Source organism: Dolichospermum sp. FACHB-1091, from assembly GCF_014697585.1.
Lineage (GTDB): Bacteria > Cyanobacteriota > Cyanobacteriia > Cyanobacteriales > Nostocaceae > Dolichospermum.
This window is the reverse complement of sequence record NZ_JACJSB010000001.1, coordinates 115,343-230,685: the sequence shown is the minus strand read 5'-3', so window position 1 is coordinate 230,685 and position 115,343 is coordinate 115,343. Positions and strand designations below refer to the sequence as shown.

The 115,343-nt window shown below is 38.2% G+C and carries 85 protein-coding genes, 2 tRNA genes and 3 pseudogenes (2 of these 90 running past the window's edge); 40 read left to right on the top strand and 50 right to left on the bottom strand.

Going from position 1 to position 115,343, the window contains the following annotated elements:
• Together H6G25_RS01005 and cphA are read left to right on the top strand one after the other, a co-directional pair.
• Positions 1 to 407, top strand: the 3' portion of a protein-coding gene (locus H6G25_RS01005) for a cyanophycinase (RefSeq protein ID WP_028090521.1). It extends 457 nt beyond the left edge of the window; the window shows 407 of its 864 coding nt (coding positions 458-864); the start codon falls outside the window, past its left edge; its stop codon occupies positions 405 to 407.
• A gap of 167 nt (positions 408 to 574) precedes the next feature.
• Positions 575 to 3,286 carry a cyanophycin synthetase gene (gene cphA / locus H6G25_RS01000; protein ID WP_190390915.1) on the top strand — a complete coding sequence of 904 codons (2,712 nt, stop codon included), beginning with the start codon at positions 575 to 577 and terminating at the stop codon, positions 3,284 to 3,286.
• A gap of 278 nt (positions 3,287 to 3,564) precedes the next feature.
• Here cphA and H6G25_RS00995 read toward each other — a convergent pair whose 3' ends face one another.
• Entirely contained in the window at positions 3,565 to 4,962 is a 1,398-nt protein-coding gene (locus tag H6G25_RS00995) for a serine/threonine-protein kinase (RefSeq protein WP_190390886.1), read from the bottom strand.
• Positions 4,963 to 5,076: 114 nt separating this feature from the next.
• Here H6G25_RS00995 and H6G25_RS00990 point away from each other — a divergent pair.
• A pseudogene (locus H6G25_RS00990) lies at positions 5,077 to 5,151 on the top strand (precorrin-6B methylase); the annotation flags it as partial.
• A gap of 1 nt (position 5,152) precedes the next feature.
• On the opposite strand, the gene H6G25_RS00985 reads toward H6G25_RS00990, so the two are convergent.
• Positions 5,153 to 5,737, bottom strand: a complete 585-nt coding sequence (locus H6G25_RS00985; protein ID WP_242034853.1) for a hypothetical protein — start codon at positions 5,735 to 5,737, stop codon at positions 5,153 to 5,155.
• 965 nt (positions 5,738 to 6,702) lie between these two features.
• On the opposite strand from H6G25_RS00985, the gene H6G25_RS00980 reads away from it, so the two are divergent.
• Both H6G25_RS00980 and H6G25_RS00975 read left to right on the top strand, forming a co-directional pair.
• Entirely contained in the window at positions 6,703 to 8,130 is a 1,428-nt protein-coding gene (locus H6G25_RS00980) for a serine/threonine-protein kinase (RefSeq protein WP_190390885.1), read from the top strand.
• Positions 8,131 to 8,620: 490 nt separating this feature from the next.
• Positions 8,621 to 8,785, top strand: a pseudogene (locus tag H6G25_RS00975) (ISAs1 family transposase); the annotation flags it as partial.
• Between the two features lie 382 nt (positions 8,786 to 9,167).
• On the opposite strand, the pseudogene H6G25_RS00970 reads toward H6G25_RS00975, so the two are convergent.
• Positions 9,168 to 9,326, bottom strand: a pseudogene (locus tag H6G25_RS00970) (IS630 family transposase); the annotation flags it as partial.
• Position 9,327: 1 nt separating this feature from the next.
• On the bottom strand, positions 9,328 to 9,429 hold the full coding sequence (locus H6G25_RS00965) for a DUF4351 domain-containing protein (protein ID WP_347239136.1): 102 nt from the start codon (positions 9,427 to 9,429) through the stop codon (positions 9,328 to 9,330).
• 372 nt (positions 9,430 to 9,801) lie between these two features.
• On the opposite strand from H6G25_RS00965, the gene H6G25_RS00960 reads away from it, so the two are divergent.
• Entirely contained in the window at positions 9,802 to 11,145 is a 1,344-nt protein-coding gene (locus H6G25_RS00960) for a protein kinase (protein ID WP_190390884.1), read from the top strand.
• A gap of 6 nt (positions 11,146 to 11,151) precedes the next feature.
• Here the strand turns inward: H6G25_RS00960 and H6G25_RS00955 are convergent, their stop codons facing one another.
• Entirely contained in the window at positions 11,152 to 11,856 is a 705-nt protein-coding gene (locus H6G25_RS00955) for a hypothetical protein (RefSeq protein ID WP_347239134.1), read from the bottom strand.
• A gap of 213 nt (positions 11,857 to 12,069) precedes the next feature.
• Positions 12,070 to 13,059: an N-acetylmuramoyl-L-alanine amidase gene (locus H6G25_RS00950; protein ID WP_190390882.1), complete on the bottom strand. Its 990-nt coding sequence runs from the start codon at positions 13,057 to 13,059 to the stop codon at positions 12,070 to 12,072.
• A 164-nt stretch (positions 13,060 to 13,223) separates the two neighbouring features.
• On the opposite strand from H6G25_RS00950, the gene bchH reads away from it, so the two are divergent.
• Positions 13,224 to 16,949, top strand: a complete 3,726-nt coding sequence (gene bchH / locus H6G25_RS00945; protein ID WP_190390914.1) for a magnesium chelatase subunit H — start codon at positions 13,224 to 13,226, stop codon at positions 16,947 to 16,949.
• A gap of 81 nt (positions 16,950 to 17,030) precedes the next feature.
• On the opposite strand, the gene H6G25_RS00940 is transcribed toward bchH, so the two are convergent.
• A tRNA-Arg gene (locus tag H6G25_RS00940) sits at positions 17,031 to 17,104 on the bottom strand.
• 445 nt (positions 17,105 to 17,549) lie between these two features.
• Between H6G25_RS00940 and H6G25_RS00935 the strand changes: the two genes are divergently transcribed.
• A complete protein-coding gene (locus H6G25_RS00935) occupies positions 17,550 to 18,566 on the top strand; it encodes a transposase (RefSeq protein ID WP_190390913.1) in 1,017 nt (338 codons plus the stop codon).
• A 287-nt stretch (positions 18,567 to 18,853) separates the two neighbouring features.
• Here the strand turns inward: H6G25_RS00935 and typA are convergent, their stop codons facing one another.
• Entirely contained in the window at positions 18,854 to 20,644 is a 1,791-nt protein-coding gene (typA, locus tag H6G25_RS00930) for a translational GTPase TypA (RefSeq protein WP_028084433.1), read from the bottom strand.
• Positions 20,645 to 20,935: 291 nt separating this feature from the next.
• Positions 20,936 to 21,094: a hypothetical protein gene (locus H6G25_RS00925; protein WP_190390881.1), complete on the bottom strand. Its 159-nt coding sequence runs from the start codon at positions 21,092 to 21,094 to the stop codon at positions 20,936 to 20,938.
• A gap of 130 nt (positions 21,095 to 21,224) precedes the next feature.
• Between H6G25_RS00925 and H6G25_RS20965 the strand changes: the two genes are divergently transcribed.
• Positions 21,225 to 22,517, top strand: a complete 1,293-nt coding sequence (locus H6G25_RS20965) for a serine/threonine-protein kinase (protein ID WP_242034851.1) — start codon at positions 21,225 to 21,227, stop codon at positions 22,515 to 22,517.
• A 106-nt stretch (positions 22,518 to 22,623) separates the two neighbouring features.
• Complete coding sequence (locus H6G25_RS00915; RefSeq protein ID WP_190390880.1) at positions 22,624 to 23,196, top strand: HD domain-containing protein; 573 nt, start codon at positions 22,624 to 22,626, stop codon at positions 23,194 to 23,196.
• A 65-nt stretch (positions 23,197 to 23,261) separates the two neighbouring features.
• On the opposite strand, the gene H6G25_RS00910 is transcribed toward H6G25_RS00915, so the two are convergent.
• Together H6G25_RS00910 and H6G25_RS00905 are read right to left on the bottom strand one after the other, a co-directional pair.
• Positions 23,262 to 24,278, bottom strand: coding sequence for a ribose-phosphate pyrophosphokinase (locus tag H6G25_RS00910; protein WP_190390912.1), 1,017 nt, complete (start codon positions 24,276 to 24,278; stop codon positions 23,262 to 23,264).
• A gap of 562 nt (positions 24,279 to 24,840) precedes the next feature.
• A complete protein-coding gene (locus tag H6G25_RS00905) occupies positions 24,841 to 25,407 on the bottom strand; it encodes a proprotein convertase P-domain-containing protein (RefSeq protein ID WP_190390879.1) in 567 nt (188 codons plus the stop codon).
• A 527-nt stretch (positions 25,408 to 25,934) separates the two neighbouring features.
• On the opposite strand from H6G25_RS00905, the gene H6G25_RS00900 reads away from it, so the two are divergent.
• From H6G25_RS00900 to H6G25_RS00855, 10 genes are all read left to right on the top strand, one after another.
• On the top strand, positions 25,935 to 27,668 hold the full coding sequence (locus H6G25_RS00900; RefSeq protein WP_190390878.1) for a serine/threonine-protein kinase: 1,734 nt from the start codon (positions 25,935 to 25,937) through the stop codon (positions 27,666 to 27,668).
• A gap of 133 nt (positions 27,669 to 27,801) precedes the next feature.
• Positions 27,802 to 28,488: a dethiobiotin synthase gene (gene bioD / locus H6G25_RS00895; RefSeq protein WP_190390877.1), complete on the top strand. Its 687-nt coding sequence runs from the start codon at positions 27,802 to 27,804 to the stop codon at positions 28,486 to 28,488.
• A gap of 46 nt (positions 28,489 to 28,534) precedes the next feature.
• The gene (locus tag H6G25_RS00890) at positions 28,535 to 29,752 is read left to right on the top strand and encodes a M20 family metallopeptidase (RefSeq protein WP_190390876.1); all 1,218 of its coding nucleotides are present in this window, start codon (positions 28,535 to 28,537) and stop codon (positions 29,750 to 29,752) included.
• A 231-nt stretch (positions 29,753 to 29,983) separates the two neighbouring features.
• Positions 29,984 to 30,730: a helix-turn-helix domain-containing protein gene (locus H6G25_RS00885; protein ID WP_190390875.1), complete on the top strand. Its 747-nt coding sequence runs from the start codon at positions 29,984 to 29,986 to the stop codon at positions 30,728 to 30,730.
• Positions 30,663 to 33,335 carry a peptidase domain-containing ABC transporter gene (locus H6G25_RS00880; protein WP_190390911.1) on the top strand — a complete coding sequence of 891 codons (2,673 nt, stop codon included), beginning with the start codon at positions 30,663 to 30,665 and terminating at the stop codon, positions 33,333 to 33,335. Before H6G25_RS00885 ends, H6G25_RS00880 begins: the two co-directional genes overlap by 68 nt.
• 105 nt (positions 33,336 to 33,440) lie before the next feature.
• A complete protein-coding gene (locus H6G25_RS00875) occupies positions 33,441 to 34,967 on the top strand; it encodes an HlyD family efflux transporter periplasmic adaptor subunit (protein ID WP_190390874.1) in 1,527 nt (508 codons plus the stop codon).
• 653 nt (positions 34,968 to 35,620) lie between these two features.
• Positions 35,621 to 36,841, top strand: a complete 1,221-nt coding sequence (gene chlP, locus H6G25_RS00870) for a geranylgeranyl reductase (RefSeq protein ID WP_190390873.1) — start codon at positions 35,621 to 35,623, stop codon at positions 36,839 to 36,841.
• A 355-nt stretch (positions 36,842 to 37,196) separates the two neighbouring features.
• The gene (locus tag H6G25_RS00865) at positions 37,197 to 38,324 is read left to right on the top strand and encodes a Gfo/Idh/MocA family oxidoreductase (RefSeq protein WP_190390872.1); all 1,128 of its coding nucleotides are present in this window, start codon (positions 37,197 to 37,199) and stop codon (positions 38,322 to 38,324) included.
• Between the two features lie 502 nt (positions 38,325 to 38,826).
• Positions 38,827 to 39,972: a ParM/StbA family protein gene (locus tag H6G25_RS00860; protein ID WP_190390871.1), complete on the top strand. Its 1,146-nt coding sequence runs from the start codon at positions 38,827 to 38,829 to the stop codon at positions 39,970 to 39,972.
• A gap of 8 nt (positions 39,973 to 39,980) precedes the next feature.
• A complete protein-coding gene (locus H6G25_RS00855; RefSeq protein ID WP_190390870.1) occupies positions 39,981 to 40,439 on the top strand; it encodes a plasmid segregation centromere-binding protein ParR in 459 nt (152 codons plus the stop codon).
• Between the two features lie 149 nt (positions 40,440 to 40,588).
• Here H6G25_RS00855 and H6G25_RS00850 read toward each other — a convergent pair whose 3' ends face one another.
• The 4 genes from H6G25_RS00850 to H6G25_RS00835 all read right to left on the bottom strand — a co-directional run bounded on the left by H6G25_RS00850 (position 40,589) and on the right by H6G25_RS00835 (position 43,063).
• Positions 40,589 to 41,170 (bottom strand): CPBP family glutamic-type intramembrane protease, encoded by a 582-nt coding sequence (locus H6G25_RS00850; RefSeq protein WP_190390869.1) that lies wholly within the window; start codon positions 41,168 to 41,170, stop codon positions 40,589 to 40,591.
• A gap of 248 nt (positions 41,171 to 41,418) precedes the next feature.
• Positions 41,419 to 42,453, bottom strand: a complete 1,035-nt coding sequence (locus H6G25_RS00845) for a DUF3326 domain-containing protein (RefSeq protein ID WP_190390910.1) — start codon at positions 42,451 to 42,453, stop codon at positions 41,419 to 41,421.
• Between the two features lie 44 nt (positions 42,454 to 42,497).
• Positions 42,498 to 42,668, bottom strand: coding sequence for a hypothetical protein (locus H6G25_RS00840; RefSeq protein ID WP_190390868.1), 171 nt, complete (start codon positions 42,666 to 42,668; stop codon positions 42,498 to 42,500).
• Between the two features lie 77 nt (positions 42,669 to 42,745).
• A complete protein-coding gene (locus tag H6G25_RS00835) occupies positions 42,746 to 43,063 on the bottom strand; it encodes a 2Fe-2S iron-sulfur cluster-binding protein (RefSeq protein ID WP_190390867.1) in 318 nt (105 codons plus the stop codon).
• A gap of 220 nt (positions 43,064 to 43,283) precedes the next feature.
• On the opposite strand from H6G25_RS00835, the gene H6G25_RS00830 reads away from it, so the two are divergent.
• Positions 43,284 to 43,508, top strand: a complete 225-nt coding sequence (locus tag H6G25_RS00830) for a hypothetical protein (RefSeq protein WP_199319608.1) — start codon at positions 43,284 to 43,286, stop codon at positions 43,506 to 43,508.
• 99 nt (positions 43,509 to 43,607) lie between these two features.
• On the opposite strand, the gene H6G25_RS00825 is transcribed toward H6G25_RS00830, so the two are convergent.
• Together H6G25_RS00825 and H6G25_RS00820 are read right to left on the bottom strand one after the other, a co-directional pair.
• Complete coding sequence (locus H6G25_RS00825) at positions 43,608 to 44,348, bottom strand: HNH endonuclease (protein WP_190390866.1); 741 nt, start codon at positions 44,346 to 44,348, stop codon at positions 43,608 to 43,610.
• Between the two features lie 2 nt (positions 44,349 to 44,350).
• The gene (locus H6G25_RS00820; protein WP_190390865.1) at positions 44,351 to 45,631 is read right to left on the bottom strand and encodes an AAA family ATPase; all 1,281 of its coding nucleotides are present in this window, start codon (positions 45,629 to 45,631) and stop codon (positions 44,351 to 44,353) included.
• Positions 45,632 to 45,751: 120 nt separating this feature from the next.
• Here H6G25_RS00820 and H6G25_RS00815 point away from each other — a divergent pair, with 120 nt between their 5' ends.
• Positions 45,752 to 46,174, top strand: a complete 423-nt coding sequence (locus tag H6G25_RS00815; RefSeq protein ID WP_190390864.1) for a DUF29 family protein — start codon at positions 45,752 to 45,754, stop codon at positions 46,172 to 46,174.
• 38 nt (positions 46,175 to 46,212) lie between these two features.
• On the opposite strand, the gene H6G25_RS00810 is transcribed toward H6G25_RS00815, so the two are convergent.
• Both H6G25_RS00810 and H6G25_RS00805 read right to left on the bottom strand, forming a co-directional pair.
• The gene (locus H6G25_RS00810) at positions 46,213 to 47,805 is read right to left on the bottom strand and encodes a 2-isopropylmalate synthase (protein ID WP_190390863.1); all 1,593 of its coding nucleotides are present in this window, start codon (positions 47,803 to 47,805) and stop codon (positions 46,213 to 46,215) included.
• A 198-nt stretch (positions 47,806 to 48,003) separates the two neighbouring features.
• Positions 48,004 to 48,525, bottom strand: coding sequence for an NYN domain-containing protein (locus tag H6G25_RS00805; RefSeq protein WP_027402274.1), 522 nt, complete (start codon positions 48,523 to 48,525; stop codon positions 48,004 to 48,006).
• An 899-nt stretch (positions 48,526 to 49,424) separates the two neighbouring features.
• Between H6G25_RS00805 and H6G25_RS00800 the strand changes: the two genes are divergently transcribed.
• The gene (locus H6G25_RS00800) at positions 49,425 to 50,177 is read left to right on the top strand and encodes a hypothetical protein (protein WP_190390862.1); all 753 of its coding nucleotides are present in this window, start codon (positions 49,425 to 49,427) and stop codon (positions 50,175 to 50,177) included.
• A gap of 73 nt (positions 50,178 to 50,250) precedes the next feature.
• On the opposite strand, the gene H6G25_RS00795 is transcribed toward H6G25_RS00800, so the two are convergent.
• The 4 genes from H6G25_RS00795 to H6G25_RS00780 all read right to left on the bottom strand — a co-directional run bounded on the left by H6G25_RS00795 (position 50,251) and on the right by H6G25_RS00780 (position 57,850).
• The gene (locus tag H6G25_RS00795; protein WP_190390861.1) at positions 50,251 to 51,390 is read right to left on the bottom strand and encodes a quinone-dependent dihydroorotate dehydrogenase; all 1,140 of its coding nucleotides are present in this window, start codon (positions 51,388 to 51,390) and stop codon (positions 50,251 to 50,253) included.
• A 326-nt stretch (positions 51,391 to 51,716) separates the two neighbouring features.
• On the bottom strand, positions 51,717 to 54,974 hold the full coding sequence (locus H6G25_RS20960; RefSeq protein ID WP_190390860.1) for a calcium-binding protein: 3,258 nt from the start codon (positions 54,972 to 54,974) through the stop codon (positions 51,717 to 51,719).
• Positions 54,975 to 55,684: 710 nt separating this feature from the next.
• Positions 55,685 to 55,888, bottom strand: a complete 204-nt coding sequence (locus tag H6G25_RS00785) for a bacteriocin (protein ID WP_190390859.1) — start codon at positions 55,886 to 55,888, stop codon at positions 55,685 to 55,687.
• A 492-nt stretch (positions 55,889 to 56,380) separates the two neighbouring features.
• Positions 56,381 to 57,850: an S-layer homology domain-containing protein gene (locus H6G25_RS00780; RefSeq protein ID WP_190390858.1), complete on the bottom strand. Its 1,470-nt coding sequence runs from the start codon at positions 57,848 to 57,850 to the stop codon at positions 56,381 to 56,383.
• Positions 57,851 to 58,186: 336 nt separating this feature from the next.
• Here H6G25_RS00780 and H6G25_RS00775 point away from each other — a divergent pair, with 336 nt between their 5' ends.
• Positions 58,187 to 59,083, top strand: coding sequence for an alpha/beta fold hydrolase (locus H6G25_RS00775; RefSeq protein ID WP_190390857.1), 897 nt, complete (start codon positions 58,187 to 58,189; stop codon positions 59,081 to 59,083).
• Between the two features lie 334 nt (positions 59,084 to 59,417).
• A complete protein-coding gene (locus tag H6G25_RS00770; protein WP_190390856.1) occupies positions 59,418 to 60,959 on the top strand; it encodes an FAD-binding oxidoreductase in 1,542 nt (513 codons plus the stop codon).
• Positions 60,960 to 61,257: 298 nt separating this feature from the next.
• On the opposite strand, the gene H6G25_RS00765 is transcribed toward H6G25_RS00770, so the two are convergent.
• Both H6G25_RS00765 and H6G25_RS00760 read right to left on the bottom strand, forming a co-directional pair.
• Entirely contained in the window at positions 61,258 to 62,460 is a 1,203-nt protein-coding gene (locus tag H6G25_RS00765; RefSeq protein ID WP_190390855.1) for a CBS domain-containing protein, read from the bottom strand.
• A gap of 246 nt (positions 62,461 to 62,706) precedes the next feature.
• A complete protein-coding gene (locus H6G25_RS00760) occupies positions 62,707 to 63,048 on the bottom strand; it encodes a recombinase family protein (RefSeq protein WP_028084444.1) in 342 nt (113 codons plus the stop codon).
• Between the two features lie 196 nt (positions 63,049 to 63,244).
• Here H6G25_RS00760 and H6G25_RS00755 point away from each other — a divergent pair, with 196 nt between their 5' ends.
• The 4 genes from H6G25_RS00755 (at position 63,245) to H6G25_RS00740 (ending at position 65,397) form a co-directional block, all read left to right on the top strand.
• Positions 63,245 to 63,901, top strand: a complete 657-nt coding sequence (locus tag H6G25_RS00755) for a nucleoside monophosphate kinase (protein ID WP_190390854.1) — start codon at positions 63,245 to 63,247, stop codon at positions 63,899 to 63,901.
• A 210-nt stretch (positions 63,902 to 64,111) separates the two neighbouring features.
• Positions 64,112 to 64,471 carry a thioredoxin gene (gene trxA / locus H6G25_RS00750; protein WP_190390853.1) on the top strand — a complete coding sequence of 120 codons (360 nt, stop codon included), beginning with the start codon at positions 64,112 to 64,114 and terminating at the stop codon, positions 64,469 to 64,471.
• 12 nt (positions 64,472 to 64,483) lie between these two features.
• Positions 64,484 to 64,828, top strand: coding sequence for a hypothetical protein (locus H6G25_RS21610; RefSeq protein ID WP_347239133.1), 345 nt, complete (start codon positions 64,484 to 64,486; stop codon positions 64,826 to 64,828).
• Between the two features lie 11 nt (positions 64,829 to 64,839).
• A complete protein-coding gene (locus tag H6G25_RS00740) occupies positions 64,840 to 65,397 on the top strand; it encodes a CBS domain-containing protein (RefSeq protein ID WP_190390852.1) in 558 nt (185 codons plus the stop codon).
• Between the two features lie 460 nt (positions 65,398 to 65,857).
• On the opposite strand, the gene H6G25_RS00735 is transcribed toward H6G25_RS00740, so the two are convergent.
• The 3 genes from H6G25_RS00735 to H6G25_RS00725 form a co-directional block, all read right to left on the bottom strand.
• On the bottom strand, positions 65,858 to 67,297 hold the full coding sequence (locus H6G25_RS00735; protein WP_190390851.1) for an ATP-dependent DNA helicase RecQ: 1,440 nt from the start codon (positions 67,295 to 67,297) through the stop codon (positions 65,858 to 65,860).
• A 153-nt stretch (positions 67,298 to 67,450) separates the two neighbouring features.
• Positions 67,451 to 68,404 (bottom strand): isoaspartyl peptidase/L-asparaginase, encoded by a 954-nt coding sequence (locus tag H6G25_RS00730; protein WP_190390850.1) that lies wholly within the window; start codon positions 68,402 to 68,404, stop codon positions 67,451 to 67,453.
• Positions 68,405 to 68,465: 61 nt separating this feature from the next.
• Entirely contained in the window at positions 68,466 to 68,627 is a 162-nt protein-coding gene (locus tag H6G25_RS00725; RefSeq protein ID WP_190390849.1) for a DUF2256 domain-containing protein, read from the bottom strand.
• A gap of 241 nt (positions 68,628 to 68,868) precedes the next feature.
• Here H6G25_RS00725 and H6G25_RS00720 point away from each other — a divergent pair, with 241 nt between their 5' ends.
• Positions 68,869 to 69,480: a DnaJ domain-containing protein gene (locus H6G25_RS00720; protein WP_190390848.1), complete on the top strand. Its 612-nt coding sequence runs from the start codon at positions 68,869 to 68,871 to the stop codon at positions 69,478 to 69,480.
• A gap of 485 nt (positions 69,481 to 69,965) precedes the next feature.
• Complete coding sequence (locus H6G25_RS00715; protein ID WP_190390847.1) at positions 69,966 to 71,414, top strand: glycoside hydrolase 100 family protein; 1,449 nt, start codon at positions 69,966 to 69,968, stop codon at positions 71,412 to 71,414.
• 584 nt (positions 71,415 to 71,998) lie between these two features.
• Here the strand turns inward: H6G25_RS00715 and H6G25_RS00710 are convergent.
• Positions 71,999 to 80,311 (bottom strand): Calx-beta domain-containing protein, encoded by an 8,313-nt coding sequence (locus H6G25_RS00710; protein ID WP_190390846.1) that lies wholly within the window; start codon positions 80,309 to 80,311, stop codon positions 71,999 to 72,001.
• Positions 80,312 to 80,873: 562 nt separating this feature from the next.
• Here H6G25_RS00710 and H6G25_RS21445 point away from each other — a divergent pair.
• The 3 genes from H6G25_RS21445 to H6G25_RS00700 all read left to right on the top strand — a co-directional run bounded on the left by H6G25_RS21445 (position 80,874) and on the right by H6G25_RS00700 (position 82,101).
• A complete protein-coding gene (locus tag H6G25_RS21445; RefSeq protein ID WP_277881621.1) occupies positions 80,874 to 80,999 on the top strand; it encodes a hypothetical protein in 126 nt (41 codons plus the stop codon).
• An 89-nt stretch (positions 81,000 to 81,088) separates the two neighbouring features.
• The gene (locus H6G25_RS00705; RefSeq protein WP_190390845.1) at positions 81,089 to 81,835 is read left to right on the top strand and encodes a class I SAM-dependent methyltransferase; all 747 of its coding nucleotides are present in this window, start codon (positions 81,089 to 81,091) and stop codon (positions 81,833 to 81,835) included.
• Between the two features lie 38 nt (positions 81,836 to 81,873).
• Positions 81,874 to 82,101 carry a hypothetical protein gene (locus H6G25_RS00700; protein ID WP_190390844.1) on the top strand — a complete coding sequence of 76 codons (228 nt, stop codon included), beginning with the start codon at positions 81,874 to 81,876 and terminating at the stop codon, positions 82,099 to 82,101.
• A 152-nt stretch (positions 82,102 to 82,253) separates the two neighbouring features.
• On the opposite strand, the gene H6G25_RS00695 is transcribed toward H6G25_RS00700, so the two are convergent.
• A complete protein-coding gene (locus tag H6G25_RS00695) occupies positions 82,254 to 84,413 on the bottom strand; it encodes a Tex family protein (RefSeq protein ID WP_190390843.1) in 2,160 nt (719 codons plus the stop codon).
• Between the two features lie 264 nt (positions 84,414 to 84,677).
• Between H6G25_RS00695 and H6G25_RS00690 the strand changes: the two genes are divergently transcribed.
• The 4 genes from H6G25_RS00690 to H6G25_RS00675 all read left to right on the top strand — a co-directional run bounded on the left by H6G25_RS00690 (position 84,678) and on the right by H6G25_RS00675 (position 87,428).
• Positions 84,678 to 84,890 (top strand): hypothetical protein, encoded by a 213-nt coding sequence (locus H6G25_RS00690; RefSeq protein ID WP_190390842.1) that lies wholly within the window; start codon positions 84,678 to 84,680, stop codon positions 84,888 to 84,890.
• Positions 84,891 to 85,089: 199 nt separating this feature from the next.
• Entirely contained in the window at positions 85,090 to 85,905 is an 816-nt protein-coding gene (gene rsmA / locus H6G25_RS00685; protein ID WP_190390841.1) for a 16S rRNA (adenine(1518)-N(6)/adenine(1519)-N(6))-dimethyltransferase RsmA, read from the top strand.
• A 114-nt stretch (positions 85,906 to 86,019) separates the two neighbouring features.
• The gene (ispE, locus tag H6G25_RS00680) at positions 86,020 to 86,964 is read left to right on the top strand and encodes a 4-(cytidine 5'-diphospho)-2-C-methyl-D-erythritol kinase (protein WP_190390840.1); all 945 of its coding nucleotides are present in this window, start codon (positions 86,020 to 86,022) and stop codon (positions 86,962 to 86,964) included.
• 140 nt (positions 86,965 to 87,104) lie between these two features.
• Complete coding sequence (locus tag H6G25_RS00675; RefSeq protein ID WP_190390839.1) at positions 87,105 to 87,428, top strand: DUF3082 domain-containing protein; 324 nt, start codon at positions 87,105 to 87,107, stop codon at positions 87,426 to 87,428.
• A gap of 8 nt (positions 87,429 to 87,436) precedes the next feature.
• Here the strand turns inward: H6G25_RS00675 and H6G25_RS00670 are convergent, their stop codons facing one another.
• The 3 genes from H6G25_RS00670 to H6G25_RS00660 form a co-directional block, all read right to left on the bottom strand.
• A complete protein-coding gene (locus H6G25_RS00670; protein WP_190390838.1) occupies positions 87,437 to 88,336 on the bottom strand; it encodes a DNA-binding response regulator in 900 nt (299 codons plus the stop codon).
• Positions 88,337 to 88,933: 597 nt separating this feature from the next.
• Complete coding sequence (locus tag H6G25_RS00665) at positions 88,934 to 90,142, bottom strand: 4-hydroxy-3-methylbut-2-enyl diphosphate reductase (protein ID WP_190390837.1); 1,209 nt, start codon at positions 90,140 to 90,142, stop codon at positions 88,934 to 88,936.
• Between the two features lie 391 nt (positions 90,143 to 90,533).
• Positions 90,534 to 91,922, bottom strand: coding sequence for an ammonium transporter (locus H6G25_RS00660; RefSeq protein ID WP_190390836.1), 1,389 nt, complete (start codon positions 91,920 to 91,922; stop codon positions 90,534 to 90,536).
• Positions 91,923 to 92,284: 362 nt separating this feature from the next.
• On the opposite strand from H6G25_RS00660, the gene H6G25_RS00655 reads away from it, so the two are divergent.
• Positions 92,285 to 92,356, top strand: a tRNA-Gln gene (locus H6G25_RS00655).
• Positions 92,357 to 93,016: 660 nt separating this feature from the next.
• Here the strand turns inward: H6G25_RS00655 and H6G25_RS00650 are convergent.
• The 8 genes from H6G25_RS00650 to H6G25_RS00615 form a co-directional block, all read right to left on the bottom strand.
• Positions 93,017 to 94,744 carry an NFACT family protein gene (locus H6G25_RS00650; protein WP_190390835.1) on the bottom strand — a complete coding sequence of 576 codons (1,728 nt, stop codon included), beginning with the start codon at positions 94,742 to 94,744 and terminating at the stop codon, positions 93,017 to 93,019.
• Positions 94,745 to 94,806: 62 nt separating this feature from the next.
• Entirely contained in the window at positions 94,807 to 98,664 is a 3,858-nt protein-coding gene (locus H6G25_RS21605; RefSeq protein WP_190390834.1) for an N-6 DNA methylase, read from the bottom strand.
• 373 nt (positions 98,665 to 99,037) lie between these two features.
• Entirely contained in the window at positions 99,038 to 99,310 is a 273-nt protein-coding gene (locus H6G25_RS00640; protein WP_071604956.1) for a hypothetical protein, read from the bottom strand.
• 126 nt (positions 99,311 to 99,436) lie between these two features.
• Positions 99,437 to 100,705: a glycosyltransferase family 1 protein gene (locus tag H6G25_RS00635; RefSeq protein ID WP_190390833.1), complete on the bottom strand. Its 1,269-nt coding sequence runs from the start codon at positions 100,703 to 100,705 to the stop codon at positions 99,437 to 99,439.
• A gap of 1,262 nt (positions 100,706 to 101,967) precedes the next feature.
• Positions 101,968 to 102,480, bottom strand: coding sequence for an RNA-binding protein (locus H6G25_RS00630; protein ID WP_190390832.1), 513 nt, complete (start codon positions 102,478 to 102,480; stop codon positions 101,968 to 101,970).
• Between the two features lie 459 nt (positions 102,481 to 102,939).
• Positions 102,940 to 105,072, bottom strand: coding sequence for a zinc metalloprotease HtpX (locus H6G25_RS00625; RefSeq protein WP_190390831.1), 2,133 nt, complete (start codon positions 105,070 to 105,072; stop codon positions 102,940 to 102,942).
• 43 nt (positions 105,073 to 105,115) lie between these two features.
• Entirely contained in the window at positions 105,116 to 105,259 is a 144-nt protein-coding gene (locus tag H6G25_RS00620; RefSeq protein WP_190390830.1) for a hypothetical protein, read from the bottom strand.
• Positions 105,260 to 105,398: 139 nt separating this feature from the next.
• A complete protein-coding gene (locus H6G25_RS00615) occupies positions 105,399 to 107,027 on the bottom strand; it encodes a peptide chain release factor 3 (protein ID WP_190390829.1) in 1,629 nt (542 codons plus the stop codon).
• 259 nt (positions 107,028 to 107,286) lie between these two features.
• Here H6G25_RS00615 and H6G25_RS00610 point away from each other — a divergent pair, with 259 nt between their 5' ends.
• Positions 107,287 to 108,114: a glycosyltransferase gene (locus tag H6G25_RS00610; RefSeq protein WP_190390828.1), complete on the top strand. Its 828-nt coding sequence runs from the start codon at positions 107,287 to 107,289 to the stop codon at positions 108,112 to 108,114.
• Between the two features lie 137 nt (positions 108,115 to 108,251).
• Here H6G25_RS00610 and H6G25_RS00605 read toward each other — a convergent pair whose 3' ends face one another.
• From H6G25_RS00605 to H6G25_RS00565, 9 genes are all read right to left on the bottom strand, one after another.
• A complete protein-coding gene (locus tag H6G25_RS00605) occupies positions 108,252 to 108,440 on the bottom strand; it encodes a hypothetical protein (protein ID WP_190390827.1) in 189 nt (62 codons plus the stop codon).
• On the bottom strand, positions 108,421 to 109,302 hold the full coding sequence (locus H6G25_RS00600) for an SMP-30/gluconolactonase/LRE family protein (RefSeq protein ID WP_242034850.1): 882 nt from the start codon (positions 109,300 to 109,302) through the stop codon (positions 108,421 to 108,423). The genes H6G25_RS00605 and H6G25_RS00600 overlap by 20 nt, the downstream gene beginning before the upstream one ends.
• Before the next feature lie 238 nt (positions 109,303 to 109,540).
• On the bottom strand, positions 109,541 to 110,542 hold the full coding sequence (locus H6G25_RS00595; protein WP_190390825.1) for a transaldolase: 1,002 nt from the start codon (positions 110,540 to 110,542) through the stop codon (positions 109,541 to 109,543).
• A 132-nt stretch (positions 110,543 to 110,674) separates the two neighbouring features.
• Positions 110,675 to 112,105, bottom strand: coding sequence for a pyruvate kinase (pyk, locus tag H6G25_RS00590; RefSeq protein ID WP_190390824.1), 1,431 nt, complete (start codon positions 112,103 to 112,105; stop codon positions 110,675 to 110,677).
• Positions 112,106 to 112,265: 160 nt separating this feature from the next.
• Positions 112,266 to 113,291, bottom strand: a complete 1,026-nt coding sequence (gap, locus tag H6G25_RS00585; RefSeq protein WP_190390823.1) for a type I glyceraldehyde-3-phosphate dehydrogenase — start codon at positions 113,289 to 113,291, stop codon at positions 112,266 to 112,268.
• Between the two features lie 295 nt (positions 113,292 to 113,586).
• A complete protein-coding gene (locus H6G25_RS00580) occupies positions 113,587 to 114,105 on the bottom strand; it encodes a DUF29 family protein (RefSeq protein ID WP_190390822.1) in 519 nt (172 codons plus the stop codon).
• Positions 114,106 to 114,279: 174 nt separating this feature from the next.
• Positions 114,280 to 114,495: an XRE family transcriptional regulator gene (locus H6G25_RS00575; protein WP_199319607.1), complete on the bottom strand. Its 216-nt coding sequence runs from the start codon at positions 114,493 to 114,495 to the stop codon at positions 114,280 to 114,282.
• Positions 114,496 to 114,505: 10 nt separating this feature from the next.
• Entirely contained in the window at positions 114,506 to 114,862 is a 357-nt protein-coding gene (locus H6G25_RS00570; protein ID WP_347239135.1) for a type II toxin-antitoxin system RelE/ParE family toxin, read from the bottom strand.
• 15 nt (positions 114,863 to 114,877) lie between these two features.
• A protein-coding gene (locus tag H6G25_RS00565) for a cation diffusion facilitator family transporter (protein WP_190390821.1) crosses the window boundary here: on the bottom strand, positions 114,878 to 115,343 show its 3' portion. Its footprint extends 437 nt past the window's final position; only the last 466 of its 903 coding nucleotides appear in the window; its start codon lies beyond the right edge, outside the window — the gene reads right to left on this strand; the stop codon is at positions 114,878 to 114,880.

The window sequence follows — 115,343 nt, the reverse complement described above, 5'->3', positions numbered from 1 at the left end:
ACATGATCGCTGGTGGTGGGAGTGGTGAAACACCCAATCGTTCCCTGGTGGACATGGCAACCGGTTTAGGATTTATTCCTGAAGTGGTAGTTGACCAGCATTTCCATAACCGGAATCGCATGGGCAGACTTGTAAGTGCTATCGCCTCTCACCCTGATCGCTTAGGCATTGGTATTGATGAAGATACTTGTGCTGTGTTTGAACGGGATGGTTGGTTGCAAGTTATGGGTAAAGGTAGTGTTACTATTGTTGATCCAACAGAACTAACCCATACCAATGAACCTAATGTTAGTGCTAATGAACCCTTGACTGTACATAATTTACGACTACATATCCTCAGTTACGGAGATCGGTTCCATCTTTACCAACGTACTGTTTTACCTGCTGTGCATCGCATCTCTAGCTAACGGGATAGAGTATCTAAAGTGACACTGGCTTGACCGCGACTTGATTTCTTCCTGTCCCCAGATTTAGATATGATCTCACTAGAAAAACTGTTCAGAATGAACAGTTTAGCGGTCAATTCCAGTCAGAAACTAGAATTTTGGTTCCGAATCTCCATCTACCTATTCCCATGAGAATCCTCAAGATCCAAACCTTACGCGGCCCAAACTACTGGAGTATTAGACGGCACAAACTGATAGTTATGCGCCTCGACTTAGAGAATATTGCCGAAACTCCCTCTAATGAAATAACTGACTTTTATGAAGGATTAGTAGAGGCGCTGCCAAGTTTAGAGGGTCACTATTGTTCCCCCGGCTGTCGTGGTGGTTTTCTAATGCGGGTGCGAGAAGGCACTATGATGGGTCATATAGTGGAACACGTAGCCTTGGAACTCCAGGAATTGGCGGGAATGCACGTAGGTTTCGGTCGCACCCGTGAAACTGCCACACCTGGGATTTACCAGGTAGTGATTGAGTACCTAAATGAAGAAGCGGGTCGTTACGCAGCACGGGCAGCAGTAAGGCTATGTCAAAGCATTATTGACCGAGGCCGTTATCCGAAAGCCGAGTTAGAGCAAGATATCCAAGACTTAAAAGACTTTTGGCGCGATGCAACTCTTGGACCGTCAACAGAAGCCATTATTAAAGAAGCTGAGAAAAAAGGCATTCCTTGGATGCCTTTACCAGCAAGGTTTCTGATTCAGTTGGGCTATGGTATCCATCAAAAACGGATTCAGGCCACAATGACCAATAACACAGGCATTCTCGGTGTAGAATTAGCTTGTGATAAAGAGGCTACTAAGCGTATTCTCTATGCTAATGGTATACCAGTTCCTAGAGGTACAGTCATCAATTTCTTTGACGATTTGGAAGAAGCTATTGAATATGTTGGCGGTTATCCAATCGTTATTAAGCCTTTAGATGGTAATCATGGCCGTGGTATCACCATTGATATCAGAAACTGGAAAGACGCAGAAGCGGCCTACGAAATGGCTAGACAAGTTTCTAACTCAATCATTGTCGAGCGGTATTATCTTGGCCGCGACCATAGGGTATTAGTAGTAAATGGCAAAGTAGTCGCTGTAGCAGAAAGAATACCAGCCCATGTCCTGGGTAATGGCAAATCTACTATTCTAGAACTCATTGAAGAAACTAACCAAGATCCTAAGCGCGGTGAAGGCCATGATAATGTCCTCACTAAAATTGAACTAGACCGCAGCAGCTACCAGCTACTAGAAAGACAAGGTTATACTATCAATAGCGTGCCTCCATCAGGAGCAATTTGTTATCTACGGGCAACGGCAAATCTAAGCACGGGTGGTAGCGCTGTAGACCGTACGGACGAAATTCACCCAGAAAACGTTTGGTTAGCACAGCGGGTAGTCCGAATCATCGGTTTAGATGTTGCTGGTATAGATATTGTCACTTCTGATATTAGCCGTCCTTTGAGAGAATTAGATGGTGTGATTGTCGAAGTTAATGCGGCCCCTGGTTTCCGAATGCACGTCGCTCCTAGCGTGGGTATACCCCGTAATGTCGCTGGTGCTGTGATTAATATGCTATTCCCCAATGATCAAGCCAGCCGTGTTCCCATTCTCTCAGTCACTGGCACAAATGGCAAAACCACTACTACCCGCCTATTGGCACACATTTATAAGCAAACAGGTAAAGTAGTTGGTTATACTACCACAGACGGTACTTACATCGGTGATTTCTTGGTAGAATCAGGGGATAATACGGGTCCTCAAAGCGCTCATGTTATCCTCCAAGATCCTACCGTAGAAGTGGCGGTATTAGAATCTGCTCGTGGTGGTATTCTCCGCTCTGGACTCGGTTTTGATAATGCTAATGTGGGTGTAGTATTAAATGTATCTGCGGATCATCTGGGTATCGGTGATATAGATACTATAGAGCAATTAGCCCATCTTAAAAGCGTAGTTGCTGAAGCTGTATTCCCTGATGGTTATACCGTACTCAATGCTGATGATCCACGGGTTGCGGCTATGGCAGAAAAAACTAAGGCCAATGTGGCTTATTTTACCATGAATCCCGATTCGGAACTGGTGCGAAAGCATATCCAAAAGGGAGGAGTAGCCGCAGTCTATGAACATGATTATCTGTCAATTGTTAAAGGTGATTGGACACACCGCATTGAAAGAGCGGAAAATATCCCCTTGACAATGGGCGCAAGAGCGCCATTTATGATTGCTAATGCTTTAGCTGCAAGTTTGGCGGCTTTTGTCCAAGATGTCACAATTGAGCAAATTCGTGCTGGTTTAAGAAGTTTCCGCGCTTCTGTAAGTCAAACCCCAGGACGCATGAATTTGTTTAATTTGGGTAAATACCACGCTTTAGTTGATTATGCCCATAATGCGGCTAGTTATGAGGCTTTGGGTTCATTTGTTCGCAACTGGACAACAGGACAGCGTATTGGTGTGGTTGGGGGTCCTGGCGATCGCCGTGACGAAGATTTTGTTATGCTGGGTAAGTTATCGGCGGATATCTTTGACTATATTATTGTTAAGGAAGATGATGATACCAGAGGACGGCCACGGGGTTCAGCCTCGGATTTGATTACTAAGGGTATTAATGAGGTTAAGCCTAATAGTCGCTTTGAATCAATTCTAGACGAAACTCAAGCCATTAACAAAGCCTTAGATATGGCTACCGATGGTAGTTTGGTGGTAATTTTACCAGAAAGTGTTAACCGGGCGATCAAATTAATTAAGTTGCGTGGTGTGATAGATGATGAAATACCACTACAAAACTCAATTAGCAATGATTCCCAGACAAAACTTTCAGGGGGGGTAGCACCTTCTTCTGTGGTCAATACGCCGATTTAGTGAACTTTATCTTGTTTGTAAATTCCCCCCGGACTAATTTATAATTTCAGTCTGGGGGTTAATTTTAGCTGTAATTCATGTTATTTACGTTTAGTAATTAACCAACCTCAGCCGATAAATACAAAAGTGGCAATAATGCTGAAAATTAATCGGGGTAGCATAGGACTTACGTAAGATGTGGCTGAACACCTTATTCTTGCGTAGGGGTAATTCATGAATTACCCCTACTTTCGGTTCTTTTTGCGTAAGTCCTGTAGCATTTGGATGAGGCTTCAATATTATCTTACCTCAGAGAGTCCTATACCCAACCAATCACTTAATTCCTTAGCTAACCATTCTAATTCTGCTTCAGATTGGAGAGTATCAAGATTAAACTCAAATTTTTCCACGCCCGCCCAAATTTCTAATTTTGCTGGTTGTAAGCTTCTATCTCCATCTGAATTTTTAGTAAAATATTGTGGTGTATAAATCAGTTTATTAATACTTGCTCTAGAAGCTGAACGACGACGAATTTTCCATTTTCCTAACCAAGCATTAAAAGTAATTTGTTCTTTATCTATACGTACTTTCACGCTGCCAAATAAAGGGTATAATATGCCATTACATATCATCGAAAAACCAGCACCCCAAAAAGGTAATGAAAACAAAGCAAAGGGAATATTGGCGGGAAAAGGAGCAGAAAGAGCGCCAATAGTCCAAACTAATATAAATAAATTCCAAAATGTGGCAAAAAAACCTATAAATACCATCGAGGGTTTAAAGCCAGTAGGGGGGATGGTAATTTCTAAAAAATCTTCATTTTTTGTAAGTTGAACTTTACTACCTGCTGGTTTACCAACAGCTAAAGCTGTAATTTCGGTATATTCTCCCTCTCCCTGTTTTAAAGCTATTAGCGCTTGAGTTGCAGAAGAGAAACGCTTTTCTAAACTCGGTTCTGTGATTTTCTGCAACCAATTAGTAAAATAGGGACTAATATTAGCAAATTGCTCAAACTCAATGCAAAAATCCTTTTGGGGTAAATCTGCTGGGTGAGTCCCCGTCACCAAATAAATTATTGTGCATCCTAAGCTATAAAGGTCAGAAGCGGGAACTGTGCGGCCTCCAAACTGTTCTTGTGGCATATAACCATAGGTTCCGACAATCGTTCTTGTCCCTCCTTCTGCTGCTAGAACAGTCTGAACTGAACCAAAATCTACTAAATAAACTGAACCGACGCTATTACCAGAACGTTCTCCTAATAAAATATTACTAGGCTTAATATCACGATGGATAACTGGCGGATTTAAGTTATGTAAATATATAAGAATTTCTAAAAGTGCTTTGGCAATTTCTTGGACTTCAACTTCTGTAAATTTTCTCCCAGTTTGTAAATATTGTTCTAGGGTTTGGGCTGGGATATAAGTCTGGACCAGGGCAAATCCTTTATATGTAGGGGAATTAACCTCAAAATAGTCTAAGTATGCAGGAATAAAAGGATGTGATAAAGATTTTAAAGTTTGGGCTTCCCTTTCAAATAATTTCAGATCATCCCATTCAAAATCACCACCAAAAGCAAGTAACTTGACAATTACCGATTTTCCAGTTACTACATCAGTAGCTAGGAAAGTGCTTCTACCAGCTTTTTTGCCTAACTGTTGTTGAATCTCGTAGCGATTGGCTAATATTTCCCTATTCATGATCATTAAAGTATCCTTGTGTCACTCATGAGCATAAATACCAAAATAATCTTCCCCATTCCTGATTTTTATTTAATTGTTAAATTAATTGTTAATTTTAATTTTTAATTGCTTATGCCTTCCCCACTTTGGCCTTATATTACTCCAGGGATTCCCGATGAATTATTTGAGCATTTACCAGGTATTCCCATCAGGAAGTAGGGCTGGTATACACTGAGGAAACTATGTCATAACCAGTAATAGCAATTTCCATATTATTGGCTTTGTTACCTAAAGGAAATTGCCGTATCAAATTGCTAAAGTTACCTATCACTTCAGCGAAAAATTGTTTTGCGTCTGGTTCTGCTTCTTCTAGTGTATTTGTTGCCCAAATCTGTAATAATTTAACAAAGGTGAGATTAAGTTTATCCGTATTTGCAGCCAGTAAAGGGTAAACTACCTGGGGACTATATTCACTTTCTGCGGTGGCTTGTAATACTTCTAATAAAAATTGTAAATAGGTATCAATATCTGCTTCATTAAGCGGCGTTTCTGGTGCTGGAGTTAGGGGTATATTTAACTCTTCACTCAGTTGAGAAGCTAAGGACAGCAACCAGTTAGCAGTATTTTCCTCTCCCTGTTGGGTAAAGGTCTCTGCTACCCCTACCACCGCTTGTAAAAAACCAACATCGAGTAATTCGGTGTTAGCTTGTAATATAGCCGCTTCTTCACCATTGGGACAACTAAGTAGTTGTTGAATTAGCTGATAATATGCCTGTAGACGCTGTTCATCCATAATTTAGGACTGGATAGGGTAGAACCTAGATCATGCTTCAATAGTATCTTGACACATTGCGGACAATATTACCCTGCAAATCCCGAAAATTCTGATTCTGACAAAAAAATCATCAGTCAGTGCGTCAGATGCAATTATTTAGTAATAATGAACAGATTTTCAATATCTGACTCACCCTACAAATTCTGACAAAAAAAATCATCAACTGGTGCGTCAGATGCGATTATTTAGAGTTGTAAATTGGGTTGAGGAACGAAACCCAACAAAATATAGCAATACTACCCCAATCGTGAGAAAATACGTAGATAAAAATCCTTGTTTTATAAGCATTTTAGCCTTGTTAAACTCTCTCGTAAGTAGGTTGGCATTAAAAATTGTCTTTATAGTGAGGGAACAGGGAACAGAAAAGAGGTTTTGGGCAACTTTACTTTTTGTTATATATTTCGGTTTTTTCCCTTCACCTACTTAACCAATAATTTTCAACCCCTCCCCAAACCTCTGTCCGCAACGGGGAGAGGCTGAAAATCTGAAAATCAAGTATATTATTCAATGGACTTCTCCGGAAATTAGGTTTTCAGCTAGATAAGTTAAGGGTTTGAGACTGTTTTGCAAAGATGTCTAATACCTTATCCAAATTGGAAAAAGCCTTGATTTGTAGGTTGGGTTGGAGTATGAAACCCAACCTACAGAAAATGGACTACCAGTTTATAAACCTCATAGTGTATATCTTTAAATTCTGGATATCCTGATTCTGATAATTAAACGCAGATGAACGCGGATGTTATACTAGTTTTTGATTACCCTGTGGCGTTGCTGAAACCAGGTATGAATTTATGTGTAGAGACGAGAGTCTCTAACCAGGTCGCGTCTCTACAAGGGTTTTGAAATCATCAAAAATCATTTTCATACCTCAAATCAGCAACGCCCCTCTGTTATCGTGTATTATAAATCCTGATTCTGACAATATGCAAGCTTGGACACCTAATACTCTACTCTGGACACCTAATACTCTACTACAGAACGGACAGTATATCATTAAGAAGGTCATCGGTGGCGGTGGCTTTGGTGAAACATATTTAGCAGAAGATACGGAAGAAAACAGGTTGGTTGTGATTAAAACCCTCAACCGCGAACAACGAGAAAAACCCGACTTTGCGGAGGGACAAAGGAGGTTTAGAAAAGAAGCTTTAGATTTATCAAAATGCTATCATCCCCATATTGTCAAAGTTTACGACATTTTTTTAGAAAATGGTCTTCAGGCCATTGTTATGGAATACATTGACGGGGATGATTTAGCAGCGTATGTGGAAAACAGCACAGCTGAAAATGGGTACTTGTCAGAAACTGAAGCTTTGCGCTACACCGACCAAATTGGACTAGCTTTAGAATGTGTTCATGAACGGGGACTTTTACACCGAGACGTGAAACCCAATAATATTTTATTGCGACGGAAAAGCAAGGAAGCAGTATTAATTGATTTTGGGTTAGCGCGGGAATTTCGACCGGGAAAAATCAGAAGCATGACAGCCACGAAAACCGAAGGTTATGCACCCATAGAACAATATCGACGGCGTGGAGATTTTGGTTACTATACAGATGTTTATGCTTTAGCGGCGACATTATATAGTTTATTAACGAATAGAGTTCCCATACCTGCTAATTATCGCGCTGAGGAAGATGTCAAGTTGTCACCACCGCAAAAATATAATCCGCAGATTAGCGATAAAGTAAATGCTGCTATTCTCAAAGGTATGGAGTTAGAACCTGTCAACCGTCCCCAGACCGTGCGGGAGTTTCGGGAGTTATTGGGTTTGGTTGTTCAACCTGTTGTGAATATTCCCACACCTCAATCTGTTAATTTTAATATTCAACAACCACAGAGAAGAACCCCACCCCCTAACCCCCTCCCCGCAAGCGAGGAGGGGGAACTAAAATCATCCTGTGGAATAGACTACAGGAAACTACGTGACTACCTCGCACAAGGAAAATGGAAAGAAGCAGACGCGGAAACAAGACGGGTAATGTTAGCGGTTGGGAAACGGGAAGAGGAAGGTTGGTTAGATGTTGAACACATTGATAATTTTCCCTGTGAAGACCTTCGCACCATTGACCAGTTGTGGGTAAAATACAGTGATGGGAAATTTGGTTTTTCTGTGCAAAAACGCATTTATCAAAGTTGCGGTGGAACAAGAGAATATAACCCTGACATCTGGAAGAAGTTCGGAGACAAGGTAGGATGGAGAAAGGTAGGAGACTGGTTGTACTATGATATTACCTATACAAGATCACCAGAGGGACACCTCCCGGTGTGTCCCGTTGGGGCTTGTTTCCCATTACTACGGTTAATAACATGGAGTTTTCTCTGGTCTCTTGCGTCGCGTCGAGACTTGTAAACTGTAACATTCAAAGGTTACAGAAAAAATATTAAGAATTGTAAAGAGGTAATTTTCCACGCAGTGTACTGGTTTAACCAGTGCATAATGTTTGGTAAATCTGATTTACTAGATACTGATACTGCTTTTAGAGGTTCTTTGAAAGGTATTAGATGAAATCAATAATCTCCGGAAACCTAACCCCCCTCTTCCCCAGCAGGGCGTTTTCATTTTCTAAATTTGCCATGCCTACGGCGAGCGAAGCTATCGCCAGAACCTTTTGACCATCAATATTTGGGCTTATTTTTCCAGGACTTACGCAAAATATCTCTCAAATCCTCATTTCTCCGTGACCTCTGTGCCTGGAGTGGTTCGTTATTCCATGAATCTTGCGTAAGTCCTATTTTCATATTAATTAATCAAAAATTAGGAAAGAAAGCCTCTATTGACCTGTGGGAAAGGGTTTTGGGGACATGATTTTCCAATTTACCCTCGACTTTGAAAATGCCCTGCTTTTAAAGAGGATGATTTTCGGATAAGAAAAGATAATGCACCGCATAACTTTGCAGTTATGCGTCCTATAGCAGTTAATGCTTTAGGAAAAGAGAAGACTAAAAAATTGGGAATTAAAAGCAAACAGTTTTGTGCCGGATTAGATAACGAATATTTAATAAAATCAGGACTTACGCAAAATACCTCTCAAACCCTCTTTTCTTCGTTATCTTCGCTCCTTCGTGGTTCATTATTCCGTGACTTGTGCGTAAGTCCTAAAAATTAATAAAAGTCTTACAATGTATCTGATAAAAATCAGAATAACATAAATAATAAATAATTTAATAAATAATTTGCTCTTCTTTTGATTCTCTAATTGAATCTAAATTTTCTATGCCTAGAAGTCCAGATATTAATATATAGAACTTAACCAAATAAGTTCATTAGAAAAGATAACTAATTTCTTTCAATTTATTAAATGTTTGGGATATTAATAAAGGATTTTATAAGCATTTGAATTAAATTATATGTTTTATTCGCTATTGATACACTAAAATATAGGACTCCTATTTGAATTTTGAATAAATTCCGTACATCTCAAGAGTGGCAAAATCAAAGGAAGTGTGTCGAATAAACCACTCAAACATCCACTTTAAATGAGAAAATGTTGGTATCAACGCACAGAAACGCCGAACCCATGTTTTGGCTTGTAACCAAATATTCTGTTCAGAAATCAAATAGGAGTCCTATAGCATTGTCATTAATATCTGTAAAATCTAACAATGCTTCTCCCAACTTTTCCAGTTGTTCTATATTCAAACTGTTGATATTCCCCTCCTGCTAAGATTTATTATGGAAATAATAATATTAGTGATTAAAAACTCTATATATATGGACGCAATATTTTCCACAACTAACATCATCATACACGAAACTTGGAAGACTGTCAACCCCCCTGGCTGAAATTAGCAAAACTCGTGAGATTATTGATAAAATTCTCAATAATAATGAGAATAGACCCTTAGTAATTGAGAAAGTTCTTTTTTTTCAAAATCCTATACAAATAACTTATATCCTGACATAAGAAAACCGAATATCATGAAAATTTAATTGGCTAGAATTGTTGGGTTGTGTTATCACTTAACCCAACTTACAGAGTATAATATTTACGACAACCTCAAATAATTAATTATTAGAAAAATGCCCTCTACCGTTACTCTCACCATTATCACTGGGAAACTTTCAGGAAAACAATATATATTTGATAGTCGCAGCACCTGTATTATCGGTAGAGGTGAAGATTGCAATTTGCAAATTGCCGATGATATTGACATGACAGTTTCCCGCTATCATTGCTTATTAGATATCAATCCTCCGAAAATGAGAATCCGTGATTTAGGAAGTTTAAACGGTACGATTGTTAATGGTAAAAAAATCGGACAAAGGAAACCTGGTGAATCTCCAGAAGAAGCATTAAAGGCAGTTTTTCCCGAATATGATTTAAGTAATAATGATCGGGTAGCGGTAGGAGATATTATTTTTGATATTAGGATAGAAATAGAACAAGAAAAACAGAAAACTCCTTATATTCCAGTGCAAGCAGAAAATAATAAACCGAACTTTTTTGAGATTATTAAAAATCTGCTAGATTTAGCAAATAAAGGTAATCAAGATCTCCAGAAAATTTCTAATTATCAGATTATTAAGTCTTTAGGTGAAGGTGGATGTGGAGAAGTATTTTTAGCTGAACATATCCCCACGAAAAAACGGGTAGCACTAAAGTTAATGTTGCCTAAAGTTGCTGCTAAAGAACTGGGTGTAAAAATGTTTTTGCGAGAAACAGAAAATACTAAATGTTTACAACACCCTCATGTAGTGCAAATGTTAGATTATGGCTATGCAGAAAATACCTTTTTCTTTACAATGGAATATTGTGGGGGTGGGGATGTTTGGGATTTGATGGAGAAATCAGGAAGACGTTTACCTGTTAACATAGCTGTTGATATTACTCTGCAAGTTCTTGACGGGTTAATCTATACCCATAATGTCGAAGTTCCTTGTGTGAAATTAGCAGATGGAAGACTAGGAAAAGGTAAGGGTTTAGTACATAGAGATTTAACACCGAATAATATTTTTATTACTAATATTAATGGTAAAATGATAGTCAAAATTGGAGATTATGGATTATCCAAAGCTTTTGATTTAGCTGGTTTAAGCGGACACACTTTCACAGGTGCGAAAATGGGGACTCCTGCGTTTATGTGCCGTCAGCAATTGCTAGATTTAAAAAATTCTTTACCAGAGGTTGATGTGTGGGCTTGTGCTGCTTGTTTATATAATATGTTAACGGGATATTTCCCCCGTGATTTTGTTGGTGAACCTTGGACTTGTGTGCTAAGAAATGATGCTGTACCCATTCGTAAACGTGATAGTAGTATTCCTGAAAAGTTAGCAGAAGTGATAGATTTGGCTTTAATAGAAAAGCCAAAAATTCATTTTCAAACTGCTGCTGATTTTAAAGCAGCGTTGTTAAAATGTGTTTGATGCTTCTTAAATTTTAGTAATTTGAGGATCTAAAACAATGCGTGTACCAGTTATATCTACATGATAAGTCCAGAATTGGCTTTTAACTTTAACAATTATTTCCCAGCCTGAAATAGGATCAAAAATTTGAGCGCAAACTTCACCGAAATTAAAAACACAGGAATTACTAAAAGTCTGCTTTTTTGATTGGGTAATTTTCAAGTAATTTACTGGTAAACCAGAACGTTTAGAAGTATCACTCAAAACCGCATTAGCAATTTTTTTCGGTAATTGATTATTGAATTGATTATTGGTAATTTTCGGGTCTAAAATAATTTGTGAACCAGATTTATTAACATGATAAGTCCAAGATTGTTCTTTCACCTGCATAATTACAATCCAACCGGGAATAGGATTATATTCCCTTGTGCAAACTTTCCCAAATTTCAAAATACAGGAATTACTAAAATTTGTAGATGTGACTTGAGTAATTTGTAAATTAGAAACTTTCACCCCAGAAACTCTAGAAGCATCTCTTAGCAATGCTTGGGAAATAGATTCAGGTAAAGTATTTTGATTTAACTGTAACTGTTCAGGATTTTCAGCATTTGCAGATATATGATTTTCACTTACGCCTAAACCACAAGCCAATAAGCTGGTAATAGCGAGAAAAAACACAAAAATTTGCGGAAAACCAGGAATATGAGAAAATAGCCTAGTAATTAAATTCATAACCATGTCAATTAACGAATTAGTTATTTAATCTGCTCTGATTAGAACTGATTAGAAGATGTTTTAAAAGTGGGAGGCTGTTGTAAGAGGATGTATGAATTTAGACTTTTCAAGCATCCTCTCAGGCGGGGTCAGGGAAAGGTAGGGGAGTTAAGTGTTTTATGTTTACTTATCTCATAGAATACTTTTAAAACATCCGCCAAGAAGTTGATCCTAATCTATCAATTTCTGCCAACTCATTGCCCCAATGATACCATCAGCAGTTAAGCCGTTTTGCTGTTGGAATTTCTTGATTGCTGCTTCTGTTTTTGGACCATAAATACCATCAGGATCTGTACCTACACGATATTGTAAATATCTAATAATCACACCACTGGCATGAGTTCCTTGAATCACCCGTTTAGCCAATATTTGATTAATAGCATCCCAGGTGGTATTACCTGCTATCCCTGTTGGTAAAACTCCCACAATTCTCTGGAATTTTTCTGTCGCTGAAGATGTCGCCGGTCCCATGCTATTATCTTCTGTTAAGGGGCGATTATTTTTATCTGTAATTTTTAGACGATTTAAACTCTGTTGTAGTCTGAGAATGCTCTTGTCTTTATTGCTTCCTTGGTCTATAACAGGATTTGCGGGTAAGTTAGCAACAGGATTTTCAGGTACATTAGGAACAGGATTGACAGGTGTATTTGTTACTTTACCTGTTAAACCAGCAACTATGGCGTTGGCCATGGCTTCACCATCATATATTTGCATATCTTTGGCAGAATCAATGAAGCAGCATTCTATCAGGATGCCCGGCATATTTGTTCTTCTGAGAACATACAAGTGTGAACCACTTTTAACACCACGATTAAAAAAGCCTAATTTGACAATTTCATCTAATACTTTTTGGGCAACTTTTCTGCCACTGTCGCTAATCGCAAATACTTCGGACCCATTGGCTTTACCATTAAAAGCATTAAAATGAATGGATACAAAAAAATCTACTCGGTTACTATTGGCTTTATCACAGCGGCTACCTAAAGAACGATTTACTGTACTGGCGCTATTGGGTTTACAAGGAATGACTGTATGCCCCAAACTTTCTAATTTATCTATAACCTTATTGCCTACCTCCATTGTTAACCTATCTTCCGATCTTATGCCGCTTGCACCACTATCAGGAGGGCAGTTGTGGCCAATATCAATGCCGTATTTCATTTGTATCTCCTTGAGTAACTTTACTGGTATTTTAATGATCCACTACTTGTTAATCTATTTCCAAAAAGCATAGATATGATTTTAATCTCTAGGCAGAGATTCCCCCATTAATCCCCAAAAATGTTTAAGATTAAGGTAAAGAAATATTTCGTAGCCAAAGCATGATGAAACGCATTGTCTTAATTGCTGGATTTGAATCCTTTAACGCGGACTTGTACCGAACAGCGGCTAGTTTAGCTAGTTCTCGCTGTCCAGATTTGGATATTCGAGTTTTTAGCGATCGCAACATTACCACAAACAGCACCGAAGTAGAAACAGCACTTAAAAATGCAGATGTCTTCTTTGGTAGTTTAATCTTTGATTATGACCAAGTTATGTGGTTGCGGGAGCGTATCGCTCATATTCCCATTCGTCTCATTTTCGAGTCAGCGCTAGAATTAATTAGTTTAACAAAAATCGGTGCATTTGCTATCGGTGACAAACCCAAAGGAATGCCTAAACCGATTAAATTCATTCTTGATAAATTCACTAATGGTAAAGAAGAAGACAAACTTGCTGGTTATATCAGTTTCCTGAAAATCGGACCTAAGTTATTAAAATTTATCCCAGTCCAAAAAGTTCAAGACCTACGCAACTGGTTAATTATCTATGGTTACTGGAACGCCGGCGGTTCAGAAAATGTCGCTTCCCTATTTTGGACAATTGCAGAAAAATACTTAGATTTAAAGGTTGGAGATATACCACCACCCACGGAAACCCCCAACATGGGCTTATTACATCCTGACTATCCAGGTTTTTTTACCTCACCCCGTGAGTATTTACAATGGTATCTTGTAGGGCGAGTGTCTCAACCACATAAGAAAGGCGGGCAAGATGCCCACCCCACAAAGCCAGTTATTGGTATTCTACTTTACAGAAAGCACGTTATCACCAAACTGCCCTATATTCCCCAACTGATACGGCATTTTGAAAAAACCGGGTTAATTCCCCTACCCATCTTTATCAACGGTGTAGAAGGTCACGTAGCCGTCAGAGATTGGATGACCAGCGACTACGAAACCCAACAGCGTCAACAAGGTAATCTAGAAACCCCTTCCCTTTCCTCAGAAGCGGTAAAAATTAATGCCATAGTTTCTACCATCGGTTTTCCCCTGGTTGGTGGTCCTGCGGGTTCTATGGAAGCGGGAAGACAGGTGGAAGTAGCTAAACGCATTCTGGCGGCCAAAAATGTCCCTTATATCGTCGCAGCACCGTTATTAATTCAAGATATTTATTCTTGGACGCGCCAAGGTGTGGGCGGTTTGCAAAGCGTTGTCTTATATGCCTTACCAGAATTAGATGGTGCAATTGATACAATTACCCTGGGTGGTTTAGTCGGTGAACAAATTTATTTGATTCCTGAAAGAATACAGCGTTTAACTAATAGAGTCAAAAGCTGGGTTTCCCTGGGACAAAAACCTATTTCTCAGCGAAAAATTGCCATTATTTTATATGGTTTCCCCCCCGGTTATGGTGCGGTGGGAACTGCTGCATTATTAAACGTTCCCCGCAGTTTAATTAAATTACTAAATGCACTCAAAGCACAAGGTTATACAGTTGGTGATATTCCCGAAGACGGAGAAGAATTAATTCGACAAATTAAAGCAGCAGATGAAAACCCCACCCCAACCCTCCCCGCAAGCGGGGAGGGAGTCATATCCCCCCTCGTTTACGGGGGGGCTAGGGGGGGTTCTACCGTCAATGCTAGAACATTAGAAAAATGGTTAGGCTATCTTTTGACATCTCGCATAGAAAAACAATGGAAATACCTCACCGGTAGCGGCATTAAAACTTATGGTGATGAGTTTAATATTGGTGGTGTGCAATTAGGTAATATCTGGATAGGTGTTCAGCCACCTTTGGGTATTCAAGGAGATCCCATGCGGTTAATGTTTGAAAGAGACCTCACCCCCCACCCCCAATATGCAGCTTATTATAAATGGTTACAAAATGATTTTCAAGCTGATGCTGTTGTCCATTTTGGAATGCACGGAACTGTAGAATGGTTGCCAGGTTCACCCTTAGGAAATACCGGCTATTCCTGGTCTGATATTCTTTTAGGAAATCTGCCAAATCTCTATATCTACGCAGCAAATAATCCTTCAGAATCAATATTAGCTAAACGTCGCGGTTATGGGGTGTTAATCTCTCATAATGTCCCTCCCTATGGCCGCGCTGGTTTATATAAGGAGTTGGTAAATTTACGGGATTTAATTGCAGAATACCGCGAAGATCCAGCCAAGAATTATCTGTTAAAGGAAGGAATTTGTAAAAAGATTGTTGATACTGGTTTGGAGGTGGATTGTCCTTTTGATGATGCGAAAAACTTGGGGATTCCTTTTACACCGGAAAATGTGAGAATGTTCAGTAATCACGCTTTTGATCATTATTTGGTGAAGTTATATGAGTATTTGCAAGTTCTGGAAAATCGTCTTTTCTCTTCTGGTTTACATACTCTAGGTGAAGCACCAAATCAGGAGGAGTTAACTGGTTATTTGGATGCTTATTTTGGAAACGAACCACAGAGGCACAGAGAACACGGAGAGGAGGAGGAAATTACAAGGTTATTAAATCAATCTACTGATGAGTTGACTAATCTTTTAAGGGGTTTAAATGGTGAGTTTATTCTTCCTGCACCCGGTGGGGATTTGTTACGAGATGGTGCTGGTGTTTTACCGACGGGAAGGAATATTCACGCTTTAGATCCTTATAGAATGCCTTCTCCTGCTGCTTTTGAAAGGGGTAAGGAAATTGCTAAAAAAATTATTTCTCAATCTTTGGATGAAAATAAGAAATATCCTGAAACTGTGGCGGTTTTATTATGGGGTTTGGATGCTATTAAAACTAAGGGTGAATCTTTGGGGATTCTCTTGGAGTTGGTGGGCGCTGAACCTGTGAAGGAGGGAACTGGAAGAATTGTTAGATATGATTTAAAACCTCTTGCTGAGGTTGGTCACCCGCGCATTGATGTGTTAGCAAATCTATCGGGTATTTTTCGGGATAGTTTTGTGAATATCATTGAATTATTAGATGATTTGTTTCAACGGGCTGCGGAAATTGATGAACCAGAAGATATGAATTTTATTAGAAAACACGCTTTGGCTTTAAAATCTCAAGGTGTGGAAAATTATTCGGCTAGATTGTTCTCTAATCCTGCCGGTGATTTCGGTTCTTTGGTTAATGATAGGGTGGTTGATGGTAATTGGGAATCTGGAGAGGATTTGGGAAATACTTGGGAAAGTCGCAATGTCTTTAGTTATGGCAGAAATGATAAGGGACAAGCTAGACCAGAGGTATTACAAACATTATTGAAAACTAGCGATCGCATTGTTCAAGAAATAGATTCGGTAGAATATGGTTTAACTGATATTCAGGAATATTATGCCAATACGGGCGGTTTGAAAAAGGCCGCTGAAAAACAAAGTGGTAAAAAGGTACAAGCCAGTTTTGTGGAAAGTTTTTCTCAGGATACTACACCCCGCAATTTGGATGATTTATTGCGAATGGAATACAGAACTAAGTTATTAAATCCTAAATGGGCCGACGCAATGGCTAATCAAGGTTCTGGTGGCGCTTTTGAAATTTCTCAACGCATGACGGCTTTAATTGGTTGGGGTGGAACTGCTGATTTTCAAGATGATTGGGTTTATGATCAAGCTGCTGATACTTATGCTTTAGATCCAGAAATGGCGGAAAAATTACGTACAGCAAATCCTGAAGCTTTTAAAAATATTTTGGGCAGAATGTTGGAAGCGTCAGGACGCGGTTTATGGCAAGCTGATGGTGATAAATTAGATCAATTGCGGAAATTGTATGATTTAACTGATGAGCAATTAGAAGGATTGACATAACAGCTTATCGCTTTAGCATTTGCTAACATTCCTGATACATTTAAATCTTCTATGCCTATAACCGCCCGGTTTTTGTTAAAACGGGTACGACAGGACTCGAACCTGTGACCGTCCGCTTAGAAGGCGGATGCTCTATCCAACTGAGCTACGTACCCATGAAGCCTTTCCTATTATATCTCATGTTTTCCAAATAAGCAAGAGGAAATTTTTAATCTCCTGATTCCGGCAATAAAGTACAAGTGATTGGTGAGTTGAGGTACACTAGAAAACAAAATAGATACGATATTCAGATATATTGTGATGTTAAGGAGTAATTGCCCATGAATATAATATAAATACTTCTCCAGAATCTTACTCTGGCTAGGTGTCCGTCTGAATGGCAAATTATCTTTCTCAACTAATTAAGTTAATTATACCCTATGGTAATGATACTAAAGAAAATTGCGTATTCTTTATCAACAAAGCCCTTGAGAGGAGTATTCTAGGTGTGTATTGGAGTGTTATTCGGTATGGGCGCAAGTTCTAGAATAGGAAGTATTATTGAGTCTTCAACGCCGAGACCGTGGACGCAAACAAACTTAACAAATTTTGGTGTCTACCGTGAGAAAATTAACAGATTCTGACAAACAAGAAATTCTCAAGTTATATCGAGAAACAGCTGAAACAACTTCGACCTTAGCAGAACGCTATGGTGTGAGCAATTCCACAATTAGCAGACTCCTAAAAAGTACCTTACCAGAAGAAGAATACGAGTATCTCGTATCTTTAAAACGGGCTGCTAGAACCCCTGAAGGTAGAGCTCAGGTAAATTATGAGCAGTTACCGCTGTTAAATCAATCCCCGTTGGTAACAGGAGTCTCAGCCGCTGTCAGTATTGTTGGTGAGTTATTAAAACCAGAACCGGAAAAGCTGATCATAGCAGCAGAAGCAGATGATGATGCTGATTTTGCTCAAGATATTATTACTAATAGGCGGGTAAAAACACGCTCCTCAGCGGTGGAACAACCCGAACCTCCAATCATCAAAGAATCTCCAGTTGTCAAAGAACTGGAAATTGTCAGACATAAGCCCACAGAAACGCCAATTATTATTCCCAAACCTAAGTTAGAGGTGGAAACTCGACATTCACAGCCGAGTTTATTTGCGGAAATTTTGGATGAAGATTTGTTGGATGAACCTGATGATTTAGATGATGATGATTTGGATGATGATGATTTGGATGATGATGAAGACGACTTTGAGGATGAAGACTATGAAGCTCCCAAACCTCTAGTTACTAGACGGAAAAATGGAGAAGCATCTGTTCAAGTTCTACCATTCTCCGTTGCCCATTTACCAAAAACCTGCTATTTAGTAATTGATCGTTCTGCGGAATTAATTACCCGACCACTCAAGGACTTTGGTGATTTAGGTCTCATTCCTAGTCTGGAAAATCAACAGAAAACTCTACCGATTTTTGATAATCATAGAGTTGCTAAACGCTTTTCTACTAAGCGCGATCGCGTCATTAAGGTTCCCGATAGTCAAATGCTCCATAAGGCTAGTAACCATCTACAAGCTAAGGGAATTACGCGACTGTTAATTGATGGTCAAGTTTACTCTTTGTCTTTAGTCTAAGAGCAATGCGGATATTTGCTGGTTGGAGTAGTTCACTACTCTAACCGCTCCAATTTTACAAATGCTTGAAAAACTGGCGTTACTGAGTTGGAGTAAATTACTAAGCCTACTATGTCTTGAGGGTGTCGAAGAGTGGACATAAGAAGCAAGTAAAATATGGCTACACTAAGCAAGCTATCAAATATCTCAACCTTTGCGTCTTTGCTTCTTTGGCTGAAACATAATTGATTTTTCTAAACTAACGTGAACGAATAAATGGGGGGGTGGGAATATTCCACCCCTGGAGATTAGCGTTTGACCAATTTCTTGGACATCTTGCGGAGACGAATAGATTCTGGTGTCACTTCCACCAATTCATCTTGAGCAATGTATTCTAACGCTCGTTCCAAACTCATATCTATGGGTGCTTGTAACTGCACAAGTTCATCACCACCCGCCGCACGATGGTTAGTTAACTGCTTGGTTTTACAAACGTTCAATTCTAGGTCTTGGGGACGATTATGTTCACCAATAATCATACCTCTGTAAACCTTAGTTCCAGGACTGATAAAGAATGCACCTCTATCTTCACAGTTTTTCATGGCGTAGAAGGTAGAAACACCTTCTTCAAAGGAGATTAAAACGCCTTTGTTGCGGGCTTCAATATCGCCAGAAAGTGGGCGATAATCAAGGAAGCTATGGTTCATGATACCTTCACCGCGAGTCATTCGCATGAATTCACCTCGGAAACCAATTAAACCACGGGCGGGAACGATAAATTCTAATTGGGTACGGTCTCCACCACCGGGCTGCATATCTTGCATTTCCGCTTTTCGTTGTCCCAACCGTTCGATACAGCTACCAACAGCATCGGCGGGAACGTCTAAAGCCAGAAGTTCAAAAGGTTCGCAAGGCTGACCGTTAACTGTACGGTAAATTACCTGCGGTTGAGATACTTGAAATTCAAAACCCTCACGGCGCATGGTTTCTATTAATATCCCTAAGTGTAATTCACCACGACCGGAAACTAAAAATTTATCAGGGGAATCCGTTTCTTCAACGCGCAATGCCACATTAGTTTCTAATTCCCGGAATAAGCGATCGCGTATTTGGCGAGATGTTACCAGTTTACCCTCTTGACCTGCAAAAGGGGAATCATTCACCCAGAAGGTCATTTGTAAAGTTGGTTCATCTACCTTAATTAAGGGTAAAGCCAGGGGTTCATTAGGATCTGTAATAGTTTCACCGATGTAAGCATCAGCAAAACCAGCAACTGCTACAATATACCCTGGGGTAGCTTCTTCCATATCTACCCGTCTTAAACCTTCAAATCCCATTAATTTAGTAATTTTACCCTTGACAATATTACCACTTTCTGTTACCAGAGCCGCTTGTTGTCCGGCGCGGATAGTACCATTGTGGATTTTACCAATGACAATTCGTCCTAAATATTCAGAATAATCGAGAGTAGTAACTTGCAGTTGCAGAGGTTTATTAGGGTCTCCCACAGGTGCGGGGACATGGCGGAGAACTGCATCAAATAGAGGCTGCATATCTACTGATTCCGCTTCTAAACTTTCTTTAGCGAAACCTGCCATTCCGGAAGCAAATAGATATTTAAAGTCACATTGGTCTTCATCCGCCCCTAATTCTAAGAACAGATCCAAAACCTTGTCAACAGCAACGTGGGGGTCTGCTTGTCCACGGTCAATTTTGTTAATGACGACAATAGGCCGCAGACCTTTTTCCAAAGCTTTTTTAAGTACAAAGCGGGTTTGGGGCATTGGACCTTCATTAGCATCAACAATGAGCAAACAACCGTCCACCATACCGAGTACCCGCTCTACTTCCCCGCCGAAGTCAGCGTGTCCAGGGGTATCAACAATATTGATGAGAGTTTCTTTGTAGCGAACCGCTGTATTTTTAGAAAGAATAGTAATGCCTCGTTCCCGCTCCAAAGCGTTCGAGTCCATGACACAATCCGGAACGTCTTCGCCTTCGCGGAAAATGCCGGACTGTTTGAGGAGAGCATCAACTAGGGTGGTCTTACCGTGGTCAACGTGGGCGATAATGGCGACGTTACGAATTGGGAGCGTCATAAATGGTTGTGGTAAACTTTAGGGTTTTTAGAGGAAGTCTTGGGCTGGGGTCTTTTAACAGAAGTGGGGACATTTTGCCAATTCTGTAACGAACCTTTAATAATTATAGCGTAATTGCCACAAATATTATTATTTTGATAATAAATATCAAGACCATGGTTTAGCTTGAAGAGTGGTCGTGAGGGTTAATCAACAGTAGGCCAAAAGCTAATAATATTCACATTGGAGATCATTTTTAAACTGGTGGTATACCATGATAGCATCTTGAATATCAATACTTCCAGCCCGCGATCACCTACCAATTGCCACAGTAATCTCTACAGCAGTAACAGCAGCAATAAATACATTATTTTTTAACTTAGGATTGCACAAGCCAACAACCCAACCTGAACCTATTTCCGCAACGTAGCGTTTAATTAAGGCGCAGCCATCTAAAAAATAAAGAGACATTTAGCGACGTTCCTCAATAATAGTTTGAGAAACAGGTTTTCCTTTATTTTAGGCAGATAATAACCTGAAATTAGGACTTATAACTAAAATTGTGTCAAAATGAACTTATAGAGTTATAAATTTACAGGTTATGGCTTGGATATCAGGACAGCAATTACAAGATAGTAAATATACCATAGAAAAAAAATTAGGCGAAGGTGGTTTTGGGATCACTTATCGCGCTAGAGATAATCAGGGAAATTACGTTGTTATTAAAACTTTAAATGATGCAATCCAAAAACGTGCTGATTTTGCTAAATTTCAACAAGACTTTCTCAACGAAGCCATTAAATTAGCTAAATGTAGTCATCCTCATATTGTGCAAATTTACGAAGTCATTCATGAAAATGATATTTGGTGTATGGTGATGGAATATATTGATGGTGAAGATTTAGGAAGTTTTGTAGAAAATCAAGGTGTTTTATCTGAAACTGAAGCATTACGATATATTCAGCAAATTGGATCAGCATTAACTGTAGTTCATGATAATGGCTTATTACATCGAGATATTAAACCACAAAATATCATGTTGCGTTCTGGTAAATCAGAAGCCGTGTTAATTGATTTTGGGATTGCGCGAGAATTTTCCCAGAATTTGACTCAAACACATACACAAATGTTAGCTGATGGTTTTGCACCAATTGAACAATATGATAAAAGAGCAAAACGGGGAGCATTTACAGATGTTTATGCTTTAGCTGCAACTTTGTATTCTGTGTTAACTGGAGAATTACCAACTATATCACCAATGAGAGCAATTGGTACAGAATTGGCAGAAGCGAAAAAGATAAATTCTAGTATTAGTGATAAAGTAAATCAGGCGATAATTAAAGGAATGGAATTAAAGCCAGAAAATCGTTCTCAGTCAATAAATGAGTGGTTATCTCTTTTGAATATCCAAAAAACCAGCAATAATACTATTCTTTCCGCCACACAAATTATTGAAGATAAGATTATTCATGAGTTTAAAACTCATGTTGATTATAAAAGTTCTACAGCAGGATTGCTAATTCATCATAAAGAAAGTAGCTCAGACCTCGCATTGCATTATCATATAACTATCTCTGATACCCACGCCTTTAACTTTGGTGGAAATGGATTTGCTGTATTCCGAATTCCGACAGTATCATATAGCGTAGAATCAGTGACATTATTGCCGAAAAAAGAAGTCCTTGATAGATGTTTAATTGCTTATGAATTATTCAAAACTTGGGATTATGGTTTATTGGGTTGGAACTGTGAACACTTTGCTAGATTAGTCACAACAGGAGAAGCAATTAGTTATCAAGTAAAAGAGTCAATATTAGCATTTTTAAATAATAATGGTTATCATCCATTAGCAAAAGAAATGATGGATAAAGCTTGTCGAACTGCAAAATACTAATTTAGTTAAAAACACTAACCTCTTTCTTTCTCTTCCTTCTCTTTCTCTTCCTTCGTGTCCTTCGCTCCTTCGTGGTTCATTTCCTCTTAACATCATCCAACTAAAAATGCTATCAGAAAGATTTACCCAAGCGCTTACCTACGCCCATGAACTCCACGCCACCCAAAAACGCAAAGCTGGGGATATTCCCTATATTACCCATTTACTGGGAGTAGCCAGCATAGCCTTAGAATATGGAGCTAATGAAGATGAAGCGATCGCAGCCCTATTACATGATGCCATAGAAGACCAAGGCGGAGCAGCCACCAGAGAAGAAATTCGCCGGCGATTTGGAGATCATGTCACCGCCATAGTTGATGGTTGCACAGACGCAGATACCACCCCCAAACCCCCTTGGAAACCCCGAAAAGAAGCCTATATTGCCCATATTCCCACCGCTTCCGCCTCTGTATTGCTAGTTTCCGCCGCCGACAAACTCCATAACGTCCGCTCAATTCTTAAAGATTATCGCCTGATTGGTGATGCAGTTTGGGAACGTTTTCAAGGTGGTAAAGAAGGCACAGTTTGGTATTATCGCTCCCTTGTGGATGCTTTCTTGAAAAATCAACTTACTCCTTTAGTAGAAGAACTAGAAAGAGTAGTTTCCGAATTAGAAATTTTAGCTGCATATAAAAAATGAAGAATGAAAAGTTTCATCCTTCATAAATTGATGTTTCATCCTTGGGGATGATATTTATTTTTTGATTAACGAAATAAACTACTGAGTGAGGTATCTTCGTGAATGCGCCAAATTGCTTCTCCCAATAGATTAGCAACTGAAAGAGTCACCAATTGGGGAAAACGATTAGCCGGTGGAATGGGAATAGTGTTAGTGACTATGACTTCCTCAAATACCCCACTGGATAACCTCTCAATTGCTGGTGGAGAAAACACAGCATGAGTAGCACAGGCATATACCTGACTTGCTCCTTCTTGACGCAGTAACTTAGCTCCTTCAGTAATCGTACCACCAGTATCAATCATGTCATCTACTAATATAGCGGTTTTACCCTTGACATCACCAATGATATTTAATACTTCTGCGACATTATGAGCCTGACGGCGTTTGTCAATAATTGCCAGTGGGGCATCATTTAACTTTTTGGCAAATGCTCTAGCCCGTGCTACTCCACCCACGTCCGGGGAAACAACAACAATATCCTGTAGTTCTTTACTAATGAGATAATCTAGGATCACTGGTGAACCATAGACATGATCAAAGGGGATATCAAAATAGCCCTGTATTTGTGCTGCGTGCAAATCCATAGCCAGAACTCGGTTAGTACCGGACTCAGTGATTAAGTTAGCGACTAACTTAGCAGTGATTGATTCTCTTCCTGCCGTTTTTCTGTCAGCACGAGCATAACCATAATAGGGAATTACTGCTGTTATCTGTCGTGCCGAAGCCCGACGACAGGCATCTATCATGATTAGTAATTCCATTAAATGGTCATTAACGGGTTGACAACATGGTTGAATTAAGTAGACATCACAACCGCGAATTGACTCTTGGATTTGAACATACAGTTCCCCGTCCGCAAATCTTTTGCGAATCATTGGACCCAAGTCCATTCCCAGGTAACGAGCCACCTCCTGTGATAGTACCATATTAGCAGAACCAGAAAACAGCCGGAGGCGGTTATTGTCACCGAGTACTGGTGTTGACGGGGAGACTGGTAAAGTTGCAGAACTTAGCACAACAGATTCTCGAAGTGCATTCATAGTATCATTATTCATAGTATCATTAGAGATTGAGCAAATTTAACCGAAATGGAGTCAATAAAACTCACAAATGTTTTGTGGAATTTTTCATCCAATCTTGAAAGATCTCTCCATAATAGGACTTACCCATTGACAGGATCAACCAAATATGAGGTATGGGTTTCGGGCATTTTAACGTGATTTTTTGATGCTTTTTGGGCGATAGCGAAGCGCTGCTGCAAGCAGTTCGCTTTTGAGCGGAAGTTAATCACCAAAAGCCTGAAACGAGGGATTTTCGTTCATGCACATCATGGTGAATTTGTACAGTGCGTAAGTCCTAAGTATTTGTTTGGGATTTACATTTCGTTACATATACTGATTGTTTAACACCAACTTACTTACCTCATTTAAGTGTATCAAGTGTAAACTGCTATAACAGTCATCTTCAAGTTGATCCCTATCTTACATCGATCAACGTTGACTTTGGAGACAATTTTCCCCGAGACAATTTCCCTTTCCCTTTAGCCCATAACCCCAAACCAAAGAGCAGTGTACTTCCTGTCAAGGGCAATGCATCGGTTTGTCATGGGACTGGCACAGCCCCAACCTTTATAGAAAAGGCATTTACAGAAAGGGGATCACCCGTCGATTTGTCTCCGTAGGTCAATATCCAATCACCATTACCATTCTCACCATTAAAACGACTTAAAGGCTCTAATGGTCGGTATGTCCCACTTATTAGCTCGTTACCTCCAATAGTAGTCAGGGCATCATCATCAAAAGTGAATTGTGCCCTCCTACCTGGAGTTTGACCCGTTAAGGAATTAATGTTAGGATTAATTAAGTATACTGTTGTTCCCATTGGGCTAGTAAGCTGAAGACTAATCTCGTCGTTGAAAGAAGTGCCAAGTCCTATGCACCCACCACTAGCATCAATTGGGTCGTCACATTTAGTGAGACGGACAGTCACATTAACCTTACCAATAGAACTTGAACCAAGACCACTAATCTTCAAAAAAGTCGTGCCAGTATCACCATCTATCAAAAGAACAGGATTATAAATAGCAGATGCATATGAGGTGACAGTGATTGCTTGGGCAGAGTTTGCAGTAGAAAAAAGCAATAAAATCGTTGCCAGGGAAAGCTTCATAAAAAAACTTCTTTCTTATTTTGCTAGGGTAATATCATTTCCTGATCAAGATATGCCTATAATATCTTTGTGAAATGACTCATTAGTAACATTAACCTTCTTCGACTACTTTCGGCAACGCCAAAAAATATGAAACTTTTTTGACCTTTTCCCGTCTCAAGACACAGAGGTTATAATTTCACTCTAGCTAAAAGCACAGATGTGTCTTCCTGAATCAGGGGCATATTCCAGGGTTTTCCGCATCTTCTTGCTAAATTTAGAAAACTGATACATTTATGTAATGAAATTAAAAAACTGAAAGACTGAGTAAACTTAGTTTTCCACTCAAAACCCCACCTATCAGGTAGGCAAAGATCGAACTATATGCTAATTACCCCATGATTTACTTATCCCTGATTATAAATGCTACTATGTTGGATACATCCTGACTATCCTGACTAAAAGCAGAATCTAAGAATAGAATAACGTAAGACTTATCCCTAGTATACACTTCTAGCTCAGTAGCTATTATATTCAATTAATAGACCATGCAATCACCGATTACAGTTGGTACTATTCTACAAAATCGTTACCACATAATCCACATTATTGGACAAGGGGGATTTGGTAGAACCTATCTAGCAGAAGACCAAAGACGCTTTAATGAGCTTTGTATCCTGAAGGAGTTAATTGCCCCAGCTATGGGAACATCTGCCGGAGGCAAGAAAGAAGAGTTATTTGAGCGAGAGGCTGCTATATTGTATCAAATTCAGCATCCACAAGTTCCCAAGTTTCGAGAAAAATTTGCCCAGAATGAAAAATTATTTTTGGTGCAAGATTTCGTGGTTGGTAAAACTTATCGCCATTTACTCAATGAACGTCAGAGCCTTGGCACCGCCTTTACTGAAGCAGAGGTATTGCATTTGATGCGATCTTTGTTGCCTGTTCTTGACTATATTCACGGGCAAGGAATTATTCATCGGGATATATCCCCAGACAATTTGATTTTACGTGAAAGTGATTCTCTACCTATATTAATTGATTTTGGCGTGGTCAAGGAATTGGCTACTAAATCACAATCATCAACTCCCACCCCGGTTACTACCGTGGGAAAATTGGGTTATGCACCTAGTGAACAAATGCAAACGGGTCGTGTATATCCTAGCAGTGATTTATACGCATTCGCTGTGACGGTAATAGTTTTGCTGACTGGGAGAGAACCGGCGGATTTATTTGATGAACAACAACTAAGCTGGAATTGGCACAACTGGGTTACAGTGAAGCCAGAATTTGCTCAAGTTTTACAACGAATGTTGTCTCATAAGCCGTCGGACCGTTATCAAAGTGCTGCTGATGTTACTCAAGCGTTAATCAATTTAGATAATGTTGGTCAGTCTGCTTCTAATTTATCTTACCTGCAAACTATCGCTGTAGGTCGTCGTCCTGAGTCTAGATCAACAACACCTGGGCAGCCTGAAATTTCGGAATCCAGTCAAAGTAGCTCTATTTTAGATCATCCTTTGACCCTGGGATCAATTGGTTGTATTGTAATTATTTTAGCAGGATTTGGTTCTTGGACTTTCGTAAATTCGCTGAAAAATCAGTCTCGTTCTGTACGGGAAACCATGACAACGCCACAATCCTTTCCTTCGCCAATTATTCCTAGTGGGACAACATTAACACCAAGCCCCACACCCACAACTACCAATAGTGAACCTGTTATTAATCGCCAACGCCTAAAAATGGATAAGTATAATAAGGCACAAGTTGAAGGGATGGTCAGGGAAAATGATTTAATTCAATATACTTTGCGAGGTCAGGCTGGAGAAAAATTAACTGTATCTGTAAATCAAGGTAGTAATATTGTACTGACGGTGTTCAATAGTAATGGTGATGTCATTAATACTCAATATCAACAATCTACTTCCTATGAGGGGATATTACGCGATAATGGTAGATATATTATTCAATTGGGTTTATCTGCCGGGGTATCACAAGCTAATTATACTTTAAATGTGGCTTTGGAAGTACCAAAGCCAATAGAAACCCCAACACAAACCCCAACACAAACCCCAATAGAAACCCCAACACAAACCCCAATAGAAACCCCAATAGAAACCCCAATAGAAACCCCAATAGAAACCCCAACACAAACCCCAACACAAACCCCAACACAAACCCCAATAGAAACCCCAACACAAACCCCAACACAAACCCCAATAGAAACCCCAACACAAACCCCAACACAAACCCCAACGACAGGGTTTAGTGGGACTAATTAACGGTAAACTATGAAAAGAACTTTAGGACTGACGCAAAATAGAAAGTAGGGGTAATTCGTGAATTACCCCCACTCAAGAACAGGGTTTTCAGCCTGCTTTCTTATACATTAATCTGTCATTTTTAGCGAAAAAATTGTTTAAAACTTTACTGATTACGGGAACTGATACGGAGGCTGGTAAAACTGTTGTCACGACAGCTTTGGCGGCTTATTGGCAAAAATATTATCCTCAGCGCAGTTTGGGGATTATGAAGCCAATTCAATCGGGTATGGGAGATAGGGAATTGTACCAAACTTTGTTTAATTTGGAACAGTCTCCAGAGGAAATTACACCCTTGTATTTTCAAGCACCTTTAGCCCCACCTATAGCCGCCGCCAAGGAAAATCGCCAAGTTGATTTAGCTATAGTTTGGCGAAGTTTGTTAGCTTTACAAAAACAACGTGATATGGTATTGATTGAATCTTTGGGGGGTTTAGGTTCACCGATTAGCGATGAGTTGACTGTAGCTGATTTAGCAGGTGAATGGCGATTACCAACAATTTTGGTTGTACCTGTGAGATTGGGAGCAATAGCGAGCGCTGTTGCTAATGTGGCATTAGCTAGGCAAACTAAAATTAACCTGCGTGGTATTGTACTTAATTGTACCCAAACTCGCACAGAGGAGGAAATTGCGGATTTGACTCCAGCCGGGTTAATTCAATCACTGACAAATATACCCATTTTAGGCTGTGTTCCTTATCTCGAAAATCCCCAAGATTTGCAAAAACTTGCGGGAATTGCTGCTAATTTAGATTGGGAAACATTAAGGTTAGCAACCTAACTCAATTCAGTAAAGACCAATTTTCTTTTAATTTTTAATTAATAATATGGTTTCTACATTTCCTCTGGCTTCAACGGTAAATCTCAAAAATGTGCGGTTAGAAATTCGGGCTTTACAACCGCAATTAGTCGAATGGAGACGACAAATCCACCAAAAACCAGAATTAGGTTTTCAGGAAAAAATGACCGCTGAATTTATTTCCCAAAGGCTGCAAAATTGGGGAATTGCACATCAAACAGGAATTGCTGAAACGGGAATTGTTGCTATTATTAAAGGTGAAAAATCAGGAAATGGGAAAGTATTAGCAATTCGGGCTGATATGGATGCTTTACCTATTCAAGAACTTAATCAAGTTCCCTATTGTTCTCAACGGGATGGGGTAATGCACGCTTGTGGACATGATGGACATACAGCGATCGCCCTTGGTACTGCCTATTATCTCCATCAGCACCGTCAAGAATTGAACGGGACTGTAAAAATTATTTTCCAACCCGCAGAAGAAGGTCCAGGTGGAGCAAAACCCATGATAGCAGCAGGTGTACTTAATAACCCTAATGTTGATGCTATCATCGGTTTACATTTATGGAATAATCTGCCTTTAGGCACGGTGGGAGTCCGCCCTGGGGCATTAATGGCCGCCGTGGAATTGTTCCGCTGTACCATTTTCGGTAAAGGTGGACATGGAGCAATTCCTCATCAAACCGTAGATTCTCTAGTGGTAGCGGCGCAAATAGTCAGTGCTTTACAAACCATTGTCTCCCGTAATATTAACCCCCTTGATTCGGCAGTTGTGACAGTAGGAGAACTCCACGCAGGTACGGCAGTTAATGTAATTGCTGATACGGCAAAAATGGGCGGGACTGTCAGATATTTTAACCCTGATTTAGCAGATTTTTTTAAAGAACGCATAGAAAAAATTATTGCGGGAATTTGTCAAAGTCACGGTGCAAATTATGACTTGGATTATATCCATCTTTATCCCCCCGTGATTAATGATGCCCAGGTAGCTGCATTAGTGCGTTCAGTAGCCCAGGAAGTGATAGAAATCCCCATTGGTGTATTCAGTGAATGTCAAACAATGGGCGGGGAAGATATGTCATTTTTCTTACAAGAAGTTCCTGGTTGTTACTTTTTTCTGGGTTCTGCAAATGCAGAGAAAAAATTAGATTATCCTCATCATCATCCCCGATTTGATTTTGATGAAACCGCTTTACCCATGGGTGTAGAAATGTTTGTGCGTTGTGTAGAAAAGTTTTTTGCTTGAAAACTCCTACCAATAGACATATGGTGAAACCCCTGTAGTAACAATTCATGAATTGTTACTACAATGTTTACCGGAGATAATCAACTTATAAATAGTTAAATAGTGTAAATTATTAAGCCGTTGTTGTATTATAATGCACGTATGATATTAAGATATATAATTCTAGCTCCCGTGCAAAGGGAGCTAGGATACTGACCGAGTTTTGTTTTTACGATTTTTAACCATTTATGTATGAATATCAATGGACAGGTGGTATATAGAGAGCAAAGCAATTCTTCAGGTAAGTTATTAACACCTTTTCAGCGCCAACTGCTGCAAAAAAAAATACAAGAAAATTGCCCTGAGTCCTACCGTCAACGTATTCAAATCATGTTGTTGGTAGATGAGGGGAAAACTCAAACAGAAATTTGCAAGATTTTGGGATGTTGTCCCGCAACAGCCAGACGTTGGATACAGATAGCCAGTAAGGGGCTGGCGCACCAATGGCAAGATTATCCCATTGGTCGCCCTAAATCGGTAAATGAGGAGTATTTAAAACGATTAACCGAACTAGTAATTAGTAGTCCCCAGCATTATGGTTATCCTTTTAGGCAATGGACAGCTAGCTATTTGCGGAAACATCTTACTGAGGAATTTGGGTTTGAAATAAGCGATCGCCATTTTAAGCGACTTCTCAAACAAATAGGCTTATCCACTCGACCAGAATCCGGACATCATGAACAAAATAGCCTCAAATCACACAAAAAAGTCAAAATATTGATTTCTGACATCAAAAAAGCCCATACCGACGAGTATTCCGAAATCATATCCATTAATACAACTAATACAACCAAACTAGCGAAAGATTCAGGCATTTATGGCGCACAACGTATCGTCTCCATTAGTATCTCTGCAAAAAGTCAACCATACTTTGGGGTATTCACTGACACCAGAAGAATTTTATCACTATCTTCCCAAGCTTCAACCTATCAAGCCTAAAGTCGGCAAATTCTGGACAGGAAAGAATGTTGAACCTGGTATTTACATCATAATTACGGGCAAAGTTAGATTACTAGATGATAGAGACGAATTAATTGCTACTCTAGAATCCGGTGAATCCTTCGGGGAATTTACCATGTTTCCCCAATCTAAATTTCAGCCTTATGGAGCGAGGGCTTCAGTAAATTTACAATTATGCTTTTTGCCAGAAAAGTTACTAGTACCATTAATGGACAAGTATCCCGAAATTCGAGAACATTTATGGGAGAAAGCTTACTCTGTCCTCAAAAATACAGACAGTACACTGATAAAACCAGGGACTTTAGAGAAAGACAATCAAAAATCAGGAGCTTTTGCAGATTCAACCTCACACGTTCCCTCAGAATTAAAAATTAGTAAAGCTTATTTTCCCAGTCCTAGACAACGAGTTAGCCATTTATGGCAAAAGGTTCTGGGACGCTATCCATTTTTCGCCCAACAAAGTGGTTCTGACTGCGGAGCGGCTTGTTTAGTCATGGTGTCTCGCTATTGGGGTAAACGTTTTAGTGTGAATCGTTTGCGTGATATTGCTAACATAGATCGCAATGGGGCATCATTGCGAGGCTTATTGACGGCGGCAGAGAGTATAGGTTTTAGTACCAGACCCGTCAAAGCCAGTTTAAAGGAGTTAGCAAAGCAAAAATTACCCGCCATTGTTCACTGGGAAGGCAAGCATTATATAGTTGTCTACAAAATTACCTCTAAATATGTAATTGTTGCCGACCCTGCTATTGGTCAACGTACCCTCACTCATGCCGAATTTAAAGCTGACTGGACTGGTTATACATTGCTGTTGCAACCGACAGCAATGCTCAAAGAAACTAAAGAAACTTCCACACCTTTTTGGCAGTTTTTTGAGTTAATAAAACCCCACTCTTTAGTCATGTTGGAAGTATTTATAGCTTCCATATTTATCCAGATATTTGGATTAATTACTCCCTTATTTACTCAATTAATTTTAGATCGAGTAGTGGTACAGAGGTCAGAACTTACCCTCACAGCAGTGGGAATGGGATTGCTGATTTTTAACCTGTTTCGTGTGGCTATGATCGGTTTACGTCAATATCTTTTAGACCACACAGCTAACCGCATAGACTTATCATTAATTGTCGGATTTATTAGTCATACACTGCGTTTACCCTTGAGTTTTTTCGAGTCTCGTTACGTTGGAGATATTATTTCTCGCGTGCAAGAAAACCGCAAAATTCAACGTTTTCTATCTGGTGAAGCATTATCAATTCTTCTAGATTTATTCACGGTCTTTATCTATCTAGGCTTGATGTTTTGGTATAGCTGGAAAATGGCATTATTAGCTTTAATAATTGTCCCACCCTTTGCCTTATTAGCCTTAATTGCCACACCCTTTTTGCAAAGAATTTCCAGAGAAATATTCAATGCAGTCAACAAAGAAAGTAGTTACTTAATAGAAGCTTTAACTGGTGTGCGAACAGTCAAAGCCACAGCAGTAGAACAAACAGTAAGATGGCATTGGGAAGAGTTATTAAATCAAGAAGTAAAAACCAACTTTTCTGGGCAAGTTATCAGCAATCGTTTACAAATTTTTAGTAATACAATTGAGGCAATAGCTACCACAGCTTTATTATGGTTTGGGGCATATTTAGTAATTCATAATCAGTTAACTGTGGGACAATTAGTAGCATTTAATATGCTGCTGGGTAATATTATTAATCCCTTCCAAAGGTTAATTGTCTTATGGAATCAATTACAGGAAGTAGTGATTTCCGTGGAAAGAATTAACGATGTTTTAGACACAGAACCAGAAGAAGATTTACAAAATCAATCACGGCAGAATTTACCACCAATTCAAGGACATATCCGCTTTGAAGATGTGACATTTCGTTATCATCCAGAAAGCGATATTAATATTTTAGAAAACCTCAGTTTTGAAATTAAACCAGGACAAATGGTAGCTTTGGTGGGGCGCAGTGGCTCAGGAAAAACCACCATTTCTAAATTAGTTGTGGGCTTATATCCCCCCACAGATGGTAAAGTTTTAATTGACGGACAAGATATTACTAGTCTTTCCTTGCGTTCTTTTCGGCAACAAATTGGCGTAGTTGATCAAGACACATTTTTATTTGGTGGTACAATTCGAGAAAATATCAGTTTAGGACATCCAGGAATAGCTTTATCAGCAGTAATTGAAGCAGCAAAAATGGCTGGTGCTGATGAATTTATCAGAAGATTACCCATGGGTTATGAAAGCCAAATTGGTGAAGGTGGAGGTTTATTATCTGGTGGACAAAGACAGAGAATAGCCATTGCTAGAGCATTATTAGGTAATCCCAAATTATTGGTTTTAGATGAGGCAACTTCTCACTTAGATACCGAATCAGAAAGGATAATTCAACAGAATTTTAACACAATTCTCAAAGGAAAAACTACTTTAGTAATTGCCCATCGTCTTTCCACTGTGCGAAATGCTGATTTAATTTTGGTACTAGATAGAGGTGTGTTAATTGAAAGTGGTACTCATGAGGAATTAATGGCTAAAAAGGGACATTATTTCTATCTAAATCAACAGCAATTGCAAACATTAACGTAGTTTGGGTTGAAAAAACTCAACTTAAATAATTGTGGAATGTTGGGTTTCCTTATCGCTCAACCCAAACTATAAAAAATCAATTTATACCAACAACAAAGGTGCAATATGACAAGTACATTAAATGGCAAGATAACAAAATCCGCGTTAGAAAAAGACTCAAAATCTGATGAGATATTATCACCAGAATTACCAGGAATTACCAATGAAGATTGGTCGGAAATTACTAAAGAATCACTTGATAGTTTACCCCAGGTTTGGACGCGAGGACTATTATATCTTTTAGTCTTAATTGTCTCCATAGTTTTACCTTGGTCTTTGCTATCTAAAGTAGATGAAACAGGTACAGGAAGAGGACGTATTGAACCTAAAGATAAAACCGTGAAATTAGATGCCGCTGTAGGGGGAACAGTTGCAGAAATTCAAGTTAAAGAAGGTGAAACAGTCAAAGCTGGACAAACTCTATTATTATTAGAATCGGAATTAGTCAAATCAGAATTACGTCAAGTTCAAGATAAATTGGAAGGACAATTAAACCGACTTTCTCAGTTAAAATCCTCCAAAAATCAGTTAATTGTCTCCTTAGCAACCCAACAACAACAAAATCAATCTCAACAATTAGAAAAACAAGCACAAATTGATCAAGCGCAACAGAATATTAATACCCTAAAAAATGCCTATCAATTTCAGAAAGAAGAAAGATTATCTCAACTTAATCAAGCGCGACAAACCTTAATTAATAGTCAAACCACTAATCAATTAGCACAGAGTAGTTTATTAAGTAGTCAGCGCGAAGTAAAACGCTATAGTCAACTCAGACAACAAGGAGTGATTTCAGAAATCAATTTAGTAGAAAAGCAAGATATCTCTAAAGAAAAACAAAAATTATATGCACAGACCCAATCAGATATTCAACAAGCTAAGTTACGTTTAGCAGAACAAAAAAGTAGTTATGAGCGAAATTTGCGCCAATCTTATGCCGATATTGAACAGGCCAAATTGCGGCTGGGAGAACAGCAAAGAAGCTATCAAACTTTAACCCTTTCTGGTCAGTCAGCAGTGTTAAAAATTGCCGAACAACAGAAAAGTTTAGATACAGATATTAGTTCTCTCAAATCAGATATTTCTCAAACTAAACGGCAAATTGATGCCTTAAAATTTCAGTTAGGACAGCGAGAAATTAAAGCTTCTGTGAATGGTATATTATTTCAATTACCAATTCAAAAACCCGGCTCAGTTGTGCAAGTAGGGACAATGGTGGCCGAAATTGCCCAAGATAATTCACCCTTAATAATTCGAGCGCAAATGGCAACTACAGATAGTGGTTTCTTGCGGTTAGGATTACCAGTAAAGCTCAAATTTGATGCTTATCCTTTTCAGGATTATGGTATTATATCAGGAGAGTTAATTAAAATTTCTCCTAATACGATAGAAATAGATACTGCCAATGGCAAAATAGCCGCTTATAACTTAGAAATTTCTCTCAAAAAAAGTTGTATTCCCTCTGCTAATAAATGTATTCCTTTGCGTCCAGGGGATACAGCAACCGCTGAGGTAATTGTCCGTCAGCGACGAATTATTGATTTTCTAATTGATCCATTTAAAAAATTGCAACAAGGAGGAGTAAAATTGTAGAAAATTCATCGAATTACCCCCTGCTTGTCAAGCAGGGGAAACGCATCTAAATTATCTTGACAAAATACTATGTTAGTGAATCAAGATGGGAAAATATCTAAATTCCTTTATTAATATCCTCAAAAATTTAATAAATTCAGAGTAATTATTTATGGCTCTACCGGAGTTAGTATCCGACATTCCGCACTTCATAATGTAGTATGAGCCTTTTCAAGAATTATTCTTAATCATGGTTAAATAATTAAGTATTAAAACTTAAAATTTTTGACAACATCAGTATTGTTAGAAACAATAGAAAATAAAATTAAGGAAATATCCGTATATTACAAAATGAAGTGTGGAATATGGGAATATACTATTCTATAGTGATTGCTTCCCTGTCTCTCGGAGATAGCGAAGCGCGACCTAGTAATCGCTTGTGCCAGTTACGTAAGTCCTGACTGTGTAAAAAAATGTAAAATCGCTGAAAACCTCTTGCCTTGCTATAACGACAATTTTTAACGACAACCTACTAATATGTTTATCCTCTAATTTGATGACGAAATATTAAGGAATATTGTATTTTGTGTGAAAACCCCAGACTAAGGGGGAAGGGCAGCTAAAAGTCCGTGATAGGATACTTTGGGAAAATATTGATAATTGGGAGAAAACCTTTGACACTACGAGTTGCTGTTGTTGGTTCTGGACCTGCGGGTTCATGCGCTGCTGAAACTCTAGCGAAAGCTGGAATCGAAACATACTTGTTTGAGCGGAAATTAGATAACGCCAAACCTTGTGGGGGCGCTATTCCCCTCTGTATGGTGAATGAGTTCGATTTACCACCAGAAATCATTGACCGTCGGGTACGGAAAATGAAAATGATTTCTCCCTCTAATCGTGAGGTTGATATCAATTTGATAAATGAAGATGAATATATAGGAATGTGCCGCCGAGAAGTGCTAGATGGTTTCTTGCGAAACCGGGCGGCCAAGTTAGGGGCGAATTTAATTAACGCCACTGTTCATAAAGTTGATATTCCTGGGAACAATACCGACCCCTATACCATCCATTATGTTGACCATACAGGAGACGGCTCCCAGGGCGTGACTAAAAGCCTCAAGGTGGATTTAATCGTTGGTGCGGACGGCGCAAATTCCCGCATTGCTAAGGATATGGATGCTGGAGATTATAATTATGCGATCGCCTTCCAAGAACGCATTCGTCTTCCCCAAGATAAAATGGCCTATTATAATGACCTGGCGGAAATGTACGTTGGTGACGACGTTTCTACCGACTTCTACGCTTGGGTATTCCCCAAATATGATCACGTAGCGGTAGGTACTGGCACAATGCAAATTAACAAAGCCAGTATTAAACAATTACAAGCAGGTATTCGCGCCCGTGCTTCCGAAAAACTAGCCGGTGGTAAAATCATCAAAGTAGAAGCCCACCCCATACCAGAACACCCCCGTCCCCGTCGCGTTGTCGGACGCATTGCTTTAGTAGGAGACGCTGCTGGTTATGTCACCAAATCCTCTGGTGAAGGTATTTATTTTGCAGCCAAATCTGGCAGAATGTGTGCAGAAACCATTGTCGAAACTTCCAACAATGGAGCGCGGATACCTACAGAACGAGATCTAAAACTTTACCTCAAACGTTGGGATAAGAAATACGGACTCACTTATAAAGTATTAGACATTCTGCAAAACGTCTTCTATCGTTCCGATGCTACCCGGGAAGCATTTGTAGAAATGTGTGATGACATGGATGTACAAAAGCTAACTTTTGACAGTTATCTTTATAAAACTGTAGTTCCTGCTAACCCCTTCACCCAATTAAAAATTACCGCCAAAACCCTTGGTAGTTTAATTCGTGGCAATGCCCTTGCACCCTAAATACCGGAAAAAAGAAGCCCAGAAAGGAATTTCTGGCTTCTTTTTTGGTTAAATAAATTACTTATTGCTACTTATAACCCCAAATAAAAACAACCAATCATCTGAAATCTGCTTCAGCTTTGATAGCAAAAATAGTAAGATTGATTGTAGCCAATTATTTCCGTAATCTATAATTAATTTTACTTATGTACTGACAATTCAGATCGCGGGAACTGAAGCTAAAATTTGAAATTCTTCATAAACATGATCACTATGTTACCATCTTGATGGTTAAAGACAAATAAAACCTGGCATTTAAGTATAACGGTTAAAGACCTTAGAGTCTCTAAATTTGGTGGTTGAGGAGAAAACAATAGTGCAAAATAGCAGATCAGTGTCAGAACCAAATCTATATTCACAGCGCAGCCAGCCACATCATATCCGCATAGGTGTGATTGGGGTTGGAAACATGGGACAACATCATACCCGCGTTCTGAGTTCCATGAAGGATGTGGAACTAGTAGGCGTTTCCGATATTAACATCGAACGTGGTTTAGAAACTGCCAGCAAATACAAAGTTCGTTTTTTTGAAGATTACTGTGACTTATTACCTCATGTAGACGCAATTTGTGTTGCTGTACCTACACGACTACACTATGCTGTGGGTATCAACTGTCTATTAGCGGGAATCCATGTTTTAATTGAGAAACCGATAGCAGCTAGTATTTCTGAGGCCGAGTCTTTAGTGAATGCTGCTGCTGAATCTCAGTGCATTTTGCAAGTTGGTCACATTGAGCGATTTAACCCCGCATTCAGGGAACTGAGTCAAGTTCTGAAAACAGAGGAAGTTTTGGCTTTAGAATCGCACCGCATGAGTCCTTATTCAGTGCGGGGGAGTGATGTTTCCGTGGTGCTGGATTTAATGATCCATGACATTGATTTACTGCTAGAATTAGCTGCATCACCAGTGGTGAAATTAACGGCTAATGGGACTCGTTCCTTAGACTCAGGTTATTTAGATTATGTAACTGCGACCTTGGGTTTTGCCAATGGAGTTGTTGCTACTCTTACAGCCAGCAAAGTTACTCACCGAAAAATCCGCCGTCTGGTTGCCCATTGTAAAAATTCATTCACGGAAGCAGATTTTCTCAATAATGAAATTTTGGTACATAGGCAAACCCCTGTCAACCCCCTGATCGATCAGCAAAAAGTCCTATATAGACAAGATGGTTTAATCGAAAAGGTTTATACCACTAATGTTCAACCTCTGAGTGCAGAGTTAGAGCATTTTGTCAACTGTGTCCGTGGTGGCAATCAACCCTCTGTTGGTGGTGAACAAGCTCTCAAAGCTCTGCGCTTGGCTAGTTTAATTGAGCAAATGGCTTTAGAGGAAAGAGTCTGGAATCCATTAGAATGGTCTTCAGAATCGAGAGTCCAAGCTTTGACCGAAAAAAATCGGATACAAGCCCCGTCCACTTCGGCAAGCTCAGTGCATCGCTTCTAGAACGGCTTTATAGTAAACTAAGTATAGTCGCCACAAGGCATTGGGAGACTATAAACGGACACTCCAGACCGGATCAGACTGCTTTTCGGTAGCACCGGTCAGTCAAGTGTCAAGGAATCCTCGCTCATGAAAGGACGAGGAGGTATGTCAAATCAACTCAACTATTTAGCTCTAACTAGCAGTGGGGGAAGGAACGGTTTTTTCTCCCACTCTGGCAAAAGCGGAGTTATATAAACAATCTTCTGCGGGTAATTTTAGAAATTAAAAGGACTACTATACTGTTCATTTCTTGGCAACTCAAGACAAGCGTAAAAACAGCAAATCGGGAAGAAAACCTTGACATCTGGTTATAAATGCCATAAAAAATGCTAAATCATCACCAATTGACCGTTGCCGGTTCTCAATTCTGACGTATTTCTAGTTACACTTAATCCAATCTAAAATTTTTTGTAGCTCACCTTTATGTAAGATGAGCATGATAACTTTTGACAGAGGAGCTTTCATGACAGACCAACCCTCCGCCGCTAATCCGATAAATGCCGCTGCCATTCCTATGAACCGCCCTGCGGCAGCTACACCAATGAATTCTTTCAAGCCAACTAATGTTGGGGGTAAAACCATTCTCAGCGTTGATTTAGGCAGAACCTCCACCAAGACTTGTGTGAGCCGTGAACCCGCCAGTGTGGCTTTCATTCCTGCTAATGTGAAGCAGATGAGTGTTACTGAAATTCGTGGCGGTGTGTTTGAGGCTAAGGCAACTGACCCACTGATGGATTTGTGGTTAGAGTATCAAGGAAGTGGCTATGCTGTGGGGCAATTAGCCGCAGATTTTGGTGCAAATCTCGGCGTAGGCCAATCTAAGGTTGAGGACGCACTGATCAAAGTCTTGTCCTGTGCCGGCTACTTTAAGCTCAAGGATGAAATTTCTGTGGTTCTGGGTCTACCCTTTTTGTCTTTGGAACAATTTGAAAAAGAAAAGGCGCAGTTAACTAGTTTGGTAACCGGACCTCATGTATTGAATTTTCGAGGTGAATCTTTATCTCTCAACATTAGCAAAGTCTGGGTAATGCCTGAAGGATATGGCAGTTTGCTGTGGTCAGAAACTCAACCTAATAAAGGAACAGGAGTTCCCGATTTTACGAAAATGTCAGTGGGGATTGTAGATATTGGCCACCAAACTATTGATATGATCATGGTGGACAATTTCCGATTTGCTAGAGGGGCTTCTAAGAGTGAAGACTTTGGGATGAGCAAGTTTTATGAATTGGTAGCTGCGGAAATAAAAGATCCAAATGCTGATAGTCAATCATTAGCACTGATTTCTGCGGTTAATAAACCCAAGGGCAGTCGCTTTTACCGTCCTAAAGGTGCTAGTAAACCTACTAATCTAGATGATTTTCTACCTAACTTGATAGAGCAGTTTTCACGAGAAATTTGCGCTCGTGTGTTAGCTTGGCTACCAGAGCGGGTGACAGATGTAATTATTACAGGTGGCGGTGGAGAGTTTTTCTGGGAAGATGTCCAACGTCTGCTCAAAGAGGCTAAAATCAATGCTTACTTGGCTGCACCTTCTCGGCAGGCTAATGCTTTAGGTCAGTATATTTACGGTGAAGCCCAAGCGTCCGCTGCTGTTCGCCCTGCTAAATAATAAAACTAATGTTCCAATGGTCAAAAAAAGTAGTTAAATCTGTTACGTTCAATCCAGAAATTGCTGATGAGAGCTTGTTAGCGCAGGTCGAAAACTACTTAGAGACCCAACGAGAGAAAACTTTCAGTGACCTATGTAAAGAGGCTCTATGGAAAGTTTTCTTACCGGAATCTGTACAACCAGCCTCTAAAACAGCAGATATAACCACGATTGAACAGAAAATCAGTGAGATGCAATTGCAAATAGTCAGTTTTGAAGAACGTTTTTTTGCTAAGGAGTCTCGTCGTTTGGAGTCCATAGAAAGTCAAATGTTGCAACTTACTCAACAAGTTGCAAAGTTGACAACCATGCTGGGTCAACAACCACCTACTTATATTCCTTCCCAACCTGACCCTGAACCTGAAGCTGAACCTCAAGAAGTAGACCCTGTTATTAGTCGTATTGGTCAATTTCTTGATGATTTCTAAGAAAAGACCAGATTTTTAGTGGTTTTTGCTTTGAGAAATACCCTTAATTAGACTACCGTAAGTCCCACCACTAAACTAAAATAGTTTAGTATTATTGGTGGGATATTTCGTGTAAAAATTGAAAATTAGAAAAATCACCATGTCTCTGTCTAAAGTTTTTTAATTTTCCATAAATAGCTAGAAAGTAGATTTGTGACAATGTGAGCAACTATTGGTAATAGCAAGTTACCACTCAGTAAGGCACTATAACCTAAAATTATACCAATGAAAGTTGCCCAAATTACATAAGGCCATTGTTGAGGACCACTAAGGTGTAAGACTCCAAAACAAAGACTAGATACTATTACAGCGAGATTATCAGCACCCAAAGCGGGTAACATTACACCTCGAAATAATAATTCTTCACTTAAACCTGGTAATAATCCTAGCCAGATTAAATCGGGTATTGCTAAAGGTTTGAGGACTATTTCTAGATGATAATCCGCACTTTTACGATAAGGAAGGGAAAAGCGATAAACTAAACTACTTAATATGGTAATAATTAGACCTAAACCGATTCCTAATAATAAGTCTTGTTCGTGCCAGTACCATTTGAAGAGGATGATGTTGCTCCAATTTAACCATAACTTAGCAACTATCCAAAGAATAATCGCTGTTACACCCATTGCTACTAAAACTTGGGTGCGTGTTAAGTAAGGAATTTCTGGTTCTTGATTTTGCTGTTCAACCACAGGAATTTAAATAAATAATGGTAATGGGTAATTGACAATCTTCACGGAGCGTCCCCTCAGAAGTCATAAAACATAAAATAAATTAATTCATGCGTATCTGCGGTTAACTATTCTCAAGGAAGTATTCTATGGAGTCTTATTTTAACTCAATCAGAATAATTGTAGGTCGGGTAGAGCGACATTGAACCCCAAGTACACAATTTAATACTTGTTAACACTTGTGGCTTTAACTTAACGGTAATGTCAAATCAAATCATTAATGAAAAAGGATTAATACCTGCTTTATGTGCGACTAATACGCCTACAGCTTCCAAATATGAGTTTACTTGTAAGCTGGAAATTTTTAACATCGGAGCAGAAACTTGTAACAAGGTTTTATTTTCCGTAACTGTAATTATTTGACATTGACTTTTACTTAAACTCAATAAAGCACTACATCCACAGGATGTGTCAGGAATAATTAAAGCGTCAACCTGGTGCGCCCAAAGATCCGTCGATAATGGCTGATAAGATTCTGTATTAATTATAAACTGCGGAGCTTTACTTAAACCGACTAAAACGCAAGGTAAAAATGTGTAACCTAATTCTTCTGCCGCCGCACGAGGTGATAAATTAGTGGCTGTAGGGGCAGGAGAAAGGGCAGGAGCATGGGCGCAAGGAATTTTAAAGGTACGGACTAATAAATGGCTAATGACGGCTTCTGCACCGGCTATAGGGTCTACTCCTTGACCTTGGCGATAGTTTTGCAGGGCGGTTTCGTCCATGTCTTCAGGGAAACGAGTAATAACTGAGATCGCTTGGGCTTTTTCCTGCATAATTAATTTTTCAGCAGCCCGTAATAAACTATCAGGATTACCTATTGTTCCCCAACTTGTCCCTGTGGGAGAAGTACGTAATTCTACATTTAAAGGCGCGTCGGTAATTACATGATTTGTAATATTTAACCCTAAAGTTGCCCTGGCTGCGTCCGCTACCTGCAAGTGTCGCAGGATTAATTCCGGCTCAATACCCTGGTCTAAAAGTAAACCTACCCTATTGCTACTAACAGGACGTAAACCCCATTCTCCAGCAGCAAATTTGTCTAAACCATAACCTTCTACATAGAAAGCGTTGGGAATATTCCAGTATAAGCTTGCACCATTCATGACATTGGGGTGAGTAATCAAGCGATCGCATACCTGTGATATAATTCTCGCTACTGGTAATGCGTCACCAGCATAACCGCCAATTGCTGCCCCAATGCCAGTGGGTATAATTAAAATGACCGTGTATGGTTTTTCAATGGGTATCACAGGTTTTTTATTTCGAGGTAGACGCGAATAATAATTTAAGCAGTAACTACAGCCTCTATAGTTGCGGTTTGTTGGGTTTCGTCAATAGCGGTAATAGCCCAACGGAGCGGTTCACCTTGTTTTTGTAATTCCGCTGTAATGGCTTTTTCTAATTCAGTGGGGGTTTCTTGCAATTTTATTTCAGCGGTAATAAAGTGAGTTGTCATTATTCTAAATCCTTTGTATTGGTAATCTTGAGTATAGAAGAACTTGATGGTAATTGGCGACTATGGCTACTACATATCTAGCCTTTACCAAATTGCTTATCATAAACTATTTCTTCCTTGCCTGTTTCAATTTTCAAATTAGATAATGGCTTAGAAATACAAAGAAGCGCGTAGCCTTGTTTTTGCAGCTCTGGACTTACACCCATGCCCTCGCTTTGATCTACAGATCCATCTAATATTAATCCAGCACAGGTTGTGCAAACACCAGCATGACAGGAAGCAGGTAATTTTAAACCCGCTGCTTCGGCTACTGATAAGACTGCTTCACCTTCTGGGACTTCCAGGGTATATATTTTACCTTCGTGGTTGATTTCTACAGTGTAAGTTGTGGACATATACAATAGTAGCTTTTGGAAACGGACAGGAAATTAATTGTACCTGATAATATATAACAATTCTGTCTGATTTGGGAAAATTTATTTTTTTAACCTTGCCAAATTTGGGACTCCCTTGAAGTGCAAAATCCTTGACAAAAATTATTTACACAACTATAGTTACTGACTATTTTTTATGAACTAATAATGGATTACTAAAAATTATTGTCTTGAATGTGTTGTGACATTTCATGAAAATGCGACACCTTTCCCAAAGGTTGATACCAATGCGATTGTTTTTTTATCAAGAAATCTGAACCTCGTAGGTAAAAGTTATGGTTCTGGAGCTATCAAAGTTGAGTCTCGTAATCTTGATAAAGTTCCCATTCCAGAACATATAGTAGATAAATATAATTTAAAACGGCAAAAATATAAAACTAAAACTCAGCAACTTGAACTTTTTTAGTAAACAGTAAATAATGTATAATTAAAGAAATTTAATTTTGTCTACATCTAACAAGGATATACAGATATTTAACAGCAGAGATTCTGTGATTTATATTGTTTATATTCTTCCTCCTGGACGCGGAATAGCCTTTCCTTCCACATCAAAGCAATCTGTACAAGTTCCGGGGAAAGCATTAATAAAGCGATTTAACATATCGGGATCATCTTTAAATACAGTCATCCAAATCGAGAAAAAACCTTGAGGTACAGCTTGTTCAATAACTGAATCTCGCATTGCTTCTAAAGATTCTTGATCATTACATTTACTAAGTCTTTGTAAAGCCCTTTCTGCTTTATCCCACGCTTCTTTACGGTTAATCCATCGGCGATCTTTCATTTGTGGATCAGGGTTAGGTATTCTATCTAATCCCACCATTTTAATAGTTTCTTTAGCTACTATTTCTTCTTCGGAAGCTAAAGAAGGATTTACTTTAACAACTCCACCTTTGCTATACTCAAAAGCTCGGAAAGTATTATCTTGATCAATCCAATAAAATTCACTTCTTGCGGCTATTTTAGCGGAGGTTATGTGAAGGTATTTCCATGAACTATCCCACCTTTTCTCCATAGGAGATTTTTTAGTTGAGTTGCAGTTCCTACAAGCTAAACAGAAGTTTTCCCAATTAGTTTCTTCATCGGGAAATCCTAATTTTGGTAATATATGCTCAACATCTAGAGATGAGGGAATACGCATTTCACAATAAGAACAATATTCACCAAGTTTCTTAATTAAGTCTCCTCGTGCATCTTTATGACCTTTGAAAACTTTTGTATTTTTACCTCTAACAACTGGTCTCATTTTTATAATCCTCTTGCTAAACGTTCCATTTTTAAGAAGGCTTGATAAGCTGGATCATCACTATATGGCATAGATAGTTCATCTAATCTATGTTTTAATTTCTCAATCTCTTCTTCAGAAACATTTTCTGCTTGTTCTAAAACCTGGTAATACTCTTGAGCAGCTTCCATCATATTTTTCCATCTTTTACTTTGTTGTGGTAATCCTAACCCTTGAACATCTTCAACAATATCTTCAATGCTTCCATTAACATATTCGCCATCTCTATTATCAAGATTTATGAGTTCATTATCCCTTAATGATTGTATAATAAATGGTGAATGGGTAGTGGCAAAAAATTGAAGTTTGGGAAATGTTCTTTTTAAATCTTCAACAACTCGACATTGCCATTTAGGATGTAGATGTAAATCAATTTCATCAATTAAAACAATACCCGGTGTAAGTTTAGCTGCTTCATCTGCAAATTGGGGATTTAAGGTGACACAACGATAGGCAATATCAGCAACCATTCCAATCATATTTTTTAGGCCATCACTTAACATTTCAAAGGGTAAAGTTCTTCCATTTTGTGCAGTAGCAACCAGTTCTTCTTGTTGGATATCATATTTGACATCTTGCCAATCTTCCATACAACTTTTAATAGCCTTTTTAACTCCTGACAAAGTACCTAAAGTTTTTCCTTGTTGTAAAGATGAGTATTCCCATTTTTTAAACCACTGCTTTATTTTGTTAAATTCAGTGGATTTTGTCAGACAGTGATTATATCCTATAAATCTAGAATCAGGACCAGAGTTTTTTATATCTCTATGTTGAGACCAAAGACGACCTGTACTATAATATGAAATAACTGGCAAAATAATTTTTTCTCTATCTTGTTCTTGAACACGAATTTTTCGCTGTAATTCTCTAGCATATTGTAATATTTCTTTTGCACCTTCACGAGTTGTACTACCACCATCGGTTTTTATTTCTCTTTTCCATGATATTTCTTCTACATCTTCAAAACTGCCATTACAAGACACGACAACTGGTGTAATATGGGTTAATGTTGGTGTTTCTCCTTCTTTTCTGAGAATAAGACGAATATCATCTTTGCTAATATTTACTGATGGTATTTTGTCAATTCCTAAAAACAAGCTACCTATACAAATAGCTAGTGCATCAAGAATTGCAGTTTTTCCAGTAGCATTATCACCAATAAGAACATTAAATTGATCGGAAAACTCAAATGTTTTTTGCTCAAAGCATCGAAAATTCTGAAGTTCAAGTTGTCGTATTTTCATATTATTCCTCGTGAATGTAGTTTTATAAGGTGAGTTATTTAACAAAATATTTTATCAAATAATGAATAATCTAACATATATAATAAATATTAATTGTGAATCACAAGTTCAGCAAATAACATGGAAGAACTACTAGAAATTAGACAACTCCTAGAACAAGGAAAAATCAATGAAGCTTTACTGTTAGTGGATGAATTAGAAGAAATGAGCCTCAGTGATAAAATCAATAAAATTGATAGTTATGGCGTAATTCTCCTCATCCATTTAATCAAACAAAAAGCTGAAAAACGTTCTACCCGTTCTTGGGAACTTTCTATAGAAAATGCAGTGCGGGAAATAAATAAAATTAACAAGCGCCGCAAATCTGGAGGTGTTTACTTGAATCAAACAGAATTAATGGAAATTCTCCAACAAGGATATCAAGTAGCACTAAAAAGAGCGGCGCTAGAAGCTTTTGAAGGACGTTATGAAACCGAAGAATTAGCAGCTATGGTTAATGAACAAGAAATATTAACTCAGTCGCTGGAATTAATTCAAAAATAGAGACGTTCCCTGGGTAGGGATTCTCGTCTCTATACCTTCTATGCTGTGACTTCTTCCTTCACCTCTTGCTGTAATGCTGCATACAATCTATTCAGTGCATTTACGTAAGCCTGAGCCGAAGCCACAATAATATCTGTATTAGCTGCATGACCTGAAAATACACGGGATTCATGACGCAAACGAATTGTTACCTCCCCTAAAGCATCAATTCCTCCGGTAACGGATTGTACAGAAAACTCAATCAATTCATTTGGGACATTCACCACCCGATTGATAGCTTTATATACCGCATCCACGGGACCTGTACCAATGGCCGCGTCGGTTAATTCTTGACCGTCAGGAGTGCGGAGTGTCACGGTAGCGGTAGGTTGAGCCTTACTACCACAGGAAACCTGTACCAACTCTACTTTAAATAAATCTGGGGCTTGTTGGATTTCGTCGTTAACAATAGCTTCCAAATCCCAATCAGAGATTTCTTTCTTTTTGTCCGCTACTTCTTTAAATCTCACAAAGGCTTTGTTCAGGTCATTTTCTGATAGTTCAAAGCCCAATTCTTTCAACCGTGTCCGAAAAGCATTTCTCCCAGAATGTTTACCCAATACTATTTGATTATCGGATAAACCAATCAATTGGGCATCCATAATTTCATAAGTGAGTTTATTTTTCAAAACCCCATCTTGATGAATTCCAGATTCATGGGCAAAAGCATTTGCACCCACAATGGCTTTATTTGGTTGTACCAACATTCCCGTTAAATTGGAAACCAAACGGGAGGTTTTATAGATTTGTTTGGTGTCAATATTTGTTAACGGTGCTTCCGAATTTTCAGCCCGTCCCAAAAAGGGATTAAAATATTGTCTACGGACGTGCAAAGCCATTACCAACTCTTCTAAAGCCGCATTTCCGGCTCTTTCCCCAATGCCATTAATGGTACATTCTAATTGTCGAGCGCCGTTTTTCACCGCTTCTAAAAAGTTAGCAACTGCTAAACCTAAATCATTATGGCCGTGAACAGAAATAATGGCTTTGTCAATGTTGGGGACATTTTCGGTAATGCCTTTAATGATCCTACCAAATTCGCTCGGAGTGGTATAACCTACTGTATCAGGAATATTAACAGTTGTTGCCCCGGCTGCGATCGCTCTTTCCAAGACTTGATACAAAAATTCTGGATCAGATCGTCCCGCATCTTCTGGAGAAAATTCTACATCATCGGTGAAGCTTTTGGCATAGGCTACCATTTCTTCGGCGATCGCAATTACTTCCGGTCTAGTCTTTTTTAACTTATATTCCAGGTGAATATCGGAAGTAGCAATAAAAGTATGAATTCTCCCTTTAGCAGCCGGTTTTATAGCTGCTGCTGCGGCTTTAATATCATCATGTCTAGCTCTGGCCAAACTACAAATTACCGGACCATCTTCCGTTCCTACTGTTTGAGCAATTTTGCTAACTGCTTCAAAATCACCATGACTAGCAAAAGCAAATCCAGCTTCAATCACATCTACTCCTAAACGCGCTAATTGTTTAGCAATCACTAGCTTTTCGTCTATATTGAGAGTTGCTCCTGGACACTGTTCCCCGTCGCGCAATGTGGTGTCAAAGATGATAATTCTATCGGCTTGTCTGCTCATTAGCTTAACCTCTTTTAATTTTGATAATGGGCTGAATCAAAAAAATAATGGAATTAGAATCAATATTTCGATTTGTTAATTCTACGAAATTTATGATCATTTATTGACTACTAATTCCTATATTCTTTCTTGATAAAATAGCTTGAACTATGAACTTTAGTTTTTAATTTTGAGATTTGTAAATAAATACTAAGGTAATTAACCGTCAGTTTTTTCTATTCTGTCTCTAATATCATTCAAGTCTATATATCTATCAGTAGCATTGCGTAGCTCTCTGGCGATCATTCCTTCTGTTGACACTACTGTAATATGCGTATTTTTGGAGCGTAATAACTCAATAGCCCTTTCAAAATCACCATCTCCGCTGAATAATACAACTCTGTCATATTGATCTACCGTATTAAACATATCAACGACAATTTCAATATCTAAATTGGCTTTTTGGGAGTAACGACCGGAAGCATCATCATAATACTCCTTGAGGATTTTCGTGCGGACTGTATAACCTAAACTGATAAGTGCATCTCGAAAACCGCGTTGATCTTGGGGGTCTTTTAATCCAGTATACCAGAAAGCATTGATCAATGTTGTGTCAGACTGTTCATACTTGAAATATTCTAAAACACGGCGGGGGTCAAAAAACCAACCATTTTTCTGTTGAGCATAGAACATATTGTTTCCGTCTACAAAAATAGACAGACGATTCATTGGAGAACCCATAAAAATTTACACCTAATAATAGATAAGAATGTTAGAGGTAAGAATAGATTATAGCAATTATCAAGTCGTAATTTTGCTAAGATATTTAATGCAGATAATTATGTATAGCTATGATCTTACCTCTTTTCCAGCCAAAACTTGGCCAAAATATCCCAGATCAGATCCTAATTATTTAACTTGTTCCACCTCCGGTACTGATCAAGATGTTGTCAAAAGCAGAAGATGTTTGAGAAGTCAGAAAGTATACTAACCCTCTTGTAAATCTCTTCCCCGCAGAAGGAGAGACTTTGACTCTTACTCCCTCAGTAACAAAAGTTTTTCCTTTTGTCTCTTCTCGTAGCAGGTAGGGAAGGGATTTGGGTTGGTTTACTGAGGCTTTAATATTACCAAAAATACTTTTAAAACATCCTCTGATCAAAATTTACCAATAAAATTGACCTAGTAACAGCATTCCGAACTAGATAATATTCAATTTTACTACTAAAGGGTATGATAACTAATTTGGGGTAGAGAATAGACTGATATTCATCAATATATTTTTTCATCAATTGTAGGCATGATTTGAGAGTATTATCAATACTTCACTTTACTTTAGGAGTTTGATCAAACATCAATTTACAAATTAAATGTGTGTAAAGTTACTTTAGCACCACTTTAGAAAAATTTCGATCCACATCAAGGAATATTTACATAACTAACCCAGTATCAGGATATTTTCCGTTCCTCTTCAGTGTCCATTTGTGGTATATACGTTATCAGTGTTTTATGTTATTTTTATACGGAAAGTTAGCTTTTGCCAAGTAATTGGCGAAATTTTTGCCGAAAGATACAAACAAATGTCCAAATTTTTGCCAAGATAGAAATATTATTTTATAGAAAATAACTTGGCAAAAATCAGCATGAGTGAAAAAACCATAGAAAATTACGGGAAAAGTTTTCTCGTTCTAATTTTGCCGATATCGTTTGTGATTGTTTTACTGGTCAATACCTGGAAAGTTTTACTCGTAATCCTATTGCTGTTAATGGTTTTGACTATTTGGCAGCAATATACATGGCAAAAGTGGTGTAACCAAGTTAACCCACTTTTCTACGAGTTAATTCAGGAAAATCAGGGAAAAATTACACCCATGGATTTGGCAATTAAGGCTAATTTTTCTGGAGAGACCGGAAAACGCTATTTAGATGCTAAAGCCAAGGAATTTGGCGCTAGTGTACTGGAATCGGAAAATGAGGGACAATCCTACTATTTTATCACTGCCAGTATTCTCGGCGATATTTTTGATAGTAGTGAATCTTTGGAAGATATTCCCAGACAACCAGTTACTAAAATTGCCAGTTCGCTTTTAGCACCACCAACCTCAATACCCCAGGAAGAGAAATCTGAATTTGGATCTTTACCCGAACCAACCCCGGAGGAAATCAAAAAACCCCTAGAAAAACAGTTAGTTTTTGGTTCACTGATTCAATCTGAATTAGCTAAAAGACTCAATGTCTATTCCAGTACAGTTTACAAGCGACGCAACGACCCAGATTTCCCTGAGTGGAGTCGTAGCCGTGATCCTGATGGTATCGCTTGGTCCTATTCTCGTAAATCTAAGGATTTTTTCCCGATACAAGAACAGGTCCCTGGAGTTAGGGGTCAGGAGGAGTAAACTACCATACAATTCAAAATCCAAAATCCAAAATCCAAAATCTAAAATCCAAAATCCAAAATCCAAAATTGAATCAGCTATTACCCAGTCCTATCGCTTGACTGATAGATGTCAAGCCCTTTTCTTCCAGCTTAGTTAATAACCCAGCGAGTATACGACGTACCATCATTGGGCCTTCATAAATCCAGCCTGTATAAGTTTGGATCAGACAAGCTCCCGCTGTGATTTTTTCCCAAGCATCCTCAGCGCTAAATATACCACCTACACCAATGATTGGCATCTGTCCTTGGGTTTGTTCGTAAATAAAACGAATTACCTCTGTAGAACGATCTCTGACTGGTTTTCCGCTAATTCCTCCCCCCTCCTCTTGGGGGGATTTACCTGTTTTTTCAATGATTTGGGTTTTCAGTCCAACACGACTAATAGTGGTGTTAGTAGCAATTAAACCAGCAATTTGGTAAGTTTTAGCTAGACTAATAATATCAGCTATGGCCTCCCATTCTAAATCGGGGGCTATTTTCACAAAGATGGGTTTATTGGTGCTGTTTTCTAGTTGCAATACATCTATGATTTGACTGAGCATAGCAGCATCCTGGAGCGATCGCAATCCCGGAGTATTAGGAGAAGAAACATTAACTACAAAATAATCACCCAAATCCTTGAGTAATCGAAAACTCTCTAGATAATCCTGGGCTGCTAATTCCAAAGCTGTTATCTTGGATTTACCTAAATTTATACCTATAGGTATAGGTATTGGATAATTCAAGTTTTCTTTCCCCTCCTTGAGTCTTGCGGCCATAGCAACAGCACCAGCATTATTAAAACCCATCCGGTTAAGTGCTGCTTGATCTAAAGGTAAACGAAATAACCGAGGGGGAGGATTTCCCGGTTGGGGGTGATAAGTAACAGTACCCAATTCAGCAAAACCAAACCCAAAATTATGCCACAAACTAGCGCCAATACCGTCTTTGTCAAATCCAGCAGCCAAACCCAAAGGATTAGGAAATTTCATTCCCAGTATAGTTTGTTCTAGTCGTGGGTTCTGGAGAGATAAAGATTGGTAAAGGAGATGATTTAAACAATTATTAGCCGGATAATAGCTGGTTTTTGCCAGCCAATTGAGACTACTAATAGTTTGTTTGTGTAACCACTCTGGGTCTGTTTTCACCAGAGTAAATAAAAAATGACCAACTAATGCTTTATAAATATCCAATTTAGGTTACTAGTCAGTTAAATTAAGTAGGTTAGAGTTAAAAATTGTCGTTATGACAAGGGAACAGGGAACAGGGAACTGGGAACAGGGAAGAGGTTTTGGGCAACTTTACATTTCTTTACACATTTCTTTACACAGGTTGGTTTTTTCATGCCAACTTACTTAGGGAATTTCAGAAAATAATAGGACTTACGCACAAATCACAAAGGCAAGAGAATTTCAGAGATATTTTGCCTCATCTCCGGTCAAGGGTGGAGACGTTCCATGGAACGTCTCTACAAGGGTTTCAGGTTACGCACATTAAATATTCACCTGATGTCTATTAACTAAACTGTGACAAAATTAGCTAATGCTAAAGTCCCCGTTAAGCCCGTCACCTCAATAATAGCATCAGTAGCAGCACTAAATCCTGCCGTTCCATCATTAATAGCGACAAAACTACGGATACTAGCACCAGCACCAAAGGTAAATTGAGCAGCGGAGTTAGCTACAAAGGCAGTATTGGTTAACTTAGCTGCAATTTCCGTTGTATTCAGTGTTGGCACAGATCCCACATTAGAAAATACGCTGCGGGCAGTGGAAACAAGGAATAAATCATTATTAGCAGTAGCATTGAAGTCTGTAATCACATCAAAGTTACTGAAAACAGAATGAGCTAAAGTGCGGTAGTCAAAACGGTCTACTCCCAACCCTCCAGTTAGAGTATCTTTTCCAAGCCCTCCGGTTAGGATGTCATCACCTGCACCACCATCTATAGTGTTATTAGCACTGTTACCAGTAATGACGTTATTACCTGCATTACCAGTACCGTTAATTGCGGTTGTTCCCGTTAAAGTCAGGTTTTCGATGTTTGTCAACGTGGCAATACTCCAGGTGATACTAGATCGAATTGTATCTGTACCTGCGTTGGCATTTTCGGTAATAGTGTCAGTGCTGGTATCAACAATATAAATGTCATTACCCGCACCACCAATCAAGGTATCTGTACCTAATCCACCATCTAAGGTATCATTACCTGCACCACCATCTATAGTGTTATTACCAGTATTACCAGTAATGACGTTATTACCTGCATTACCAGTACCGTTAATTCCGGTTGTTCCCGTTAAAGTCAGGTTTTCAATGTTTGTCAACGTGGCAATACTCAAGGTGATACTAGATCGAATTGTATCTGTACCTGCGTTGGCATCTTCTTGAATGGAATCACTAACATTGTCTACGATGTAAGTATCATTACCTGCACCACCAGACAAATAATCACTTCCAGTCCCACCATTTAAGGTATCGTTACCTGCACCACCAGACAAATCATCACTTCCAGTCCCACCATCTAAGATATTATTGCCGCTGTTGCCCTGGATAGTGTTATTGTTAATGTTGCCAGTACCGTTAATATTCCCAGTTCCGGTCAAAGTCAGGTTTTCTACACCTGCGGGTAGGGTAGTAGTAGCACTAGATTGTAAAGTGTCACTAATAGTTACTATGCCTATATTTTGTCCTGGTATCAACACAGCATCCGTAGGATTGGAAAGTGTGACGTTAAAGGTTTTATCAGATTCTGAAAAGTTATCATCCAAAATGGGGACGTTAATAGTCTTTGTGGTTTCCCCAGCGTTAAAAGTCAGTGTACCTGTAGTGGGAGTGTAGTCATCACCCGGAGAAGCTCCTAAATAGAAGGAGCTGGTGGCATATTGGACAGTTACAGTGGTTGTACTGGCCGCAGAAAGGGTGACGGTTAAAACCGCATTTTGTGGGGAGGTTTGCCCTTCTGTTACTGTGACACTATTGATACTTAAACTAGGCTTTGTTGAAGGTTGGGTAATGTATAAGTCATTGTTTCGTATTGACAGAACACTATTACCAACAATGTTTAAGTTATAAGTGCTATCAGTACCTGCGTCAATTTGGGTAGTGGTTGTGCCATCGTAAAGAAAGATATTATTGGTGTTACTGATACCACTATAACTAATTTCTGCCCATGCCACCTTGTTATTGGCAACAGTGAAATCAGAAATGTATGAATATAAACCAGAAATGTCTGAATTATTACTCAATGATACAGTGGAAGTTCCATTGTAGAGTTTCAATGTGTAACTAGGATAACTATTACTATTTGTTGTTGTATCTACCCAAACAACCCAATTACCATCAATCTTAAAGTTTCCTTGTGACCACAACTGACTGGCTAGTTGGGTTGTGGTGTTAGTAGTACCATTGTAAAGCTCAAGAGAATAATTTGTGCCATCATATTTAGAGTAGACAACCTGATCTCCAGAAACTAGTGGATTATAAACCTCAATGTTATTGGTAATTTGGGTAGTGGTTGTGCCATTGTAGAAAAACAAGTTTTCTGCCGTACCATTCCAGTTAAACCAGGCCACCTTATTATCAGAAATAACAGGACTATAATCGTCGGTGGTGTTGTTTGTCAGTTGAGTTGTAGTAGTTCCGTTGTTCAGATAAATTTCGTAGTCATTACCATCCGAACCAACCCAGACAGCATTACTACCTGATAGTTTTAAATCCCTCTCGTCTGTGTCGTTATTGGTAAGTTGAGTTGTGGTTGTGCCATTATTGCGGAATATTTCCACATCCGTGCCATCATTAGCATACCAGAGGACATTATTACCAGCAATCTGAGGTGCGTAGTCGTTAATTGTGTTATTGGTCAGTTTGGTTGTTGTGCCACCACTGTAACGATAAATTTCGTAGTCGTTACCATCTTTTTTGGCATAAACCACTGTATTACCAGAAATATTGTAACTGGCGCGTATAGCAATATTACTTATAACAACATTATTACTACCTGTAATAGTATTATTACTACCTGTAATAACATTATTATTACCTGTAATAGTATTATTATTACTACCATTACTAGGAATATTGTCATTGTCGGTTGTAACAATATCATAGGCAATATTGGCAATTGGTAACGTTGTTGTGCCGTTGTAGAGGTTAAGAACAGAATTTGCTCCCTTGGTAGTTACCCAAACGTAATTACTACCAGAAGACTTAAAAGAACCACTTCCCAAAGTAGTTAACTTAACTGTCTCATAGAGGGTAATTCCCGCTTCTTCAATGGCAATATTTTGGCTATTTGGGGTAATAGTCCGATGATCATTTTCATTTTGGATACGATTTATTTCCGTAGCACTTACAGATACACCACGCACTAAAGCAGAGAAATATTCACCTTCATCTCCTCTGGTGTCTGTGAGGTTGATTTGAGCGTCTAAATAATGCCCAATTTCTTCTAAAAGAATAGCCTGAATTTCGTTTACAGTGGCAGTATTGAGAAAAGTATCAGATAGATAAATCTTATTCTGAGTTGCAGCATAGCCTCCTCTTGCGTTCCCTAGCACTGTACCACTAACGACTTGAATATTTGGTAAAGCACTGAAATTTTTTGATTTCCACTGAGCAAGAATAGACTCTGCTTGTAAGCGATTGTAACTAGACCCGAAAGCTGTCCCTAATATTGTCCAGAAATTCTGAGAACAAGCATATTCAAATAAGGTATCATAAACGCCAGGAATGGCTGGATTCAGAAGATTATTGATGTAATTCTGATTTTGAGTCATTTTTTTCGCCTTTTAAGTTAAAAAACAGTAAAATTGTCAGATTTTAAGACTTAAACACTGTCGAGGCTGAAATTCCTAGTTTATTGTGTCTGAGCTTGTTGAAGTGCAGACCACAAAAAAGCTTTCCCCAAATGGACTTAGACTGAAACGACTTTATTATATAACATACAAACAGTAAACAGTTTATACAAGATCAAAAAAGCTATAACTATACTGTCAGAATCAGGATATTTATGATTCAAGGATGAAAACAGGGATTTCTCGTTCCCAGTCTCTGACTGGGAACGAGGAAAACGAGGAAATAGTTTGTTTGTGTAACCACTCTGGGTCTGTTTTCACCAGAGTAAATAAAAAATGACCAACTAATGCTTTATAAATATCCAATTTAGGTTAGGAGTCAATTAAATTAGGGAATTTCAGAAAATAATATACTAATTGTAGGGGGCGTTAGGCAAAGCAACGCACTCTAAATTTGATTAATGGTGCGTTACTATCGCTAACGCACCCTACTTGTCTGGAGTCAGAGCCTCTAAATAGCATTCCCAGTCAGAGTCTGGGAACGAGGAACGAGGAAACGAGAAAAAATCACCATATCCGTAAAAAGGACATATATCCCTGAATTTTTTGATAATTGGGGGATATATGTCCTAGTACGAGATAATTACAGCTTTATGTAATCTTGTGTCTTATTGATCAAGCCTGGTTGAGCACTAGCTCATAAACTGTAAAATAAGTCCTTTGACCGTTAAGCGGTATGCTGGGGAGAGACGGGTATAAAGTGCTTGAATAAATGCAACAGCTAGTGGAAACAGCTGCGGGTTCACCCCCCCTATAATAGCCTCAAGTTCCAAATCAGACAATTCATTGAATTCAGTTTGAACCTGTGCTAAGTCAGCAATTTGAATGCGAGCCATGTTGGTATTCTCCTTGGTTTAAAAAGTTTAAAAATGCAGAAAAACTGTAACCGAAATGTTTTACTTGAATGTTTTACTTGTTTATTGCCCAACTGGATTATATTAAATAAAATAACTTCTGTCTAGAGGTGTAAATTAATTAAATGGGACATAAAAGTTGCAGTTTTCTTGATCGAAATAGCTTGATTATGACAGCATTTTTTAACCAAATACCCGTAATATTGCCTTTTTCTATTAAAAATACCCCCAATAAACAAGCAATTACGGGGCTAGACTAGCCAGAAAAAGGGACAAAACAGTTACACTTTTATCCTGATTAACTGGGGAAATTTTATCAAACAGGCAAAAATCAGGATCAGATCATGTCTTTTGACTAATTAGGGTTTATGGAAGCAATAACAGTCCAATAGCGGGACAAATCCAGTGTTATCCGACCTAGCTAAAAGTGTCAAAACTGGAGTCGCGCTGGGAGAAGGAATTAGAGGCTCTGTTTCAAATTTTCACAGTATATTTTGAGGGGAAATCTACTGCTTCACCATTACTGATCATTGTCCTGTACAATAAAGCACATATATCTGCTCTGGTGGCAACTTTTTTAGTATTCAGCAATTTTACATTTGGATAGTTGACTATTATACTATTTTCTGTTAAGGCAGCTATAAAATTACGATGTTCGCTTTTAATCGTAGAAGCATCGCTATAAACTGAAAGGATATTGTCTGTAGAACCAGTAAATTTATAATTCAGTCCTTTAGCTAAGGTGATAAAAACGTCTAAACGGGTCAGCTTTTGACTAGGGTTGAATTTTTTACTACCAAGAGTGTTAAAAAAGCCCATTGCATAAGTTTCTTGAATAGCATTATAAGCCCAATGTCGCGGAGGAATATCTTTAAAAGCGATCGCCTTACGGATTTTACTTTTAATAAATACTTTTTGTAAAAGGACAGCCAATTCACCACGGGTCACTGGTGCGTTAGGACGAAAAGAACCATCAGGAAAGCCACCAATTACTTCCATTGCTGCCAATTCGCTAATATATTCTTTAGCCCAATAGTCTTTGGAGATATCAGAAAATGATACTTTAATACCTTTAGCTACACCTATCCGCCGATATTTACTTAATAGCTGTCCCAGTTCAAAACTGGAATTTTCCTGAATTTGCGTCAACTGCGTTACACTGCCAGGGGGAACTGTTAAGGCTTGTGCTAGGTTAGAACCAAGGATATTGATAGATTTACCAACAACATAATTTAGGAAGATAGGATAAGCGCCCGTTGTGGGAACTTGAGAAAATCCCGCTGCTTGGTATTGAGTAATATTGATATTTTCCGAACCGCTGAGGAAAGTAACTTTTTGGTGATTAACTTGGGTGAAGTAATCGTATTTGGTAGTATCATCATCAACAATGCTATCATTGTTAATATCAGCACCATAAAAGGTGCGGACTACTTGATCTTCTGTGGGATTAGCTGATAAAATCAGGTTAACCACAGTATTTTCCGGTAAAACCGCAAATTCACTGTAGCCAATAAAGCGATTTGTGGTATCATACAAACGAACAACTATAAGATCGCCTAATTTAAATCCGTTGACAAAATTGGCTTTTTGCTTCATCCTATATTTATAATCGCCCAAAAATCTTTCTTGGCGGTATTTGTCGCCATATTTAATTTTTATAGAAATGCGGGCTGTTACTTCTGAGATCCTACCACCGGGTTGCCATATATAAAGGGTGAATGCCGGTTTTTTGACTGGGGAAAAATTTGCGGGAACAGGAATTTCGACTGCTCCACCGTCAGATTTATCCGCTAAAACTGGCTTGTCTGATGAATAACTCAGATTTGATGTATACAAAGAAGACAGTTTTGATAATGCTAATGCCGAAGTTATAGGCGATAATGCGATAATAGAAGCAGTTGCAATAACTAGCTGACTCCAATAAGTTAATTTAATGGGATTCATGGTATTTTAGCTCACACCTAGCAAACAAACTAATGATAATTGACAATTATAAGTAAATAACCCGCAAACTTACACTGAAATTTTCAAAAATGACAATTACAACTATGACAGGACTTACGCAAAATATTCCTCAAACCCTCATTTCTCTGTGTTCTCTGTGCCTGAAGTGGTTCGTTATTCCGTGACTCATGGGTAAGTCCTATATGAAATTGTGTAGGTTGGGTTGAAGAACGAAACCCAACCAAGTCGTGAAGGTTTCCCTGTCTTTCTACCTAAGCTACAATTGACAACTGATAATCATAAATAAACTGGAAATTTACACTGGAATTTTTACAAATGACAATTACAACCCAATATTTACAGACATTAGAAAAACAGGTTTGGACTTGGCGAAATCACAAAATTCAATATACAGTTATGGGTACAGGTCAATCCTTGGTACTTATTCATGGTTTTGGGGCTTCCATTGGTCATTGGCGAAAAAATATCCCGGTTTTGGCTGCGGCTGGTTATCGGGTGTTTGCTTTAGACTTGTTGGGCTTTGGAGGTTCTGATAAAGCAACCGTGGATTATACCATGGAATTGTGGGCGGAATTATTAAAAGATTTTTACAATGCACATATTCAAACACCGGCTATATTTATCGGTAATTCTATTGGCGCACTTCTAAGTTTAATTATCTTAACGGAATATCCTGAAATTGCGGCTGGGGGTGTGTTAATTAACTCTGCGGGTGGTTTGAGTCACCGTCCCCATGAATTAAACCCTGTGCTGCGGGTTTTTATGGCGACTTTTAACAAGTTAGTGGCTAACCCGGTTACAGGTAAATTTGTTTTTAACCGTATTCGCCAAAAATCACAAATCAAACGCACATTATATCAAGTGTACAGCGATCGCAATGCTGTAACTGATGAACTTGTAGATATACTATATATACCATCTTGTGACTCAGGAGCGCAAACTGTTTTTGCTTCTATTCTCACCGCACCCCCAGGACCTAGCCCAGAGGAGTTATTACCTAAGTTAGAACTTCCCTTGTTAGTAATTTGGGGTGAGGAAGACCCTTGGACACCAATTACAGGGGCGAATATTTATAGACTAGCACAGGAAGATGGTAAAGATGTTAAAATTGTGCCTATTCCTGGTGCTGGCCATTGTCCCCATGATGAAGTTCCAGATGTTGTTAATAGTGAAATTATTAATTGGTTAGGACAGGTAATGGGTAATGGTTAATGGTTAATCTTTTCCAATGTCCTTTACAGCAAATTGTCATCAAACCCGGAACAAGAACCCCACCCCCAACCCCCTCCAATATCAAAAGTTTATCCTTTTCTTCCCCCCGCTGCGGGGGGATTGAGGGGGGTGCTAAGATGTACCTTATATGATTGGAAATCGCTGTAAGTTGTTGCTTATTTGATAGACAGGTAAGGAAAATGAGAAAAGGGAATTTTCTATAACAATCCTCAGTGGGTTGTGAAGGGATTTTTTTGAACGAACCACAGAGGAAACAGAGGAAACAAAGGTATAGAAAGAAGAGGTATTCACGTCTTATTTAGGATCGCTATATATGTCACTAACTGAAGAAATTCTTTCTCAACTCCCAGGGGATATTTTAGGCGGCTTGCGTCGCGCAGATACCATCTTAACCTCTTTAAGAACTAATAACTCACCCATACCAAATGTAGTTCAAGAAAATCCCGAAAATTTAGAATCATTACAATTTGATGTCATTATTTGCGGTGGAACTTTGGGAATTTTAATTGGTTGCGCTTTAGCTGTGCGGGGTGTGCGCGTAGCCTTATTAGAAAGGGGAATTTTGCGGGGAAGAGAACAGGAATGGAATATTTCTCGCCAAGAATTAAAAGTATTTCGGGAATTGGAATTACTAACGGAAACGGAATTAAACCAGGCTATTGTTACTGAATATAATCCCGCACGAGTTAGCTTTTCAGGAGGTACGGAAATTTGGGTAGAAGATGTTCTTAATATTGGTATAAGTCCTATTTATTTACTTGAAACATTAAAAACTCGCTTTCTGAATGCTGGAGGAAAACTATTTGAAAATACACCCTTTAGCAACATAGTAATTCACAAAAATGGAGTTATTATCAATAACCAATTTACTGGAAAATTGTTATTAGATGTCATGGGAAATTTATCACCAATTAGCCAACAAGCACGTCAAGGAAAAAAACCAGATGCACTTTGTTTAGTTGTGGGAACTTGTGCTACAGGATTTCCTGAGAATAAAACTGGTGATTTATTATTATCTTTTACAGCATTGGAAAATCAATGTCAATATTTTTGGGAAGCATTTCCCGCTAAAGACGGGAGAACAACTTATTTGTTCACTTATTTAGATTCAGCACCAGAAAGATTGAGCTTAGAAACTTTATTTGCTGAATATTTCCGTCTATTACCAGAATATCAAGGTGTGGAAATTAATCACCTCAATTTTCAACGGGCTTTGTTTGGTTTCTTTCCCAGTTATCGTCAAAGTCCTTTACAAACTCCTTGGAATCGGATTTTATTTGTAGGAGATAGTAGCGGAAATCAATCACCTTTAAGTTTTGGTGGTTTTGGGGCTATGGTGCGTCATTTACAAAGGTTAACTGTAGGAATTGCAGAAGCATTGAAAACTGATCAATTATCTGCCAAATCTTTAGCAATTCTCCAACCATATCAACCGAGTTTAAGTGTAACTTGGCTATTTCAAAAAGCCATGAGTGTAGGAGTAAATCAACAAATTAACCCCAATCAAATTAACCAATTACTCGCGGCCGTATTTGCACAAATGCAGCAGTTAGGAACACCTGTTTTAAAACCTTTTTTACAAGATATTGTCCAATTTGGGGCGTTAACAAAAACTTTGTTAAAAACTGGTTTATCTCATCCTTTATTAGTTGCAAAAATCATTCCCCAAGTGGGTTTATTAAGTTTATTAGATTGGATTTTACATTATGTAAATTTAATTGTGTATACTAGGTTGTTTACTTTAAGTCCAATGTTAGAAATATTAGTTAATAATCTACCACAAGAAAAACAATATTATTGGCATCGGTTAATAGATAAATGGCGGTTTGGTTCTGGTAGTGATTATCATGAATAAGTAGGGCTTGCTGAAAAAGTTGTCTGTGAGGGGAGGGAACAGGGAACAGGGAACAGGGAACAGTTTTAACTGTCTGGATATCCTCAATTTTCCAAATCCGACAAAGAAAAATGCACCTATTTTAAGACACCATTAGCCAAAACCTGGCACCTCTTTGTGGTAAAAATCCGCGAAACCCTTTATTAATAAATGGTTTTAGGTTTATATGGCTAACGCCACGCTACGCTATCAGCAAGCCCTAAGTAGGTGAACACAATCAAACAAATCTGTGTCGAGAATAGTAAAATCTCCCAAAACTTCAATTTTTGACGATTTTTCTGTTATTAAGACAATGACGGATTTTCTGGATCTCCGTTGTTGCTAAACCTAAATACATTTGCTGTAATTCTCTGGATAAATCAGGATTTTTGATCAAGTGTTCTATCCGGCTTTCAATAGTAGCAATCAAATTATCTAAATTTTCATTAGTAACTATGTTTTGTTTCCCTATCTCCTTTAAACTAGGCTGTACAGATAGTTCTCTAGCATTATTTTGGTTCTGCAAATATTTAGCTTTTTCTGTTTCTAATTGAGCTACAGTTAATTGTAAGGTTTCTATGACTCCATACATCTCCAATGGGTCAAATATCCGCAATAAACTGGTTTGAGTGACTATAGCTAACTTTGCGCCCCAATCCCAGGATACAACCAATCGCTGCACTCGTCGCTTTTGCATTTCTTGATGGGCAGACCATAGGGAATCTTCTGGACTCAGTAAAAATAACGGTGTACTCATCACTGTTTTTGCTTGAATTTCAGGCAAATTTAAGCCCAATGCTTGAAATTGTACTATGTCTCTTTCTGTAACAATTCCTACTGGTTTACAAGCGGATTCAGCATCATTCCCAGAACCACTTTTCGTTATCACCACGCAACTAACTTGATATTCTGCCATCATCTGCGCCAAGCTGAGTACGGAGGCTGTGGGTGCTGCATGAATTACCTGGCTTGTCATGACTTCTGATACCCGCCGCATTTTCAGTAAATTGGTGGGGCGCAAAACTTGTCTAATACTCTCTGGGGAAACAATTCCTACTACTCGTGTATCTTCATTGACTATCACTAAATGGCGAATCCGATACCGCCGAAATAAAAACAGTGCCGCAAAAATATCCCGAAATGAAGTTTCCACTAAGGTTATTACTGGATGTATCATGACATCAGCTATTTTCACTCCAGTAAAATCTCTACCCATCGCTGTCAGTTTAACAACATCTCTTTCTGTGAAAATGCCCAGTAATTTGTTTTCTTCTATAACTAAAATACAACTTGACCGCGTACCTTGCATGGAACTAAAACCCATTTCTGAATCAAAATCAGGTAAGAAACAACTATTACCTCGCGTCTGATTCATTAAATTGACAACATCAATTAGGGAAGTATTCGGTGTAACAACCAGTGGACGCTTATCTATCGCATCTTCTAAGCAAGGAACGCCAATGAGTGGGTCATCAATTTCCATATTTGACAATAGCCGATGAAGTTAATTTATAAAGTTTTGTAAATTTTTTTGTCATATACATATTATTTTCTATAAATTTCAGTTACAATACGAGGGATGTAAAGGATGAAAGGGGGGAAACAGTTTATATATAAAGGATTGAATTATCAAAAGGTAAATATGGGATAAGATTCGGGGTTATCTATCCCAGTAGGGGTAAAAAAGACATTTTTACTTTGTGGTTCTAAATTAGAGCCAATATGTACATCAGTCTTCATCCATACCGGAAATTCTTTGTATTTTACCATAGAGCCTGTCTAAAACCCTTTTAACTGATACAGGTTGCCATTGACTCCCCCGCTTGGTTTGATATCCTTGCTGGTTAAGCCAAGCGGCGATTTGTGGAAGTGATTTTCCTGACTTGTGGTGACGGCGAATTAATTCAATAATCTGTTGTTCAGATGGATTTTCGACTAATTCACCATTAACAGACTGTTGACCAAAAGCAGGTGAACCATAGCCGGCATAGCCGCCACTGGCCGCTTTCGCTTTTCTGGCTTGGTCTAGCTTGTCTCTGATGTAAGAGTCTTTTGATTTTTCAGTTGCCATTGTTTTTAGAAAAAAATCATTTCTATTCTATGGGGATTATATCTCAAATATTGGTCTTTGCCAGTTGATGAGTGAGATTTTTGTTTACGTCTTTCTATCTTTGCATTTACTTTATCAACTCTGATATTAATTTTTGCATGGCTACGGAGAGCGGTTCTGTCGGTCTGATCTGCGGTTGAAAATAGGGGGTGTTTAAATGCGATTGATTTTCTTGGGAGTACCAGGTGCTGGGAAAAGTACGCAAGCGGCTGCAATATCAAGCCAATGGCAAATTCCCCATATATCTATTGATGATATATTCCATCAGGCGATCGCAAAAGAGACTTATTTGGGCTTAAAAGTCAAGCCGTATGTAGAAAAAGGTGATTTAATTCCAGATGATTTAATCCTTGATATCATCCGCAAACGCTTAAGTCATTCCTCTGCTCAAAGGGGTTGGATTCTAGATGGATTTCCTAGTAATTTGTCCCAGGTAAAGCTTCTTGATCAACTACTATTAGAAATCCTAGCTCAAAGCAAAGCTGTATCATCAGAAAAGCTTTATAACCAAGTTTTTAGCTTCTATGCCCCCATTGATGTTTTGGTACAAAGGTTACTGCAACGGGGTCGTTCAGAGGATAATTATGAGGTTATTTACAGAAGAATAGAAGTCTATCAAGAGTATTCTGCTTCCCTAATTCAGCATTATCGCCAACGAGGTTTTTTAACTGTGATTAATGGCGATCGTTCAGTGGAAATGGTAACTCAATTTTTGCAAGATGCTATTTCTAAACCTCGGTTAATAACAGATCAAAAAACTTTAAATATTAGGAAGAAATCAATCAAGGAAGGAAAACAGATTTTATCTGCATAACCCAAAAATCAAGTAAAAGTCGTGAGTATTTTATGCGAAAAAAAAGAAACATCAAAAGATTGAACTTTCTATGGCATCAGGGTTACTGTAATTCTGGTTTTGGCTTGACCTCAATCAATAATTTAACTCATGGACATTCCATTTTATCATTGACAACTTCCCATTTCCCAACCAGATAATCACCAATTTAAATTTTTGCTGGAGAAACCTATGGCTACTTCTGAAAGTCCGAATGAAACTCTTGTTCAATATATCGAAAAATCAGACTTTGAATCGCTTTTAGAGAAGAAAGAATTGTTTGTGATGGACTGTACCGCAACTTGGTGCGGACCTTGTAAAATCGTTGCTCCTTTAATGGATAAACTAGCCGAAGAATACAAAGATCGGGTAAAAGTGGTCAAATTAGATGTTGGTGACGGCAAAAATAAAAGCGTTGCTGAAAAGTACGGTATTCGCAGTATTCCCGCAGTTATGTTTTTCAAGGATGGTGACTTATCAGAAACAATTGTGGGGGTAGTTCCCTATGAGAAATTCACCACAGCTTTAAACAAAATACTTTCACCTTCTTGAGGGGGTTTTTCCATGCAGAGAGCGTATATATTTCCATGTCCTAATTGCGGTAGTGAAGCAAAACGTCAGTTTTTAACTGATGGAAAACTAGCTCACAAGCATTCTTTAATGAATCAAATTATCCGTACAGAGTGTCCAGTTTGTGACTACCTGATGGTAATGCGCTCTCTGGATGGTAGTGTAATTGAAGCTTACGCACCGGGAATACCAAGCAACTTTAAACCATTAACTACATCTCATCTTTCTCCAGAAATTTGTGAAGAAGAAATATTAATGATGAGTGAATCTATTTCATTCTGCTCGATATTTTTCCATTTACCAAATCAAAATTCCACAGATTCATACTCATTACTTTAAGGATTTTAACCATGATGAAAGCTGAAGACATAATGACCACAGAAGTAATTACAATTCGTGGTTCAGCAACTGTAGCGGAAGCTGTAAGTTTGATGAATTCTAAAGGTTTACGTTCTTTAATTGTCGAACCTCGTACAGAAAATGATCCCTATGGCATGATCACCGAAACTGATATTGTTTATAAAGTTGCTGCCTATGGCAAAGACTCCAAACAAGTGCGAGTTTATGAAATTATGACCAAACCTTGTATTGTCGTTAATCCTGAGCTTGGAGTAGAGTATGTAGCTCGTTTATTTGCTCACACCCATATCCGTCGCGCTCCTGTAATTAAAGGTAAGTTATTAGGGATAATTTCTATTACTGATATTCTCAGAAAAAGTGACTTGTTTGAAAATCCTAAACGCCTCTTTATTGAGGATGAAATAGAAGTAGCACGGGAAGAAGCGAGAGCAACTTGTACAGCCAAAGGTGATTCTTCTCGTGAATGTGCATCTGCTTGGGATATAGTAGAGGAACTTTTGGCGGTAGCATCTCATCAACGAGTAGCAAAGGAAACTATTGGAGAATAAATATTATTTAGATTACAGCAGGAGTCGGGAGTCACAAGAGGGTAGACAAGAAGGAGAACGGTTGGTTATTTTAAAACAGCTTACAAGGCGATTGAGTGAATTATCACCTTGAAATCTTAAGATATACGTAGGGTGGGTTAGCAACAGCGTAACCCACCATCTGATTAAGTAGTCATGTAACCCACATTCCGCACCCTTAACTGTCACAATCGGTACGGGATTTACTTCATAAAAAAGGAGTAAAAAATTACCTTTACCCGAAAAAAATAGATTCTTTCTGAGCTTTTCAGAAAAATACTATCTCTTAAAAATAAACGATTTTTGAGAAAACTAAATCCTCTCTCAAATGATTGTTGCGCTTTATATTCAGACAGCATTTTCTCATTGCTTAGTTCTTTATCTAACAAAACCAAAAAATTTAAAGATAAAGAATTTTGGGAACATAATTGTGTTTGTTGATTTAATCACAATTATCACAATGTCCACAACGCCAATTAATAGTCGGTGTTTCAAAGCCAAAAGCATTTAATAAAAACCGCCAACGACACTGTTTAGTAGTGAGATATTCACTCAGTTTACCAGTTTGTAATTGGGTTTTTGATGAATTTACTGACTGAGAAGAAATAGAAAAATGAAAAGGATCAAGCCATTCCAATTGTCCGTTACTATGGAGAAGAGAAAGCGCCACCGCACTATCTGGAAATTCTTTAATTACACTATTTATTTCCCCTTGGGGTGGTAACTTCTTAACTAATTTTCGCGCTTTTTGTTGTTGTAATTGTAGTTGTTGTTCAAAAAATTTCTGTCTTTGTTTATCCCCAGAATCTAAAAATCCTGTTGGTTCACTGACGAAGGTTAAAACATCAGCAGGTTTCCCGTCTCTTCCCGCTCTCCCTATTTCTTGTACATATTCCGATAATAAATATGGTGCATGAAAATGAACCACCCAACGCACATCAGATTTATTTATCCCCATACCAAAAGCACAAGTACAGACCACAAACAGGATTTTTCCACCTAACCAATTAGCTTCAATATTTCGGCGTTCTGTAGGGCTTAATCCTGCATGATAACTAGCAGTATGATAACCCATTTCTGTTAACCAATTGGCTAAATTTTCACTATCTTTTCGAGTTCTTACATAAATTAAACCAACTTGGTTTGGTCGTTTTTGTATAAACTTTAATAATTGTTGTTTTCTTCCTCTAGGAGTCCAAGCAATTTGGACAATAGGATTTAAATTTTCTCGATAGGGATTAATCTTAAAAATATCAGGTTTGTCTAATTTTAAAACTTGAGAAATAATCTTTTCAGCTACAGGATCAGCAGTGGCGGTAAAAGCTGCTATACTAATTTTTGTTCCTGGTGGTTTTGATTTTAGCAACGCTTCCCGCACAGTTCCTAAACGTCGGTAAACTGGACGAAAAGTATCACCCCATTGGACTAAACAATGGGCTTCATCTAGTATTAAACCATTAATTTGTAGTTGAGGATTACACAATTTTTGCCAAACTATTGGACTCAGTAAGGTTTCAGGAGATAAATATAATAATCTTAATTCCTTGTTTTCTAAAGCTTGTAAAGTTTTCTGTCGTTGTAATGCGGGTAGTTCACTGTGTAAAAGTGCTGCTTTTTGCTGTTTTTGACGTAATTCCTCAACTTGGTTTTCCATTAGTGCGACCAAGGGAGAAATTACTAAAGTTAGTCCTGTATTTAGTAGTGCGGGAAGTTGAAAACAAATAGATTTTCCCCCACCTGTGGGCATAATAATTAAAGCATCTTTTTTTGATATTAAACAGTTAACAATTTCCTTTTGGGGAGGACGAAAATCATCATATCCCCAAATTGCTTTTAATGCTGTGCGAACATCATGATCAGATTGTGTTAAGGGAATATTCATTTTTTTACCCCGCAAGCAGAAAGAAGAACAAGTAAATAAGTAAATAAGTAAATAAGTAGGGTGTGTTAGCTGTCTTCGTAACGCACCTTATCTATAGCTGTGTTTTACCCATTACCCATGACCCATGACCCATGACCCATGACCCATTACCAATTACCCATGACCAATTAATTCTTGATCATTCCATTCTAAAGTATCACCAATGTTTTCTCCATTATGGTAAGCAGCCAGTAATACCTCACAGATTTTACCATAGGATATCATGCCAGTGGCATCTAGAGCGATCGCTCCAAAATCCCTGTTATTTTTCCGCGCTTCTGTAAATGATTTCTGCATTGCATCCTGTAGAGACATTCCATCTGTTACCCTCACTACAACCTTAGCAGCTAAACACTCATCAATAATATCTTCACCAATACCTGTACAACTAACACCTGCATGAAAATTTGCATAATTACCTGCTGGCATCGCTGAATCACTGACGCGCCCAATTCTTTCAAAGCCCTTACCACCTGTAGAAGTACCAGCAGCTAATTTACCATCACCATCTAAAGCCACAACACCAATAGTTCCCCTGCCCGCATTACTACTTAATGCCATCTCTGGTTCTGCTACCACCCCAGCCATAGTTCTTTGAAAATTACCTTGACGTTCTAGAGTCCATTCTTGCAAGCGCAAATCAGTTAAACCATTGTAACTAGGAATTTGTAACTCCCGCGCTAACTCGGCCGCACCATAATCAGACAAAACCCGGTCATCGGAATTTTGTAAAAATAGTGCCATTTCAATCGGGTTTTTTACCCGTGACACATTAATTACACCACTAAAACGGCCAGTAGTCCCATCCATGATAGAAGCACTCATGCGAATTTGTCCATCAGATTGCAGTACAGAACCAGTACCAGCATTAAAGCGTGGTTCATCTTCTAACATTTGACAGCCTCGAACTACAGCTTCCGTTGCATTTGCACCATTCAGTAAAAGAGTATAAACATCTGCAACGATTTTAGATAGAGAGTTGCGAACCGCTATCAATCCCCCCTTACCTTGCAGAGAACTACCAGCGCCACCATGAATAATTAATTTAGGTTGTACTTGTAATGTCATGTTATTTTCTTATTTGTTCGTCATTAATTGTTAATTGTTAATTATCCATTGTCAATGTTCCCTAAGTCTCATTTTTAGCCTGAGAACGACGACGACGACAACGTTCTGAACAATATTTTACCTCATCCCAACAATCTTGCCATTTTTTCCGCCAAGTAAAGGGACGTTGACAGACTACACAGATTTTTTCCGGTAAATCGGATTTAGAACGAACACGACCCATAATAATCAAGGTAATTGGTAATTAGTGATAAAATCCCCGTTTTCATCCTTTACAGGACTTACGCAACTGGCACAAGCGATTACTAGGTCGCCCCATCAACGCCGAGAGATAGGGAAGCAATCACTATTGAATAGTATACAAGTATTATTTACTGGGAGCGTCCAAAAAACTTCAAGGCTAAAATTAATGAAATTAAATGATGGGGTGATTTTATTCAAGAGTTTATGAGAAAAGTACAAGTATGGGGGATAAAACTATTAGAATCTGGAATTTACAAACTGGGGAAAACTGTTATATTATTAATCAGCATTTAGCAGCAGTAAATACATTAGCAATTACTCCTGATAATCAAACTTTTATTAGTGGTAGTACAGATAGTACAATTAAACTGTGGCATCTTCATACGGGGGAATTATACCGGACTCTGAAAATCTACTCAAGGGCTATTTCTGCTATTGCTATTCACCCAGATAGTAAAATTATTGCTAGTAGTAGTCAAGAGGGAATTATCAAACTTTGGAATCTTCAAAATGGGGCATTATTGGCAACTATTTCTGGTTTTTGTCCCCTAGTTTTTAGTCTAGATGGTACAATGCTGATTAGTGGTGATCAAGGTGGGACTATCAAGATTTGGCAACTTGACAGGGGCGATAATTTACCATTAATTGGGGAATGGTGGGAAATTTTAGGCGTAGAACTGAAAACTCACCCCAAAGATGTCAAACTGGCCTATCTGAGATTAGCTAAATTATATCATACTGATATTAACAGTTCTGTTATTGCTAAAACTGCCATCCAAGCAGTTAATCAAGCATATCAAAAGTTTCAGCAGCAATTAAACACACATAATTGATCATAAAATCAGTGGAAATTTGGGAATTTTGCCCTATAAACTTGATTTTTTCACAGGCTGGCAAAGAAAGATAGGTTTATCAGTATTAATGACTGGATTTTTTGAATTTTCTGATTTTTTTGAGTTTTTTTGAGTTTTTTTGAATTTTTTTGAATTTTTTTGAATTGTTTATGTTGCATATTTTAAAAAAACGTTATAAATTGTTAAGTTGTAGGGGAATAATATTTTTTTCATTTCAATAGCAAATTCCTAATCAAGTATGTATACTAAAATTCTGTGATTCTAATACACGGAATGAGGTGTATTTTCAGAAGTTAAGAAAACTGCTAAATACTATGCAGTTAGGTTTTTACATTGACTAAGTTTTAGTATTTTGACTGGATTGATATTTGCTATTTCAAAGTTATGATGAAAATGGCATAAACAATAATTAAAGGTGTATCTACTCCCGAAAAATCTACTATCTAAATGGAGTTAGTCTGGAAATGCAACTAAATAAATTAGAGACAAGTCAAAATATAGAAAATGAAGCATGGCAAGTATTAGAGAATTCAATTCTCTACTACAAAGGTCAGCCTGTAGGTACTGTAGCGGCTTATGATTCATCCGTAGAAGCACTAAATTATGACCAATGTTTTATTCGAGATTTCGTTTCTTCGGCGTTAATTTTTCTGATTAAAGGTAGAACAGATATTGTCAAAAACTTCCTAGAAGAAACATTAAAGTTACAGCCTCAAGAAAAAGCATTAGATGCCTATAAACCCGGTAGAGGTCTAATTCCAGCCAGTTTTAAAGTCGTTTCTGCCAATGGGGAAGAATTTTTAGAAGCTGATTTTGGTGAACACGCTATTGCTAGGGTGACACCGGTTGATTCTTGTTTATGGTGGTTGATTTTATTGCGGGCTTATGTAGTCGCTACTAATGATTCATCTTTAGCTTATCAACCTCAATTCCAAACAGGAATTAGGTTAATTATGGATATCTGTTTGGCTAATCGTTTTGATATGTACCCAACTCTATTAGTTCCCGACGGCGCGTGTATGATAGATAGACGCATGGGTATTTATGGACATCCTTTAGAAATTCAAGTTCTGTTTTTTGCGGCTTTACGTGCAGCGCGAGAACTGCTAATTTGCCAAGGTAATCAAGATATTATTGAAGCCATTGATAACCGTTTACCTTTATTGTGTGGTCATCTTCGTCAGCATTATTGGATAGATATTCATCGTTTGAATGCAATTTATCGGTTTAAAGGGGAAGAATACGGTAAAGCTGCGGTTAATCTTTTCAATATTTATGCAGATTCTTTACCTTATTATGATTTGGATAAATGGCTACCCAGAAAAGGGGGTTATTTTGCGGGAAATGTTGGACCATCACAAATGGATACTCGTTTTTTCACCCTCGGAAACTTAATGGCTGTAATTTCTGATCTTTCTACAGAAGAACAGTCTGAAGCAATTATGAATTTGATTGAAAAAAGATGGGAGGATTTAGTAGGAGATATGCCTATTAAAATCTGTTATCCTGCTTTACAAGGTGAGGAATATCGAGTAGTAACAGGGTGTGATCCAAAAAATATTCCCTGGTCATATCATAATGCCGGAAGTTGGCCTGTTTTAATGTGGATGTTAGCAGCAGCAGCGGTAAAAACCAAAAAACCAGAATTAGCACAAAAAGCCATTGAAATTGCTAAATCTCGACTCAGTGAAGATGAATGGCCAGAATATTATGATGGTAAAAAAGGGAGATTAATTGGTAAACAAGCGAGAAAATATCAAACTTGGACAATTACTGGTTATTTATTAGCTCAGGAATTAATCAATAATCCCAATCATTTATCATTAATTAGTTTTGATGAATTACCCCCAGAAACTATTTCTAGAGCCTGTGAATTTGAAGTTGGCAGTATAGATCCTTACATGAATCATTAAGCTGTACTGCATTTAATTTCTATGATTTTAGCGGGCATCTTGCCCGCTCCACAACATCTATTGAGGGTAGGGAATAGTAAAGATGATAGTTCTTCCTTATCAAGACAAGGATAACATATTTAAAATCCTTTGTCAACACCTAAAAAACAAATTTTTCGCGGTTTTTTTGCGTTAATTGTTGCTTTGTGGGGTAATGTCAGAATCAGGATATCCAGGATGAAAGGATGTACAGGATGAAGATGGGGATTTTCTGATGATGTCAATGATTTAAAATGCTGCGTTACGCTATTATATGGCGAACTGCTTGCAGCAGCGCTTCGCTATCGCTATGTTACACAAAAAGTTTTTACCAATAGTGCGTTACTAATTGCTAACACACCCTTCTATAAATAATTTAAGATAGTTCTTCCTCATCAAGATAAGGATAACATATTTAAAATCCTTTGTCAACACCTGAAAATTAAATTTTTCGCGGTTTTTTTTGCGTTTGTGATAATTGTAGGTTGGGTTAGCGTAGCGTAACCCAACAAAGTCCTAACAATAAAGTCCCGAAGTTGTTGGGTTTTCTCAACCCAACAAAGTTATTAACTAAATAGGAAATTACCTCCAAACAGGTTGACATTCACACTAGCACTAGTAAAACCATTTGTACTAGATAATGTTCCTAATAATTGACCAGTACCAAAACCAGTATTACCACCAATACCATCTCCCACGGCAAATCGTGTATTAATACCAGATGTCACGACATCAATATTAGTGATCCCTGAAAAATCAATTTTATCACCATTGACACCGCGCACAAATTGGTAAATCGTGTCTCTACCATGACCTGCTGTATAGCGGACAGTATCTACAGCGTTATCGTTAGCACCTAAATAAATCAAGTCATTCCCTATACCACCAGTTAAATCATCAGCACCGACACCTCCCAGGAGAATATCATTACCTCTACCACCATCCAAGGTATCATTACCGATACCACCATCAATAGTATTGGCTGCATTATTTCCTGTGAGGATATTATTTAGACCGTTACCAGTAGCCTTGATAGCAGATGTTCCTAGTAAGCTGAGGTTTTCTAGGTTACTTGCTAATGTGTAACTAATGGTAGTGAAAACAGTATCATTTCCTTCATTGGCGTTTTCTTTAACGATATCTCCTGCATTATCCACATAGTAAGAGTCATCACCTATACCACCGCTGAGGACATCTGCACCTGCACCACCATTGAGGGTATTATCAAGGTCATTACCCGTAATGATATCATTCACTTGAGAACCAGTGACATCTTGGAAATTCACCACAGTAAAAGTGACATCCCCGGAAGGTAAGCCAAAGACCGTGAGACTATTTGCACTTAAATCTGCGTTAATAGAGTTATTGGTACTACTTGCAGCATCAATGACATTAGCAAAATCACCATTGCCAATAAACACTTCAGCTTTTACCGTATCTGTTCCCAAAGCGCCTTTATTGACTGTTCCCTGTGCTTGTAAGGTAATCTTAGTTGCGAGTTGACCATAATCAACTATGTCCACTCCGTCTCCACCAGTTAAGGTATCATTACCCACACTAGCAATTAAGATATCATCACCTGCACTACCATTCAGGTTATTAGCTGCATCATTTCCTGTAATGATATCATCTGCTTGAGAACCAGTGACATCTTGGAAATTCACCACAGTAAAAGTGACATCTCCCGAAGGTAAGCCAAAGACCGTGAGACTATTTGCACCCAAATCTGCGTTAATAGGGTTATCTGTACTACTTGCAGCATCAATGGCATTAGCAAAAGCAGTATTACCGATAAACACTTCTGCTTGGGCGGTATCTATTCCCAAAGCGCCTTTATTGACTGTTCCCTGTGCTTGTAAGGTAATACTGGTTGCGAGTTGACTATAATCAACTGTATCTACACCATCTCCACCAGTTAAGATATCATTGCCAGCACTGGCAATTAAAGTATCATCACCGCCACTACCATTCAGGTTATTAGCTGCATTATTTCCTGTAATGGTATCATTGCCCTGAGAACCAGTGACATTTTGGAAATTCACCACAGTAAAAGTGGCATCTCCCGAAGGTAAGCCAAAGACCTTGAGACTATTTTGATTTAAGTCCGCATTAATGCGATTATTGGTACTACTTGCAGCATCAATGGCATTAGCAAAAGCAGTATTACCGATAAACACTTCTGCTTGGGCGGTATCTGTTCCCAAAGCGCCTTTATTGACTGTTCCCTGTGCTTGCAAGGTAATACTGGTTTCAAGTTGACGATAATCAACTGTATCTACACCATCTCCACCAGTTAAGATATCATTGCCAGCACTGGCAGTCAGAGTGTTATCAGTGCTATTACCAGTGAGGATGTTATTGCTGTCATTTCCTGTACCGTCAATGGCTTCTGTTCCCGTCAGGATGAGATTTTCTACACCTGCGGGTAGGGTAGTTGTCACGGAACTTGTGAGGGTATCAGTTATGGTTGTGGTGGCGCTTGTTTTTGTCCCCAGATTGACATTATTGGGAGATGTGAGGGTGAGGGTAAAGGCTTCATCTGCTTCATTAAGGTTATCATCGAGAATGGGGATATTGATGGTTTGAGTGGTGATACCTGGTTCAAAAGTCAGAGTTCCGTTGGTGCTGGTGTAGTCTAACCCTGCTGTCGCTGTACCATCAGCAGTAGCATAATTAATGGTGATGGTTTGGTCACTACTGGAGGAAAGAGTAACAGTGTAAGTGACGTTTTGGGGGTTAGTGTCGCTTTCAAGTATTGTCTGGTCGCTGCTGAGGTTAATATCGGGGAACTCATCATTAGTAATAGTTCCTGTTACTGCTGCTGGTGTACCAACGGTGTAACCTGTTCCTGACAGTAGGGTTAAAGCTACAGTTTCATCACTTTCAACAATTGTGTCTGCTGTGGAGTCTATGGTTAAGGTTTTCGTAGTTTCACCCGCAGCAAAGGTGATAGTTCCTGTAGTCCCTGTAAATGTGGCTGCACCGGTTTGAGTGTAGTCGCTACTGTCTGCTGTACCTTCTATTCCAAAGTTAACAGTTATGCCTGTGTTTGTGACACCAGTCCGGGTGAAGGTGTATACTAGGTTGGTTGTACCATCTTCAAAAACACTACTGGGTGATACTGCTAAAGCAATGCTAGTCTCATCATTGGTAATAGTTCCCGTTACTGCTGCTGGTGTAGCAATGTTGTTATAACCTGTTCCCGCAAGTACGGTTAAAGCTACAGTTTCATCATTTTCAACAATTGTGTCTGCTGTGGGGTCTATGATTATTTGTTTCGTAGTTTCACCCGCAGCAAAGGTGATAGTTCCTGTAGTCCCTGTAAATGTGGCTGCACCGGTTTGAGTGTAGTCGCTACTGTCTGCTGTACCTCCTATTCCAAAGTTAACAGTTATGGCTGTGTTTGTGACACCAGTGCGGGTGAAGGTGTATACTAGGTTGGTTGAACCATCTTCTAATACGCTACTGGGTGATACTGTTAAAGCAATGCTAGTATCATCATTGGTAATAGTTCCCGTTACTGCTGTTGGTGTAGCAATGTTGTTATAACCTGTTCCTGACAGTAGGGTTAAAGCCACAGTTTCATCATTTTCAACAATTGTGTCTGCTGTGGGGTCTATGATTATTGTTTTCGTAATTTCACCCGCAGCAAAGCTGATAGTTCCGCCGGTGGCTGTAAATGTGGTTGCACCCGTTTGAGTGTAATCATTATTGAGTGTGGCTGTACCTGCTACTCCATAGTTAACAGTTATGGCTGTGTTTGTAACGCCAGTACGGGTGAAGGTGTATACTAGGTTGGTTGTACCATCTTCAAAAACGCCACTGGATGATACTGCTAAAGCAATGCTAGTATCATCATTAAGAATAGTTCCCGTTACTGCTGCTGGTGTAGCAATGTTGTTATAACCTGTTCCTGTAGCCAGAGTTAAAGCCACAGTTTCATCATTTTCAACAATTGTGTCTGCTATGGGGTCTATGATTAAAGTGGCTGTACTACTTCCCGCAGCAAAGGTGATAGTTCCGCCGGTGGCTGTAAATGTGGCTGCACCCGTTTGAGTGTAGTCGTTATTGAGTGTGGCTGTACCTGCTACTCCATAGTTAACAGTTATGGCTGTGTTTATCACACCAGTCCGGGTGAAGGTGTAAACTAGGTTGGTTGTACCATCTTCTAATACGCTACTGGGTGATACTGCTAAAGCAATGCTAGTATCATCATTGGTAATAGTTCCCGTCACTGCTGCGGTTGTACCAACGGTGTAACCTGTTCCTGTCGCTAAAGTTAAAGCTACAGTTTCATCATTTTCAACAATTGTGTCTGCTGTGGGGTCTATGGTTATTTGTTTCGTAGTTTGACCCGCAGCAAAGCTGATAGTTCCGCCGGTGGCTGTAAATGTGGTTGCACCCGTTTGAGTGTAGTCGTTATTATTTGTGGCTGTACCTGCTGTGGCTGTACCTGCTATTCCAAAGTTGACGGTTAAAGCATTAGTTGTCACACCAGTCCGGGTAAAGGTGTAAACTAGGTTGGTTGTACCATTTTCGGTTACGCTACTGGGTGATACTGCTAAAGCAATGCTAGTATCATCATTCGTAATAGTTCCCGTTACTGCTGCGGTTGTACCAACGGTGTAACCTGTTCCCGCCGCCAGAGTTAAAGCTACAGTTTCATCACTTTCAACAATTGTGTCTGCTGTGGGGTCTATGGTTAAAGTGGCTGTACTACTTCCCGCAGCAAAGGTGATAGTTCCGCCGGTGGCTGTAAATGTGGTTGCACCCGTTTGAGTGTAGTCGTTATTAAATGTGGCTGTACCTACAGTACCTGCACCTGCTATTCCAAAGTTGACGGTTAAAGCATTAATTGTGATACCAGTCCGGGTGAAGGTGTATACTAAGTTTGGTGAACCATTTTCTAATACGCTACCGGGACTGACTGCTAGGGTAATACTGGGGAAATCATCATTGAGAATAGTTCCCGTTACTGCTGCGGTTGTACCAACGGTGTAACCTGTTCCTGCCGCCAGATTTAAAGCTACGGTTTCATCATTTTCAATGATGGTGTCTGCTGTGGGGTCAATGGTTAAAGTGGCTATGGCTGAATTAGCTAGAAACCTAATTGTTCCTGTAGCACCTGCAAATGTGGTTGCACCCGTTTGAGTGTAGTCGTTATTGAATGTGGCTGTACCTGCTATTCCAAAGTTGACGATTAACTCATTATTTGTGACACCAGTCCGGGTGAAGGTGTATACTAGGTTGGTTGCACCATTTTCGGTTACGCTACTGGGTGATACTGCTAGGGTAATGCTAGTATCATCATTGGTAATAGTTCCCGTTGCTGCTGCGGTTGTACCAACGGTGTAACCTGTTCCTGCAGCCAGAGTTAAAGCTACAGTTTCATCAATTGTGTCAGTGGTGTCTGCTGTGGGGTCAATGGTTAAGGTTTTCGTAGTTTCATTCGCAGCAAAGTTGATAGTTCCGCCGGTGGCTGTAAATGTGGCTGCACCCGTTTGAGTGTAATCATTACTGAATGTGGCTGTACCTCCTACTCCATAGTTAACAGTTATGGCTGTGTTTGTGACACCAGTCCGGGTAAAGGTGTAAACTAGGTTGGTTGCACCATCTTCTTGGACGCTACCGGGACTGACTGCTAGGGTAATGATAGTATCATCATTGAGAATAGTTCCCGTTACTGCTGCTGGTGTACCAACGGTGTAACCTGTTCCTGCCGCCAGAGTTAAAGCTACAGTTTCATCACTTTCAACAATTGTGTCTACTGTGGGGTCTATGGTTAAAGTTTTGGTACTTCCATTCGCAGCAAAGGTGATAGTTCCTGTAGTCCCTGTAAATGTGGTTGCACCAGCTTGAGTGTAGTCATTATTGAATGTGGCTGTACCGCCAATGGTATAGTTAACGGTTACGGGATTGGGGGTAACTGCGCTACGGGTAAAGGTGTAAACTAGGTTGGTTGCACCATCTTCTAAGACGCTACTGGGTAATAATGCTAGGGTAATGGTGGGCGTGGTAGTCATAATAGTTCCTGTTACTGATCCTGGTGTATGAATGTTATAACCTGTTCCTGTAGCCAGAGTTAAAGCTACAGTTTCATCACTTTCAACAATTGTGTCTGCTGTGGGGTCTATGATTATTTGTTTCGTAGTTTCACCCGCAGCAAAGGTAATAGTTCCGCCGGTGGCTGTAAATGTGGCTGCACCCGTTTGAGTGTAGTCGCTACTGTCTGCTGTACCTGCTACTCCAAAGTTAACAGTTATGGCTGTGTTTGTCACACCAGTCCGGGTGAAGGTGTAAACTAGGTTAATTGTAGCATCTTCAAGAACGCTACTGGGTGATACTGCTAAAGCAATGCTAGTATCATCATTAAGAATAGTTCCCGTTACTGCTGCTGGTGTAGCAATGTTGTTATAACCTGTTCCCGACAGTAGGGTTAAAACTACAGTTTCATCACTTTCAACAATTGTGTCTGCTGTGGGCCTTATGGTTATTTGTTTCGTAGTTTCACCCGCAGCAAAGGTGATAGTTCCTGTAGTCCCTGTAAATGTGGTTGCACCGGTTTGAGTGAAGTCGCTACTGTCTGCTGTACCTCCTATTCCATAATTAACAGTTAAGTCTGTGTTTGTGACACCAGTGCGGGTGAAGGTGTATACTAGGTTGGTTGTACCATCTTCAAAAACACTACTGGGTGATACTGCTAAAGCAATGCTAGTATCATCATTGGTAATAGTTCCCGTTACTGCTGCTGGTGTAGCAATGTTGTTATAACCTGTTCCCGACAGTAAAGTTAAAACTACGGTTTCATCATTTTCAACAATTGTGTCTGCTGTGGGGTCTATGATTATTTGTTTCGTAGTTTCATTCTCACCAAAGGTGATAGTTCCTGTAGTCCCTGTAAATGTTGCTGCACCCGTTTGGGTGTAGTCATTATTGAATGTGGCTGTACCTGCTACTCCATAGTTAACAGTTATGGCTGTGTTTGTCACACCAGTCCGGGTGAAGGTGTATACTAGGTTTGGTGAACCATCTTCAAAAACGCTACTGGGTGATACTGCTAAAGCAATGCTAGTATCATCATTAGTAATAGTTCCCGTTACTGCTGCTGGTGTAGCAATGTTGTTATAACCTGTTCCCGACAGTAAAGTTAAAACTACAGTTTCATCACTTTCAACAATTGTGTCTGCTGTGGGCCTTATGGTTATTTGTTTCGTAGTTTCACCCGCAGCAAAGGTGATAGTTCCGCCGGTGGCTGTAAATGTGGTTGCACCGGTTTGAGTGAAGTCGCTACTGTCTGCTGTACCTCCTATTCCATAATTAACAGTTATGGCCGTGTTTGTAACACCAGTGCGGGTGAAGGTGTATACTAGGTTTGGTGAACCATCTTCGGTTACGCTACTGGGTGATACTGCTAGGGTAATACTGGGGAAATCATCATTGAGAATAGTTCCCGTTACTGCTGCGGGTGTGGCAATAGTATAACCTGTTCCTGCCGCCAGAGTTAAAGCTACGGTTTCATCACTTTCAACAATTGTGTCTGGTGTGGGTTTTATGATTATTGTTTTCGTAGTTTCATTCGCAGCAAAGGTGATAGTTCCTGTAGTCCCTGTAAATGTTGCTGCACCCGTTTGAGTGTAGTCATTATTGAATGTGGCTGTACCTGCTACTCCAAAGTTAACAGTTATGGCATTAGTTGTGACACCAGTCCGGGTGAAGGTGTATACTAGGTTGGTTGCACCATTTTCTAATACGCTACTGGGTGATACTGCTAGGGTAATGGTGGGAAAATCATTATACAAAACTGAGACATTATTACTGTTCACGTTTGTCACAGCTAAGTCTGGACTACCATTACCATCCAAATCCCCCACAGTCAAGGCATAAGGACTAGTCCCCACTGCAAAATTAGTAGCAGTGCCAAAAGTCCCATTGCCATTACCTAATAAGACTGAGACGTTATTACTGCTAAAGTTGGCGGTGGCTAAATCAGATTTACCATCTCTGTTGAAATCAGCTATGATTATGTCTCTGGGATTAGTCCCCACTGCAAAGTTAGTAGCAGTGCCAAAAGTGCCGTTACCATTACCTAATAAAACTGAGACGTTATTACTGCTCAAGTTGGCGGTGGCTAAATCAGATTTACCATCTCCGTTAAAGTCTCCTACGACCACAGATGCAGAACCGCTTCCCACATTAAAGTTAGTAGTAGCACCAAAACCACCTGTACCATTACCCAATAAAATTGAGACATTGTTACTGGTATCATTCGCCACGACTAAGTCAGACTTGCCGTCTCCATTGAAGTCTCCTACCTTCACAGATGCAGGACCGCTTCCCACATTAAAGTTAGTAGTAGCACCGAAACCACCTGTACCATCACCGAATGCAACTGAGACAATACCCTGATTGTAGGTTGTCAAAGCTAAGTCGGATTTGCCGTCTCTGTTGAAGTCCCCTATAGCTACGGATGTGGGATAGATAATAGAGAGATTCGGCGAGTCAAAAGTACCTCCCCCCAAAAACAGGTCGATGGCGCTAAAAAGACTATTAGATCCACTTCCTAATGCGACAAGAAAAGCCTGAGCAGTTGTTTGATTGGCATTACCGGCGGCAACTAAGTCGGTTTTACCATCACCGTTGAAGTCTCCTACAGCTAAGTAACCAACAACAGGCAATAGACTAGGATCAAAGATGAAATAGTTAGTTGCTGTACTGAGTCCATTTACACCATTCCCTAGTAAGACAGAAAAGTTTCCAGTACCAGTATTACCGGTTCCTACGACTAAATCAGATTTGCCGTCTCCGTTGAAGTCACCTACTACCAAGGAAATAGGAATACCTGCGACAGCATAATTAATAGTGGTTTTAAAGATAGCCATGGATTTAAACTTCTGTAGAATATGACTTAAAATTATGATCTGAACAAAAGACTAAGAGAATCTTAGATTTTGTTTCTTTGCGCCTTTTCATCTCTGCGCGAAACAAAATTCCCCACTATGCAGAGGCATCGATAAAAACAATCGTTGTCGCGGTTTGAAGGAGAAAAGAGTTGTTGAACATATTTTTTTCCTTTGCACCTGATAACAAGTAAGTTTTTTATTTTAATTTTATTGGTTAAAGAATGAGTAACTTTACGTAAAACCTGGGTCAAGTCAAGATATCAATTTCCTGTTCTTTAACATTGTAATTGATTTAATCATAGACACAACCGTATTTTTTAAATATTTTACCGTGTTATTTATGATCCGTATTATGTCACAAAAGTGACCTTAGTAACATTTATGCTTTTATATTGTCTGATAGCGAAGCGTGGCGTTAGCCATATCAGGTGGTTATCGAGCGACTTGTACTGAGCTTGCCGAAGTAAGTCGAGATAATGTCCAGGATGAAAGGATTTACAGGATGAGGAGGGGGATTTTATGATTATGTCAATGATTTACAATGGTGCGTTACGCTGTCACTAACACACCCTACTATTTAGCTATTATATTATATGGCGATCGCTATGCTACACCTAAAGTCCTTACCTCAGTAAATTTAGGTTGGGTTTTGTTCCTCATATTATAATATGATATTTGTAGCTCATTTACTAGCGATCTGTTTCAATAGTTCTGTTAAAATCTGTTAAAAAACGTCCTCCCCTAAAACTCACAATTATGACACAGCTAAAAAATAGCGAAAATGAATCCTTGCTAGTAGAAAAGTTTTTCAACAAGCAGTGGAAAATTTATCAAAAGGTACTCAATAATAATTACATGGGTCATAATGAAATTTATGCAATACTACATAAATTTCTTCTTAGCAACTTTGAAAAACCCTTTAAAATGCTTGATTTAGGATGTGGTGATGCCAGTTTCACTAGTCTGGTATTATCAAATACTAATATTGCCTCCTACCATGGTGTAGACTTATCCATAGCTGCATTAGAAATTGCCCAAGGGAATTTAGAAAAAATTAATTGTGACATAACTTTAATTCAGGGAGATTTCTCAGAAGTAGTCCCTGCTTTGGCATCAGATCAAGAGCATAGATTTGATGTAATTTTCATCTCTTTCGCGCTACACCATCTTCAGCTTCTGCAAAAAGAGCATTTTATTAACCAGCTACAACATCTACTGATTCCGGGCGGTGTTTTGATATTAATTGATATTATTCGTCAAGAAACAGAAGACCGAGATAGTTACATTGTCCGCTACCTAGATAATGTGCAAAAATACTGGTCTTTACTCACCCCAGAAGAGTATTCAATGGTCGAGGAGCATATTTCCACGAGCGATTTTCCCGAAACTCAACAAACTATCCAAGAAATCTGTCAAAAATCGGGTTTTAATCAGTTTAAATGCCTCTACCGTGACCACCTAAACACTACACAATTATTATGCTTTTCTCAGGAATTGTCATAATCTTAAATAATTAGGAATTAAGTAAAAAATTAAACTTTATGAACATTACAATTACTGGTACTATTGAACGTCGAAATATTGGCCTTGGTGTCTGGGCTTTTGTGACAGAAGATGGTGTCACTTACCAAATCCCCAAAAGTGCTGATAAAAACCTACTCAAATCAGGACAAAAAGTCAAAGTCACAGGACAGGTAAGAGAAGACTTAATGACAACTGCAATGATTGGTTCTGTTTTAGAAGTTCATTCTTTTGAGGTCATAATATAATTTTATGCTGACGGGATGACAAAATAGAAGTGTATCAAATGAAATTAGCAATACTTTCCAGGTAAGAAGTTTAGCAGAAGAAATTAAAGAGTTTATACTCCTGTCAAAAAACAAGAAAGTAGGATTTTTTCAGTCAGGGTCGCAAAGAGAATTTATTGTTTGATTCCTTTCATTGATAAACTTATGCGTTTGAGTTTTTCGTTGATTTCTAAAACCTGTACTTTTACAACTTGTCCAACTTTGACGATTTTTTTGGGATCATCCACAAATTTATCAGCAAGTTGGGAAATATGCACTAAACCATCTTGATGTACACCAATATCAACGAAAGCACCGAAATTAGCAACATTGGTAATAATTCCTTCTAGTTCCATTCCTACGGTTAGATCTCTAATTTCTTTGATTCCTTCCTTAAAGGTAGCATATTTAAATTCAGCACGAGGATCTCTTCCTGGTTTTTCTAATTCCCTGAGAATATCCCGCAGGGTTGGTTCTCCAATGGTGTCGGTAATGTATTTTTTAATGTTGGCCTTTTTGAGGTTTTCAGCTATTTGTGTCACTTGATTTAAAGATAATCCTAAATCAGCAGCTATAGACTTTACTAAAGGGTAACTTTCTGGATGAACTGCGGTATTATCTAAGGGGTTTTCACTATCACGAATTTTTAAAAAACCTGCGGCTTGTTCAAAAGCTTTTGGTCCTAGTTTTGCTACTTTTAAAAGTTGACGACGATTTGTAAATGCTCCATTTTCGTTGCGATAGGTGATAATATTATTGGCTATAGTTGGGGTAATTCCTGAAACAAATGTTAGCAGTTCTTTGGAAGCAGTATTCAAATCTACACCCACATAGTTAACGCAACTTTCTACGGTTTCATCTAATTTCTTTTTCAGTAATTTTTGATCAACGTCATGTTGATATTGTCCCACACCAATTGATTTAGGATCTATTTTAACTAGTTCTGCTAAAGGATCTTGTAATCTGCGACCAATACTAATTGCACCCCGCACGGTAATATCTAAATCAGGAAATTCTTCCCTTGCTACTTCACTAGCAGAATATATAGATGCACCAGATTCATTTACCATAACTTTAACTGGTTTATGGGCTATATTTGGTAATATTTCGGCGATAAATTCCTCTGTTTCCCGTGAGGCTGTACCGTTACCAATAGCTATTAATTGAATTTGGTATTTTTCCAGTAATTTTTTGATAGTTTGTGCCGCTTTTTGGCGTTGTTCTGCTGCTTGGTGGGGAAACACGGCTTGATATTCTAAGAATTTGCCAGTTTCATCTAAAATAGCTACTTTACAACCAGTTCTAAAGCCAGGATCTATGGCCATTGTCGGTTTCATTCCCGCTGGTGCTGATAATAGTAATTCTCGCAAATTGGTTTCAAAGGTTTTGATTGATTCTATGTCAGCATAGGTTTTTTTATCTTTAATGACTTCGCTAATTAATGAGGTTTTCATTAAGCGATTAAAACCATCTTTTAACATTCCTTGATAAAAGTTTCTAATGTTGCTAACTTTGGTTTTTATTTCTTGTGATTCTAAATAAACCAGAACAAAATCTTCATCAAAAGCAATTTCAAAACTGAGAATTTTTTCATCTTCTCCTCGACATAAAGCCAACATATTATGAGGGGCAATATTTTTGACTTTAATTTGATAATTTCGGTACATTTCAAATTTGGTTGTCCCTTCGGGATGTTCATCTTTAATGCGAGAAATAAACACCCCATTTTCTAAAAGATATTCGCGGATATATGCCCGTAATTCGGCTTTCTCTGCTACTTCTTCCGCTAAAATATCTGATGCACCTTTTAAGGCTTCATCTGTATTTTTTACTGCTAAAGTTTCGGAAATATATTTTGCTGCTTCTGCTTCCAACGATACAGAAATACCATTTCTTACATTCACAGATTTAATGAATATTGCCAGAGGTTCTAAACCTTTTTCTCTAGCAATGGTAGCGCGGGTACGACGTTTAGGACGATAGGGTAAATATAAATCTTCCAGTTCAGTTTTTTGTAAACAAGATGCTATTTTTGTGTTTAGTTCTGGAGTAAGTTTATCTTGTTGAGCGATCGCATTCACAATTACTTTTTTTCTTTCTTCCAATTCTGTTAAGTAATTATATCTATCTTGTAAATCCCGTAATTGCATTTCATCCATTTCATCTGTTCGTTCTTTACGATAACGCGCAATAAAGGGAATTGTCGCCCCTTCGGCTAAAAGTTCCAGCGCGTTTTGTACCTGGTGGGGTTTAAGTTTTAATTCACTTGCAAGGAGTTGAGAAATATTCAACATTTGTTATTTCAATTAAAGGAGTTTCAGAAATTCATATGAGCATCAATAGATATTATTATATCACTTAAATAAGAATAGGGTTGTTAGTCACGTCATTAGTTTCATATCCCAAATCATGAGACCATTTGCAAATAGCTACACTATAGCTTAATATTGAATGTATTGCCATTTTCCCTTAGTTAAGTATAACATAAATAACGTTGCCGAAAATGGTGAAAATCTACTGACATTAAACAGTAGTTTGTAGTTTAGAGGTGAGTTAAAATGCCTTTATTTTTCTTAATGACATTAGTTACAGGTGTAATGACTGGTTATCTCTTCAGAAGAAATGATGATGAAATCACTTATATTGCAGGTGTTTTCACAGCCGTTATTTTCATTGTGAGTTTAGTATTAGCACCTTGGCCAATTCAGTTTGGTTTGTTGATGTTTGTGGTCATTGTTAGTAACAAATTACTGAACAAAAATTGGTTTTAAGCCAATTCTTTAAGAGGATGTTTGAAAAGTCCCTAATGGTGTAAAAAAGCTCTCTCAGTATTAAGCTGTGAATAGATAATAAACAGCACCGAGAGAGTGATACAGGTAAAGCATACCCAATGATTCTTTCTAAGGAAATATAAAATACACAAAATCCCAAAGGCATGATAACATTTTTATTGCAATATTATGTAACAACATGATTCAACCCCGTAAACAGTTTGCTCAACATTGGTTAAAAAGTGATAAAGCCCTTAACGCAATTGTCCAAGCCGCTAATTGTCAAGAAAGTGATAAAATTCTGGAAATTGGACCCGGTACAGGAATCTTAACCCGTCGTTTATTACCACTGGTGAGATCCTTACTCGCAGTAGAAATTGACCGAGATTTGTGTAAATTACTCGTCAAACAAATAGGTGAAAAAGAGAATTTCTTACTCTTACAAGGTGATTTTCTGACTCTTGATTTACCGTCACAATTAACAGCATTTGCTAATTTTCAAAACCAGAATAAAGTTGTTGCGAATATTCCCTATAATATCACCGGTCCAATTATTGAAAAGTTACTGGGAACTATTTCTCATCCTAACCCAAAACCTTTTGATTCTATTGTTTTATTAGTCCAAAAAGAAGTAGCAGAAAGATTATATGCTAAACCGGGTTCTCGAACTTTTGGCGCATTGTCCGTACGGGTGCAATATTTGGCAGATTGTGAGTTAATTTGTACAGTTCCCGCTGCTGCATTTGTACCACCACCCAAGGTAGATTCGGCTGTAGTGCGGTTGACTCCTAAAAAAATAGCAATTCCAGCCCATGACCCCCAAAAATTAGAAAATTTAGTTAAATTGGGATTTGGGTCAAAACGCAAAATGTTAAGAAATAATTTACAATCAGTCATTGACCGCGATCGCTTGACACAATTTCTGGAACAATTAGAAATAAATCCCCAAGTTCGCGCTGAAGACCTCAGTGTTATACAATGGGTATCACTGGTAAATAGCATAGGGAATCAATAGCAAGAAGAGATCATCAAAATACTGGTCTTAACTCTGGAATTTTCCCAATTACTAATTACCCATTACCAGCCTTCACAAATATGATGAATGTTCAAATAGACATCAATAAACATTATGCGTTCTTATAGTTTAATTGCACCAGCCAAAATCAACCTGTATTTGGAAATTATCGGCAGTCGTGCTGACGGATATCATGAATTAGCAATGATACTCCAAAGCATAGATTTATCTGACAAAATTGATATCCATACTGCCAGCACTGAAAATATTCGTATCTACTGTAATCACCCCCAAGTACCCACAGATCAAACCAATCTAGTTTACAAAGCAGCCGACTTAATGGCCAAGGAATTTCCTCAAGCTTTTAGTAATTTTGGCGGTGTTGATATTACCATCAAAAAAAATATTCCGGTCGCTGCTGGTTTAGCTGGAGGTTCTACCAATGCCGCAGCCGTATTAGTAGGAATAGATTTACTTTGGGATTTGGGATTAACCCAATCAGAATTAGAAGAATTAGGCGCGAATCTCGGTTCAGATGTACCATTTTGTATTGGTGGAGGAACAGCTATTGCCACTGGTAGAGGTGAAAAACTTTCTCCTCTGCAAAGTTTAGATAATCTACATATAGTATTAGCAAAATATCGCAGTTTAGAAGTTTCTACACCTTGGGCATATAAAACCTATCGGCAACAATTTGGCATTAACTATATTCAAGATGCAGATACTTTTGCTGCCCGTGCTAGTGCATTTCATTCAGAAGCCATGGTCAAGGCCATTTTACATCGAAATACAGAAGAAATTGCCCAAAAAATACATAATGATTTAGAGAAAGTTGTACTACCAGCTTACCCCCAAGTATTGCAATTACGAGAATTATTCACCAATCAAAAAGAAGTTTTAGGAACAATGATGTCCGGTTCTGGTCCTTCAGTTTTTGCTATTGTCGAATCTCAAAATCAAGGAGAAATAGTCAAGAAGCGAATACGTGAAGCTATTCCCGATCAAGATTTAGAATTGTTTGTAACGCGGACAATTAAACATGGAATTAAAATAGCTTAATTGGATCATTAATATGGTTAGATCTTGTGGTGCGGGCATCCTGCCCGCTAGAATTATACAAATTCAATGCATTACAGTTTAGTAGCGGCTTCCAGTTGCTTCACACCTTAAAACCTATTCATCTTCGATTTTAAACTATTATGAATGAACCAAAACAAACACCATCAGCAGATATTTCCACTCAAGTACCACCCACCCCTTTACGCTGTCTAACCGGGGCAATTATGTCAGGAGGATTTGCATTTGCGGCTTATTCTCTGATGATATCAATCGCCACTACCTTTGCCCGTAAACCCATCCATTCCGATAACCAAATGGTAATTAACATTGGTTCGGCTGTGCGTACTTTAGTAGTAGGTGTAGTAGCCTTGGGAATGGGAATATTTGGATTAGTTGCTTTGGGCTTATTAGCCTTAGCAATTCAACTGATTATTCAGCAATTAACTAATCCTAAAAGTAGTTAATTTTAATTTCATTTAAAACTTGTCCCTGTCTTACTAACTACAGGTACAGGTTTAGCTAATGGTGAATTATTTTCATTTTTGATAAATTGCAACTTGGTATTTGTTGAACTTGAAGTTAACTGATGTTTTTTCCGCCAATGGGCGGGAGATAAACCATGATGTTGGCGAAACTGTCGGGAGAAATGACAAGTATCCTTATAACCTACTTGAGCGGCAATTTCTTCAATTGTCTGATGCGTATTTTTCAATAAAGCCAGGGCTGCTACCATTCGCCGTTTAATAATCCAAACATTTATTGGTTTTCCTGTTTGTTTCGCAACTTGATGAGTTAGATATGCAGAAGAATAGCCCACAGCTTCGGCCACGTCAGAGGAAGTAATTCCTTCTTGATAATTAGCTTCAATATAATCAAAAACATTTTTCAAATTGGGAATAATAGGAAAAATCGACTGAGAATTTACTGATTTGGTCAATAATTCCGCTGGTGCTAATTGATGGGAATTTTTAGCATACCAATATCTAAAAAGAGCTTGTTTTTGTAATCTAATAGCAATAGCCCGCAGTAACTCATTCGTTGTTACAGGTTTAGTTAAATAATCATCTGCTCCCAATTCCATGGCTTTTCGTAAAGACTCCTTTGTATTAATAGCAGTCAAAAAAATGAAAGGAATAATTGCTGTGAATGAATCTTCCCGCAGGTTACTTAATACAGTATAACCATCAATATCTGGCATGACCACATCACAAATTACCAAGTCAGGTAAATATTGTTTGATTAATTCCAGTCCCACAATCCCATTTTCTGCACTTATGGTATCATAACCCTCAGACCTAAGAGAATCTAAAACGAAATTGCGACTAAAAACATCATTATCAATGACGATAATTTTTTTTGATTCTTCGTACATAATTATTTCAATCACTAAATTTTGGGGTGTTTAACTATTACTAAACTCTGTAATAAATCACTCGCAAATCTAGATATAATTTGAGCAATAATTAACACAAGATTAGAGCAAAGAGTTCATACAATCTTAATAATTGCTATGATCTCAATTAGTAATTAGTTTTTGGCAGCTTCACATTTAAGTTTGAATAAACTTGATTTTAACAACAAAAAATAAATACTTTCCATTTAGTTGCATGAAACAAATAATTGTTTTTTATTGCTTTCCAATCGAGCTACCCTGAGATTTTAACTTGTGAACATAAAAAGGCAATATTGTCAATTAGTCTTTTTGAGTATTTTTGAATATTTTTGGTTTGTGATATCTCATAAATAAGTAAACTGTGAGTTTTTTGCATAACTTCAGTAAATTCTCTATATTTAAAATATAACTACGGAATTATATCAGTAGTCATCTGTCATTAGGAATATGTTTTTCATAAAATTAGCTGACAATAATCATACTAATGGGGGATGTAAACAATTAGCAATTGTGATGGCACAAACTTTATAATACTAACCTCCTTTTTATAATAGAGGTTAGTATTACCACCAAGACTTAAACTAAAGCTGCTGTCGTTTTCAGTGCAAAAATTTTCTCAATTACATCTTCAACTACCTTATCTGGTGTAGAAGCACCAGAGGTAATACCAACTTTAATTTCTCCCGTTGGTAGCCAGTTTTCTGTAATTACCAAATCTCCCGTTAATTCTCGATGTTTGATCTTATTAATTGATTGAATACATTCAACACTATCAATGTGATAAGAAGGAATATTTCGATCAAAAGCAATCTGTTGTAATTGGGTAGTATTTGATGAATTAAATCCCCCAATTACTATCATTAAATCCAGATTTTCTTTCACCAATTCCAACATCGCATCTTGACGTTCTTGAGTGGCATCACAGATAGTATTAAAATTTTGAAAATGCTGATTTAACTCTGCAGGTCCATACTTCTGCATCATGGCTCGCTCTAGCATTTTACCGATTTTTTCGGTTTCATCCTTCAGCATGGTTGTTTGGTTAGCAATTCCTACCCGTTCTAAATCTTGATCAGGATCAAATCCCGCAGAACAAGCTTTAGCAAACTTAGTTAAAAATTCTTGACGATCGCCACCATTGAGAATATAGTTAATTACATATTCTGCTTCTTTTAAATTCAAAACAATCAGATATTTCCCCGCAAAGGAACTAGTAGCAACGGTTTCTTCATGTTTGTATTTTCCGTGAATAATTGATGTGTAATCACCTTTTTTGTGCTTTTCTACAGTGTTCCAAACTTTAGATACCCAAGGACAAGTAGTATCAACAATCTGACAACCTTTATCGTTAAGAATTTGCATTTCTTGAACACTAGCACCGAAAGCTGGTAAAATCACTACATCACCGCTACCAACAACAGAAAAATCTTTGATTTTGTCAATGACGGGAATAAATTCTACCTGCATTTCCTGCATACGTTTATTCACGGATGGATTGTGAATAATTTCGTTAGTAATCCAAATCCGTTCTGAGGGGAAATGCTTACGGGTTTCATAAGCCATTGCTACAGCACGTTCCACACCCCAACAAAAACCAAATGCTTGTGCTAATTGAATCGTCACATCACCACGCTTGAGAGTGTAGTGAGAATCCCGGATTTCCTGAATCAAGTTACTCTGATATTCAGATTGTAACTGGGTAGCAACTTCCTCTTGATGACCAAAGCCCTTACGATTGTAATTGGCTGAATGTTGCAGGTTGCGTTTAAAAGCTTTTGTATCCATTTGGAATTGGCGACTAAAATGACTATTTTTGATTTTCTCGCGCCTGGAGGCAATTGAGATAGGAAATTTTAATTTAAGTAGGTTGGCGTTAAAAATTGTCGTTATGACAAGGGAACTCTTAACAGGGAACTCTTAACTGGGAACTCTTAACTGGGAACTCTTAACTGGGAACAGGGAACTCTTAACTGGGAACAGGGAACAGGGAAGAGGTATCAAAATCATATTTCTTTACTGAAATAAAATCTATCCACAATTACTAATTTGTTACCTCTGACCCTAATAGACATCGGGTGAAAATAAAATATGCGTGACTTACAACCCTTGTAGAGACGTGACCTGGGTAGGGATTCTCGTCTCTACAATCTTTACCGGATATGTCTAATAAATTAAATTACTTATTAGAAATTCGGTCTGCGAACTCGGAGTTATAACCTTCTTCCCCGTGTTCATGGATATCCAAGCCTTGATTTTCTGTTTGCTCTGGGACTCTTAAACCAACTGTAGCCGCAATAACTTTCAAAATGATCCAAGTTCCCACCCCAGCAATGATATAGGCTATGGCAATTGCTGCTAATTCCACAAATAATTCACTCAAGTTACCACGCAGTACCCCGTCCTTGCCACCAGAATTAACTTCAGTTGTGGCAAAGAAAGCCGTTAAAATCGCCCCGATAGTACCGCCAACACCATGGACAGGATAGGTATCTAAGGCATCATCGACCTGTAACTTGTGTTTAAAACTGACAGCATAGAAGCAGAGGAAAGAGGTAATCAAACCGATTAAGATTGCGGCTAGAGGGGTGACAAATCCCGCCCCTGGGGTGATTCCAACTAAACCAGCGACAGCACCAGTCACTGCCCCTACAGCGGTGGGTTTTCCCCGTAATGTAGCTTCTAAGATCAACCACATTAACGACCCGGCAGCAGCGGATGTATTAGTAGCAACAAAGGCTACTGTGGCTACTGTGCCAGCAGATAAGGCGCTACCAGCGTTAAAGCCAAACCAACCAAACCAAAGTAAGCCAGCGCCCAACAAAATAAAGGGGACATTGTGGGGAGGACTCAAACGATCTGGATAGTTTTTTCTCGGACCGAGGACAATTGCTGCTACTAGTGCCGAAACAGCAGAACTAATATGTACTACTGTACCACCAGCAAAGTCTAGAGCGCCTATACCGCCATATAAACCTAAAAATCCTCCCTTAGCCCACACCATGTGCGCTAAAGGTGTGTAGATAAACGTTGACCACAGCACTACAAATAGGCAATAGGCACGGAAACTCATCCGTTCGGCGATCGCACCTGATATTAATGCTGGAGTGATAATAGCAAACATGGCTTGATAGATCATGAATGCTTGATGGGGAATTGTTGGCGCGTAGGATACCACCTCTGCTGGGGCTGAACCTTGCAGATAACCTGTTGTTTCTAAGCCAACACCGTTTAAGCCCAACCACTGTAAACCACCAATAAAAGGTAAACCAGGGGCAAAGGAAAGACTATAACCCCACAGAACCCAAGTGACTCCAACAATGGCCATCAACACAAAACTCATCATTAATGTGTTTAGAATATTCCGCGATCGCACAAACCCACCATAAAAGAACGCTAATCCCGGTGTCATCAGCAATACTAGGGCAGATGAGATCAACATAAATGCTGTATCTCCTGTATCAGGGGGTGGTGCTGCCGTTGACTCCGCGGCCCAAGCATTACCTGTTAACAACCCTCCCAGCATCAATAAAGTTAAACACCCGGTAATAACTACTTTCTTCAACACTTATTTTCTTTCCTCTGCGGCTACGATGTTGATCCTGATTAAATTTCGTATTTTTCGCTACTTTATTCTGTCTTAAAAGTTACTTAAATTCTAATTTTCTAGTCAGCTTAACATCAGCTTAACCAAAATATTACTAGAAATTTTATCTTTTTTTGTATTTATATCTAAGTAATCTTGACATAGAAAATCATGTTTTTTTCCATAAAATTTGTGAAACAACCTAAAATTTGACAAAATCCCAGTTTTTTGCTAACCGCCAAAAACCCCCTTAACAGCCAATTCCCCATCAGCAAAAAAAATTTTTTTTCAAAACACTTGACATTATCCCACAAGGACTGCTATATTATCTAAAGTTAATTCCTTGGGGCGTAGCCAAGTGGTAAGGCAGCGGGTTTTGGTCCCGCCATCCCTAGGTTCGAATCCTAGCGCCCCAGTTAAATAATTTTCAGTTATTCCGAAGATTCTTATCGCTTACTCCTATTCTTGATTTAAGTAGGTGAACGGAAAAAAACCGACATAAGTAACGAAAAGTAAAGTTGCCCAAAACCTGTTCCCTGTTCCCTTGTCATAACGAAAGTTTTTAACGCCAACCGACTTAGTCTTTTTGTCGTTGCTGAATTTGTGCATGATTTTGGGGGGTAGAGCCGAGAATCCCTGCATGAGGAACGTCTCTACTACAAGGATCTTAAATGTATGCAGTATCATTTTCATCCCTAAAATCAGCAACGCCGTCTTTTTTAGGTGCGAAAACCAAGCACAGCAGACAAAGGAATTTTAATGATGAATGCTGAAAGCTAAAAGCTACTGTATGTATTTGTTTTAAGCGGGTGACAAAGAAGTTAAAGAGTAGTCCTTAATTGGTATGTCAAGACAACAAAAAGACCAGCCCTCCCACAGGCTGGTCTGCAAAAAAACGTTGTTCGTGTTGTCTTCTCAGTGGAGTCAAAACCAAATTGCGCGTTCCTAAAATTCAACGGCAACTTTTCTTAACAAGATTGTAACAGCCAGTACAATTTTTTGATGAAAATATCTGAAAAAATATCTATCTGTGGGTGAATAGAGGAAAGAAGAAGAGGTTAATAACCTGCTGATAACTAACCGCTGACTAATACTTGTGGTTTTCCCCAAATAATTGTTTCGTGTTTATAAACTACTAGTCCTGGTTTAGTTCCTTTGGGTTTGTAGACGTGCTTGGGTTGGGTGTACACTACTGGTACTTGGTCACTTTGACGGCCCCGGCTGAAGTAAGCGGCTAAATTAGCGGTAAATTGTAAATCAGCTTCTTCGGCAATTGTACCCGGTTCTAGACGCAAAAGCAGATGACTACCCGGAATTTCTTGGGCGTGAAACCATAAATCATAGTCTCCAGCGACACGGAATGTCAATTGGTCATTTTGAACGTTATTCCGACCAATGAGGATTTCAAAGCCACTGGGACTGCGGTAACGATGAAAATTAGTACCGGGGGTGTCGTTGCTGTTACGGCTGCGGTATTCTAGGTCTTCTAAGTATTTTTGATCAATTAGTTCGTCACGGATTTCTTCTAAAGCCTGTAAATCTTCTGGGTTTTGGTAGTTATCTATCTGAGAAATTGCGGCTTCTACTTGTTCTAAATAATCAATTTCTGTCTGCACTGCAAATAACAGCGGTTCAACAGCCCCACGGGCGCGTTTTAACTTTTGATGCTGTTTGTAAAGCTTTTGGGCATTTTGAACAGCGTTCTTGTCTGGTAAAAGAGCAATTAATATAGGTTTTTCTGTTTCAAAGTCTGGTAATATTATATTCTGCAATCCTGGTTGCCATTGATGCAGGTTTGCCATTAATAAATCGGCTTTTTGCCGATATTCTTCCGCTTGGTCTGATTGTTGCAAGCGATCGCTAAAAGTTCGTGCTTTAATACGTAATTTAGCCAAAATATTCGCTAATTTCTGAATTAACTGATGTCGCAGTTGCACAAACAACTGTTGATTCAGATGATCAGAATAATAACGGTAAAGTAACTCTTGAATACTCTTTGTGGGTTTGACAGCACCCCAACCCATAACTGTATACCCGGTTTTTGTCCAAGCCGGTTTAAATTGCCCTGATTCTAAAGCTTGTAACCATTCTTGCCAACATTCAAATAAATTTTGCCAATCTTTAGGGGTTAATACGTCCGTATTAGTATCAGGTAAAATCTGAGCATTTAGTAACATTGTCTCTAATAAAGCCGAACTTAAACCACTATAACTTTTAAGTAATTGGCGCTTAATTTCCCCCGGTACTAAACTTACCCGTTCTTGCCAGCGTTCTAGAGATTCGGTTAAATTGGGGGTTTTTCCCGTTAATTTTGGCGGTTTTTCGTAATTTTGTCCCGTTTGAATGGGACGCACACTAGATTGTTGTTGACTAACTTGATGGGCAGCAGTGATAATTTCGTTACTAGCATCAGTTAAAATCACATTGCTATATTTACCCATAATTTCAGCATAGAGGTGATAAAGCGCACTTTCTCCTGGACGAGGGGCAAATTGTAAATCAATTACCCTCTCCCACGGAGAAATAGCCTCAATTGCCACTAAGGCCAACCCACCTAATTGATGTCTTAACTGCTGACTAAATGTAAAAGTATCTGGGTGTCGTGGCGGTGGTTCGCTAATACAAATATGAGCGGCTTGGGGATGCCAAGAAATATCTAACCAACCCCGATGTTTTAAGGTTCGTAAAGCGATCGCAATGGTAAAGCGATCGCGCTGATATACTTGTTCTGTGCGTGCAGGTAGCCAATTAGTGCGAATTTCGCTACAAGCAGCGGTTAAAGCTGTAAAATCAAGGGGTTGCAAAACAATTAATCTCTTTTATAATTTAGGTTGGTTAGGTTTGTTAATTTTAAGAGCTAATTATACTAATTATATAGATCATTCACCATTTTATCTAATTTTCTATAAATTGAACTAATATTTGTGATTGTATCACATATTTCCGTTTTTAACAGAGTGCATTCAGAAAATATTTTCTGAATATCTACATCTGTTTTAGGTATTTTACCTTCTTGGATTAAATTAGTCCAAGTTAAACCCCGTTTTTCATACTGTTGTAGATAAATTTGCAGGAATTGTAAAACAATTGTACTTTCTGAAAAGATTAATTCTTGACGACCATTAAAAATTTTATCATCTTTGATTTTAATTTTAGTGATTGGTTGATCACGTGATCCAATAATTTCAAATCTGTGTGGTTCAGCGTTTAAAAAATTCCAACAAGGTAAATTGAGATTTTCAAAAACTTGCAAAAAATTAACCTCAACTATGGGTTTATTATCACTATAATCAAACTTAATTTTATGTCCTAATTGTGTTAATTCGTATAACTGCCAATTCCATGTTATTAAATTATTCACACCATTAATAAATGGTTGTTGTGCTGTTAAAGAAATATTTTTAATAGGAAATTCCTTTAAATCATCAGGATATATTCTACTCTTAGCTATTTGAGTTTCACTATTAACAGTCATAATATTTTCATCACGGTTATTCAATAGTAAAAAGCGTTTCCCAAAACTAGAAGCAAGAATAGCAGTAATATATCTTAAATCAAATTTTTTGGCTATTTCTAGTTTTTCTTCTGCATATTGATAAATTTGTAATTTTTTACCTTTTCCATCTCCCAGAAGTTTTTGACGTTTTTTAGAAAGTTCATACATTTGTCTTTTTTCTTTCTCTAAACGTTTAACTCTATAAACATCATCCCATCTGACACAAATTCTCACACTATCAGGAACATAAAACCCATCTCCTGCTATTATTCCTCGATCATAAGTTGGAAATGAAGTCATCCCAAACAGGATTTTAGGATAATTATATAATTCAGGAATTGTTGCTCTACGAATTTGTCCAGGAACTCTTTCCGTATCCCATTCCAAATAACGAATATTATCAATTGCTAGTTCTCTAATAATATTTTCTCCATCAATATATTTTTTAGAATGAATCTTATCTAGTTGTGAACTTAAAAGAACATCTTTTTTAAATGCTCCTTTAACTTTCATTTCATCAGCATTTAAAACCATTCCTACAGTGCAATAACAAATATCTTCTAAATAAGTAACGTCTGCAAAATTATCATTAACTACAAACTGTCTAAAAACCTTACCTTTATATTCATATTGATTCAAAGGATCAATTTCTTGAATTTCTGTAAATAACCCATTGTGGAGAAATCTTTTTACTTGATAATTATTTTCTGGAACAATATTTTCTAAAATAAAAATAGTATTGTTAACAACAGCATCAGAGAAAATTTTCACATTATTAAAAAAATCTACTTGTTTAATAGTCAGATTTTCAGCAATATATTCTCGGAGTAATTCCGCATAATTATTAGTTTGAATACCCCTAGAAACAATTAAGCCAATTTTACCTAAATCCTTAGTAGCTTGACAAGCAAGTTCCACAAATGGAACAAACAGATCCCATTTTTCATGAAGTGTGGTAAATCTTCCAGAATTTTCAATTTCTCGACGATAAATATCTGCTCCAGGTTCATCAGCTTTTACATAGGGAGGGTTTCCCACAACAAAATCAAAACCATCAATAAATTTACCAGATTTAGTTTTAATTTGGGCAACAGTAGAAAGTTCTAAATCTAAAATAGGATTAAGTAAAGGAGTTCTAATTTCTTGTGATTTTGGTAATAACAAAGAATCCGTATTATATACATTAAATCTATCTATGGTACATTCTTGTAACTTACCTGCTTCCTTCGCTTGTTGGAGTAAATCAACCACTTGAATTAATAAATTAGTTTCAGCTAAATAACAAGCAAAAGGATTAATATCTAAACAAAATAAACAATCTTTCACTTGTTGAATAATCGCAGGAACATATTCCACAGGAATAGTATTAGTTTTCCGAGAACGATAGGAATTAATTAAACGACGTGCAGCATGAACTAAAAAACTACCAGAACCTCCTGCGGGGTCTAATAATTTTTGATCACGAATATCAGGATTATCGGATTTATAACCAATAGCATCTAAAATATATTCTACAACTTCTTTAGGTGTAAAATATCTACCTTGTTCATGTTTTCCTTCTTCCACATATCTACCATAAACCATCCCAATAATATCGCTATCAATTTCTTGTAAATTAAAGCGATTAAGAATATGTAAAACCTTAATTAAAGTATTAGAATTAATGCGATACCAATTAAATAAATCCGCACTATTGAAGAAATGAGCATAGATATTTTGAGCAGAACGATAGGACATTTCTAAAAGATAATCCATAGACATTCCTTGCGCTAGATCTAAATATCTTGGTTCGACTTCTTCCTTCCAATATTTAAACCCTCCATTGGAAAATTTACGATTAATTAATTTTTTATCTTCACAAATTCTTACCATTAAAAGACGAATGACATAAACATAAGCAGTTTGTCTAGCAAATTCAGTTTTTAATTTATCTTCATTTGCACCTTGTAAAATGGTTTTACTAACTAAATTACGCCAAGATATAAAATATTGATGGGTTTTAATTGCGGTATCATAAGTTAAATTTTGCTTTGCTTGCCAGTCTTTCCAATCAAATACAATTCTTTCATATTCTCGTAATAATTCAATTAATTTTGGATCAAGTTTAATAATTTTCTTTTCTTCTGTGACTTTAATTCCTAGTTCTTGTTTTTTGGTTTCTGAAATTGTAGGAATTAAATCTAATTGTACTCCTTTTATACCTTCTATATTTTTAGGAGAATTTTGATTTTTCTGTGCTATTTTTTTACCTTGAGCATTGATTAATTTATTTAAAAATATTTGTTCTAATTCTTGAATTGAACCTTGAGATTTATCGGCAAATTCCAGCAATTTTTCTACAATTTCGGAAAATTCCTCAACTTCTAATACTCCATAAGCACGTAAATAATTTAAAATCTGATTTCTCAGACGATCTAAAATTTTAGTTGCTGTCTCTTGATAATTTTGTTCAGTTGCATGAATATTAGGCAAATATTTATTTTGACAATATTGATCATATTCTTCTAGTAATAATTGTAATTGATATAAAACATCTTCTTCTAACAGGAGAATTGCGGCTTTAATATCTAAAATTAGTAATTCATCAAAATTAGGAGTATTAACCTGAGATTTGGCATTATTTAACCATTCATTCTCTGGTTTACCAATATCTTGAATTAAACTTTCAATATTTTCAAAATTGAGTTTATTAAATCGTCTATATAAAGTTTTTAAATCTTGAATTTGGGCATTATTTAAGCCAGAAATACCACCATGATCATGATAAGTTTGGACAATTTTCTCAAGATCCAAATGTAAAACCGGACTGGGAGAATTAGGATCAGAAATATCCCAACCTAATAATAATTTACCATTACAAAGTAATCCCAAATCATAACCGCGACTGGGTGCATAACTTATTAATTGTTGTAAAGGTTCAGATTTTTGAATATTATAGGCAGTATGTTTATCTTCTACTAAAAAACAGCGAATATTACCACTTGCTAATTTAATTTGAAAATCTGGACGACTGCTATCTTTGCCATTGGTTGTGGTATTTTTAGCGATATCTCCTGAATCAAAACCTAAAGCAAGCAGCAATGGTAAAACTATTTTAGTATCAACAATATTATCTTCATCATTAGTTTGCGGTTCGGCAATATATTCTAAATAAGTTTTGCCTTCATAAAAGTTCTGATTATTGAAAATATTGAAAAATTCACTTTGAAATTGATTTAATGTAGACACATTTAATTTCCCTTTTGATTTATTTTTGGCTAAAATAACTGATTACATAGCAATTCTATATAATAAATATATATATTACACCTTGTGCGGGCAAGATGCCCGCACCACAAGAGTTTTATCATTAATATCTGTACTTTGTGAATATCGAAAACTGCTGTATGTGCAAAAATTTCCTTTTCTTCTGCCTCTGCGACCTCCGCGCTTCTGCGTGAGCTATAATAAAGGGGTTTTCAAAAGCGCAGCTAAATAAATCTGTTTTAGAGGATGTTTGTCAAGATTAGCCATAAATGGCCATTTTCTTTTAAAACATCCTTTAACAAAAATCAGTTATCCGAGTATCAGCAGTTATGTATCTGTTGAAGCTGAATGCTGTTTATTGCCAGGGTGAGGGTATAGGTGTAGTAGAAATCACCTTTTCTGCCATTAACCTGACGGCGCTTCTGCCACAATTTGGACATTCTACCTCTAAATACTGCGAAGATGATACGTCTACCTCACATAATATCCCTTGTTTGCAGTGCCAACACTCACAAATCACTCTACAAACTGGTTGGTTACAGTCAAGAATCTTAACGTGCTGAAAATTTTGAGATTCGCTGTCTGGTTTCCTGGGTTTAGGGAATTTTTTGATTTCTTGAACTTCCATCATCTTACCATCTAACTGCAAGTATGTTTAGGGCTTTTGGAGCTTAGTTAATCCTTTCCTATCTTACAACCATGCACCAATGATCTGGTCATTGGTGATTGGTAATTGGTAATTGGCCATTTTTGCCTATTTACCAACTAATACAGGTTCTCTCACAGATTGCTGCAACAGTTGGGTATATAGTTTATCTAGCTGACTAGCTACACCATGCCAGCTAAATTTATCACTAACACGCTTTTTAGCTGCTTTTCCTAATTCTTGCTGCCATTGAGGATGACTGAGAATTTGATCAATAGCGTGATTAAAAGCAGGGACATTTTGCGGTGGTACTAATAAACCAGTTTCTTCATTAACTACGGTAAATTGCAGGCCACCGACATCACTAGCGACTACAGGTGTACCACAGGCCATGGCCTCGATAGCTACCAGTCCAAAGGGTTCGTAGTGACTAGGAACTACACAAACATCCGCAGCGGCATAATAAGATGGTAATATCTCTCGACTCAAACAGCCTGGCAAAGACGTACATTCGTCCATACCCAACTCGTTAACAATTCCTGCTATGCGATCGCGTTCCTTAGCATCACTATTACCTGGTGTACAACCACCACCAATAATCAATTGCAATTGTTTCGACTCATAGAACTTAGACTCCCTTACTGCCCGCACTAAGGTTTCTATGCCTTTCCGGGGGTCAAATCTACCTACATATAAAACCACTTTAGCTTCTGGATCAATTTCTAATCTGGTTCTGGCTGCTTCTCTGGTCACTGAACCAAACTGCTGAATATCTGTACCACAGGGAATAATATCAATTTCCCCTTTTTGAGAAACAAGCGATCGCATATGTTCCTGTTCTTGGGGACTAGTGGCAACAATTCTTTCTACTGTTTCTAATATTTCTTTTTCCACTAATAAACGTTGACTTGCTACCAGCGGAATATTTTCTATGGTCTTGTATTTGATCACTCCTAAGGAATGGTAGGTATGAACCTGTTTAATTCCCAGTCTTTTTTTCAATTCCATTCCTACCCAACCAGATAACCAATAGTTGGTATGAACCAAATCATAATTAATCCCGGCTTCTTTCTGGAATTTTATTAACTGATCCACAAATTCTGGTAAATACTGAAAACCATGATCTCTTGACACAAATTCTACAGGACCTGCTGTTAAGCGAATAGTCCGACAATTAGAACTATGTTCTACTATCGTTTCTTGATCAGCACTGACTCTCCTGCTAAACATATCCACCTGCCATCCTAGCTGTGCCAGGGCTTCACCCACTTGGCGGACATAAACATTTTGTCCTCCTGCCTCTTCTCTACCTATTTCAATTGCTGGATCACCGTGAACTGAAATTAAGGCGATGTGTTTTTTTGTGGTAGCTTTCATAGATTTGTGATTTTCCTAATTTTAACAAGATATAAGTGTCTTTTCAACTTGTGCTTATTAAACTGAAATCTGTGTTTTCTTGGCTAACTTTGAATAATTAATATTTATTCTATCTTGATTATTGCCAAAATATTGATTAACCTCTCCTACATTCTATATTTCTATTTAATACCTTCTATAGATAGAAATATCTATCTTTTTATATGGAAAAGCGAATATGATCTATCATGATATACTAGTTAGTCCATGATAAAACCTATCTCAAGTCGCAACGTCACATCCTTTTAGATATTTCTAGTTCATGATTTGCACGTTTCAAATAATTACAATAATGTCCATCAAACCAAATACAACAAAGTTAAATCCCTGAAAACATTACTTCAATTGCCATTATGTTCAAAAAGCACTAATTTAATTTAGCCAAGTGTGTTCACTTATACTATTATTATATTTCTATAAGTTTTGTTACGTTAGCTACAATTTTCGCAAAAAATTCCAAATTTTGTGTAATTATGCTCTCAAGTCTTAAAAAACTCCAAAACTAAGCAGTGCAAATAACCATGTCTGGCTGCCTACACTGCTTATTAAGGGAATTTGGTCTTTACCTGAAGACAAAATAAATTTCTACACGCTCAACCAGTCAGACTAATCACAGCACTTATGTGTAATAACTTGTATAATAACTCAAGTTGCTAGTTATCTAGTTGAGACTGGTAATGGGTAATGGGTAATTGGTAATAGGTAATTGGTAATAGGTAATTGGTAATTGGGGATAAAACCCCTGTTTTCATCCTGTTTATCCTTTAATATTGGACATTCTGATTCTGACCAAGAAATTTTAGATTTTAGATTTTAGATTTTAGATTGGGAATTTTCGGTACAAGTAGGGGGCAACGGCCGTTGACCCGTACGGCCGTTGACCCCTACAATTTCAGGGCAGAACTAATCCAAAATTGCTAATCTAAAATCCCCAAGCTCCATACTTGAGGGTGGAGTCAATCCAAAATCCAAAATCGTAAATCCAAAATCCACTGAGAATGTGCCTAAATAGCAGGTTACGTTAATAACTAAGTTTATATGTATATAAATGCGCTTATTACTAATAATATAGTATTTGTAAAAATATATATTGTAGAAGCAATTTATGAATTATAGCCAAGCTAATATAACCATAACTTCCTTTTCAGACTAGCTTTCCAGGAAGTCGGTATGCCAAAAAGCTTTAAGAATAATTCTTAAAGCGTATTGATTAAACAAGCAATCTAGTTGGTAGCTTGTGCAGCCAACATTTCCTTCAGCTTTTCTAACTCCGCCGCCCAACGGGGATCTGGACGAATTGCTTCAGTTTCAACATTTGCAGCAGTCTCACGCGCACTGCCACCACCACCACCGCCGCCGCGTCGGGATTTCTTGCTTTTCTCCCGACGGCCGCCTTCTTTATTGCTGCTAGGAACAGGGGCGCTAGTACCTTGAAGAACTGGTTTGGGGGTTTGTGGTTGTTCTTCACCACCTTCCTCACCTTTAGTTCTTGGTAAGGCCTTTTCTAACTTGATGGGTGTGTCTTTAAACAATTGACCATTATATTTTTCAATAATTTGATCTGCTTGTTCGTCATTATTCACCGTCAAAAAACCGAAGCCACGACATTTGCCTGTTTTCCGGTCTTTAATTAGTTTAGTGGTGACACCATCTCCTTCTTCTGCAAAAACAGCTTGTAACTCTTGACGATCTATTTCTTCTTTGGGCAGATTTCCTATATATAGGCGAATTGACATGGACTATACCTCCAGATTGGGAATAAACAGATAAACAGAGCAAGACAAAAAAACAATCAATTGGCTTTGGCTTTTGAATAGATACTATGGACTAAAACCACCACAAACCAATTTTTTCAATCCCAACTATCAACTTATAGAATACAGTTTTTTGTTGTGATCAAGCTTATTTGGCACGAAGGCATAACTGCACTCGTGGGTTAATATCACCTTAATTTTTGGAATTGTAAATTTAATAGCCAACTATCCACCACAGTAAATTCATTCTTCTTAATTCTTGCCCGCAGAATAAAATACCATTAGTTAACATTATCATGGTATTTCCTATGTAGCTAGTTCCGCAGAAACTTTTCTGCCAACAGCTAAAGGCCGATATTATGATCTCATCGTAGCATGAAACACATTTTAAGGGAAGAGGCAAGGGGGAAAAATTTTTTACTAATAACAACGGACAACGGACTAATGACCCACCAGCACAATATAAGCACCCCAGCCTTGAGCTAAAATAGCAATGGCCAGCATCCAAATAGAATGAGGGCTATTGATTTTTTTGCCATCTTCAGTTTCTAGGCTTTGGATATCTATCCAGGGAGTCCCCCTGCGTCGTAACCAACCTCTAACAATAATCTGTTTACCAATTAGGTCTTGAGGGTGGAATGACTTTCCTAGCCCAGGAATATGATGTAATTTCATTAAACCTTGGCTAGATTTCAGAATTAGGTCTGGTGCTAGACAATTATCAATTCCAGGACGGCCTAATAGTTTACCAGTAAAACGGACTTTAATGCTATCAATTGGTAAAATTGACGGATCTGCAAGTAGGCTGATGAAGTTTTCGTCTTTTTGGACATTAACATCTGTAATCTTGGGAAATAAAGCATTTATCTGTATCAGTGTACCAATGCTAAAGCCAATTAACACAAAACCCAGAACAAAATACCAGTCGTCATAGATCCACTTCAAGTTTAACAAGTGCATAGCATAAGCTGTTTGCCAAAGTAACCAAGTCAGACCAGCCAATATAACACCCAGCGGGATTCCCAACCAAGGGGCAATTTGTAATAAAAAAGATTGGAGAGGGATTAGAATCGGCTGTTGTGGGGTTATTTGGTACAATTCTGTGTTTAAATGCCAGTAGCGAGCTATTTGACAAAGACGTTCAATGCGATCGCCCATTAAAGGATGACTACTATTAATTGTCAACCATTGGCGATAGGGATGAAAGTTTTCCCACTGGAAAAATGATTCAAAGGGTAGATGACCAGCTATACTACCTAAGACTATGCTATGTTGATATGCAACAGGAGCAAGAAGATTCAGGCTTTCTAGTTGCCAACTGGTATGTTCTTTGAGGTTGATATCATGAGCCACACCAATGGAAATTTTCAGTAAAGCCCGAATGAGTCCATTGGGATTACCAGTAATTTCCGCAGCTTGGCGATCGCTATGATAAAGCCTTAATCGAGAATTTAGCAAGGCTGTACCAGTTAGAAGAAACCAAATTCCGTAAATAATAGCCGCTAAAACTGTGGCTGGCCAACGCCAAATTTTACTTTGATGTTGATTTGCCGAAAGTGATATTTGCTGATATAATCCGTAAAATGGTAAGGTAACTAACAGGATTAGGGACATCACCACAAAATCCCAACGCCCAATTTGCCCTAAATTTAAAGCATAGATGGCTGCTATTTCATCATTAGCCAATTGTTCTAATAAACCTTGACTAACAGTTATTCTCGCTGTACGGGGTAAGTTGCCATAACTAATGATTATGGGGGCAGAAATTGGTAAGATTCTCAGTTGGGGACAAAGCCAGCGTCGCTGTTGACAAGTACGTTGTAATACCCTCAGTGTCTCCCGACTGTAGGAATTTAATTTCTCTTTGGATAACTCTTTCTGAGCCAAAAATTTTCCTAGTAACCAGTCGAGTAACCAAGGAGATAATACCATTAAGATCACAAATAATCCTAGAATCAAGGAACTAGGATCATGATATAAAACCTGGGGAGGCTGTAAGTATGGCAATTTATATAGAATTTGGGCAATTAAACCCAATACCAGTTTAAACATTTCTTTGCACATCCAAAATAGTGCTATAAATGTCAAACAAGCAATTAGTCTTGAGTAAATGAAATTAGGCTTAGGCATAGGTTGCCATACTTTAGCTCGTCTAGCCTGCCGCCAATAAACGCTAACTGGTTTGGTATTATTGTGATGATCATCAGCACCAACATAGCCATTTTGTGGCTCTTGTCGGGAAGCATTTAAACCAGAAATATTTCCAGTATGGGTTTCGGGAGGTTTTTGTTTCCGGTTTTTGCTCTTATACAAGTTTTCAAGAGCGCGTTTAGCCCACTCTTGCACCTGGGGGTGGTTACTACTGGAAATCAAATTTTGGCACAAAGCGATCGCTTTAGAGACCTCACCTGTGCGAGCATAGGACATAACTAACCCAACTTGTGCCTGTAAATAAATCTTGTCTTGGTTTTGGACTTTGGCTAGTGGTTCAAGATTAGCTATTGCTGTGTGGTAATTCCCCTGCTTGAGGGCAGCTAAACCAGCCTGTAAACATGATTCAGCGTGAGAAGGCATAGAAATTCGGTACTCCAATCTGTTTTAGGTGACAAAAGCACGCTTATTGAGATACCCTGGTAATTAAAAATTCAAAATTTTGAGATGATTGGTAATGGGTAATGGGTAATTGGTAATGGGTAATGGGTAATTGGTAATGGGTAATGGGTAATGGGTAATTGGTAAAACGAAAAGTAAAGTTGCCCAAAACCTCGTACCTGTTCCCTGTAACCTGTAACCTGTTCCCTGTAACCTGTTCCCTGTAACCTGTTCCCTGTAACCTGTTCCCTGTTCCCTGTAACCTGTTCCCTTGTTATAACGACAATTTTTAACCCCAACCTGCTTATCTAGGTTTCAATTGTTTGTTGATGAGAAAAAACAGGAGCAATAGCAGTTAATTTCAACTCTGGATGATCACCCTCTAACTGTTGACAATTCCATTCGTTGCGGAATAATAATACTGGTCGTCCCATACTATCTTTAACAGTGGTAGTATTGAACAAACGTCCCACCTGCTTTAAAGCTTCCCAACCACCTTCAACCCAACGCGCAACACTGTAGGGTAATAAATCCAAAATAGTTTCTACACCGTACTCATTTTGTAAGCGGAACTGTACCACTTCAAATTGCAACTGACCAACAGCCGCTAAAATCGGTTCACGCTTGGCTTCATCAATTGAATACATAATTTGTACAGCACCTTCTTCTCGCAATTCGGAAACACCTTTTTGAAACTGCTTAAATTTAGAAGGGTTGGGGTTTCTCAATGTAGCAAACAATTCTGGCGAAAAATAAGGGATTCCCTCATATTCTAGCTTTTGACCCGTGTAAATTGTATCACCAATCGCAAAAACACCTGGATTATTTAAACCAATTACATCCCCTGGATAAGCAACATCAATAGATTCCCTTTCTTGAGCAAACAGTTTTTGGGGACGGGATAAACGCACAGCTTTGCCAGTTCGGGCATGATTTACTGTCATATCTTTTTCAAACTTACCTGTACAGACCCGGACAAAAGCCACTCTATCTCGGTGTTTTGGGTCCATGTTGGCTTGCAGTTTGAAAATAAATCCCGTAAATTCTGGATAAGTAGGAGGAATATCCCCGACGCTGCTGCTGTGTGTTCCTGGTTTGAGGGCAAAGTTAAGAAAATTCCTCAGAAATAATTCTACCCCAAAATTGGTCATAGCACTACCAAAAAACACGGGGGTCATTTTGCCAGCGTGTACCAAGTCTAAATCTAGTTCTGGACAAACTCCTTCTAAGAGTTCTAATTCATCTTTAAGTTGGTGGTAAAGTTCTTTTTCTAATAATCCCTCAATTTTACTATCGCCTATATCTATGATAGTTTGCTTTGCTTCCCGACTACCGTGGGCGCTACGTTCAAATAAATGAATTTGCTGTTGTTGACGGTCAAAAACTCCTTTAAAGCGATCGCCCATACCAATAGGCCAATTTACTGCATAGGTCTGTAATCCCAATTCTTTCTCAATCTCATCTAGTAATTCTATCGGTTCTCTGCCCGGACGATCAAGTTTATTCACAAAGGTAAAAATCGGGATTCCCCGCAGTTTACACACTTCAAACAGTTTCCGCGTTTGTGGTTCTAAACCCTTTGCCGCATCTATCAGCATGACTGCATTATCAGCCGCTGCTAAAGTTCGATAAGTATCTTCACTAAAATCTTGGTGTCCGGGAGTATCAAGTAAATTAATTTGACAATTAGAATAAGCAAATTGTAATACCGTTGAAGTTACGGAAATACCCCGTTGTTGTTCCATTGCCATCCAGTCAGAAGTCACTTTCCGCTGGTCTCTTCGCGCTTTTACCGCCCCCGCTTCATGAATCGCACCCCCGTATAATAATAGTTTTTCAGTTAAAGTAGTTTTACCAGCATCAGGGTGAGAAATAATCGCAAAGTTGCGACGTTGTTCCACCGCTTGACCTAGTTCTGCTTGTAGTTCAATGGACATATATGTAATTTCTTTCTCACTTCACTAAATTTAGTCTTTTTCAGGACTAGGAATCAAATTTGTCAATTCTGTTAATTCTCACATCTGATTCAATCTTACCTTGATCAAAAATTTATCAACTAGGTACTTGACAAATACCGGACTTCCCCCCTACTATAACATTGTCTTGTAGGGCTATGTGCCCATATCATATATATTATAATTATATCAATTTGAAGTATAAGTAAATGTCTAGTATCTACACATATATAGCAATATAATGGAAAACTACTTAATAGAATCACCAGATGTTACAGTTATTACTGTTTGCAAAAATGCTGGTCAGGACTTAATTAAGACTTGTAAATCGGTACTTAATCAAACTGGAGTAAACATTCAATTTATTCTACAAGATGGGGTTTCTACTGATGGAACACTTTCTTCTCTGGGTACTTTACAAGATCCCAGAGTTGATATGCTCTCAGAACCAGATTCTGGAATATATGACGCGATGAACCGGGCATTTAAGCGTGTCCGAGGTAAATGGTGTATTTATCTGAATGCTGGAGACAGTTTTTATTCTAATGAGTCCTTGAGCAAGATTTTAGCAGAGGCAGAAAATGATGAGAATACTGATGTTTTTGCTTTTGCGTACTACAATGAATTTGATAAGACTATAACAGTTTATCCAAGAATCATCTCTCGCTACTTTCTGTATCGCAGTGGGGTTTGCCATCAGGTGCAGCTATGGAAAACAGAAGTTCTTGGCAAATATCTTCCTTTTGACCAAAATTACCAAGTTTTAGCAGATCAACATCTGCTCCTTCGAGCATTTTACTCCGGTATCAAAATAAGGTCTTCAGTGACTGTCGGTGTTTTATATAAAGATAGGGGATTCTCTAGTATGCCCAGTGTTCAAGCTCTTAAAAATTCCGAGAGAATGAAAATTCTCAGTAGTTGCTTTAGTCTACTTGAAAAATTATTGTATGGGAGTTTGGAAATTATTCTCTTGAAGCCCCTTCGCTTACAGTTTAATCGAGCATTCCGGTCCACGGCTTTATTTCGTTTTTACAAAATACTCGCCAATCGTCTTAATCGAATTACTTGAAATTAGATAAACTCTGCTGTGTATTCTCTCCTGTCAGGAAAACCCAACCATGTTTAAAGCATTTAATCCTTATATTGTTCGTATACAAGGCTTTTCGTCGTTGCTGATTTGAGGTATGAAAATGATTTTTGATGATTTCAAAACCCTTGTAGGGACGTGATCTGGGTAAGGATTCTCGTTTCTACACCTAAATTCATACCTGATTTGAGCAACGTCGGCTTTTCTGATTCTAGAATATAATATAAATACTCTTGTCCTTGCTCATAGCCTGGCATGAAAATCAAAAATTCGGCAACGCTAATTTTTTTAGCCAAAGCTGAAATCATTAGTTGGTAATCCAGTTACATCAGTTTGGATAGCAAATAAATCACCGGAATAGAAACTCTTTTGAATTTCTTCCTCACTTAACCCAACTGAAGCAGTTGTAATGTAGAGCGTCTGTAGATTCTTCCCACCAAAAGTACAACTAGTAGGACGTTGTACTGGTAAGGGTATCCGCAAAGTTTCCTCTCCCTTGGGGTTAAAACGAATTACGCACCAACCATCCCACATTGCAGACCAGATATTTCCTTCACTATCTATAGTCAGACCATCAGGATAAAAAGATTCACCTATTAAGTCTACAAAAATACAGCGATCGCTAATCTTACCTGTTGTCGGCTCAAAGTTGTAAGCATATATTTTTTGCTGGGCAGAATCAGTTAAGTAAAAAACTTTTTCATCTGGACTCCACCCCAAACCATTGGCAATAGTTAATCCTGTCTCCATCAAATGTAATGAACTATCAGGATCGTAACGATAAAGGCTACCCTGATTTTTACCAGGACACATAGATCCAAACCAGAACCGACCATGGGAATCACATTTACCATCATTGAAACGATTATCTGGGATATCCATCTCAACTGAGATGATAGGACTTACTTCCCCTGTTTGAATATGCAAAAATGCCAATCCATTCCGCTGTGCCATAATCAGTTTATCATGACCTGCGATCGCAATTGAAGCGGCCACATCTCCCACATCAAAAAACAGGTTTTGTCCAGTTGTCGGGTTAAATTGATTTACCCTATGATTATATATATCAACCCAATAAAGCAGACTATTACTAAAGTCCCAGACAGGACCTTCTCCCAACCGAGAACGTGCGGACAAAACATTGTTGAGTTGATATTGATGTGAACTCATATATGCTGATACTTTCGACATTGGCAAAATTTAGAACCCGCAAAGTTAAACTCTTGTATGTAGGCAAAACTATTTGTATAGGCCTTGCTAATTGACGCTCCCCGCCCCATAGAGGGACGGGGATTCTTGTTTCAACGAGCAACCTTGCTCAAAAAGGGTTTCAAAGGATGGAGATTTAATTCTCACCCAATATCTAGTAATTGTCAATTGTCAATTGTCAATTGTCAATTGTCAATTATTAAGCAGTTACTTTCTGACTTTCCAAACGAGTCAATCTTTCAGTTAATAGTTGTTCCAAGGAAATCAAAGCCTTGGTAAAACCATCAATACCTTCTGCCAGTTTATCAGAAGCCATGCGATCCCCATTGTGCATTTGCTCAAAAGTCGCTTGATCAATGGAAATTTTCTCAATTGATAAATCTGCTACCTTTGCCGGATCAAGTTTCCGAGGTAATTCCCCTACAGTATTTTGCAATTCTGCCAACAAACCGGGAGAAATAGTTAACAAATCACAACCAGCCAATTCAGTAATCTCGCCCATATTACGGAAACTAGCACCCATCACCTCAGTTTGATAACCAAACTTTTTAAAGTAGTTATAAATTGTAGTGACAGATAATACACCTGGATCTTCCGCTGGCGGGTAGCTATCCCGGCCTGTATCCTTCTTATACCAGTCAAGAATACGACCAACGAAAGGAGAAATCAAAGTTACACCAGCTTCCGCACAGGCGATCGCTTGATGCAGACCAAACAGTAAAGTTAAGTTACAGTGAATACCTTCTTTTTCCAAAATTTCCGCAGCCTTTATACCTTCCCAAGTAGCTGCAATCTTAATCAAAACACGCTCTTTGGCAACACCAGCGGCTTGATACTGACCAATCAAATTCCGGGCTTTTGCTACAGTTGCATCTGTATCATAAGATAACCGCGCATCTACCTCTGTAGACACACGACCGGGGATAATTTGCAAAATCTTTAATCCAAAGGATACCGCCAAACGGTCAAAAGCCAGAGATACCACCTGTGCTTGACTAGCACCTACACCAGCATCTTTTTTAGCTTTAAGCAGCGTTTGGTCAACTATATCCTGATATTCCGGCATTTGCGCCGCAGCAGTAATCAGTGAGGGATTGGTAGTAGCATCTTGAGGTGTAAACTTTTCAATCGCTTGAATGTCTCCGGTATCCGCTACCACAACGGTTACTGCCCGTAGTGCTTCTAGTAAGTTCTTAGGCATAACATACTCCAATGTCAGTGGTCAGTAGTCAGTGGTCAGTGGTCAGTGGTCAAGGAACAAGGAACAGGAAACAGAGAATTAAGGAATTAGGATTTCCCAATTAGGAATTATCAACTACCCATTTTAGAGGTGTCAAGGCGTAATTGGCTGTCCAATAGAATGCACTTTAATTAAATTGGTTGTTCCAGGTGTACCAATGGGGACACCAGAGGTAATCACAACCTTATCTCCTTCCTTAACTAAACCACTATTGACAACTGTGTCTACCACATTAATAAACATTTCTTCAGCATTGCGAACAGGTTGAATAAGTAGGGGTTCTACACCCCAGGATAAAGCCAATTGACGGTAGGCGGTACAATCAGAGGTAAGAGCAATAATTGGCGTGCTGGGACGGTATTTAGAAACCAGTTTGGCTGTACTTCCCGATGTAGTATTACACAAAATTGCTTTAGCACCAGTTTCATAAGCAATGCGACATACCGCTTGAGATACTGATTCTGTCACTGTCAAACTACCGGCTGTCGGCACCCAAGAATGTCTTTGTCCTTCTTGTAATGCTGTTTCTGTTTGTAATGCAATATTGTGCATCGTTTGCACCGCAGCAATAGGATATTCACCCATGGCTGTTTCTCCAGATAACATAACCGCATCTGTGCCATCTAAAATAGAATTAGCAACATCTGTAGCTTCAGCGCGAGTAGGATCTGGCGCACTAATCATTGATTCTAGCATTTGCGTAGCTGTAATTACTGGTTTACCAGCTTGATTACAACGACGCGCAATTTCTTTTTGAATCAGCGGAACTTGATAAATAGGTACTTCTACTCCTAAATCACCACGAGCAATCATAATTCCGTCAGCAACTTCTAGAATAGCATCTAACTGTTCTACTGCTTCTGCTCTCTCAATTTTAGCAATTAGACGAATTTTTGAACCAGCACCCTCAATCATTCTCCGTGCAGGTTCGAGGTCTTGAGGAGAGCGTACAAAAGAAACCGCCACCCAGTCTACACCTAATTGTATCCCAAAGCGCAAATCCATTAAATCTTTTTCGGTAATCGAACTTAGAGGTAAAGGAGTTGCGGGTAAATTTACACCTTTATGAGAAGAAACCAAACCGCCAATATTAACATGAGCGCGAATTTTATCAGCGTCACGACTAGTAACGGTTAATTTTACTCGACCATCATTAATTAAAATTGGTTCACCACATCGCATCATAGCGAATAGAGTTGGTAGCGGTAAGGGTAACTCATCAACACTTTCACCCTTTTCTTGTAAAAGAAATGTCACCTCACTACCAGCCTCTAACATTAACCCTTCTGGTGGTAATTTTCCCAAACGAATTTTTGGACCACACAAATCTTGCATTATAGCAATAGGTTTGTTTAAGTCATTACTAATACGCCGTAAATTTTGAAAAACTTGAGCGTGAGCATCATAAGCACCATGAGAAAAATTTAACCGCGCCATATTCATTCCCGCTCTGACTATAGCTTCTAATTTCTCAGGTGAAGATGTAGCAGGTCCAATAGTACAAACAATTTTAGTGCGACGCATAATTGTGTAAGGAATAATGGTAAAGTAGCACACCCCATTAAGCCCTTATTTAAAACAATTAACTATGGATAGGCAAACAAAGCTAATTGATTGTCAACAATTAACAATGAATAATTAACAATTGAGAATTGATAATTACCAATTGACAATGAATAACTATCTAAATTAATTGTTCTTTTTTCGCCATTGATAAGATTAAATCAACAACACGGTTAGAATAACCCCATTCGTTATCATACCAAGACACAACCTTAAAGAAATTAGAATTAAGTTCAATTCCCGCTCCTGCATCAAAAATGCTAGAATGACAATTACCCTGAAAATCTGTAGATACTACTTCTTCATCTGTGTAACCTAACACACCAATTAAATTACCTTCCGCAGCTTTTTTCATTGCTAGACAAATTTCTTTGTAAGAAGTAGCTTTAGTAGTTTTAAAAGTTAAATCAACTACAGAAACATCAGGAGTAGGAACTCTAAAAGCCATACCAGTTAATTTACCCTTTAATTCTGGTAATACTAAAGCCACCGCTTTAGCAGCCCCCGTAGCCGAAGGAATAATATTTTGAGACGCACCTCGTCCACCACGCCAATCTTTACGACTAGGACCATCTACCGTAGGTTGAGTTGCAGTCATAGCGTGAACTGTAGTCATTAAACCTTCAGCTAAACCAAAATTATCATTAATGACCTTAGCAATAGGCGCTAAACAATTTGTAGTACAACTAGCATTGGAAACAATTAAATCTTTAACGGGATCAAACAAGTGATGATTTACACCCATCACCATAGTTTTTACTTTTTCCGGTTCTTTTGTTGGTGCAGAAATTACAACCCGTTTTGCACCTGCTTTAAGATGATTTTCAGCCCCAGCATAATCAGTAAAAAGTCCCGTAGATTCAACAACATAATCTACACCAAACTTACCCCAAGGTAGTTCCGCAGGATTTCGCATAGATACACAAGGAATAAAATGACCGTCAATAATAATACCGTCTTCCTTAGCTTCAATCTGACTTTTTAATCTACCGTGAGTAGAATCATACTTGAGAAGATACGCAAGATTATCAGGAGGAACTAAATCATTAATTCCCACAAACTGAATATGAGGATTATTCAAACCAGCGCGTAGCACAAGTCTACCAATACGACCAAATCCATTAATACCAACTTTCAACTTAGTCAAAATTAAACCTCCCGTATTAGGAACTTCAGCAATAACTGGCCGGGTTAATTCTAGTCCGACTTAGTTAATTCTTACAGTTACAAAAGGCATAAAGTTGATTTAACTGGCATATTTTAAGGTTTAATTATTAGTCATTGGTTATTTGCATGATCCGATACATTATTAAAATATCTGTATATTTGTTATGACTTACCGAAAATATCTCTAAAACCCTCTTGTCTTCGTTTTCTTCGTTCCTTCGTGGTTAATTCCTTCCTGAATTGTGAGTAAGTCCTATGTATATTAAATTAATATTTCACATTTTCCCTAACTTCCAATTTTCACCACCAGGTAACTGAATTAAAAGTTCAGCAATAGCTTTTGGTAAATCTTTAACAGAATATACATAAGTCAATTCCAAAAATTTCTTAGCGATAGAAATTACCTCGTCTCTATTGACCATTTCCGCTAATTGAAATTCATTATACATCCCACCCAACACTTCTAAACTAGCATCAGCTATAGCTAATTCAATTTCATCTTCTAACCAACTATCCCATTCATCTTGATTGATATAATAGGATTTTTTATTTTCTTTGAGATTAATATCTTGAATTTCTATTAATGAATTGCGAATAGAAGCAACCCAAGAATTTGTTAATCTTTTCTCGATTTGATTTTTAATCAAATGAATTAATAGCACTTTAAAAAAAGACTTAATTTGTCGTAATATCGCTTTTTTACTCATCCCCTCTAATTCATCAACAATAGCCAAAGCATCGGTATAACGTTGTTCTAAGATACTATTTCTGAGGTCTATTAATTCCTGGGTCATATTGATTACCTCAATTTGAAATTTTACTAAATAAACTTCTACTTCTAGTAGAAACTAGCATTAAGCAATTTTTGGATAGACAACATTAATTTTAGGTTGATATTTATCTGGCTGTTGATTTGTTACCATTATTTCTACATTTTGACCTAATTTAATTAAATAACTTAATAAATTTTAAATTGTAAATTCTTTGAGAATACCGTTAGTTAAATTATTTATTTGTTCAAGTTCTAATCCTAAAATTTGTGCAGCTTGTTGAGGTGTGATTTGTTGCTGTTCTAAAATATCAGCAATTACAGAAGCTAATTTAACTTTTGCTAGTTTTTCTTCTGCATTAGCAAATGCTAAATCTTGAAATATGTTGCCAGAACTGATTGTATAATCTAACATAATCTTTATCTCATGATTCTCTATTTTTTGAAATTTGGATTGCTGTTTGTAATCGCTGGTGAATTAAATCAATAGTTTGTTGAGGTGTTTTGATACCTTTAGGTGATTTTTTCTTGAAAGCGTGGAGAATATACACAGCATCATCTATTTTTATAGCATAAATAGTGCGGTATGTATCAGTTTCATAATTGTTGCGAATTTCAAATACTCCATTAAATCCTTTTAATGTTTTACTAATAGTCCGACTAGTTGAACCTGATTTCATCGCAATTGTAGTATTAATTTGTTTCACAATTCCAAAATCAATTAATACTAACTTACCATCTTTACGCCGCATAATATTGGCAGGTTTAATATCCCGATGAATTACCTTTTCATTTAACTAGGTTTGCTCTGATTCAAAGGTTATGCGCTCCGACTGATATGCGGGTGGCTCAACATGAATTAAAATCCTCACTGGACTGAAACGTTCTTCTAGTTGTCTTTCTACTTCTTCGGTGATAATATGAGCAGTCTCTACATCGCGTGCATCTACAATTAAGTGCATTTCTATAAATACCTGACGGCCAATTACACCACGGGAGGCGATATCATGACAGTTAAGGACACCAGGTACGGAAACTGCAATTGTATGAATTATTTCTGGAGCGATCGCCATTTGGTCTACTAGCCAAGGTAAATTTTCTTTTAAAACTGACCAACCACTCCAAAATACCAGTAAAGCCACCGGGAAAGCCAGTAGCACATCTAACAACTGATAACCCAACCAAACCCCAATTAAACCACCAATAACGGAGATTGTCACCCACACATCACTCATGGTATGGGTAGCATCAGCGACTAAAATC

What these genes read in the sequence shown, in the direction of transcription:
- H6G25_RS00730 (WP_190390850.1), bottom strand. Translation starts at nt 68,404, where the DNA reads ATGACATTACAAGTACAACCTAAATTAATTATTCATGGTGGCGCTGGT.
- H6G25_RS00860 (WP_190390871.1), top strand. Translation starts at nt 38,827, where the DNA reads ATGACAGACCAACCCTCCGCCGCTAATCCGATAAATGCCGCTGCCATT.
- ispE (WP_190390840.1), top strand. Translation starts at nt 86,020, where the DNA reads ATGCGTTCTTATAGTTTAATTGCACCAGCCAAAATCAACCTGTATTTG.
- H6G25_RS00915 (WP_190390880.1), top strand. Translation starts at nt 22,624, where the DNA reads ATGCTATCAGAAAGATTTACCCAAGCGCTTACCTACGCCCATGAACTC.
- H6G25_RS00630 (WP_190390832.1), bottom strand. Translation starts at nt 102,480, where the DNA reads ATGTCAATTCGCCTATATATAGGAAATCTGCCCAAAGAAGAAATAGAT.
- H6G25_RS00595 (WP_190390825.1), bottom strand. Translation starts at nt 110,542, where the DNA reads ATGCCTAAGAACTTACTAGAAGCACTACGGGCAGTAACCGTTGTGGTA.
- H6G25_RS00755 (WP_190390854.1), top strand. Translation starts at nt 63,245, where the DNA reads ATGCGATTGATTTTCTTGGGAGTACCAGGTGCTGGGAAAAGTACGCAA.
- H6G25_RS00995 (WP_190390886.1), bottom strand. Translation starts at nt 4,962, where the DNA reads ATGAATAGGGAAATATTAGCCAATCGCTACGAGATTCAACAACAGTTA.
- rsmA (WP_190390841.1), top strand. Translation starts at nt 85,090, where the DNA reads ATGATTCAACCCCGTAAACAGTTTGCTCAACATTGGTTAAAAAGTGAT.
- H6G25_RS00855 (WP_190390870.1), top strand. Translation starts at nt 39,981, where the DNA reads ATGTTCCAATGGTCAAAAAAAGTAGTTAAATCTGTTACGTTCAATCCA.
- H6G25_RS00695 (WP_190390843.1), bottom strand. Translation starts at nt 84,413, where the DNA reads ATGTTGAATATTTCTCAACTCCTTGCAAGTGAATTAAAACTTAAACCC.
- H6G25_RS00725 (WP_190390849.1), bottom strand. Translation starts at nt 68,627, where the DNA reads ATGGGTCGTGTTCGTTCTAAATCCGATTTACCGGAAAAAATCTGTGTA.
- H6G25_RS00715 (WP_190390847.1), top strand. Translation starts at nt 69,966, where the DNA reads ATGCAACTAAATAAATTAGAGACAAGTCAAAATATAGAAAATGAAGCA.
- H6G25_RS00910 (WP_190390912.1), bottom strand. Translation starts at nt 24,278, where the DNA reads ATGAATGCACTTCGAGAATCTGTTGTGCTAAGTTCTGCAACTTTACCA.
- H6G25_RS00700 (WP_190390844.1), top strand. Translation starts at nt 81,874, where the DNA reads ATGAACATTACAATTACTGGTACTATTGAACGTCGAAATATTGGCCTT.
- H6G25_RS00610 (WP_190390828.1), top strand. Translation starts at nt 107,287, where the DNA reads ATGGAAAACTACTTAATAGAATCACCAGATGTTACAGTTATTACTGTT.
- H6G25_RS00720 (WP_190390848.1), top strand. Translation starts at nt 68,869, where the DNA reads ATGGGGGATAAAACTATTAGAATCTGGAATTTACAAACTGGGGAAAAC.
- typA (WP_028084433.1), bottom strand. Translation starts at nt 20,644, where the DNA reads ATGACGCTCCCAATTCGTAACGTCGCCATTATCGCCCACGTTGACCAC.
- H6G25_RS00740 (WP_190390852.1), top strand. Translation starts at nt 64,840, where the DNA reads ATGATGAAAGCTGAAGACATAATGACCACAGAAGTAATTACAATTCGT.
- H6G25_RS00905 (WP_190390879.1), bottom strand. Translation starts at nt 25,407, where the DNA reads ATGAAGCTTTCCCTGGCAACGATTTTATTGCTTTTTTCTACTGCAAAC.
- H6G25_RS00600 (WP_242034850.1), bottom strand. Translation starts at nt 109,302, where the DNA reads ATGAGTTCACATCAATATCAACTCAACAATGTTTTGTCCGCACGTTCT.
- H6G25_RS00665 (WP_190390837.1), bottom strand. Translation starts at nt 90,142, where the DNA reads ATGGATACAAAAGCTTTTAAACGCAACCTGCAACATTCAGCCAATTAC.
- H6G25_RS00780 (WP_190390858.1), bottom strand. Translation starts at nt 57,850, where the DNA reads ATGAATCCCATTAAATTAACTTATTGGAGTCAGCTAGTTATTGCAACT.
- H6G25_RS20965 (WP_242034851.1), top strand. Translation starts at nt 21,225, where the DNA reads ATGGCTTGGATATCAGGACAGCAATTACAAGATAGTAAATATACCATA.
- H6G25_RS00605 (WP_190390827.1), bottom strand. Translation starts at nt 108,440, where the DNA reads ATGATTTCAGCTTTGGCTAAAAAAATTAGCGTTGCCGAATTTTTGATT.
- H6G25_RS00760 (WP_028084444.1), bottom strand. Translation starts at nt 63,048, where the DNA reads ATGGCAACTGAAAAATCAAAAGACTCTTACATCAGAGACAAGCTAGAC.
- H6G25_RS00825 (WP_190390866.1), bottom strand. Translation starts at nt 44,348, where the DNA reads ATGAGACCAGTTGTTAGAGGTAAAAATACAAAAGTTTTCAAAGGTCAT.
- H6G25_RS00875 (WP_190390874.1), top strand. Translation starts at nt 33,441, where the DNA reads ATGACAAGTACATTAAATGGCAAGATAACAAAATCCGCGTTAGAAAAA.
- H6G25_RS00785 (WP_190390859.1), bottom strand. Translation starts at nt 55,888, where the DNA reads ATGGCTCGCATTCAAATTGCTGACTTAGCACAGGTTCAAACTGAATTC.
- H6G25_RS20960 (WP_190390860.1), bottom strand. Translation starts at nt 54,974, where the DNA reads ATGACTCAAAATCAGAATTACATCAATAATCTTCTGAATCCAGCCATT.
- H6G25_RS00985 (WP_242034853.1), bottom strand. Translation starts at nt 5,737, where the DNA reads ATGGATGAACAGCGTCTACAGGCATATTATCAGCTAATTCAACAACTA.
- H6G25_RS00675 (WP_190390839.1), top strand. Translation starts at nt 87,105, where the DNA reads ATGAATGAACCAAAACAAACACCATCAGCAGATATTTCCACTCAAGTA.
- bchH (WP_190390914.1), top strand. Translation starts at nt 13,224, where the DNA reads ATGAAACGCATTGTCTTAATTGCTGGATTTGAATCCTTTAACGCGGAC.
- H6G25_RS00840 (WP_190390868.1), bottom strand. Translation starts at nt 42,668, where the DNA reads ATGACAACTCACTTTATTACCGCTGAAATAAAATTGCAAGAAACCCCC.
- H6G25_RS00885 (WP_190390875.1), top strand. Translation starts at nt 29,984, where the DNA reads ATGAATATCAATGGACAGGTGGTATATAGAGAGCAAAGCAATTCTTCA.
- H6G25_RS00835 (WP_190390867.1), bottom strand. Translation starts at nt 43,063, where the DNA reads ATGTCCACAACTTACACTGTAGAAATCAACCACGAAGGTAAAATATAT.
- H6G25_RS00810 (WP_190390863.1), bottom strand. Translation starts at nt 47,805, where the DNA reads ATGAGCAGACAAGCCGATAGAATTATCATCTTTGACACCACATTGCGC.
- H6G25_RS00955 (WP_347239134.1), bottom strand. Translation starts at nt 11,856, where the DNA reads ATGAATTTAATTACTAGGCTATTTTCTCATATTCCTGGTTTTCCGCAA.
- H6G25_RS21445 (WP_277881621.1), top strand. Translation starts at nt 80,874, where the DNA reads ATGGTGCGTTACGCTGTCACTAACACACCCTACTATTTAGCTATTATA.
- H6G25_RS00775 (WP_190390857.1), top strand. Translation starts at nt 58,187, where the DNA reads ATGACAATTACAACCCAATATTTACAGACATTAGAAAAACAGGTTTGG.
- H6G25_RS00765 (WP_190390855.1), bottom strand. Translation starts at nt 62,460, where the DNA reads ATGGAAATTGATGACCCACTCATTGGCGTTCCTTGCTTAGAAGATGCG.
- H6G25_RS00670 (WP_190390838.1), bottom strand. Translation starts at nt 88,336, where the DNA reads ATGTACGAAGAATCAAAAAAAATTATCGTCATTGATAATGATGTTTTT.
- H6G25_RS00950 (WP_190390882.1), bottom strand. Translation starts at nt 13,059, where the DNA reads ATGAAATACGGCATTGATATTGGCCACAACTGCCCTCCTGATAGTGGT.
- H6G25_RS00800 (WP_190390862.1), top strand. Translation starts at nt 49,425, where the DNA reads ATGAGTGAAAAAACCATAGAAAATTACGGGAAAAGTTTTCTCGTTCTA.
- H6G25_RS21610 (WP_347239133.1), top strand. Translation starts at nt 64,484, where the DNA reads ATGCAGAGAGCGTATATATTTCCATGTCCTAATTGCGGTAGTGAAGCA.
- H6G25_RS00900 (WP_190390878.1), top strand. Translation starts at nt 25,935, where the DNA reads ATGCAATCACCGATTACAGTTGGTACTATTCTACAAAATCGTTACCAC.
- H6G25_RS00575 (WP_199319607.1), bottom strand. Translation starts at nt 114,495, where the DNA reads ATGTTAGATTATACAATCAGTTCTGGCAACATATTTCAAGATTTAGCA.
- H6G25_RS00980 (WP_190390885.1), top strand. Translation starts at nt 6,703, where the DNA reads ATGCAAGCTTGGACACCTAATACTCTACTCTGGACACCTAATACTCTA.
- H6G25_RS00960 (WP_190390884.1), top strand. Translation starts at nt 9,802, where the DNA reads ATGCCCTCTACCGTTACTCTCACCATTATCACTGGGAAACTTTCAGGA.
- trxA (WP_190390853.1), top strand. Translation starts at nt 64,112, where the DNA reads ATGGCTACTTCTGAAAGTCCGAATGAAACTCTTGTTCAATATATCGAA.
- cphA (WP_190390915.1), top strand. Translation starts at nt 575, where the DNA reads ATGAGAATCCTCAAGATCCAAACCTTACGCGGCCCAAACTACTGGAGT.
- H6G25_RS00580 (WP_190390822.1), bottom strand. Translation starts at nt 114,105, where the DNA reads ATGACCCAGGAATTAATAGACCTCAGAAATAGTATCTTAGAACAACGT.
- pyk (WP_190390824.1), bottom strand. Translation starts at nt 112,105, where the DNA reads ATGCGTCGCACTAAAATTGTTTGTACTATTGGACCTGCTACATCTTCA.
- H6G25_RS00690 (WP_190390842.1), top strand. Translation starts at nt 84,678, where the DNA reads ATGCCTTTATTTTTCTTAATGACATTAGTTACAGGTGTAATGACTGGT.
- H6G25_RS00735 (WP_190390851.1), bottom strand. Translation starts at nt 67,297, where the DNA reads ATGAATATTCCCTTAACACAATCTGATCATGATGTTCGCACAGCATTA.
- H6G25_RS00615 (WP_190390829.1), bottom strand. Translation starts at nt 107,027, where the DNA reads ATGTCCATTGAACTACAAGCAGAACTAGGTCAAGCGGTGGAACAACGT.
- H6G25_RS00805 (WP_027402274.1), bottom strand. Translation starts at nt 48,525, where the DNA reads ATGGGTTCTCCAATGAATCGTCTGTCTATTTTTGTAGACGGAAACAAT.
- H6G25_RS00815 (WP_190390864.1), top strand. Translation starts at nt 45,752, where the DNA reads ATGGAAGAACTACTAGAAATTAGACAACTCCTAGAACAAGGAAAAATC.
- H6G25_RS00705 (WP_190390845.1), top strand. Translation starts at nt 81,089, where the DNA reads ATGACACAGCTAAAAAATAGCGAAAATGAATCCTTGCTAGTAGAAAAG.
- H6G25_RS00820 (WP_190390865.1), bottom strand. Translation starts at nt 45,631, where the DNA reads ATGAAAATACGACAACTTGAACTTCAGAATTTTCGATGCTTTGAGCAA.
- H6G25_RS00635 (WP_190390833.1), bottom strand. Translation starts at nt 100,705, where the DNA reads ATGAAAGCTACCACAAAAAAACACATCGCCTTAATTTCAGTTCACGGT.
- H6G25_RS00640 (WP_071604956.1), bottom strand. Translation starts at nt 99,310, where the DNA reads ATGGAAGTTCAAGAAATCAAAAAATTCCCTAAACCCAGGAAACCAGAC.
- H6G25_RS00770 (WP_190390856.1), top strand. Translation starts at nt 59,418, where the DNA reads ATGTCACTAACTGAAGAAATTCTTTCTCAACTCCCAGGGGATATTTTA.
- H6G25_RS00710 (WP_190390846.1), bottom strand. Translation starts at nt 80,311, where the DNA reads ATGGCTATCTTTAAAACCACTATTAATTATGCTGTCGCAGGTATTCCT.
- H6G25_RS00890 (WP_190390876.1), top strand. Translation starts at nt 28,535, where the DNA reads ATGGTTTCTACATTTCCTCTGGCTTCAACGGTAAATCTCAAAAATGTG.
- H6G25_RS00625 (WP_190390831.1), bottom strand. Translation starts at nt 105,072, where the DNA reads ATGCCTTCTCACGCTGAATCATGTTTACAGGCTGGTTTAGCTGCCCTC.
- H6G25_RS00925 (WP_190390881.1), bottom strand. Translation starts at nt 21,094, where the DNA reads ATGTCTCTTTATTTTTTAGATGGCTGCGCCTTAATTAAACGCTACGTT.